General features: G+C 66.9%; 105 protein-coding genes and 1 tRNA gene. 64 read left to right on the top strand and 42 right to left on the bottom strand.

What is annotated here, in order from left to right:
- Nucleotides 1-94: 94 nt before the first annotated feature.
- The 4 genes from ACIQC0_RS03600 (at nt 95) to ACIQC0_RS03615 (ending at nt 3,593) form a co-directional block, all read left to right on the top strand.
- Nucleotides 95-1,609 carry a multicopper oxidase family protein gene (locus ACIQC0_RS03600; protein ID WP_400532679.1) on the top strand — a complete coding sequence of 505 codons (1,515 nt, stop codon included), beginning with the start codon at nt 95-97 and terminating at the stop codon, nt 1,607-1,609.
- A 19-nt stretch (nt 1,610-1,628) separates the two neighbouring features.
- On the top strand, nt 1,629-2,444 hold the full coding sequence (locus ACIQC0_RS03605; protein ID WP_377216452.1) for an HAD family hydrolase: 816 nt from the start codon (nt 1,629-1,631) through the stop codon (nt 2,442-2,444).
- Between the two features lie 79 nt (nt 2,445-2,523).
- Nucleotides 2,524-2,772 (top strand): hypothetical protein, encoded by a 249-nt coding sequence (locus ACIQC0_RS03610; RefSeq protein WP_400532681.1) that lies wholly within the window; start codon nt 2,524-2,526, stop codon nt 2,770-2,772.
- Between the two features lie 29 nt (nt 2,773-2,801).
- Nucleotides 2,802-3,593, top strand: coding sequence for a glycerophosphodiester phosphodiesterase family protein (locus tag ACIQC0_RS03615; RefSeq protein ID WP_377216454.1), 792 nt, complete (start codon nt 2,802-2,804; stop codon nt 3,591-3,593).
- On the opposite strand, the gene ACIQC0_RS03620 is transcribed toward ACIQC0_RS03615, so the two are convergent.
- The 4 genes from ACIQC0_RS03620 to ACIQC0_RS03635 all read right to left on the bottom strand — a co-directional run bounded on the left by ACIQC0_RS03620 (nt 3,566) and on the right by ACIQC0_RS03635 (nt 8,520).
- Nucleotides 3,566-4,009 carry a hypothetical protein gene (locus ACIQC0_RS03620; RefSeq protein ID WP_400532683.1) on the bottom strand — a complete coding sequence of 148 codons (444 nt, stop codon included), beginning with the start codon at nt 4,007-4,009 and terminating at the stop codon, nt 3,566-3,568. The two genes, ACIQC0_RS03615 and ACIQC0_RS03620, sit on opposite strands and share 28 nt — an antisense overlap.
- 131 nt (nt 4,010-4,140) lie before the next feature.
- Nucleotides 4,141-5,199 carry an EAL domain-containing protein gene (locus ACIQC0_RS03625; RefSeq protein ID WP_400532685.1) on the bottom strand — a complete coding sequence of 353 codons (1,059 nt, stop codon included), beginning with the start codon at nt 5,197-5,199 and terminating at the stop codon, nt 4,141-4,143.
- Nucleotides 5,200-5,292: 93 nt separating this feature from the next.
- Nucleotides 5,293-6,828, bottom strand: a complete 1,536-nt coding sequence (locus ACIQC0_RS03630; RefSeq protein WP_400532687.1) for a putative bifunctional diguanylate cyclase/phosphodiesterase — start codon at nt 6,826-6,828, stop codon at nt 5,293-5,295.
- Between the two features lie 21 nt (nt 6,829-6,849).
- Nucleotides 6,850-8,520, bottom strand: a complete 1,671-nt coding sequence (locus ACIQC0_RS03635; RefSeq protein WP_400532689.1) for an ATP-binding protein — start codon at nt 8,518-8,520, stop codon at nt 6,850-6,852.
- A gap of 80 nt (nt 8,521-8,600) precedes the next feature.
- Here ACIQC0_RS03635 and ACIQC0_RS03640 point away from each other — a divergent pair, with 80 nt between their 5' ends.
- The 5 genes from ACIQC0_RS03640 (at nt 8,601) to ACIQC0_RS03660 (ending at nt 12,343) form a co-directional block, all read left to right on the top strand.
- The gene (locus tag ACIQC0_RS03640; protein ID WP_377216606.1) at nt 8,601-8,981 is read left to right on the top strand and encodes an STAS/SEC14 domain-containing protein; all 381 of its coding nucleotides are present in this window, start codon (nt 8,601-8,603) and stop codon (nt 8,979-8,981) included.
- Complete coding sequence (locus tag ACIQC0_RS03645) at nt 8,978-9,784, top strand: class I SAM-dependent methyltransferase (protein ID WP_400532691.1); 807 nt, start codon at nt 8,978-8,980, stop codon at nt 9,782-9,784. The genes ACIQC0_RS03640 and ACIQC0_RS03645 overlap by 4 nt, the downstream gene beginning before the upstream one ends.
- Before the next feature lie 115 nt (nt 9,785-9,899).
- A complete protein-coding gene (locus ACIQC0_RS03650) occupies nt 9,900-10,328 on the top strand; it encodes a hypothetical protein (protein ID WP_400532693.1) in 429 nt (142 codons plus the stop codon).
- Nucleotides 10,329-10,381: 53 nt separating this feature from the next.
- Nucleotides 10,382-11,191, top strand: a complete 810-nt coding sequence (locus tag ACIQC0_RS03655; protein ID WP_400532695.1) for an SDR family oxidoreductase — start codon at nt 10,382-10,384, stop codon at nt 11,189-11,191.
- Nucleotides 11,192-11,218: 27 nt separating this feature from the next.
- Nucleotides 11,219-12,343, top strand: a complete 1,125-nt coding sequence (locus ACIQC0_RS03660) for a glycerate kinase (protein WP_400532697.1) — start codon at nt 11,219-11,221, stop codon at nt 12,341-12,343.
- 9 nt (nt 12,344-12,352) lie between these two features.
- Here ACIQC0_RS03660 and ACIQC0_RS03665 read toward each other — a convergent pair whose 3' ends face one another.
- The 3 genes from ACIQC0_RS03665 to ACIQC0_RS03675 are packed head-to-tail and all read right to left on the bottom strand — an operon-like array spanning nt 12,353 to nt 13,889.
- Complete coding sequence (locus tag ACIQC0_RS03665) at nt 12,353-12,703, bottom strand: LuxR family transcriptional regulator (protein WP_400532699.1); 351 nt, start codon at nt 12,701-12,703, stop codon at nt 12,353-12,355.
- Between the two features lie 2 nt (nt 12,704-12,705).
- Nucleotides 12,706-13,368 (bottom strand): DUF6766 family protein, encoded by a 663-nt coding sequence (locus ACIQC0_RS03670; RefSeq protein WP_400532701.1) that lies wholly within the window; start codon nt 13,366-13,368, stop codon nt 12,706-12,708.
- A 2-nt stretch (nt 13,369-13,370) separates the two neighbouring features.
- Complete coding sequence (locus tag ACIQC0_RS03675) at nt 13,371-13,889, bottom strand: DUF6328 family protein (protein ID WP_400532703.1); 519 nt, start codon at nt 13,887-13,889, stop codon at nt 13,371-13,373.
- A gap of 179 nt (nt 13,890-14,068) precedes the next feature.
- On the opposite strand from ACIQC0_RS03675, the gene ACIQC0_RS03680 reads away from it, so the two are divergent.
- Both ACIQC0_RS03680 and ACIQC0_RS03685 read left to right on the top strand, forming a co-directional pair.
- The gene (locus ACIQC0_RS03680) at nt 14,069-14,428 is read left to right on the top strand and encodes a hypothetical protein (RefSeq protein ID WP_377216466.1); all 360 of its coding nucleotides are present in this window, start codon (nt 14,069-14,071) and stop codon (nt 14,426-14,428) included.
- 159 nt (nt 14,429-14,587) lie between these two features.
- Complete coding sequence (locus ACIQC0_RS03685; RefSeq protein WP_400532705.1) at nt 14,588-15,226, top strand: GAF domain-containing protein; 639 nt, start codon at nt 14,588-14,590, stop codon at nt 15,224-15,226.
- Here ACIQC0_RS03685 and ACIQC0_RS03690 read toward each other — a convergent pair.
- On the bottom strand, nt 15,189-16,517 hold the full coding sequence (locus ACIQC0_RS03690; RefSeq protein WP_400532707.1) for a uracil-xanthine permease family protein: 1,329 nt from the start codon (nt 16,515-16,517) through the stop codon (nt 15,189-15,191). The two genes, ACIQC0_RS03685 and ACIQC0_RS03690, sit on opposite strands and share 38 nt — an antisense overlap.
- A gap of 197 nt (nt 16,518-16,714) precedes the next feature.
- Here ACIQC0_RS03690 and ACIQC0_RS03695 point away from each other — a divergent pair, with 197 nt between their 5' ends.
- On the top strand, nt 16,715-17,320 hold the full coding sequence (locus tag ACIQC0_RS03695; RefSeq protein WP_400532709.1) for a malonic semialdehyde reductase: 606 nt from the start codon (nt 16,715-16,717) through the stop codon (nt 17,318-17,320).
- Nucleotides 17,321-17,452: 132 nt separating this feature from the next.
- Nucleotides 17,453-17,962 (top strand): 2'-5' RNA ligase family protein, encoded by a 510-nt coding sequence (locus ACIQC0_RS03700; RefSeq protein WP_400533262.1) that lies wholly within the window; start codon nt 17,453-17,455, stop codon nt 17,960-17,962.
- Here ACIQC0_RS03700 and pgm read toward each other — a convergent pair.
- Nucleotides 17,959-19,629: a phosphoglucomutase (alpha-D-glucose-1,6-bisphosphate-dependent) gene (gene pgm / locus ACIQC0_RS03705; protein WP_400532711.1), complete on the bottom strand. Its 1,671-nt coding sequence runs from the start codon at nt 19,627-19,629 to the stop codon at nt 17,959-17,961. The genes ACIQC0_RS03700 and pgm overlap by 4 nt on opposite strands.
- A 234-nt stretch (nt 19,630-19,863) precedes the next feature.
- Here pgm and ACIQC0_RS03710 point away from each other — a divergent pair, with 234 nt between their 5' ends.
- Complete coding sequence (locus ACIQC0_RS03710) at nt 19,864-20,643, top strand: nuclease-related domain-containing protein (protein WP_400532713.1); 780 nt, start codon at nt 19,864-19,866, stop codon at nt 20,641-20,643.
- A gap of 47 nt (nt 20,644-20,690) precedes the next feature.
- A complete protein-coding gene (locus ACIQC0_RS03715; protein WP_400532715.1) occupies nt 20,691-21,059 on the top strand; it encodes a DUF4190 domain-containing protein in 369 nt (122 codons plus the stop codon).
- Here ACIQC0_RS03715 and ACIQC0_RS03720 read toward each other — a convergent pair.
- Nucleotides 21,056-22,459: an amidase gene (locus tag ACIQC0_RS03720; protein WP_400532717.1), complete on the bottom strand. Its 1,404-nt coding sequence runs from the start codon at nt 22,457-22,459 to the stop codon at nt 21,056-21,058. The two genes, ACIQC0_RS03715 and ACIQC0_RS03720, sit on opposite strands and share 4 nt — an antisense overlap.
- 113 nt (nt 22,460-22,572) lie before the next feature.
- Here ACIQC0_RS03720 and ACIQC0_RS03725 point away from each other — a divergent pair, with 113 nt between their 5' ends.
- From ACIQC0_RS03725 to ACIQC0_RS03735, 3 genes are all read left to right on the top strand, one after another.
- Nucleotides 22,573-22,899, top strand: a complete 327-nt coding sequence (locus tag ACIQC0_RS03725) for a rhodanese-like domain-containing protein (RefSeq protein WP_377216474.1) — start codon at nt 22,573-22,575, stop codon at nt 22,897-22,899.
- On the top strand, nt 22,899-23,876 hold the full coding sequence (pheA, locus tag ACIQC0_RS03730; protein ID WP_377216475.1) for a prephenate dehydratase: 978 nt from the start codon (nt 22,899-22,901) through the stop codon (nt 23,874-23,876). Before ACIQC0_RS03725 ends, pheA begins: the two co-directional genes overlap by 1 nt.
- A gap of 94 nt (nt 23,877-23,970) precedes the next feature.
- Complete coding sequence (locus ACIQC0_RS03735) at nt 23,971-24,174, top strand: hypothetical protein (protein WP_377216476.1); 204 nt, start codon at nt 23,971-23,973, stop codon at nt 24,172-24,174.
- A gap of 12 nt (nt 24,175-24,186) precedes the next feature.
- Here the strand turns inward: ACIQC0_RS03735 and ACIQC0_RS03740 are convergent, their stop codons facing one another.
- Nucleotides 24,187-25,242: a diacylglycerol/lipid kinase family protein gene (locus ACIQC0_RS03740; protein ID WP_400532720.1), complete on the bottom strand. Its 1,056-nt coding sequence runs from the start codon at nt 25,240-25,242 to the stop codon at nt 24,187-24,189.
- 90 nt (nt 25,243-25,332) lie between these two features.
- On the opposite strand from ACIQC0_RS03740, the gene serS reads away from it, so the two are divergent.
- From serS to ACIQC0_RS03760, 4 genes are all read left to right on the top strand, one after another.
- Entirely contained in the window at nt 25,333-26,613 is a 1,281-nt protein-coding gene (serS, locus tag ACIQC0_RS03745) for a serine--tRNA ligase (RefSeq protein WP_377216478.1), read from the top strand.
- 1,350 nt (nt 26,614-27,963) lie between these two features.
- Nucleotides 27,964-28,824, top strand: a complete 861-nt coding sequence (locus ACIQC0_RS03750; RefSeq protein WP_400532722.1) for an HAD family hydrolase — start codon at nt 27,964-27,966, stop codon at nt 28,822-28,824.
- A 209-nt stretch (nt 28,825-29,033) separates the two neighbouring features.
- A complete protein-coding gene (treS, locus tag ACIQC0_RS03755) occupies nt 29,034-31,280 on the top strand; it encodes a maltose alpha-D-glucosyltransferase (RefSeq protein ID WP_400533264.1) in 2,247 nt (748 codons plus the stop codon).
- A 31-nt stretch (nt 31,281-31,311) separates the two neighbouring features.
- Entirely contained in the window at nt 31,312-31,896 is a 585-nt protein-coding gene (locus ACIQC0_RS03760; protein ID WP_400532724.1) for a histidine phosphatase family protein, read from the top strand.
- Between the two features lie 7 nt (nt 31,897-31,903).
- Here the strand turns inward: ACIQC0_RS03760 and ACIQC0_RS03765 are convergent, their stop codons facing one another.
- Nucleotides 31,904-32,503 carry a hypothetical protein gene (locus ACIQC0_RS03765; protein WP_400532726.1) on the bottom strand — a complete coding sequence of 200 codons (600 nt, stop codon included), beginning with the start codon at nt 32,501-32,503 and terminating at the stop codon, nt 31,904-31,906.
- Between the two features lie 118 nt (nt 32,504-32,621).
- Here ACIQC0_RS03765 and ACIQC0_RS03770 point away from each other — a divergent pair, with 118 nt between their 5' ends.
- Nucleotides 32,622-35,006 (top strand): phosphoketolase, encoded by a 2,385-nt coding sequence (locus ACIQC0_RS03770; RefSeq protein ID WP_400532728.1) that lies wholly within the window; start codon nt 32,622-32,624, stop codon nt 35,004-35,006.
- A 12-nt stretch (nt 35,007-35,018) separates the two neighbouring features.
- Here the strand turns inward: ACIQC0_RS03770 and ACIQC0_RS03775 are convergent, their stop codons facing one another.
- Both ACIQC0_RS03775 and ACIQC0_RS03780 read right to left on the bottom strand, forming a co-directional pair.
- A complete protein-coding gene (locus ACIQC0_RS03775) occupies nt 35,019-36,329 on the bottom strand; it encodes a carboxylesterase family protein (RefSeq protein WP_400532730.1) in 1,311 nt (436 codons plus the stop codon).
- Nucleotides 36,330-36,451: 122 nt separating this feature from the next.
- Complete coding sequence (locus tag ACIQC0_RS03780; RefSeq protein WP_013599443.1) at nt 36,452-36,940, bottom strand: inorganic diphosphatase; 489 nt, start codon at nt 36,938-36,940, stop codon at nt 36,452-36,454.
- A gap of 151 nt (nt 36,941-37,091) precedes the next feature.
- Here ACIQC0_RS03780 and dacB point away from each other — a divergent pair, with 151 nt between their 5' ends.
- The 4 genes from dacB (at nt 37,092) to hpt (ending at nt 41,513) form a co-directional block, all read left to right on the top strand.
- Nucleotides 37,092-38,594 carry a D-alanyl-D-alanine carboxypeptidase/D-alanyl-D-alanine-endopeptidase gene (dacB, locus tag ACIQC0_RS03785; RefSeq protein WP_377216485.1) on the top strand — a complete coding sequence of 501 codons (1,503 nt, stop codon included), beginning with the start codon at nt 37,092-37,094 and terminating at the stop codon, nt 38,592-38,594.
- Nucleotides 38,595-38,643: 49 nt separating this feature from the next.
- Entirely contained in the window at nt 38,644-39,777 is a 1,134-nt protein-coding gene (locus ACIQC0_RS03790; RefSeq protein WP_400532733.1) for a zinc-dependent metalloprotease, read from the top strand.
- A 102-nt stretch (nt 39,778-39,879) separates the two neighbouring features.
- Entirely contained in the window at nt 39,880-40,929 is a 1,050-nt protein-coding gene (gene tilS, locus ACIQC0_RS03795; protein ID WP_377216609.1) for a tRNA lysidine(34) synthetase TilS, read from the top strand.
- 32 nt (nt 40,930-40,961) lie between these two features.
- Nucleotides 40,962-41,513, top strand: coding sequence for a hypoxanthine phosphoribosyltransferase (gene hpt, locus ACIQC0_RS03800; RefSeq protein ID WP_377216487.1), 552 nt, complete (start codon nt 40,962-40,964; stop codon nt 41,511-41,513).
- 56 nt (nt 41,514-41,569) lie between these two features.
- On the opposite strand, the gene ACIQC0_RS03805 is transcribed toward hpt, so the two are convergent.
- From ACIQC0_RS03805 to ACIQC0_RS03830, 6 genes are all read right to left on the bottom strand, one after another.
- Nucleotides 41,570-42,910: a NosD domain-containing protein gene (locus ACIQC0_RS03805; RefSeq protein ID WP_400532735.1), complete on the bottom strand. Its 1,341-nt coding sequence runs from the start codon at nt 42,908-42,910 to the stop codon at nt 41,570-41,572.
- A 22-nt stretch (nt 42,911-42,932) separates the two neighbouring features.
- A complete protein-coding gene (locus ACIQC0_RS03810) occupies nt 42,933-44,513 on the bottom strand; it encodes a glycoside hydrolase family 32 protein (RefSeq protein ID WP_400532737.1) in 1,581 nt (526 codons plus the stop codon).
- A 55-nt stretch (nt 44,514-44,568) separates the two neighbouring features.
- Nucleotides 44,569-45,621: a LacI family DNA-binding transcriptional regulator gene (locus ACIQC0_RS03815; protein ID WP_400532739.1), complete on the bottom strand. Its 1,053-nt coding sequence runs from the start codon at nt 45,619-45,621 to the stop codon at nt 44,569-44,571.
- Between the two features lie 71 nt (nt 45,622-45,692).
- Complete coding sequence (locus ACIQC0_RS03820; protein ID WP_377216491.1) at nt 45,693-46,643, bottom strand: carbohydrate ABC transporter permease; 951 nt, start codon at nt 46,641-46,643, stop codon at nt 45,693-45,695.
- The gene (locus ACIQC0_RS03825; RefSeq protein ID WP_377216492.1) at nt 46,643-47,530 is read right to left on the bottom strand and encodes a carbohydrate ABC transporter permease; all 888 of its coding nucleotides are present in this window, start codon (nt 47,528-47,530) and stop codon (nt 46,643-46,645) included. The genes ACIQC0_RS03820 and ACIQC0_RS03825 overlap by 1 nt, the downstream gene beginning before the upstream one ends.
- A 67-nt stretch (nt 47,531-47,597) precedes the next feature.
- Nucleotides 47,598-48,875: an ABC transporter substrate-binding protein gene (locus ACIQC0_RS03830; protein ID WP_400532742.1), complete on the bottom strand. Its 1,278-nt coding sequence runs from the start codon at nt 48,873-48,875 to the stop codon at nt 47,598-47,600.
- Nucleotides 48,876-49,223: 348 nt separating this feature from the next.
- Between ACIQC0_RS03830 and ftsH the strand changes: the two genes are divergently transcribed.
- From ftsH to panC, 10 genes are read left to right on the top strand one after another with little or no spacing between them, the layout of a single operon-like run.
- Nucleotides 49,224-51,287: an ATP-dependent zinc metalloprotease FtsH gene (gene ftsH / locus ACIQC0_RS03835; RefSeq protein WP_377216494.1), complete on the top strand. Its 2,064-nt coding sequence runs from the start codon at nt 49,224-49,226 to the stop codon at nt 51,285-51,287.
- 9 nt (nt 51,288-51,296) lie between these two features.
- The gene (folE, locus tag ACIQC0_RS03840) at nt 51,297-51,941 is read left to right on the top strand and encodes a GTP cyclohydrolase I FolE (protein WP_400532745.1); all 645 of its coding nucleotides are present in this window, start codon (nt 51,297-51,299) and stop codon (nt 51,939-51,941) included.
- Between the two features lie 10 nt (nt 51,942-51,951).
- Complete coding sequence (folP, locus tag ACIQC0_RS03845) at nt 51,952-52,872, top strand: dihydropteroate synthase (protein WP_400532747.1); 921 nt, start codon at nt 51,952-51,954, stop codon at nt 52,870-52,872.
- Nucleotides 52,873-52,882: 10 nt separating this feature from the next.
- Nucleotides 52,883-53,260 carry a dihydroneopterin aldolase gene (gene folB / locus ACIQC0_RS03850; RefSeq protein WP_400532749.1) on the top strand — a complete coding sequence of 126 codons (378 nt, stop codon included), beginning with the start codon at nt 52,883-52,885 and terminating at the stop codon, nt 53,258-53,260.
- Nucleotides 53,257-53,802 carry a 2-amino-4-hydroxy-6-hydroxymethyldihydropteridine diphosphokinase gene (gene folK, locus ACIQC0_RS03855; protein ID WP_400532751.1) on the top strand — a complete coding sequence of 182 codons (546 nt, stop codon included), beginning with the start codon at nt 53,257-53,259 and terminating at the stop codon, nt 53,800-53,802. Before folB ends, folK begins: the two co-directional genes overlap by 4 nt.
- Entirely contained in the window at nt 53,799-54,347 is a 549-nt protein-coding gene (locus tag ACIQC0_RS03860; protein ID WP_377216499.1) for a DUF3180 domain-containing protein, read from the top strand. Before folK ends, ACIQC0_RS03860 begins: the two co-directional genes overlap by 4 nt.
- Nucleotides 54,328-54,840: a PH domain-containing protein gene (locus ACIQC0_RS03865; protein WP_377216500.1), complete on the top strand. Its 513-nt coding sequence runs from the start codon at nt 54,328-54,330 to the stop codon at nt 54,838-54,840. Before ACIQC0_RS03860 ends, ACIQC0_RS03865 begins: the two co-directional genes overlap by 20 nt.
- On the top strand, nt 54,837-56,339 hold the full coding sequence (locus tag ACIQC0_RS03870; protein WP_400532753.1) for a PH domain-containing protein: 1,503 nt from the start codon (nt 54,837-54,839) through the stop codon (nt 56,337-56,339). The genes ACIQC0_RS03865 and ACIQC0_RS03870 overlap by 4 nt, the downstream gene beginning before the upstream one ends.
- A complete protein-coding gene (locus tag ACIQC0_RS03875; RefSeq protein WP_377216502.1) occupies nt 56,332-57,225 on the top strand; it encodes a Rossmann-like and DUF2520 domain-containing protein in 894 nt (297 codons plus the stop codon). Before ACIQC0_RS03870 ends, ACIQC0_RS03875 begins: the two co-directional genes overlap by 8 nt.
- Nucleotides 57,225-58,130: a pantoate--beta-alanine ligase gene (panC, locus tag ACIQC0_RS03880; protein ID WP_400532755.1), complete on the top strand. Its 906-nt coding sequence runs from the start codon at nt 57,225-57,227 to the stop codon at nt 58,128-58,130. Before ACIQC0_RS03875 ends, panC begins: the two co-directional genes overlap by 1 nt.
- A 69-nt stretch (nt 58,131-58,199) precedes the next feature.
- Here the strand turns inward: panC and ACIQC0_RS03885 are convergent, their stop codons facing one another.
- The 5 genes from ACIQC0_RS03885 to ACIQC0_RS03905 form a co-directional block, all read right to left on the bottom strand.
- A complete protein-coding gene (locus ACIQC0_RS03885; RefSeq protein ID WP_377216504.1) occupies nt 58,200-59,009 on the bottom strand; it encodes a carbon-nitrogen hydrolase family protein in 810 nt (269 codons plus the stop codon).
- Nucleotides 59,010-59,013: 4 nt separating this feature from the next.
- Nucleotides 59,014-59,847: a carbohydrate ABC transporter permease gene (locus tag ACIQC0_RS03890; protein ID WP_377216505.1), complete on the bottom strand. Its 834-nt coding sequence runs from the start codon at nt 59,845-59,847 to the stop codon at nt 59,014-59,016.
- Nucleotides 59,844-60,902 carry a carbohydrate ABC transporter permease gene (locus tag ACIQC0_RS03895; RefSeq protein ID WP_377216506.1) on the bottom strand — a complete coding sequence of 353 codons (1,059 nt, stop codon included), beginning with the start codon at nt 60,900-60,902 and terminating at the stop codon, nt 59,844-59,846. The genes ACIQC0_RS03890 and ACIQC0_RS03895 overlap by 4 nt, the downstream gene beginning before the upstream one ends.
- Before the next feature lie 2 nt (nt 60,903-60,904).
- Nucleotides 60,905-62,212, bottom strand: coding sequence for an extracellular solute-binding protein (locus ACIQC0_RS03900; protein WP_400532758.1), 1,308 nt, complete (start codon nt 62,210-62,212; stop codon nt 60,905-60,907).
- Between the two features lie 140 nt (nt 62,213-62,352).
- Nucleotides 62,353-63,801, bottom strand: a complete 1,449-nt coding sequence (locus ACIQC0_RS03905) for an extracellular solute-binding protein (protein ID WP_400532760.1) — start codon at nt 63,799-63,801, stop codon at nt 62,353-62,355.
- A 236-nt stretch (nt 63,802-64,037) separates the two neighbouring features.
- Between ACIQC0_RS03905 and ACIQC0_RS03910 the strand changes: the two genes are divergently transcribed.
- From ACIQC0_RS03910 to ACIQC0_RS03925, 4 genes are read left to right on the top strand one after another with little or no spacing between them, the layout of a single operon-like run.
- Nucleotides 64,038-65,393: an MGH1-like glycoside hydrolase domain-containing protein gene (locus ACIQC0_RS03910; RefSeq protein ID WP_400532762.1), complete on the top strand. Its 1,356-nt coding sequence runs from the start codon at nt 64,038-64,040 to the stop codon at nt 65,391-65,393.
- A complete protein-coding gene (locus ACIQC0_RS03915) occupies nt 65,390-66,544 on the top strand; it encodes a glycerate kinase (RefSeq protein WP_400532764.1) in 1,155 nt (384 codons plus the stop codon). The genes ACIQC0_RS03910 and ACIQC0_RS03915 overlap by 4 nt, the downstream gene beginning before the upstream one ends.
- Complete coding sequence (locus ACIQC0_RS03920) at nt 66,541-67,476, top strand: N-acetylglucosamine kinase (RefSeq protein WP_400532766.1); 936 nt, start codon at nt 66,541-66,543, stop codon at nt 67,474-67,476. The genes ACIQC0_RS03915 and ACIQC0_RS03920 overlap by 4 nt, the downstream gene beginning before the upstream one ends.
- Nucleotides 67,473-68,645: an ROK family transcriptional regulator gene (locus tag ACIQC0_RS03925; protein ID WP_400532768.1), complete on the top strand. Its 1,173-nt coding sequence runs from the start codon at nt 67,473-67,475 to the stop codon at nt 68,643-68,645. Before ACIQC0_RS03920 ends, ACIQC0_RS03925 begins: the two co-directional genes overlap by 4 nt.
- On the opposite strand, the gene ACIQC0_RS03930 is transcribed toward ACIQC0_RS03925, so the two are convergent.
- Nucleotides 68,639-69,661: a LacI family DNA-binding transcriptional regulator gene (locus ACIQC0_RS03930; RefSeq protein WP_377216513.1), complete on the bottom strand. Its 1,023-nt coding sequence runs from the start codon at nt 69,659-69,661 to the stop codon at nt 68,639-68,641. The two genes, ACIQC0_RS03925 and ACIQC0_RS03930, sit on opposite strands and share 7 nt — an antisense overlap.
- A gap of 22 nt (nt 69,662-69,683) precedes the next feature.
- Nucleotides 69,684-71,399 carry an alpha-amylase family glycosyl hydrolase gene (locus ACIQC0_RS03935; RefSeq protein WP_400532770.1) on the bottom strand — a complete coding sequence of 572 codons (1,716 nt, stop codon included), beginning with the start codon at nt 71,397-71,399 and terminating at the stop codon, nt 69,684-69,686.
- Between the two features lie 215 nt (nt 71,400-71,614).
- Between ACIQC0_RS03935 and ACIQC0_RS03940 the strand changes: the two genes are divergently transcribed.
- The 5 genes from ACIQC0_RS03940 to ACIQC0_RS03960 all read left to right on the top strand — a co-directional run bounded on the left by ACIQC0_RS03940 (nt 71,615) and on the right by ACIQC0_RS03960 (nt 77,753).
- Complete coding sequence (locus ACIQC0_RS03940; protein ID WP_400532772.1) at nt 71,615-72,937, top strand: extracellular solute-binding protein; 1,323 nt, start codon at nt 71,615-71,617, stop codon at nt 72,935-72,937.
- Between the two features lie 6 nt (nt 72,938-72,943).
- Nucleotides 72,944-74,548 (top strand): ABC transporter permease subunit, encoded by a 1,605-nt coding sequence (locus ACIQC0_RS03945; protein ID WP_400532774.1) that lies wholly within the window; start codon nt 72,944-72,946, stop codon nt 74,546-74,548.
- The gene (locus ACIQC0_RS03950) at nt 74,545-75,486 is read left to right on the top strand and encodes a sugar ABC transporter permease (protein WP_400532776.1); all 942 of its coding nucleotides are present in this window, start codon (nt 74,545-74,547) and stop codon (nt 75,484-75,486) included. Before ACIQC0_RS03945 ends, ACIQC0_RS03950 begins: the two co-directional genes overlap by 4 nt.
- Before the next feature lie 76 nt (nt 75,487-75,562).
- Nucleotides 75,563-76,129: a type 1 glutamine amidotransferase domain-containing protein gene (locus ACIQC0_RS03955; protein WP_377216518.1), complete on the top strand. Its 567-nt coding sequence runs from the start codon at nt 75,563-75,565 to the stop codon at nt 76,127-76,129.
- A 148-nt stretch (nt 76,130-76,277) separates the two neighbouring features.
- A complete protein-coding gene (locus ACIQC0_RS03960; RefSeq protein WP_400532778.1) occupies nt 76,278-77,753 on the top strand; it encodes a DHA2 family efflux MFS transporter permease subunit in 1,476 nt (491 codons plus the stop codon).
- Nucleotides 77,754-77,819: 66 nt separating this feature from the next.
- Here the strand turns inward: ACIQC0_RS03960 and ACIQC0_RS03965 are convergent, their stop codons facing one another.
- Nucleotides 77,820-78,656: an alpha/beta fold hydrolase gene (locus ACIQC0_RS03965; RefSeq protein WP_377216520.1), complete on the bottom strand. Its 837-nt coding sequence runs from the start codon at nt 78,654-78,656 to the stop codon at nt 77,820-77,822.
- A 61-nt stretch (nt 78,657-78,717) separates the two neighbouring features.
- Nucleotides 78,718-79,581 (bottom strand): alpha/beta fold hydrolase, encoded by an 864-nt coding sequence (locus ACIQC0_RS03970; RefSeq protein ID WP_400532780.1) that lies wholly within the window; start codon nt 79,579-79,581, stop codon nt 78,718-78,720.
- 45 nt (nt 79,582-79,626) lie between these two features.
- Here ACIQC0_RS03970 and lysS point away from each other — a divergent pair, with 45 nt between their 5' ends.
- From lysS to ACIQC0_RS04000, 6 genes are all read left to right on the top strand, one after another.
- The gene (lysS, locus tag ACIQC0_RS03975; RefSeq protein ID WP_400532782.1) at nt 79,627-81,159 is read left to right on the top strand and encodes a lysine--tRNA ligase; all 1,533 of its coding nucleotides are present in this window, start codon (nt 79,627-79,629) and stop codon (nt 81,157-81,159) included.
- 2 nt (nt 81,160-81,161) lie between these two features.
- Nucleotides 81,162-81,338, top strand: a complete 177-nt coding sequence (locus tag ACIQC0_RS03980; protein ID WP_377216523.1) for a hypothetical protein — start codon at nt 81,162-81,164, stop codon at nt 81,336-81,338.
- A 136-nt stretch (nt 81,339-81,474) separates the two neighbouring features.
- Nucleotides 81,475-81,804 carry an Lsr2 family protein gene (locus tag ACIQC0_RS03985; protein WP_377216524.1) on the top strand — a complete coding sequence of 110 codons (330 nt, stop codon included), beginning with the start codon at nt 81,475-81,477 and terminating at the stop codon, nt 81,802-81,804.
- Between the two features lie 289 nt (nt 81,805-82,093).
- A complete protein-coding gene (locus ACIQC0_RS03990) occupies nt 82,094-84,586 on the top strand; it encodes an ATP-dependent Clp protease ATP-binding subunit (RefSeq protein ID WP_377216525.1) in 2,493 nt (830 codons plus the stop codon).
- Between the two features lie 93 nt (nt 84,587-84,679).
- The gene (locus ACIQC0_RS03995; RefSeq protein ID WP_377216526.1) at nt 84,680-85,189 is read left to right on the top strand and encodes an amino-acid N-acetyltransferase; all 510 of its coding nucleotides are present in this window, start codon (nt 84,680-84,682) and stop codon (nt 85,187-85,189) included.
- Between the two features lie 191 nt (nt 85,190-85,380).
- Complete coding sequence (locus tag ACIQC0_RS04000; protein ID WP_377216527.1) at nt 85,381-85,536, top strand: hypothetical protein; 156 nt, start codon at nt 85,381-85,383, stop codon at nt 85,534-85,536.
- A 17-nt stretch (nt 85,537-85,553) separates the two neighbouring features.
- Here the strand turns inward: ACIQC0_RS04000 and ACIQC0_RS04005 are convergent, their stop codons facing one another.
- Nucleotides 85,554-86,042 carry a hypothetical protein gene (locus ACIQC0_RS04005; RefSeq protein ID WP_400532785.1) on the bottom strand — a complete coding sequence of 163 codons (489 nt, stop codon included), beginning with the start codon at nt 86,040-86,042 and terminating at the stop codon, nt 85,554-85,556.
- Between the two features lie 41 nt (nt 86,043-86,083).
- The gene (locus ACIQC0_RS04010; protein WP_400533266.1) at nt 86,084-87,010 is read right to left on the bottom strand and encodes an A/G-specific adenine glycosylase; all 927 of its coding nucleotides are present in this window, start codon (nt 87,008-87,010) and stop codon (nt 86,084-86,086) included.
- Nucleotides 87,011-87,254: 244 nt separating this feature from the next.
- Between ACIQC0_RS04010 and ACIQC0_RS04015 the strand changes: the two genes are divergently transcribed.
- Entirely contained in the window at nt 87,255-87,908 is a 654-nt protein-coding gene (locus ACIQC0_RS04015) for a hypothetical protein (RefSeq protein WP_377216530.1), read from the top strand.
- A 19-nt stretch (nt 87,909-87,927) separates the two neighbouring features.
- Here ACIQC0_RS04015 and disA read toward each other — a convergent pair whose 3' ends face one another.
- Nucleotides 87,928-89,004, bottom strand: coding sequence for a DNA integrity scanning diadenylate cyclase DisA (disA, locus tag ACIQC0_RS04020; protein ID WP_377216531.1), 1,077 nt, complete (start codon nt 89,002-89,004; stop codon nt 87,928-87,930).
- A 174-nt stretch (nt 89,005-89,178) separates the two neighbouring features.
- Nucleotides 89,179-90,363 (bottom strand): acyltransferase family protein, encoded by a 1,185-nt coding sequence (locus ACIQC0_RS04025; RefSeq protein WP_400532788.1) that lies wholly within the window; start codon nt 90,361-90,363, stop codon nt 89,179-89,181.
- A 360-nt stretch (nt 90,364-90,723) separates the two neighbouring features.
- Here ACIQC0_RS04025 and ACIQC0_RS04030 point away from each other — a divergent pair, with 360 nt between their 5' ends.
- A complete protein-coding gene (locus ACIQC0_RS04030) occupies nt 90,724-92,337 on the top strand; it encodes a peptide chain release factor 3 (RefSeq protein ID WP_400532790.1) in 1,614 nt (537 codons plus the stop codon).
- A gap of 6 nt (nt 92,338-92,343) precedes the next feature.
- Nucleotides 92,344-93,573 carry a beta-ketoacyl-[acyl-carrier-protein] synthase family protein gene (locus tag ACIQC0_RS04035; protein WP_400532792.1) on the top strand — a complete coding sequence of 410 codons (1,230 nt, stop codon included), beginning with the start codon at nt 92,344-92,346 and terminating at the stop codon, nt 93,571-93,573.
- A gap of 14 nt (nt 93,574-93,587) precedes the next feature.
- On the opposite strand, the gene ACIQC0_RS04040 is transcribed toward ACIQC0_RS04035, so the two are convergent.
- From ACIQC0_RS04040 to ACIQC0_RS04050, 3 genes are all read right to left on the bottom strand, one after another.
- A complete protein-coding gene (locus ACIQC0_RS04040) occupies nt 93,588-95,210 on the bottom strand; it encodes an ABC transporter permease (RefSeq protein WP_400532794.1) in 1,623 nt (540 codons plus the stop codon).
- On the bottom strand, nt 95,210-96,133 hold the full coding sequence (locus ACIQC0_RS04045) for an ATP-binding cassette domain-containing protein (RefSeq protein WP_400532796.1): 924 nt from the start codon (nt 96,131-96,133) through the stop codon (nt 95,210-95,212). The genes ACIQC0_RS04040 and ACIQC0_RS04045 overlap by 1 nt, the downstream gene beginning before the upstream one ends.
- A gap of 166 nt (nt 96,134-96,299) precedes the next feature.
- Entirely contained in the window at nt 96,300-96,767 is a 468-nt protein-coding gene (locus ACIQC0_RS04050) for an NUDIX domain-containing protein (RefSeq protein ID WP_400532798.1), read from the bottom strand.
- 131 nt (nt 96,768-96,898) lie between these two features.
- Here ACIQC0_RS04050 and ACIQC0_RS04055 point away from each other — a divergent pair, with 131 nt between their 5' ends.
- Entirely contained in the window at nt 96,899-97,165 is a 267-nt protein-coding gene (locus tag ACIQC0_RS04055) for a hypothetical protein (protein WP_377216538.1), read from the top strand.
- Here ACIQC0_RS04055 and radA read toward each other — a convergent pair.
- The gene (gene radA, locus ACIQC0_RS04060) at nt 97,162-98,535 is read right to left on the bottom strand and encodes a DNA repair protein RadA (RefSeq protein ID WP_400532800.1); all 1,374 of its coding nucleotides are present in this window, start codon (nt 98,533-98,535) and stop codon (nt 97,162-97,164) included. The two genes, ACIQC0_RS04055 and radA, sit on opposite strands and share 4 nt — an antisense overlap.
- A gap of 218 nt (nt 98,536-98,753) precedes the next feature.
- Between radA and ACIQC0_RS04065 the strand changes: the two genes are divergently transcribed.
- The 3 genes from ACIQC0_RS04065 to ACIQC0_RS04075 are packed head-to-tail and all read left to right on the top strand — an operon-like array spanning nt 98,754 to nt 103,078.
- On the top strand, nt 98,754-100,700 hold the full coding sequence (locus ACIQC0_RS04065) for a beta-glucoside-specific PTS transporter subunit IIABC (RefSeq protein ID WP_400532802.1): 1,947 nt from the start codon (nt 98,754-98,756) through the stop codon (nt 100,698-100,700).
- 42 nt (nt 100,701-100,742) lie between these two features.
- A complete protein-coding gene (locus tag ACIQC0_RS04070) occupies nt 100,743-102,152 on the top strand; it encodes a glycoside hydrolase family 1 protein (RefSeq protein WP_400532804.1) in 1,410 nt (469 codons plus the stop codon).
- 56 nt (nt 102,153-102,208) lie between these two features.
- A complete protein-coding gene (locus ACIQC0_RS04075; protein WP_377216542.1) occupies nt 102,209-103,078 on the top strand; it encodes a PRD domain-containing protein in 870 nt (289 codons plus the stop codon).
- A gap of 6 nt (nt 103,079-103,084) precedes the next feature.
- On the opposite strand, the gene ACIQC0_RS04080 is transcribed toward ACIQC0_RS04075, so the two are convergent.
- Nucleotides 103,085-104,212, bottom strand: a complete 1,128-nt coding sequence (locus tag ACIQC0_RS04080) for an aromatic acid exporter family protein (RefSeq protein WP_377216543.1) — start codon at nt 104,210-104,212, stop codon at nt 103,085-103,087.
- A 232-nt stretch (nt 104,213-104,444) separates the two neighbouring features.
- Between ACIQC0_RS04080 and pstS the strand changes: the two genes are divergently transcribed.
- The 4 genes from pstS to pstB all read left to right on the top strand — a co-directional run bounded on the left by pstS (nt 104,445) and on the right by pstB (nt 108,592).
- Complete coding sequence (gene pstS / locus ACIQC0_RS04085; protein WP_377216544.1) at nt 104,445-105,563, top strand: phosphate ABC transporter substrate-binding protein PstS; 1,119 nt, start codon at nt 104,445-104,447, stop codon at nt 105,561-105,563.
- 108 nt (nt 105,564-105,671) lie between these two features.
- The gene (gene pstC, locus ACIQC0_RS04090) at nt 105,672-106,604 is read left to right on the top strand and encodes a phosphate ABC transporter permease subunit PstC (protein WP_400532807.1); all 933 of its coding nucleotides are present in this window, start codon (nt 105,672-105,674) and stop codon (nt 106,602-106,604) included.
- On the top strand, nt 106,605-107,717 hold the full coding sequence (gene pstA, locus ACIQC0_RS04095) for a phosphate ABC transporter permease PstA (protein WP_377216546.1): 1,113 nt from the start codon (nt 106,605-106,607) through the stop codon (nt 107,715-107,717).
- A gap of 95 nt (nt 107,718-107,812) precedes the next feature.
- The gene (pstB, locus tag ACIQC0_RS04100) at nt 107,813-108,592 is read left to right on the top strand and encodes a phosphate ABC transporter ATP-binding protein PstB (RefSeq protein WP_377216547.1); all 780 of its coding nucleotides are present in this window, start codon (nt 107,813-107,815) and stop codon (nt 108,590-108,592) included.
- A 21-nt stretch (nt 108,593-108,613) separates the two neighbouring features.
- Here the strand turns inward: pstB and ACIQC0_RS04105 are convergent, their stop codons facing one another.
- From ACIQC0_RS04105 to ACIQC0_RS04120, 4 genes are all read right to left on the bottom strand, one after another.
- Nucleotides 108,614-109,021, bottom strand: a complete 408-nt coding sequence (locus tag ACIQC0_RS04105; protein ID WP_377216548.1) for a hypothetical protein — start codon at nt 109,019-109,021, stop codon at nt 108,614-108,616.
- Between the two features lie 156 nt (nt 109,022-109,177).
- A complete protein-coding gene (locus ACIQC0_RS04110) occupies nt 109,178-110,188 on the bottom strand; it encodes an anion permease (protein WP_400532810.1) in 1,011 nt (336 codons plus the stop codon).
- 1 nt (nt 110,189) lies between these two features.
- On the bottom strand, nt 110,190-110,807 hold the full coding sequence (locus ACIQC0_RS04115) for a DUF47 domain-containing protein (RefSeq protein WP_377216550.1): 618 nt from the start codon (nt 110,805-110,807) through the stop codon (nt 110,190-110,192).
- Between the two features lie 198 nt (nt 110,808-111,005).
- Nucleotides 111,006-111,665, bottom strand: a complete 660-nt coding sequence (locus ACIQC0_RS04120) for a hypothetical protein (protein ID WP_377216551.1) — start codon at nt 111,663-111,665, stop codon at nt 111,006-111,008.
- A gap of 184 nt (nt 111,666-111,849) precedes the next feature.
- Between ACIQC0_RS04120 and ACIQC0_RS04125 the strand changes: the two genes are divergently transcribed.
- A tRNA-Lys gene (locus ACIQC0_RS04125) sits at nt 111,850-111,922 on the top strand.
- The last annotated feature ends 690 nt before the right edge of the window (nt 111,923-112,612 follow it).

Here is a 112,612-nt window from a genome sequence, read left to right on the forward strand (position 1 = left end):
ATCGGGGCCCGGTGCGGCCCTTGCGGCGGGGGCGGTGCGTTCAGGACCTATGGCACTGCCCGCGGAACCGTAAACCACGGACGATGAAAGTGCCATGAACTCCTCCACACCGCACACCATCCTGCAGCGGCGCGACTTCCTGGGACTCTCCGTTGCCGCCGCCTCCGCCGCCCTCCTCACCGCCTGCACGCCTTCCGGCCGGTCCGGGGGCCAGCGCATCTACGCCGGTGATGCGGCCGTCCGCGCGGCCGAGGACGCGCGCCCATCCAGCGGCAAGACGGTTACGGCGGCACTGACCGCCGCTCCCTTCGCCGCGGACCTCGGCGCCGCCGCAGCGGGCGGGACGCTGTCCACCTGGGGATACGACGGGGCCATGAACGGCCCCCTGCTGCGCGGCTCCGTGGGCGATCGGCTGGAGGTGGCCCTCGCCAACCGTCTGCCGGAACCCACCAGCATCCACTGGCACGGTCTGGCCCTGGCCAACAGCCAGGACGGCGTGGAGAAGCTCACCCAGGAGGCCACCGCCGCGGGCGCCGGCTTCAACTACGGTTTCAAGCTCTCCCACCCGGGAACCTACTGGTACCACTCGCACATGGAGCTCCAGCGTGAACGCGCACTCTACGGTGCCCTGATCGTTGACGACCCGGACGAGCGCAAGGACTACGACCACGAGTGGGTCATTCTCCTGGACGACTGGCTGGACGGCGTCACCGGCAGCCCGGAGGAGGTCCTGGCCGAGTTGAACCAGGGCATGGGCTCCATGATGCGCGGCGGACACATGGCCATGGGTTCGGTAAGCCCGTTCCTTGGCGGGGACGCGGGGGACGTCCGTTACCCGCTGCACCTGTTCAACGGCCGGGTCCCGGCGGACCCGGACACCCTCGCCGCAAGGCCAGGGGACCGGGTCCGGCTGCGGATCATCAACGCCGCCGGGGACACCGCCTACCGGGTGGGCGCCCCGGGTGCCCGGCTGACGGTGACCCACACCGATGGGTTCCCCGTGGAGCCCAAGGATGTGGACGCCGTCGTGCTTGGCATGGGCGAGCGGATCGACGCGCTCCTCACCGTGCCTGCCGGCTGGACCCCGCTGATGGCCCTCCCCGAGGGCAAGGCCGGCCTGGCGCTGGGGCGCATCCGCGCCGGCAGCGGCAGGGAGCCAGTACCCGCCGCCCTGCCCTCCCGCATCAACGGCGAAGTGTTCGACGGCGGCCGCCTCACCTCCGCGGCGTCCGTCCGCCTTCCGCGCAAACCCGTGACCGTCCGCCATGCCGTGCGCCTGACAGGTTCGATGATGGGCTACAACTGGGGGATCAACGGCCGCCGCTTCGCCATGGATTCACCGTATGACGGTGCGCTCGCGGTCCGGCAAGGGGACCGCGTACAGCTGGACTTCATTAACCCGAGCGTGATGTGGCACCCCATGCATCTGCACGGGCACACGTTCCAGATCGGCGAGTCCGGCGCCCGGAAGGACACCGTGATTGTGCGGCCCGGAGCCACGGTGTCCGTGCTGTTCGACGCCGACAACCCTGGCCAGTGGCTGTACCACTGCCACAACGCCTACCACGCCGCCAGCGGGATGATGGGTGTCCTCAGCTACGTCCGCTGATGCCCCGTAGACTGGCAGGATGCGGCTGGTAGCAAGCGATATCGACGGAACAATCCTGGGTCACGACGGGAAGATCAGCGCCCGCACCGTCCGCGCGTTCCACGCCTGCCGGGATGCGGGCATCGAGCTTGTCTTCGTCACAGGCCGGCCGCCGCGCTGGCTGCACCCGCTGGAAGAGCAGCTCGGGCACACGGGCCGGGTGATCTGCTCCAACGGCGCCGTCGTGTGGGACCTGGAAGCGGACAAGCTCGTGTCCGCCCGCACCCTGACCACCGACGCCGTGCTGGAACTGCGCCGGATCATCAAGCAGCTTCGGCCCGCGGCTCTCTTCGCCGTGGAAACCCTGGACGGCTTCCACCTGGAGCCCGGCTTCATCGAGAACGGCTCCAGCGAACTGCTGGGCGAATTCACGCCCGCCCCGCTGGCCGCGACGCTCGCCGCCGGCGAAGCCGTGGCCAAGTTCCTGGCGATTGTCCGGGAGGGCACCGCAGATGACTTCCTGGCGCAGGTGCGCCCCGCCGTCGCGCATTTGGCGTCCGCCACCCACTCCGCGCCCAACGTGGCGATGCTGGAGCTGGCCGTACCCGGCGTCAACAAAGCGGTCACCCTCGCCGGGTACGCAGCGACCCTGGGGATCGACGCCGCCGACGTGGTGGCCTTCGGCGACATGCCCAACGACATCGAGATGCTCCGCTGGGCAGGGCACGGGTACGCGATGGCCAGTGGCCACCCGGAGGCGATCCGCGCCGCCGGCCGGCAGGCGCCGCATTTTGATGACGACGGCGTTGCCCAGGTCCTCGAGGAACGGCTGGCAGCCTTGGGCGTCAGACTATAAGCCTGCTGTCAGCTGGCGCTCACCCCGCGTTCATCTTGGCTTCCTACCTTGGAGTAGGGAAATCGATGAGGGGGTAACGATGGGCAGAAGCGTCAAACGCCATACGCTGGACGGACCGGTGCGCAAGGTCTCGCCGGCGCCGCACTGGAAGAAGCTCCGGCAGGGCGACCGGGTCCGCGTAAAGCTGGCTCCCGGCTTCGAAACCGGCGGGATCGTAGATGCCGTAACGGCCGACCACGAGGCCGTGTGGGTCCACCTGGACGACGGAGCCGGCCGCACGCTCCTGCACTGCAGCGACAGCGTGGACATCCGGCGCGGGGACGCCTGACCGGCGCCTGAAACCGGTACGCTCACGGAGTGAGCCTGCCATTTTTCGAGGACCGCCCGGCCGCCTTGGCGCACCGCGGGTTTTCCCGCGAAGGGCTGGAAAACTCCATGGCCGCGTTCCGCGCCGCCGTCGACCTCGGCTTCCGGTACCTGGAAACGGACGTTCACACCACGTCCGACGGCGTTCCGCACCTTTTCCACGACAGCACCCTGAAGCGCGTGACCGGCAACCCCGGCAGGATCTCCGGCCTGGCCGCGGACCAGGTGGCGCAGGCCAGAATCGGGGGCACGGAGCAGGTTCCCCGGCTGGATGCCCTGCTTCTGGAGCTGCCGGAGGCGCTGCTGAACCTGGACATCAAGGATTGGAACTCCGTGGAGTCGGTGGCGGCTGTGATTGAACGCCACCAGGCCCACCACCGGGTCCTAATTACCAGCTTTTCGGACCGGCGGCGCCGGGCGGTCCTGAAACGCCTGTCCCGCCCCGTGGCTTCCTCCGCCGGACTCACCCTCAGCGCCGTCTTCACGCTGTTGGGCCCCGCCCTTCCCACGCGGCTCTTCCGGCGCGTGATGCCGCGGATCCTGCACGACGTCCACGCGCTCCAGGTTCCCGTCCGCTACGGACCGGTCCGGGTGGCCACATCCGGCTTCGTCCGGAGGGCGCACTCCCTCGGTCTCGTGGTTCACTGCTGGACCATCAACGACCCGGGCGAGATGCGGCGGCTGCTGGACCTCGGCGTGGACGGGATCGTCACGGACCGGGCGGACCTGCTGCGGGACCTGCTGCTGGAACGGGGTCAGTGGCCTGAAGGGCCGGTCCGGTAGTCGGTTGCCGTGGTGGCCGGGTCCTGGCCGCCCTCGGAAGGATCCGCGCGCAACTCTTCGGGGTCGCCTTCGGGCAGTCCGCCGGGGCCGGCAACATGCTCCGGGGCCGGCGCAGCCGCGTCGGTACCGCCGGCACCGCCCCGCTGCGGACCTCGTTCCGCGTCGCCGCCCAGCGGGCTGTCCGAAACCGGACCTTCCGAGACCGGGCCGGGGGCTGCTCCTGTCTTCAGCCCCGGCGCCTTCTGCTCCTCGGCCTCCATGGCGTTGGAGCCTTCGCTGATGGAGGAGTGGACTTCTACGTCGTCGTTGGGATTCGTAGGGTCTGGAACGTTGGACTTCTCTGCCGGATCCGATGTGCCCGCGAGGTCCTCCATCGCGTTTTCCGCTGCCTTTCCGATGCTGTCGCCGATTCCCATGACTGTTCCTCCTGACATCGTGTGCGGGGCCACTGCGGGTGGCGCTGCCTGACAATTCCAGAATTATCAGCATGCTTACATTTAGTCCAGTGCGAGGCTGGCTTGCGGTGCGGACGACGACTGCACAGCCTTTAGGAGGCGCCGCCTCTTGGGTGCGCCCCGGCTCCGTCTGCGTCCGCGAGCTGCCGCTTCAGACCGTCCGGATCCAGCGGGGTGTTCCAGCCGGCCCAGTCCTGGGGCCGCACGGAGGGCCGGCCCAGGAGGTAGCCCTGTCCGGCGTGGATGCCCAGCTCGGTCAGGGCTTTGAGCTCGCCCGGTGTTTCGATGCCTTCAGCCACCAGCGAAGTGCCGATCTGCGCCGAGAAGTCCACCAGGCAGGCTGCGAGGGCGCGCTGGATCTCGTCCGTATCCACGCCGCTGATGATGTTGCGCCCCACTTTCAGGAAGTCCGGCTGCAGGTGGAGCATGCGGCTCAGGGCGCCGGCGGTGGGCTGGGTGTCATCCAGTGCGAGCCGCAGGCCCTGCTCGCGGAAGGGGTTGACCGCCGCCATGAACTGAAGATATTCCGCATCGGGAATGTCTTCGGTCAGTTCGAGTACCACCCGGTTAACGGGGAGGTCGATGTGGTCGAACAATTCGGGAAGCCGCGGGTCTATGCACGACGTCGGGGAAATGTTCAGCGAAACGTACAGGTGCCCAGGCAGGTCCCGCGCCGCAGCAGCGGCCGAACCCAGCGCGGCGAATTCAAGGTTGGCACCCAGCCCAACGGAGGCGGCCTCGGCAAACCACAATTCCGCGGCTGCACCGTCGTCGCTGACGAACCGGGACAGGGCCTCGGCGCCCACCACGGTCTTATCGCTGAGTCCGTAGATCGGCTGAAACGCCGTCATCAGCATCCTGCTCTCCAGCAGTGCGCTGATCCGGGACATGCTCCGGATGGCATCCATCTGCTCGGCCAGCTTGGGCGGAATGACGGGGAGGGCAGGATGCACCGGCCCGGCACCCGGCGCAGGGTGGGAGCGCGATTCGCTGCGGCGTGACTCCATCAGGTATTCCAGGAGCGCCCGCTCTGGAACTCCAGGGTTCTCCTCGAGGCTTCTGCTGAGGCGCTGGCGCACACCGGCGCCGGACGGATCAGTATCTGACAGGACTCCGGCAATGATTCCCCATGCCTGTACCCGAACCGACATTAGCTACGCCCCCAGTTGACGAAGTAATGACCCAGTGGCCGCTTGACCACTTGATCGTATATCGGCGCGCGTCAAAGCGCAGTAACTTCCGCTTTATTGGCTGGCGCGTTCTGCCAGGCTGGCCAGGACTTCCGGAACCTGCTCCGGCGGCACGGGCCGGCTGAAGTAATACCCCTGGGCGCTGAGGCACCCCAGCTCCCGCAGCATGCCGGCCTGTTCGGCCGTCTCCACCCCTTCCCAGACCGCCTCCAGCCCGCAGGCCCGGACGAGCTGCAGGACGGCCGCCACCAGCGCAGGCTGGGTGGGGTCGTCACCGAGCCCGACGAGGAGTGACCGGTCCACCTTGACCCGGTCCACGGGGAGCCGTCGGAGGTAGCTGATGGATGAATAGCCTGTGCCGAAGTCGTCGATTTCCAGGCCGACGCCAAGTCCCCGGAGTCCGCCGAGGGAGTAGCGGTCCAGCTCGTTGCCGCGGACAATGGCGGCCTCGGTGAGCTCCAGGACCACCTGGGAGGGCAAGACGCCGGTCTCCTTGAGGACCTCCCGTACGTCCTCGATAAACTGCAGGCTTTGCAGATCAGTTGCGGAGATGTTGATCCGCACCGAGAAGCGGCTGTCCACCACGGATTCCGCCTGCCAGTCCCGCAACTGGTGCACGGCGGCATGGAGCACCCAGAGGCCGAGTTCGGAAATCAGCCCCGCCTCTTCAGCGACGGGGATGAACTCGTCCGGCATGATTATTCCCCGCTCGGGGTGGTGCCAGCGGACCAGGGCCTCCACGCCCTCGATCCGTCCGGTGGCGAGCTCCACCACCGGCTGGTAGGCCAGCTCCAGGCCGCTGTTCCGGATGGCGCCCCGCAAATCCTCGACCAGCTGGCTGCGGAGCCGCCGGACCAGCAGCAACCCGGGTTCGAAGCGGTGGAGCCGGTTCTGGCCCTCAGCCTTGGAGGCGTACATGGCGACGTCCGCCTCCATGAGCATGTCCTCGGGACTTTGCCCGGAACCCCCGATGCTGAGGCCGATGCTCGCACCGCACCTGATGCTGCGCCCCGGGACCTCGATGGGTTCGCCCACCTCCGCAAGGATGCGGTGCGCCACAATATCCGCCTGGTCCGGGGATGCCGCAGGCATGACGATCGCGAACTCGTCTCCGCCCAGCCGTGCCACCACGTCCGAGGTGCGTACGGCGCGGCGGATCCGTTCTCCCACGGTGACCAGGACCTGGTCGCCAGCGCTGTGTCCCAGGCTGTCGTTGATGGTCTTGAACCCGTCAAGATCCATCAGGAGCAGCACCGGCGCTTCGTCGTCGGGCGCTTCCGCGTCAATGGCGGACCGCAGCGCCTCGAGGAGGGCGGACCGGTTGGCCAGGCGCGTGAGCGGATCCTGCATGGCCATCGCCTGCATCTTCAGGTGCGCCTCGTGGAGCATCTGGGTGCGGACCTGGACACGCTGTTCCAGCTCTTCGTAGATGATCTGGAGGTCCTCGGCCAGGAGGTTCGTGCCCATGATGATGGCATCGAGGTCGTCGCGGGCAGGTGACACCTCGATGCGTGAGCTGAGGTCCCCGGAGGCCAGCCTGACGATGCCTTCCAGGAGGCGGGAGAGCCGCGGGTCGTCGTCGGAAAACATCTGGTTCCTCCTCCCGTCCTCTCAGTTGGCCTGGCTGCGGGCAGCGTCCAGCGGCAGGCTCACCGTCACGGTGGTTCCCGCGCCGAGCGTGGAGGCCACATCGATCCGGCCGCCGTGCCGGGCCACGATGTCCTTGGTGATGGCGAGCCCCAGCCCAGTGCCCGGAATGGCGCCGGCCATCGCGTTGGACGCCCGGTAGAAGCGGGTGAACACGTGGTCGATCTCTTCGCTGGAAATCCCGATCCCCGTGTCCGCAACGCTGACAGTGGCCCAGCGGGTGCCGTCCGGCGCGGCATGTGACTCGCTGCCCACCTCTATCCGGCCGCCGCTCGGGGTGAACTTGATGGCGTTGGAGACCAGGTTGGTGAACACCTGCTGGAGCTGGACCTCATCCGCCAGGATTTCCGGGTCCTCGGGGACCGGTTCGAGGGCGATGGTGACGTTCTGCTGTCTGGCCAGCGGCCGCAGAGCTGCGGCCACAAGGTCCAGCGTCCGCCCCAGGCGCACGGGGGTCAGGTGCATCAGGGAATCGTCCAGGCCGTTGCGCGAGACGCTCAGCATGTCCTCCATCAGGGCCCGCAGTCGTTCGGTGTTCCGCACCACGATGTCCAGCATCTGGTGCACCTCGGCGGAAACCGGCTCCTCGGCGGAAACCGGCTCCTCGGCGCTCTCCTGGATCATGTCGAGGTAAGCCATGATGGACGTCAAAGGCGTCCGCAGCTCATGATTGACGGTTGCGAGGAAATCGGTTTTGGCCTTGTCCAGCTCGCGCAGCTGCCGGACTACCTGCTGCTGGCTGTTGATCAGGTGGCTCTGGATGAGGCCGTGGGCCGCGTTCCCGGCCACGTGCTGGATCAGTCCGAGTTCGGTGTTGGACCAGGAGCGGGGGCATCCGAGCACCGTTATCCAGACGATGCCCAGGGATGATTCGCCTTCGCCCAGCGGAACGGCCAACGTTGAGAGTGCTCCGGGCGCCAGCCTTCCGGCGTCGTCCTCCCCGCCCTCCGCCGCCCCGGGGGAGAGGCCCGGTGCCGGCAGCGATTCCGCTCCGGCCCATAGCCGGTCAGCAAGCTGTCGTGCCTCCCTTTCCTCTGGAAACATGTTGTCCGGAACAAGTTCCAGCCCCGGCCGGGTCCAGTCTGCAGTGAGCTGCGGGATCCTGGGGTCGTCGAAGGTGGCGAGCCGAACGTGGTCGGCGTGGAAGGTGCTGCCGAAACCGGCGGCTACGTAGTCGGCGATCTCCTGCGGATCATTGGTGCTCCGGACGGCTGCGGATACCTCCCGAAGCCGTTCCCGCAACGCTTCAGTTTCCTGACGGGCTGCCCGACGTCGGGCCACCATCCCCACAAGTGCGTTGGCGCGGTGCACCAGCTCCCTGGGGGCCGGTGGCTTGATGATGCTATCCCGGATGCCTGTACGCTCAAGCGCGGCTGTCTCTTCGGGGCTGTCCAGATTGACCAGGACCAGAACCGGGACGTCGGCGTCGAAGGCGGACAGGGGCGCATCCACCACAACGACGTCGGGGACGCCGGCGGCGAGCAGCGCTGCCAGGGATCCTGCGTCCCCGGCGGTCCGGACGCTGTAACCTGCGCGGCGGAGTGCATCGGCGAGCAGGGCAACCCGGGCGGCGTCAAGGTCTGCCACCACAGCGGCGCGGGATGTCCGTGCATACGAAGGCGTGTCAGGCCCCACGGTCCCCCTTCCCTCCCAGTTGAGTACATTGTAGGGGGACGCCGGGTGGAGGCTCCATGGAAAAGAGCGGGGGAGCAGCGATGCAGCCAGGGACAGCTTCCGGGAAACCGGATCTCTTCTTCGACGACGGCGGTGTCCTTCAGTTGCGGTGGCCCCGGAACGCGTCCATTACCGAAGACGACGCCGAGGCGGCCATGGAGGGCGTCAACCGGCTTTGCGGCCAGGACCGCCACCCCATGCTCGTGGATATGGCCACGACTGAAAAGGTGAGCAGGGGTGCCCGCGCGGTCTTCGGCCGCCCCTGCCAGGCGTCCCGGATCGCGCTTTTGGGCTCGTCGCCTGTGGACAAGGTCATGGCGAATTTTGCCCTCGGCCTGGGAACCCGGCCCTGCCCCACACGCTTCTTCACGTCCCGGGACGAGGCCATGGCGTGGCTGCAGGCCGGCAGCGAACCCGCATGAAAGCGTTCACGTCCGCTCTGCGCAAGTACCTGATGACCCCCAGGCTGATCCGGCTGGCGCGCTCCGCCCCGAAAGACCGGCCGCTGGCGTGGGAGCGGTACTGGGCCGGGATCAGCGCGACCGGAAGCGCCGGTGAGGTGCTGTGGGACTCCGGCTCGGACCGGGAATTCCAGGGCTACAGGGACGTGCTGCTCCGGCACTTCGATCCGGAACTTCCTGTGCTGGATGTCGGGTGCGGTGATGGCAGTTTCACCCGGGCGCTGGCGGGCGTTTTTCCCCAGGTTGTGGGAGTGGATATCTCCCGCCACGCGGTGGAGCGGGCCCGGACGGAACCGGCTTTGCAGGATGCAAGCGGCAGCGTGACCTACGAGGTCTGCGACATGACAGAGCCGGGTGCCGGAACCGGTCTTGCGAGAGCACCCGGCGCCAACGTCTTCATCCGGGGCGTCCTCCATGTGCTTCGCCGTGACGACCAGGCGGCACTGGCCGAAAACCTGCGCATCCTTGCTGGGGCCCGGGGTGCCGTCTTCTTGGTGGAGACGAACTTCCGGGGAAGCCCTGTCTCCTATGCCTCCCATTTGGGCGCCACGTTCCGCAGCATTCCTGCTCCCCTGGAAAGGGCCATCCGGGGACTCCCGATGCCGGGCCATTTTGGTCCGGAAGAGCGCTCGCGGATCCTTTCGCCGGCGGTCTGGCACTTGCTCGAGGACGGTCCGGCGGTCATCGAGACGCACCCCCTCACGGGACTGGCGGGCCGCAACCAGGTGCCGGGCTACTACGCGGTGCTGCGGCAGCATAGATAGCGATCTGCGGGCTTTCCGGCAGCCCGCAGTTTTTCCGCAATTTACCATCAAGGCAGGCGCCGAAGCCCTATGGCAAGTAAACTTATTACCCAGCCTCTGGGGAAGGGAAGCAGCTATGGTGCAGGACAGAACACGAGCCGCCCGGGCGGCAGCGCGCGACTTCGTTCCCTCGGGTGCCCTCCTCTCGATACTTCTCCCGCCCACCTACGGCAGCCACGTCACGGAGACCACCGCGTTCACGGTCCTCTCGGTAGAGGTGTGGTCCTCCGGGCTGGTGGTCAACATACAGCTGGCCTCCGACATGGCGCCGGAGGCCAAAATCGTCCTGCAGGACCACTTTGGAACGGAGTACACCCTGCGGAAGTCCGTCACGCTGGGTTCCCGGAATCTGCAGGTGTTCAGCCCCTCCCTGCCGGCCGGTGTCAGAAGCCTGACGGTCAAGGCGGCAGATGACGTCACGGGCCGGCCCGCCGTCACATTTGCTGTTCCGCTGATGCCCGCGCCGGCGGAAGAATCCGGCCCGCAACTGCGCCGCCCAGCCTGAACAAGACCCGACGAATCGCAAGGATCCCTGCACGCCCCCAAGGAAAGGCACCCATGCAGCCAACCACGGAATTTTCCCCTGCTACCGCCATCGTCACCGGGTCCGACTCGGGCATCGGTAAGGCTACCGCCGTGGCCCTCGCCGCCGCCGGCCTGGACGTCGGGGTGACCTGGCACTCAGACCAGGCCGGCGCTGAGGATACTGCCGCAGAGGTCCGTGCCCTCGGCCGGAAGGCGGTGGTGCGGCAGCTGGACACAACCGACCTCCAGGCGGCGGCCGGCGTCATCGACGCGCTCGCGGACGAACTCGGCGGGGTGGACGTCTTCGTCAACAATGCCGGGACCGGAGACGGAACGCAGTTCCTGGATCTGGATGTGGAAACCTGGCAGCAGACCGTGGACACCAACCTGGGCGGCGCCTTTGTCTGTCTGCAGGCCGCAGCGCGCCGGATGGTAAGAGCTGGCCGGGGTGGCAGGCTGATCGCGGTCACGAGTGTCCACGAGTTTCAGCCGCGCGTCGGGGCCGCCGCGTACGACGCCTCAAAGCATGGTCTGGCCGGGCTCATGAAAACCATCGCCCTCGAATTGGCCCGCCACGGCATCACCGCCAACAATGTGGCGCCCGGTGAAATCGCGACCCCTATGACGGGGCAGGAGAATGAGGACCCGACGGCGAAGGACCGGCCCGGAGTGCCGCTCGGCAGGCCGGGGGACGCCCGGGAGGTGGCTGCGGTCATCGCCTTCCTTGCCTCGCCCGCCGCCAGTTATGTCACGGGGGCGTCCTGGCCCGTGGATGGCGGCATGCTGCAGATGGGGCCGCAGGCCGGATCGCACATCACCAGCCACGAGTGGCGCGACACCTAAACCCGCCGGGCTGGCATGATGGAGCGCATGCGCATCTTGATCGCCCCGGATAAATTCAAGGGTTCCCTCACTGCGGCTGAAGCTGCCGCGGCCATCGCCGAAGGCGCCCTCCGCGTCTACCCGGACGCTGTAGCAACCCAGTTCCCCATCGCGGACGGCGGGGAAGGAACCCTGGAGGCCGCCGTGGCCGCAGGATACGAGGAGCGGCTGCACGCCGTCGTCGGCCCCATCCTGGCGCCGACCGGTGCGGCGTGGGCGCTCCATCGGGATCCGGGCGGCCACATCACGGCGGTCATCGAGACCGCGCAGGCCTCGGGACTGGCCGACATGGAACCGACTCCCGAGAATGCGCTGCGCGCCCACAGTTATGGGTGCGGTCAGCTCATTGCCGCCGCGCTGGAGGCCGGCGCTACCGAGATCGTCCTGGGCCTGGGCGGGTCCGCCATGACCGACGGCGGCAGCGGCGCACTCCGCGCCCTTGGCCTGAAGCCCCTCGACGCCGCCGGCAACGTCGTGCCGCTGGGCGGGGCGTCCCTGGCGGACGTGTCCGCCCTCGATGTCTCCGAACTGGATCCCCGGCTGGCCGGTACCCGGTTCCGCATCGCGGTGGATGTGCGGAACCCGCTCTACGGTACCTCCGGAGCCGCCCACGTTTTTGGGCCCCAGAAGGGCGCGGACCAGGACGCGGTGGAAATGCTCGACGCCGGGCTCCGCAACTGGGCGTCCGTCCTCCGCGAAGCAACGGGCCGGGACGTCAACGTCCCGGGGGCGGGCGCCGCCGGTGGCTTCCCGGCGTCGTTCCTTGCCTTCACCGACGCCGTGCTGGAAGGCGGCTTCGCGCTGGTGGCGGGGCTGACGGGGCTGGCCGAACAGCTCGCGGAGGCTGACCTGGTGATCACAGGTGAGGGGTCCATGGATTCGCAGTCGCTGACCGGAAAGGCCCCGATTGCGTTGGCACATGCAGCCCGGGAACGGGGGATTCCCGCGGTGGTCGTGGCCGGGCGCATCCTCGTCACTGCAGAAGACCTCGCCCAGCACGGCGTGGTGGCTGCCGCCCAGCTGCTCGATGTTGCCGAAGGTCCGGAAGACGCCGTCGCGAACGCCGCCCGGCACTTGGTGCGCGCCACGGCCCAGGTGCTCGAGGGTGCTTAGCCGCCGGTTTTATACGATGGTGGTCCTGCCTCGGCGGCGCCACCACACCAGCACCACGATCAGGGTGGCCAGGGCGATCCCTCCGATGACCCAGGGGGCGAAGTCGAGCCGGCTGGCCTCCTTCTGCGCCGATTCGCCTGTCCCTGGGTTGGCCGGGCCGGTGGAAGCGGTGTCGCCGGGGGACGGTGTGGGAGTGTAACCGGCCAAGGGGACCAGCGTTTCGGCAGTATTGGCCTGGCTGGCGCTGGCCGCGGCGGAAAGGTGGGCTGTCTGCGGGGCTGCGTGCGCCGCTCCTGCCGCCAGGGCGGGAGCGGCGGCGAAGGTCAAGGCCAGCAGGATGGTACGGACGATGGTGTGCATGACTAGGCTCCTGTTTCGTAGTGCGGTTCGGCCACCGGCTTGGACTCCGGTGACCCCCTTTCCCGCAGGTAGACGGAGGCGCCCACCAGGACAGCCACCGCAAGGAATTCGCTCTGCCAGTTCTGGAACGATTCGAACCAGAACCGGCTCGTGGCGATATACTGCAGGACGGTCACGGACGGTCCGTCGTGGCTTTGCTGGTCCTGGTTGTAGGCCTCCGCGCCGCCGACGGCATGCAGGCCAAAAGAGGCGAGGAACAGCACGAAGAGCAGGATGGACAGTGAGTGCTCGTAGAACTTCAGCACCACGCCTCCGCGCTTCACGGGCCAAGGCGTGGCCTTCCTGATCGCTGCCTGGCGCGGGTCCTCGTCCTGCGGAGCGTCCTTGCCCATCGGTTTGGACTCCGAGGAACCTTTCTGGAAGAGGAAGACTGTGAGCACTACGTACATGCCCATCTGCAGGAATTCCGATTCCCAGTTCTCGAAGGTGGCTTCCATAAATTCCCCGGTGCCCAGAAACTGGAGGACGGAAACGGCGGCTTCACCGTGCGCCTGCTGCTCCTCGCTGTATGCTGCCGCCCCGGAGAGGATCATCCCTCCGAAGAACACGAGGAACAGGGCCGTGTTGGCGATGAGCAGCCCGTGTTCCTTGGCCCATTTGCCCATAATCATTCCTCGTTTCTGGACGCCGACGGGTTGTCCTCGGCGGTCCGGTTCAGGTGCAACGGGACGTAAACGAGCAGTACCAGAAGCAGCGCCAGGAGCACACCGCCTGCGGTGAGTCCTGCCTCCCGGCCGGCGGTCACGTCGAAGACCAGGGACGCGGTCCCCACACTGAGCAGGCCGACACCGCCCAAGGCGATCTTGGTGATGGCGTCCGCGCTGTTCACCAGCGTTTCCTTGAGCCGCTTCCGGAACAGCCGCCGGTGGACGCTGACCGGCAGCAGGATGAAGGCGGTGGTTAGCGCGGCCACCACGACGTTAGCGAGGTAGAGCGTCACCTGATAGTCGTCCAAGGTCTTGAAGCGATCCTGGAAGGGCAGGGTCAGCAGGAAACCTGCGAGGATCTGGACGCCGGTCTGCAGCACGCGCAACTCCTGGAGGAGCTCACCCCAGTTGCGGTCCATCCGTTCTTCGCGGGTTTCGTTCCTCCCGGACGAGTCCCGATGATCTTCTAACTCTGGCATTGTTGTTTCCTTTCCGCGCCGCTCCGCTGGTTCAGTTCTACTCCCTGCCTGCCCGTTAGCAAGGTCAGCGTTGCGCCTGTGTCCATGTTTGGTAAGTTTACTGATTACTGCTGGCGGGGATGCGGACCTCCGCGAACCCGCCCAGGAACTCCATCCGCAAACGCACACCAGGAGGAACCATGGCGCAGGAAAACCAGCACGTTGACCCGGAGGCTGCCACCGGCGGTTACGGCACGCCCACGGCAGAGCAGGAGCTGGGCGGCAGCCAGGGATCGCAGGCAGTGGACACCAACGCACCCCAGGCGGGGTCCGGCGGACAGCCAGTGCCGCGTGATCCTGCCGCACCGCAGGGCGGCGACGCTGACCTGCCCTCCAGTGCCGCGGAGATCGACGAATCCAACGACGACTCAAAGGGCTCCGCACCCGTCTCTTCGGAATCGGGCGAGGACGCGGCCGGGCTTCCGGACGGCAGCGGCAGCGACCTTCCGCAGGAGGAGGCGCCCAAGGACGACGACGGCGAGAGCTTCGACGCCGGATAGTCGCCGGAGCGGGCGCTAGTCTCCGCTGCCGGAGCCGACGGAGGCGGCTCCGGCGCCGATGAACAGCTCCCGGAAAGACCTCCCCGACAGGCATCCGGTGGACGTATTCTTAGTACAGGGTTTTGCAGTGGGCCTGGGCGCTACCACCAAGGCTGGAACATGGCCGCTGAACCTACGGGGCAGGTTGGCTGGGGACCGCTTCCAGTCCCCCCGGAGCCCGTCTTCGACAGCAAGGACGTCGAGGACTACCTCCAGGAGGAGACCCGCGACTTCATGCGGGACATCAACGGGGACCGCCGCGGCATCGGCTGGGCGGCCACCCTCTTCCGGCTGGGCGCTTCCCGCACCATCGCAGCCAGCACGGACCAGGCGCGCCAGGCGGACCGCGAGCAGTGCTCCTTCGCGGACGGGCCCGTCATGGAAGCGCTACGCAACAACGCGTTCGTTCTGGTCTCGGATCTGGCGCGGGACCGGCGTTGGCCGGGGTACGCCAGCGCTGCATCGGCCCACGGGGTGCAGTCACTGCTCGCGGTGCCTCTCGTGTCAGAGGAATCCGCCAGCGCCGCCATCAACCTTTACGCGCCGCTGCCGCACGCGTTTACCAGCGACGACCTGTTGAGCGCCGCGGCTTACGTCCGCCATGTGGCACGCGCCCTGCGGGTGGTGGTCCGCATCGCCGAGCGCGCCGAGGCGGCGGCGGGCGCCGCCGTCGTCCATGGCTCCCTGGTGCTGGTGGACCTGGGAGCGGGCCCCGCGCCGCTTAGCGCTTCTTCGGAGCGCGCTTCGGGCCGCCGCTGACCGGGACCGGGTCGGTTTCCGGTTCGGCGACCGTTCCGCGGGCCTTCGCGATGGCTTTCATGCCGTGGTAGATGACCAGCGCCGCGGCGGAACCCAGCGCGATGCCGGTGAAGGTCAGCTCGCCGATGGTCCAGGTGTAGTCCGCGATACCGATGATCAGGGCAACGGCAGCCGTGGTGAGGTTGACCGGGTTGGCGAAGTTCACCTTGTTCTGGACCCAGATTTTCACGCCCAGGATGCCGATCATGCCGTACAGCATGGTGGCTGCGCCGCCCAGGACACCGGCGGGAACTGTCGCAATGAGTTCGCCGAACTTTGGCGAGAAGCTCAGCAGAATGGCGAAGATCCCCGCAACCCAGTAGGCCGCGGTCGAATAGACCTTGGTGGCAGCCATGACGCCGATGTTTTCCGCGTATGTGGTGGTGCCGGAGCCGCCGCCGAAGCCGGCCAGGACGGTGGCGGCACCATCGGCCATCAGGGCGCGGCCGGACACGCCGTCCAGGTTCTGGCCGGTCATCGCGGCAACGGACTTCACGTGGCCGATATTCTCCGCCACCAGCACCAGGACGACGGGTACGAACAGGCCCAGGACGCCCAGGTGAAATTCGGGCGTCTGGAACTGCGGCAGGCCGACCCACGCGGCGGCGTCCATCTTGTCATAGCTGACCTCGCCGCGGATCATGGCCACGAGGTAGCCCACCACGACGCCCACCAGGATACTGAGCCGGCCCACGATGCCGCGGAAGAGGACGCTGACCAGGATGATGGTGGCCAGCGTGATGACGGCTGTGATGGGGGCGGCGTCGAAGTTCTGTTTGGCGGCCGGGGCAAGGTTCAGGCCGATGAGGGCCACAATGGCGCCGGTCACGATGGGCGGCATCAGGCGGTTGATCCATTCGGCGCCGAATTTTTGCACTATGGCACCCACGAGGGCCAGCGCGGCCCCGGCCATGACCACGCCGCCCAGCGCGCCCGCTACACCGAACTGCTGCTGCGAGGCCATGATGGGAGCGATGAACGCGAAGCTCGAGCCCAGGTAGCTGGGCACCCTGCCCTTGGTGATCACGAGGAACAGCAGGGTGCCGATGCCTGAGAAGAGCAGTGTGGTGGCCGGTGGCATGCCCGTGATGATCGGCACCAGGAAGGTGGCGCCAAACATGGCCACCACGTGCTGCATGCCAACGCCGATGGTCAGGGGCCAGGCCAGCCTCTCGTCCGGGGCCACCACGTGGCCGGGCTTAATGGACTTGCCGGTGCCGTGCAGCTTCCATGTGATTCCGAGCATGCTCATGCGAGGTGGCCTTTCAGGGGCGTTGAGGGGGTGCCGCGAAGGCAGAGGGGGATCCGCACCAGAATACCGCGAAGGCGGCACGTGGCGGAGGCCACGTGGCCGCCGGGAACAAATGGGCATTACTTGAAGTTGCAACAAATGAACAACGTATGGAAGCCTCCCCGGTCCGCGGGGCGGCGCACTGAAAGGCTAACCCCATGACCATTGCCCATGAAGAAGCGGTTATCGATTCGGCCGCAGTCGACGCTATTTTTGCCGAAGCCCGCACCGCTAACTCCTTCACCGGAGAGGTGACCGAGGACCAGGCCCGCGCCATCTACGAACTCACCAAGTTCGGACCCACCGCCTTCAACTCGCAGCCGCTGCGCGTCACGTACGTCCGCTCGGACGAGGCCCGCGCCACGCTGGTGGACGCCATGATGTCCGGCAACCGCGCCAAGACCGCTTCCGCTCCGCTGGTGGCCATCCTCAGCTACGACGCCGACTGGGCGGGCCAGTGGGACAAGTTCCTTCCGGAGTACAGCGCCCCGAAGGCCATGTATGACGCCGACCCCGAGCTCGCCGCCGCCACCGGCAACAACAACGCCCACCTGCAGGCCGGCTACTTCATTCTGGCCGTCCGCTCGCTCGGCCTTTCCGCCGGACCGATGACCGGTGCCGACTTCAACGCCATCGACACCGCGTTCTTCCCGGCCGGCGGCCAGAAGAGCTTCCTGGTAGTCAACATCGGCCAGCCCGGCGAGGGCGCCTGGGGCGCCGCGAAGCCGAAGTTCGCCTACGAGGACGTCGTCCGCACCGTCTAACCCCCGCGACCCTCTCTCAGTTTCTGCAGCTTTTCGGCCGTCGCTCTCTCACCGTGTGAGAGAGCGACGGCGTTTAAGGCGCAGGGAGTGAGAGAGCGTCGGGTGGGGGGATGGGAGACTGGGGCTATGCCAATGCGGAACCTGATCCTGGTGGCCTTCGTCGAGCCGGTGGCCGACGGGCTGGTTTTCCCCCGCAGCGAATGGCCGCTGCACATCACGCTGGTGAGGTTCGACGCCGATGCCTCCGCGGGCGCCGACCCCGCCGCAGCGCTGGCGGCGGCGGCCGACGCGACTGCCCGCGCAGCCCTGGGCGCCACGCTGCTGATAGGGGAAGACGCAGGTTTCGGCCGTGGCGGCTCGGTCCCCGTCAGCCTCGTGGAACCAGACCCCGCGCTCCAGGCCCTGCACGAGGATCTCGTGCGGGCCGTCGAAGATCTGGACGGCCGCATCCTCACGCCGCACCACACCCTGTCCGGTTACCGGCCGCATGTCTCCCACCGCGGCGCGGGGCCGGAGGTGAAGCGCCTGCATCCGGGAGACGCCGTCGTACTTGACCGGATTGCCCTGGTGGACATGGCGCCCGACGGCGACCGCACCATCCGGCGCATCCTGCGCCTGTGGAGCCTACCGGACAGCAGCTAGGCGATAACGCTGTCCACCAGGGCCTTGGCCTCGGCCTGCACCTGCTTCAGGTGTTCCTCGCCCTTGAAGGACTCGGCGTAGATCTTGTAGACGTCCTCGGTGCCGGACGGGCGCGCCGCGAACCACGCGTTCTCCGTGACAACCTTCAGCCCGCCGATCGGCGCGCCGTTGCCGGGGGCTTCGGTGAGCTTCGCGGTGATCGCCTCGCCGGCCAGTTCGGTCGCGGTGACGTCCGACGGCGAGAGCTTGCCGAGTGCCGACTTCTGCTCCCGCGTGGCAGCGGCGTCGATCCGGGCATAGACAGGGGCGCCGAACTGGTCCGTCAGCCCCTTGTACAGCTGCGATGGCGACTTGCCGGTGACGGCGGTAATCTCGGAGGCCAGCAGCGCCAGCAGGATGCCGTCCTTGTCCGTGGTCCACACGCTGCCGTCCTTCTTGTTGAAGGAGGCGCCGGCCGATTCCTCGCCGCCGAACGCGCCTTCGCCGGACAGCAGCCCGGGCACGAACCACTTGAAGCCCACCGGCACCTCCACCAGCTTCCGGCCCAGGCTTTCCGCCACGCGGTCGATGATCGAGGAGGAGACCAGGGTCTTGCCCACCACGGAGTTCGGGTTCCAGCCGCTGCGGTTGCGGTAGAGGTAGTCGATCGCGACGGCGAGGTAGTGGTTCGGGTTCATCAGCCCGCCGTCGGGCGTGACAATGCCGTGCCGGTCGGCGTCGGCGTCGTTTCCGGTGGCGATGTCGAAGGCGGAGCCGCCCCCGGTGGCCGTGCCGCCGTCGGACATCCGCTGGATCAACGACGCCATGGCGGAGGGCGAGGAGCAGTCCATGCGGATCTTCTCGTCCCAGTCCAGCGTCATGAACGCCCACTGCGGATCAACCGTGGGGTTCACCACGGTGAGATTCAGGTGGTGGCGCTCGGCGATTTCGCCCCAATAGTCCACGGATGCCCCGCCCATGGGATCCGCGCCGATCCGGACTCCGGCGTCCCGGATGGCGTCCAGGTTCAGCACGGACGGCAGGTCGTCCACATAGCTGCTGAGGAAGTCGAACTTACGGGTGCTGTCCGCAGCCAGGGCGTCCGCTACGGGAATGCGCTTGACGCCTCGGAGGTCGTTCTCCAGGAGTTCGTTGGCGCGATTGGCGATCCAGCCGGTGGCATCCGAGTCCGCGGGGCCGCCGTGCGGAGGGTTGTACTTGAATCCGCCATCCGCGGGCGGGTTGTGGCTGGGGGTGACCACGATCCCGTCGGCCTGCGGGGCACCTGCCCCGGCCTTCCGGTTGTAGGTGAGGATCGCGTGGCTGAGCGCCGGGGTGGGGGTATAGCCGTGCCGCGCGTCGACGAGGACCTGGACGCCGTTGGCGGCGAGGACCTCCAGCGCCGAGTTCTGCGCAGGTTCGCTTAGCGCGTGGGTGTCCTTGGCCAGGAACAGGGGGCCGGTGATGCCCTGGCCGGCGCGGTATTCCACGATCGCCTGGGTGATGGCGACGATGTGCCGCTCGTTGAATGACGCCTTCAGGCTGGAACCGCGGTGCCCGGATGTTCCGAACGCCACCCGCTGGCCCGGGTCCGAAAGGTCCGGCGTGATGTCGTAGTACGCGTCAAGGAGCGCAGTGATGTCAACAAGGTCCTGGGGGAGGGCAACTGTACCCGCGCGGCTAGCCATGGCACCAGCATGCCAGAGACGCGCCCGCGCCCAAACGGACAGTCCAGCATCCGGCCCCTGTGACGGCGGAATGTCATGCAAGTAGTGCGCCTGAGTACCGGGGCCGAAAAGTACCTATGTTCCACCGGTTGCGGGCCCTGTTACGTTCGAAGAAATCCAGGGAAAGACCCGGAGAACAACGGACGACGGCGTCCTGCCGCCAACGGTGTTTCCGGCAGTGGGCAGGGGGCGGCCATGGGGACGGCAGGCGGGAGAGCAGGCAGCGGCGGCGCAGATGATGGCCGCCACGCTGCGGGAACCCTCGACGAGGCATTGGCAGCGCTTGTGCACAGCGGCTGGCATCAGTTCCACGAGGTCAACTGGCCAGGACGGCCGCAGGCGCGCCTGGACCACGTCCTGGTGGGGCCGGGCGGGATCGTGGTGGTGGATGCCAAAGACTGGACCGGCGACGTGCGTGTAGTGTCCGGCGGGCTCTGGCAGGACCGTTACGCGCGGCCGCAGGCGGTTGAGGGCGCCCTCGCCCAGTGCGCGGCCGTCACCTCCGTAGTGGAACCCCGGTACCGCAGGCTGGTGCGGCCGCTGATCTGCATGACGGCCCAAACCAACCTCTTCGGGATCACAAGGGCGGACGTGCCCGTGGTGGGACCGGGCCAGGTAGTGCGTGCTATCGGCCTGCTGCCAGAGGTCCTGGACCGCGAGGACGTTGCGGGCCTGCACAAATCACTTGGCCGTACACTGACCGGCGATCAGCAGGCGGGACTCGCAGGCTTTCCCCGGCGGGTGCCCGCCCGCGGGGGACGCCCCGCGCGGCGGAAGGAACGGCACGGGCGGGCATCAGGCGCTGGATATATGCCGCCAAAGGAATGGGATCCTTCGCAGTACGGGCGGCCCGCCATGGCGCACCCCGGCCGCACCGCCGGGCCCCACTTCGGTGCGATCACTGCCGGCAGGCTGGCGCTGCTGGCAGCCTTCGTTGTTTTCGCGGTGTTTTTCCTGCCGCCGGGGGGCCCGTAGCCAGCCACCGCGCCGGTAGGCTGTAGCCATCACTTAAGGGGGAAACCGTGTCCAACCAGCCGCCGCCGTGGCCAGGCCCGCAGCGGCCGACGTATTACCAGCCGTCCGCATATCAGCCTTACCCGGGACCCGGTGCCCAGCAGTATTACTACGGCGTGGCCGACCAGCCGAAGCCGTTGAGCATCGCCAGCCTGGTTTGCGGCCTTGCCTCGGTCATCATGGGCTGGCTCCTGGTTCCCCAGGTGGCTGCCATTATTACCGGCCACCTTGGCCTGAAGCGGGAGCCTGCCGGACGGGGACTCTCCATCGCCGGCCTGGTCATGGGCTATCTCTTTCTGCTCGGATACGGCGCCCTGTGGGTGCTGATCCTCATCGGTCTGGCCATCTTCCGGGCGGAAACCTACTACTCGGCCTAGAAGCCCAACTGGTGCGCTACCTGGAGCAGGAGCGCCTCGGACCCCATCGGGCCGACCAACTGGATGCCCATGGGCAGCCCCTGACCCGCGGCGCCACCCGTCCAGTAGACAGGAATGGTGATGGCCGGCAGGCCCGCAGCGTTCACCATCGAGGACCAGGGCGCGTATTCACACTGCTTCCGGTAGTCCTCGTCGGCGTCTCCCGGCCACTGGGCTGCAGGCCAGCGTTCCCCGCCGTGGGCCGTGCCGGTAAACCAGCCCACCGGCCGCGGCGTCTGGGCCAACGCGGGGGTGAGCATCAGGTCCCACTGCGCGTATTGGGCGATGGTGTCGTGCTGGAACTGCCGCAGCAGCGCCAGGGACTCCTGCAGCTTGGCCGGGCTGCGCTGCTGTGCCCGGCGCCGGAACGTACGGGTCAGGGGCGCCAGCAGCGGTTCTCTGTGAGGGCTGATCCGCGCGCTGGCCACCCCGGCCGTCCAGGCGTTCGTGAAGGCGTCCGGGTAACGGTTGTCATAGCGGACCAGTGCCTCATCGACGACGTGCCCGGCATGTTCCAGCAGCTTCCGGCCCGCCTCGAGCGCGTCCAGGGCTTCCTGGTCCGGCGCGAACGGAAACGAACTTGCCCACGGGCTGTCCAAGGTGGCGCCGATCCGCAGCTGCCCGGAGATGCGGTCCAGGCTGCCAAGGTATGTCGCCTCCGGGACAAGGGCATCCATCATGAGGGCAGCGTCGGCGGCGGTGCGGGCCAGCGGCCCGGACACCACCAGCCGGGCCGGGTCGCCCTGGTTTTCGCCCGCCGGAACCAAGCCCCGTCCGGGCTTTAACCCGATCAGGCCGCATGCCGCCGCAGGAATGCGGACCGACCCGCCGCCGTCGGACCCTGGCGCAAAGGGCACCAGGCCCGCGGCCACCGCGGCAGCGCTTCCTCCCGAGGACCCGCCGGAACTCCGGCTGGGGGCATGGGGATTGCGCGACGGCGGCACGATGCGGTTTTCGCTGTAGGCCGTCAGCCCGAATTCGGGCACCTGGGTCTTGCCCAGCGAGATGGCTCCGGCGCCCCTAAGGACCGCGACAAGGGGTCCGTCGGCAGGCGCCGGCCTGTGGTCCAGGGCCGCACTGCCGTGGGTGGTGACCACACCGGCCACATCCGTCAGGTCCTTGAATGCCAAGGGCATGCCGTGCAGAGGGGGCAGGCTGTCGGGTGCGGTGCTGAACAAGGCATCGGCCGCTCGAGCGTCCCTTTCTGCCTGCTCTGCTGTCAGGGTAATGAAGGCTCCCAGCAGGGGGTTGCGCTGCTCGGCCCGGGCCAGGAAATGACCCACGGCCTCCACCGCCGAAACCTCGCCGTGCCGCAATGCGTCCCGAAGGCGCACCGCGGAAAGGTCGTGGAGTTCGGCCAAGGGGGTCCTCCTTCGGGTCTCCCGAAAGCCTAGCCCTATCGCCGCCCGGCGCCCGGCGACCCGGGTGGGACTAGGCTTAATGCAGCTTCTACCGGCTGCGAGACAGGATTCCCATGAGCGACTTTGATACCGTCCCCGTCAATGACCTCCCTGATGACGCCGTCCTCCTGGACGTGCGCGAGGACTACGAATGGGTGGCAGGCCATGCCGAGGGCGCGCTGCACATTCCCATGGACCAGCTTCCCGCTCGGCTCGAAGAGCTCGATCCGGACCAGGACCTCTATGTGATCTGCCGCACGGGCGGCCGCTCCTTCCGCGCAACGCAGTGGCTCACCGGCCAGGGTTACACCGCGATAAATGTCGCCGGCGGCATGGACCAGTGGCTCGAAGCGGGCCGCCCGCTGGTCTCGGACAACGGCCTGAAGCCGATCATCCTCTGATGCCAGGCCCAGCCACCTACGCGTTCCTGGGACCGGAAGGCACGTTTACCGAGGCAGCCCTCCTGCAGGTTCCCGGGGCGCTGCAGGCTGCCCGGGTGCCGGCGTCGAACGTCAATGCCGCCCTCGACCTGGTCCGCGAGGGCCGCGCGGACGCTGCCATGGTGCCCATCGAAAACTCTGTGGAGGGCGGCGTCACCGCCACGCTGGATGCCATCGCCAGCGGCGCGGAACTGCGCATCATCCGCGAAGTGCTGGTGCCCATCAGCTTCGTGCTCGTGGCGAAGGCCGGCGTCCGCCTGGAGAACGTGCGGCGGGTGTCAACGCACGGACATGCGTGGGCGCAGTGCCGGTTGTGGGTGGAGGCAAATATTCCTGCAGCCGAATACGTTCCAGGCTCCTCCACGGCAGCCGCGGCGATGGGCCTCCTCGACGACGACTGCCATTACGACGCCGCCATCTGCTCCCCGCTGATGGCTCAGGACCAGCCCGGACTTTCAGTCCTGGCCGAAAATATCGGCGACAACCCCGGAGCCGTCACCCGGTTTATCCTGGTGAGCCGACCGGGCGCGCTTCCGGAGCGGACGGGCGCGGACAAGACCACCGTCGTGGTCCCCCTCCCCGAGGACCGGCCGGGCGCCCTCATGGAAATCCTGGACCAGTTCGCGAGCCGGGGCGTCAACCTGAGCCGGATCGAATCCCGGCCCACGGGGCAGTACCTGGGGCACTACTTTTTCAGCATCGACGCCGACGGCCACGCCCGGGACGCCCGGGTGGCGGACGCCTTGGCCGGACTGCACCGGATCAGCCCGGCCACACGCTTCCTCGGTTCATATGCCCGGGCGGACATGCAGGAAACGGCCATCGAGCCGCATATGTCGGACCAGTCTTTTACCGCCGCCCGGTCCTGGGTGGCGGCCATCGTTGATACGGACAACGCCGCAGGTGGGAGCGCTGCGGGCACTTCGCCGACAGCGTAGGTAAATGCCCTTCGAAGTACTTCCCCGGGCTGTGGACAATGCGTATGCTTACTTGATCCATACGGGGGATGGCCCCTAACGAAGGGAGCGGGTCATGACAACCAGCAACACAAATGATGGCCAGGGAATGATCGTCAACCCCAAGCCCGCCGGCGACAACCAGGACTGGGACGGCGACGAAGCGGACCGGGCCGACCGCCTGCGCTTCGAGGAGGAGCAGGCCATGATCCGCGAGCAGTCCGAAGCCCGCGCCGCGGCCAAGGCTGCCGGACATGACCATAAGGCACCCAGCGCCTGACCGGGATCCGGCCTAATCCCGTCCTTTGACCCTGACCAGCAGTGACTGTGGCTTCACCTGGACAGTGACACGGGTTGCCTCTCCGGCAGTGTCCCCGTCGAGTTGGGTGGGCATCGGCTCCGGGCACTCGATAATGATCTTCCGTGACCGGTAAACGGTCATGATCGGCAGCTTTCCGCTGTGCTTGGACATGACCTTGACGTACATCAGCAGCCAGCCAAAGGCGCTTCGCGGGCTCATGACCACCACGTCCAGCATGCCGTCGTCGATCATCGCCTGGGGGATGAAATCGATGCCGCCCGGTACAAGGCCGCAGTTGGCAAACAGGACGCTGCGGATATTCCTCACCTGGGCGGGCCCTTCGTCCAGGGAAATGCTGACCTTCTTCCGGCGGCCAGGCAGATGTCGGACTCCCGCCTCCGTGTAGGCCAGCCACCCCACAGCCCTTTTCAGGCCGTCGCTTGTATCCGCCAGGACCTCGGCGTCCATGCCGATGCCGGCAATGACCAGGAACACGTGCTCCGATTGATGGCCGGTCCGGGCATTCTCGATCCCCATGCGGGCGGTGTCGATGTAGCGCTGCCGCCCGAACAGCGCCGTGTTCACACTGGAGTGCAAGTCGCCCACGTCCAGCTCCAGATTCCTTGCCAGCAGGTTGCCTGTGCCCAGCGGCACCAGTCCCATCGCCACCCCGGTGCCGGCCAGCGACTCAGCCACTACGCGCACTGTGCCGTCGCCACCGCCCACCAGGACGACGTCGGGCTTTCCTGCCAGTGCATTCCGCACCTGGCTGAAGCCCGGATCCCGCGCGGTCGTTTCGAAAAACTGGGGGTCCTCCCAGCCGGCGGCGAGGCAGGCGCGCTGGATGGTTGCCCGGGCCTCGGCGGCGCGGGCCTTGACGGGGTTCAGGACCACGGCCACCCGCTGCTTCTTCAGCTCCGGCTCGATGGCTTCCCCGCCCACCGTGCTTCGGATATGCAGGGCCCGGAGCCGCCGCACGCCCCACCAGCTCGAAATGGCGAAGGCAAGCGCCACCCCGATCAGCAGGTACAGGATCCAGTCACTCATGGTGCTTCAACAGTAGCCCGGCGGAAGGCACATCGTTCGGGGACAAACGCCCCTCCCGCCGTCGTGCGTTCGATTGGATACCCTTAGGGGGTGATCGACGTAAAAGACCTCAGCGAAAACCCGGACAAATTCCGTGCCAGCCAGCGTGCCCGCGGCGCCGACGAATCAGTGGTGGACGCGATCATCGCCGCCGATTCCGCCCGCCGGGCAGCGCTGATCCGGTTCGAAAACCTGCGTGCCGAGCAGAACGCGTTTGGCAAGAAGGTGGCCCAGGCCAAGGGCGAAGAAAAGCAGGCACTCCTGGCTGAAGTCAAGGAACTGGCCAACTCTGTCAAGGCCGCCTCTGCCGAGGCCGACGCAGCTCAGGCCAAGCAGGAGGAACTCCTGCGCACCGTCCCCAACCTGGTGGAAGACGGCGTCCCGGCCGGCGGTGAGGACGACTACGTTGTCATCAAGACCGTCGGCAAGCCGCGTGAATTCCCTGACTTTGAGCCGAAGGACCACCTGGAAATCGGTGAGCTCATCGGTGCGATCGATATGGAACGCGGCGCCAAGGTCTCCGGTGCGCGCTTCTACTTCCTCCGCGGCGTGGGCGCGCGCCTGGAGATGGCGCTGCTGCAGATGGCCATGGACCAGGCCATCGAAAATGGCTTCGTCCCCATGATCACTCCCACCCTGGTGCGCCCGGAGACCATGCAGGGCACGGGCTTCGACGTCAAGCACGACGCCGAGATCTACCGTCTCGCCGAGGACGACCTTTACTTGGTGGGCACCTCCGAAGTTGCGCTTGCCGGCTACCACGCAGACGAGATCCTTGACCTTTCCGCCGGTTCCATCCGCTACGCAGGGCAGAGCTCCTGCTACCGCCGCGAAGCCGGTTCGCACGGCAAGGACACCCGCGGCATCATCCGCGTGCACCAGTTCAACAAGGTGGAGATGTTCATCTACACCACCGTTGAGGAAGCCGCCACCGAACATCAGCGGATGCTGGCCTGGGAAGAAGAGATGCTGGCCAAGTGCGAGCTGCCCTACCGGGTGATCGACACCGCTGCCGGGGACCTCGGTATGTCCGCGGCGCGCAAGTACGACTGTGAGGCCTGGGTTCCCACCCAGAACGCGTACCGTGAGCTGACCTCCACCTCGAACTGCACCACATTCCAGGCCCGACGCCTGAACATCCGTGAGCGCGCCGTGAATTCCGAGGGCGTGGCCAAGGGCACCCGGGCCGTGGCTACGCTGAACGGCACCCTGGCCACCACGCGCTGGATCGTGGCGCTGCTGGAGCACCACCAGAACGCGGACGGCTCCGTCAACGTGCCGAAGGCCCTCCAGAAGTACCTGGGCGGCCTCGAGGTCCTCCCGGTCCTCTAGGTCCTGTCTGCCTCAGAAGTCCCCGCTCCGTGGACCAATCCCCCCGTCATGCGCGGGGGAATTGTCCTTGCCGCGGGGACTTTTCGGCCTTGACGCCTGCGGCCCGCAGCTTCCTGTCCAGCAGGTCGGGCTCTGACAGGGTCTTCCAGTCCCAACGGACCACCTTGTAGCCGAGGGCACGCAGCCGGTCTTCACGCTTCTTCTCGGCCAGAATTGCTTCGCGGGTACTGAGGTCTCCCAGGAAGCCGTCCTCAAGGTATTTGGCGTCGCCGTCGAATTCGCCAATGACGCCGAACTCTGGCCAGAAGAAGTCGGTACGCGCAATAAACCCCGCGCTGTCATGGAACGATTGCTGGAGTACGGGAGCGGGAAGACCAAGACCCGGAACAGCGCCCGGCTGCGCGATTCGCCCACGGACTCGCAGGCCTCGTCTGCCATGGCCAGGACCTCCTCCACCCGTCTGCGTTTGGCGGCGGACATGCGGGAAGCACCTTGGTGCAGTTCCTGTCGGGTCAGCCGTTTCTCCTGCCCGTGGTGCGCCCCCAATACAGCGTCGGCAACGGCCAAGGCCTCCGGTAGATCCAGCCGCGCCACGCAGTCCAGGACGGTCTGGACGAGTGAGGTGACCCGATATCCGCGGTGCTGGACGGTCTCGGCTGGCCAGTGGTGCCGGCGGATGCCGTAAGCGCGCACGCGCTCCAGCCCGGTCAGCCCGGTCTTGGCATCCCGGGCTGCCTTGGTGGTAGGTGCCAGCGTGCCCGCCTTGTGCGGCGAATCAGTAATGGCGTGAATATGGCCGGGAACGCCTGGCCCAGGGAGGCCCCAGATGCGGAGGCCGGTAAGGTAGCAAAACTTCGTCGAGGGATCGAGGGCCGCCACAGCGGTCAGCGTCATCGCGTAGCGTTCCCAAGGCTTCAGTGAGAGCCATGCCTCTTTCGGATAGTAGGCTCCGGTCCTAACCCTGACCAGTGTGCCGGCACGGTACCTGCGGCTCAGGTCGCGGCTGTTCCCCGTGAGGGCGCGGTGTCGACTGGCCAGGATCAGTGTTGGCGGGACGGTGTCGGGCAGCTGGTTGGATGGCATGGTCCCATGCTGGGCACGAGGGACGGCCCGGCCAAGACCGGATCCTGCGGATGTGGACAAATGGTGACAAATCCCCGCGGGACGGTCTTTTCCCCTGGTAACGCGGCGGGGATTTGTCCACGCCGGGGGGGAACTCCCAGTTTCGCGAACGGGAACCCCGGAGGTTAACACTCACACCGGGGATAACCTGTGGGTATTAACCAGCTGTTCAACCCGGGTGTGGCCCGCGTCCTAGCGGCTGTGTGGGGTGTCTGCTCTACTGGATGAATGACAACAGTGACTGAAACTTCAGTCGCCGGCAACGATGACCGGCGAGACACCACAAACAACCTCAACGGCCGCAAGCTCATGGTCGCCCTCGACGTGGACGGCACCCTGGTGGACCATGACGGCCACATGTCCCCGGGCGTCCGGCAGGCAGCGCAGGCCGTAGTCGCGGCCGGACATGACGTGCTGGTGGCCACCGGCCGGTCCCTGAACGCCACCCTGCCCATCATCGAAAAAATCGGCATAGACCGCGGCTATGCCGTCTGCTGCAACGGCGGTGTGACCCTCCGGCTGCACCCCGAACTGGACGGCGGCTACGAGGTTATCCACAAGGCCACATTCGATCCCGCCCCCGCCCTGCGCGCCCTCCGTGAGCGGCTCCCTTCGGCCAAATACGCGCTGGAGGATGAAGACGGCAACTTCCTCTCCACGGAGCGGTTCCAGGACGCGAGCTTCGGCGTGGAGGCCGTGGGCGTGGACTTCCACACCATGCTCGAGGCCACTGCCGTGCGCGTGGTGGTCTTCAGCACCGAGAACACGCCGGAGGAGTTCAACGAGGCCATCCGGCAGATCGGCCTGGCCGGCGTCACGTACTCCGTGGGCTGGACCGCCTGGCTGGACATCGCCGCCGCCGGGGTTACCAAGGCCAGCGCCCTCGAGGAGCTCCGGGTGCGCCTCGGCGTCGAACAGCACCTGACGGTGGCTATCGGCGACGGACGGAACGACATCGAGATGCTTACCTGGGCAGGACGCGGCGTGGCCATGGGCCAGGCGCCGGAGGAAGTGCTCGCCGCCGCGGACGAGGTCACCCACTCCGTGTACGACGACGGCGCCGCCCACGTGCTGCGCAGCCTCGTCTAGCGTCGGGGTACAGGCAGTCCACACACCGGGCGCGGTCGCTTGATAGATGCAGGCAATCCCCATACGTTGGGAAAGATCGGTGCGAGTAGTTCGGCAACGCCGGGGTACGGGACCACTTGAACAACACACCCGGGAGGTTCTGCCGGAAGGCGGAACACCCTGCGAAGGAGACGTCTGTGCGGCAATCAAGTTCCGAAGAAGACCTTTCGATCGACAGCATTGCCGTTGAGCCCGGCGAGCTCGAACCGGGAGCGACCGAGGCCGGGGACATTACGTACGACGAGCAGTTCTACCCGGCCCGTCCCAAGGCGCTGAGGCCGGTGGCACGCCGTCGCCAATTCTTTGCCGACCGGCCTTCCCTGGAATTCGATGGCCGCAACGCCGCGTACGTGGAGTGGCTGCGAAACCAGGCGATGCTCGGCGACGCGAACGTGATGGCCCGCCAGCTTTCCGGCCAGGCGAGCATGTGGCAAAACTCCTACGCGCACCCCAACCCGCGGGCCGCCGTCGAACGCGCCCCCGTCTGGTTCACCGCCTACCCGCTGTCCTTCATCACCCGGCCGGGGCAGTCCTTCCTGGCGGCGCTGGGCGACCCGGAGCTGTGGGAGGCGTTCCGCGAGATCGGCATCCGCGGCCTGCACACCGGCCCGGTCAAGCTGGCCGGCGGCATCCAGGGCTGGGCGCAGACCCCCAGCGTGGACGGTCACTTCGACCGCATCAGCATGGCGATCGATCCTGTGTTTGGCACCGAGGACGAGTTCCGGCGCATGTGCGAAGTCGCGGCGGACCACGAGGGCACGGTGATTGATGACATTGTCCCAGGCCACACGGGCAAGGGTGCGGATTTCAGGCTTGCCGAGATGAACTTCCGGGATTACCCGGGCATCTACCACATGATCGACATCCCGCAGGAGGACTGGAACCTGCTGCCGGACGTCCCCGAGGGCCAGGATTCGGTGAATATCAGTCCCGACGCGGAGAAGGCCCTGCAGAAGGCCGGTTACATCATCGGCCGGCTGCAGCGCGTGATCTTCTACGAGCCCGGCGTCAAGGAAACCAACTGGAGCGCCACGCGGCCCATCGTGGGCACGGACGGCAAGACCCGGCGCTGGGTCTACCTGCACTACTTCAAGGCCGGCCAGCCCTCCATCAACTGGCTGGACCCCACGTTCGCCGGCATGCGCCTGGTGGTGGGCGACGCCCTGCACTCCCTGTTGGACCTGGGAACCGGGGCGCTGCGCCTGGACGCCAACGGCTTCCTGGGCGTGGAAAAGAGCGCCGAGGAGGAGCCAGGCTGGTCCGAGGGCCACCCCCTGTCCGAGGCCGCCAACCAGCTGATCGGGTCCATGATCCGCAAGGTGGGCGGGTTCTCGTTCCAGGAACTGAACCTGACCATTGACGACATCAAAGCCACCTCCGAGAGCGGGCCGGACCTGTCCTACGACTTCATCACCCGGCCCGCGTACCACTACGCACTGGTCACCGCGGATACCGAATTCCTCCGCCTCACCCTCAAGCTCTCCATGGACATCGGTGTGGACCAGGCGTCCCTGGTGCATGCCCTGCAGAACCACGACGAGCTCACCTACGAGCTGGTGCACTTCGCCGCCGGGCATAAGGATGACGTCTTCGAACTCCACGGCGAGGAACTCACCGGAGCCGAGGTGGCCGAGCACGTCCAGCAGACCCTGCGCGAGCGCCTCACCGGGGAAGCCACCCCGTACAACGCGCTGTTCACCACCAACGGGATCGCCTGCACCACGGTCAGCTTCATCATGGCTTCCCTGGGCATCCAGGATCCGGACAACCTGACCCCGGAGCAGGAAACCCAGGTCATGGACATCCACATCCTGCTGTCCATGTACAACGCGCTCCAGCCCGGCGTATTCGCCCTCTCCGGCTGGGACCTCACCGGCATCACGGCCCTGGACCGGGAAAAGGTCCGCGAGCTTACCGTCCAGGGCGATACCCGCTGGATCAACCGCGGCGCCCACGACCTCATGGGCACCAGCCCCGAGGCGGAGGCGTCCTCCGCCGGCATGCCCCGCGCCCGCAGCCTTTACGGTCCGGTGCCCGAACAGCTCGGCAACCCGGACTCGTTTGCCCGGCGCCTGCAAAAGATCCTGACGGTGCGGGAACAGTCCGGGGTGGCTACCAGCACGCTGCTGGACGTGCCGGACGTGTCCAACCGGGCTCTCCTGGTCCTGGTCAACCAGCTCCAGGACGGCATGCTCCAGGCCACGGTGCTGAACTTTTCCGGACAGGACATCGCCGGCAGCATCCAGTCGTCGCACCTGGTGCCGGGCTCCACGGTCCACGACCTCTTCACCGGAGAACAGGTGGGCCAGGTGGACGACCTGCACAGCTTCTTCCTGGAACTTCCGGCCTACGGTGGCACGGCCCTGGTGCTCAAAGACGCGCCCGAAGAGGAACCGGAGACGGATTCCGCTTCGTAATCCACGGCCTGCACAGGGCAGAATGTTTGCCATGACCCTGACTACGTTCGCCCTCATCCGCCACGGCCAGACCGACTGGAACGCCGAACGGCGGCTGCAGGGGGCAACGGACATCCCGCTGAACGACGTCGGCCGCGGGCAGGCGCGCGACGCCGTCGCTGCCCTTGCGCCTTACCAATGGGACGCCGTCGTCTCCTCCCCGCTGAGCCGCGCGGCGGAGACGGCGGACCTGATCGCCGAAGGTCTGGGCCTCACCGTGGCGCGGCGCGTCCCGGAACTGACGGAGCGCAGCTTCGGCCCGGCGGAGGGCATGCAGGCCGGTCCCGAGCTGGAGGCGCTGCGCGTGCCTGGCGGGTTCCGCGGCGCCGAAAGCGAGGACGACGCCGCGGCGCGCGGCCTGGGTGCGCTGGAGGAGCTGGCCGAGGAGTTCCGCGGCAGGCGCCTCCTGGTGGTCACGCACGGGACGCTGCTCCGGGTGAGCCTCAGCCGTGCCACCGGCCGCACGCTGGCCAGCGTGGACAACGCCGTGCTCAACCTGGCACACCACCACGCCATCCAGGGCTGGCATTTGGAATACTTCAACGGCGAACCGGTGATGGCGGCCACCGGAAGCTAGCAGGACCTTAGCGGACTTCGAGGATCAGCCCGAAGAGCCGTGCGGCGGCGGGCCGGGCTGCGTGTTCCTCGTGCCACTGCGCCCGGGCCAGGGCCTTGCTGACGGCCTGCGTGGTGATGCCCAGTTCCTGTGCGACGGCCTTTTGCTGCCCCCGGACGCCGGGCGTCAGCAGGTCCAGAACCCGCCATTCAGCCGTAGACCGGTCATGCACAATGTGGCCCAGGAGCCGGAGCACTGCCTCGGCCTCGTGGGATATGTCCGCGAGGGGTCCCTCCACGGCCACCGGAACCCGTTCCCTGGTGCTGCGCAGCCGGTCCACGGCCCGGCGGGCATACACCAGCCCGTGTCCGGTGGCGTCCCGGATCAGGTTGGGCAGCGGCTCGTTCACCGGGCCGACGCCGATCCCCACGTACCAGGACCCGCAGCGCAGGGCGATCAGCGCCGCTTCCACTGCCTGGTGCGGGCAGTCCACGATGCCCTGGACCTCATCCTCGACGGAGCGGTCGAAATCCAGTCGCGCAGGAATGTGCCGCAGGTCCCTCAACAGCTGGGGGACCAGGTCGCCGTCGCGCCTGCTGTCCGTCTGGTTGATGGTCAAGGTGAACATTGCACCAAAGACTACCCGCAGGTAGGTAAAGGAAGGCAAGCAGGGTTGCCCCTGACCTTGGCATCTGGTGCGATGGGGGAGTGCCGCCGACAGCGGCGGACGCAATGTGAGGATGGTTATGGCCGGCAGCATGGGGCAGGACGAACTGGAGCTCGTGGACCGCTGGTGGCGCGCGGCCAACTACCTGTCGGTGGGGCAGATCTACCTCCGGACAAACGCCCTGCTGCGCGAACCGCTCAAGCCGGAACACACCAAGTCCCGCCTGCTGGGCCACTGGGGTACCACCCCCGGCCTGAACTTCGTCTACGCGCACCTCAACCGCGTAATTCGCCGCGACTCAGCCGGGATGCTCTTCGTGGCAGGTCCCGGCCACGGGGGTCCCGCCGTCGTGGCGAATGCCTGGCTGGAGGGCACCTACTCGGAGGTCTACGGCCACGTGGGCCGGGACGAGGACGGCCTCGCGGAACTGTTCCGCCAGTTCTCCTACCCGGGCGGAATCCCCAGCCACGCCGCCCCGGAAACCCCGGGCTCCATCAGCGAGGGCGGCGAACTGGGATATTCGCTCGCTCATGCGTACGGGGCGGTGCTGGACAACCCTGAGCTGGTGGCCGCCGTCGTGATCGGTGACGGCGAGGCGGAAACCGGGCCACTGGCGGCCAGCTGGCACTCGCACACCTTCCTGGATCCCGTGGCGGACGGCGCCGTGCTGCCCATCCTGCACCTGAACGGCTACAAAATCGCCAACCCCACCGTCTTGGCGCGCATGCCCCGTACCCAGCTGGAGCAGCTGATGCGCGGCTACGGGCACGAACCGTACTTCGTGGAGGTGGAAGACCCTGACGCCACGGAGCAGGCGCACCGCGACTTCGCGGCAGCTCTGGAGCACTGTTTGGCGGACATCCGGGCCATCCAGGACGCCCACCGGAAGGGTTCCGCCGACGGGGAGGGCGCGCGGCGCTGGCCGATGATCGTGCTGCGCTCGCCTAAGGGCTGGACCGGCCCGCGCATGGTGGACGGCCTGCAGGTGGAGGGCACCTGGCGCAGCCACCAGGTCCCGTTGTCGGAGGTGCGGACCGACGAGGAGCACCTGCGGCAGCTGGAGGAATGGCTGCGCTCCTACCGTCCCGAGGAATTGTTCGACGGCGGCGGCCGGCTTCGCTCCGACGTCGCCCGCGCTGCTCCGCAGGGTGACCTGCGGATGAGCGCTACCCCGCACGCGAACGGCGGCCTGCTGCGGCGGGCGCTGAAGCTGCCCGCGTACCGGGACCACGCCGTCGAGGTTTCCCGCCCGGGGACCGAGCGCGTCAGCCCCATGATCACGCTCGGCGGGTGGATGCGGGACGTCATTGCGCAGAACATGGCGAATTTCCGGCTGTTCGGGCCGGATGAGACCGCGTCGAACCGGCTTCAGGACGTTTACGAGGCGACCGACAAGGTGTGGCAGTACAGGATTGACGACGGCGACGAGCACCTTGCACGGTCCGGCCGGGTCATGGAGGTGCTCAGCGAGCACCTGTGCCAGGGCTGGCTGGAGGGGTACCTGCTGACCGGGCGGCACGGCGTCTTCAACTGCTACGAGGCGTTCATCCACATTGTCGATTCGATGTTCAACCAGCACGCCAAGTGGCTGAAGGTGCACCGGCAGCTGCCATGGCGGATGCCGGTGCCGTCGCTGAACTACCTGCTGTCCTCGCACGTCTGGCAGCAGGACCACAACGGGTTCTCGCACCAGGACCCCGGGTTCATCGACCACGCCGTGAACAAGAAGGCCGAGGTCATCCGGGTGTACCTGCCGCCGGACGCGAACACGCTGTTGTGCGTGATGGAGCACTGCCTGGCGTCCACGGATTACGTGAACATCGTGGTCAGCGGCAAGCAGCCCTCGCCCACCTGGCTGGGGCCCGTTGAAGCAGCGCAGCACTGCCGCCGCGGGCTGGGGATCTGGACGTTTGCAGGTTCCGAAATCGCGGGGGAGGAGCCCGACGTCGTCCTCGCCTGCGCAGGCGACGTGCCCACGGTGGAGACCGTCGCCGCGGCTGCACTGCTGCGGGAAGGTGCGCCCGAGCTGAAGGTTCGCGTGGTCAACGTCGTGGACCTGATGCGGCTCCAGGACTCCAGCGAGCACCCGCACGGACTGACCGCCCGCGATTTCGACGGGATTTTCACCGCGGACAAGCCGATCATCTTCGCCTATCACGGCTATCCGGCGCTCATCCACCGGCTGGCCTACCGCCGCACCAACCAGGACGGGCTCCACGTGCGCGGGTACAAGGAAGAGGGGACCACCACCACGCCGTTCGACATGGCTATGCTCAACGGGATCGACCGGTTCCAGCTCGCCATCGACGCCATCGACCGGGTGCCGGGCCTCGCTGCCCGGCGCGCCCTCCTGCGGCAGGAGCTCCAGGACCGGCGTAACCGGGCACGCCAGCACACCCGCACCCACGGCGAGGACCCGGAGGAGATCCGCGACTGGACCCTTGCCGCGAAAATCGAGGGCTGAGGCGGCCCAGGGTCAGGCGGCTTTGAACCCAAGCGCACCGGCGATGCCGCCGGACCCGGGAAGCTCGGCCCCGGCTGCGAACCCGGCCCACAACGCACGCAGCTCCCGGCCGACGCGGTCCACTTCTTCCCACTCTGCGCCGGCAATCAGCCCCACGCCCTCCCACGTCTTCCGGGTGCCCAGGAGCAGCGGCAGGTCGATGGTGTGGGCCGCCCCGAAAATGTTCCCCGGGGCGTGCCAGTGCAGGATGTAGCGGTGTGCGTGCCCGCCGGCCCGCACGTGCCGCCGGGCGAACCTGCGCGTAGCGCGGCCGTATACGGTTTCCGTGACCAGCCAGTTGACGGCGCGCAGCAGTGGAAGCCCTGCCAGCGGCACCCGGGCAAGCCTGCTCAGGTACGGGCTGCGCGGCAGGAACAGCCTGGCTTCACCTGTGGTGTGTCCGATCAGCACGTCGATGTCCGGCGCGGAGCGGTCCCAGGCGGCCTCGATGCCGCTTTCTTCCGGCAGCGGCGCATGTCCGTACTGCGTGCCGAAGGGCATTGCCGCCAGCATGCCGAACTTCCGCGCCACCTGGGCAACCTCGGCTTCGCGGGCCACCACGTCCATGGCCGGTGTGTCGTCCGTGACGGAGTCCGCGGCGATGCCCATGGCGTGGTTCATCTTGGCCCGGCCCCGGGCAATCCCCAGCGGAGCGCTTTGGATGATGGCCCGCTGGAACAGCGACGGCGCCTCGGGCATGGCCATCAGGTGCGCGATCGCGTCACCGCCGGCGGACTGGCCGAAGGCGGTGACCCGGTCGGGGTCGCCGCCAAAGGCCGCAATGTTCCGCCGGACCCAGCGGAATGCCTCGAGCTGGTCTAACAGACCCAGGTTTCCGGGGCGCCCGTTATGTGTGCCCAGGAAGCCGAATAGCCCCAGCCGGTAGGTCACCGACACCACGATGACCCGGTTCTCGGCCACCAGCCGGGCGGGGTCAAAGATGGCCAGGTCCCCGGATCCGGTGGTGTAGGAACCGCCGTGGATCCACACCATGACCGGGAGCCGTTCCCCGGCAGCAAGGTCGCCGGGCATGGTGATGGAAAGGTTCTGGCAGTCCTCGCTGCCCGGAAGCTCGCCGTACCTGGTGCCAAGGACGTCGTCGAGGAAGGGAACCGGGCCCTGCGGGCAGGCCGGCGCAGGAGAGGTCGCGGGGTAAACGGCAGTCCAGTCAGCCGCGGGCGACGGCGGCTGGAAACGGGCCGCCGTGGCGTACGGGATCCCGCTTGCGCGGATGACGTCCCCGTCGCGCCAGCCCTCAACGGGGCCGCACGGCGGGTGGAACAACAGCTGGGAGGTCAGGACTGGCTCGTTTCATTGGAGCGGACAACAGAAATCCCCGTCTCCCGGACAATTCCCCCACGCGTTAGGCGGGGATTTGTCCGGGAGGCGGGGATTTAGTGGCGAAGTCAGTGGCCGGTCGGCACGTAACGCTTGATGGAGGCCTCCAGCTCCGCCTCGGCGGCGGCACGGTCGCCCCAGCCCTCGGCCTTGACCCACTTGCCTGGCTCCAGGTCCTTGTAGCGGGTGAAGAAGTGCTCGATTTCCTTGATCAGGAATTCGTTGACGTCGCTGACTTCCTGGATGTGGTCAAAGCGGGCATCCACGGGGACGCAGAGGATCTTGGCATCTCCGCCGCCGTCGTCGGTCATGTTGAAGACGCCGATGGGGCGGGACTCGACGATGACGCCCGGGTGCAGGTCGAAGTCCTGCAGGAGCACCAGCGCGTCCAAGGGGTCGCCGTCCTCGCCGAGGGTGTTTTCGAAGTACCCGTAGTGGGTGGGGTACTGCATGGCAGTGAACAGGACGCGGTCCAGGCGGACGCGGCCGGTCTCGTGGTCGACTTCGTACTTGACGCGGGACCCCTTGGGGATCTCGATGGTCACGTCGTGCTTCATGGAATGCTCCTCGGCAGTTGCGGGGGTTCGCGGCATCCTGACGCCTGCCAGAAGGGAGTGTCCGTGCCGCCGACTATTATTGAGGATATAGCGAGAGGCCCTGGAATCAGGAACTTGTGGGGATATTTCAGGACTGAGGACCAGCACCAGCATGACCAAAACAACCGGCCGGGAACTGCGGCGTGACCGCGGCCGCCGGACCCTCAGTGGCCTCCCCGCCGTTCTTCGCCGCGCCTGGCCGCCCGCCGTGCTGCTGGTGCTCCTGACCGCCCTCCTCGCACCCGCGGCCATCGAACTGGCGCCCGGTTTCACGGGGCCTGCGCCGCAGACCGCTCCGTCGGTCCCGGCCTGGCACCAGGCCCCCGCCTCGCTCACCGCCCGCACCGGCCTTTCGGCCCTCGAAGCCGGTGCTCCGCTTCCGGCCGCCGCGGCCGTGCGCACGCAGGTTGATCCTTTGTTAAAGCCCGACGGCGGCGGCACCTTCACAGGGTTCGTCCAGGATGCGCTCACGGGCCAGGTCCTGTTTGACCGGGGCGGTTCAGCCGGCAGGGTGCCGGCCTCCAACATGAAGCTCCTCACCGCTGTTGCGGCGCTGCGGTCGCTCGGCCCGGAGCGCCGGTTCTCCACCAGCGTGGTGGCCGGGTCCCGGCCGGGCCAGGTGGTTCTGATGGGCGGCGGCGATGTCCTGCTGGGGGCGGGGAACTCCACGCCGAACGCCGTCATGGGCCGGGCCGGCCTCGCCACCCTGGCGGAACAGACCGTCGAATCGCTGCGGACCTCGGGCGCCGCCGGGAAGATTGCGGTACTGCTTGATGATTCGCTGTTCACCGGCCCTGCCCTGAACCCCGCCTGGGACGCCGGCGATGTCGAGGCCGGGGAAGTGGCGCCGCTGTACCCGCTGGCGCTGAACTCGGCCCGGTACGACCCCCAAGTCGTCACCGGCCCCCGGCCGCAGGACGCCGCGTTGACCGCCGCCGGTGTGTTCGCTGACCTGGTGCGCACGAAAGGCAAGGCCGCGGGACTGGCTGTGGCAGCCGGCGTCGTGCGCGTTCCTGCCATGGCGGCCGGCGCACCGGAAACGCGGGAAACCCTGGCGGAGGTGGAATCTGCCACCGTTGCCGAGCAGGTGGGCTGGATGCTGCAGACGTCCGACAACTACCTGGCGGAGACGTTGGGCAGGATGGCTGCCGTGGCGGACGGACTGGCCGGAAGCTATGACGCGGCCACGGCCGTGGTCCGCACGCAGGTGGGGGAAGCCGGCATCCCGACCGGCGCCATGAACCTGGCGGACGTGTCCGGATTGGCCATGGAAAACCAGGTCTCGGCACGGCAGGTTGCGGAGGTGGTCCGCGCCATCACGTCCGGCACGGACCCGAGGCTCCGCGCCGCACTGGGCGGTTTTCCCGTCGCTGGCCTCACCGGGACGCTGGACACCCGGTACGGCGACGATGCCACCGGGTATGGAGCCGGCCTGGTCCGCGCCAAGACCGGAACGCTGAACACCGTGCTGGCCCTCAGCGGCTACGTGGTGGACGCGGACGGTCGGCTGCTGGTGTTTTCATTCATCGGGAACGGGCTGACGCCCGGCGCCGCCGGAAATAAGGCAGCGATGGACCAGGCTGCCACGGCGCTCGCGGCCTGCGGTTGCCGGTAGCTCCACGTTGCCGTGCGGGAACGGCCGGTGCTGTGTTCTGATGGGAGGCATGGAGTCCACTGAGCGTGAGTCGTCAGCCCAGGCCTTGTCCAACCCGGCCCAGGCGTTGATCAACTGGGACCTCGCGGCCTCGGCTGCCGCGCGGCTTGCCCCCGCCGGCCCCGTGCTGAACCAGGCGGAAATCGGCGAGGCGGTAGAGAGCCTGCGCCGGGCCGCCGATGAATCCGTGGGCCACGTCCACCAGATCACCGGACTGGAAGCGGCGCGGGACCTGCGGGATTCGTCCGTGCTGATTGTGGACCGCGCCTCCTGGTCCAAGGCCAATACCCAGAGCTTCGCCGTGATGCTCAAACCGGCCATGGAGAAGATGCTGGCGAACCGCCGCGGCACCGTGAGCCCGTCGGCGGCGAGCGTGAGCGGTGCCATCACCGGCAGCCAGCTCGGTGCCATCCTCGCGTTCCTGTCCAGCAAGGTCCTGGGCCAGTACGATCCGTTCTCTGCGCTCGCCGAAAACTCCCACGGCCCCGCGGGCGGCCGGCTGCTGCTCGTGGCACCGAACATCGTTGCGGTGGAACGCGAGCTCAACGTCACCCCGGAGGATTTCCGGCTGTGGGTGTGCCTGCACGAACAGACCCACCGGGTGCAGTTCGCCGCCGCGCCGTGGCTCCGGGACCACATGCTGGACCAGATCGAGGAGCTCAGCGAACACCTCCTGGGCAACGTCGATTCCCTGATGGAACGCGCCACCGCAGCCGCCCGCTCGCTGAAAGACCGGTCCGCGTCCGGCGACACCCCCGGCCGCGGCGCCATCCTGGACCTGTTGCAGGACCCGGAGGAGAAGGCCGCGATTTCGCACCTGACTGCTGTGATGAGCCTGCTGGAGGGCCACGCCAATGTGGTGATGGATGCCGTGGACGCCAGCATCGTGCCGTCCGTGAAGACCATCCGACAGCGCTTCAACGCCCGCGGCAAGGACCGGGGCATCATCGAAAAGTTCATCCGCAGCCTGCTGGGTCTTGACGCGAAGATGCGGCAGTACTCGGATGGTGCCCGGTTTGTGCGCGCTGTGGTGGACGTTGCCGGGATGGAGGGTTTCAACAAGGTCTGGGAGTCTGCGGACCACTTGCCCACCGAACCGGAAATCCACGATGCCAAGCTCTGGCTCGAGCGGATGGGCCTCTAATTGCCCGAGCTTCCTCCATACGTTCAAAAAGCTGGACAAGCCAAACAAAGTGGACGACGGCGGCCCGGCCGGTTGGCGCCGGTCGTCGGCACCGCGCGCAAAATGGTCCAGGACGCCTTGGCGCAGGCGGGCTATCCGGCGCACGTAGTAGTTGCCTGCAGCGGCGGGCCGGACTCGCTGGCGCTCGCCGCCGTCGCAGGCTACTTCGCCCGCCGTGGGCACGTTGACGGGCACCCCGTCACCGTGGGTGCCGTCGTGGTGGACCACCAGCTGCAGGAGGGTTCGGCGCGGGTTGCCGCCCGGACCGCGCAGGTGCTCACAGAGCTGGGACTGGCCCCCGTGGAGGTGCGGACCGTGACCGTTGCGGCCACGGGGATTGGCCCCGAAGCGGCGGCGCGGGACGCCCGCCACGCTGCCCTCAAGGCGGCGGCGGAGGAGCAGGGCGCGTCCGCCATTCTTCTCGGCCACACCCTGGATGACCAGGCCGAGCAGGTCCTCCTGGGCCTCGCGCGCGGCTCGGGCACCCGTTCGCTGGCCGGGATGAGGCCGGCGCGCGGCAGCCTGCTGCGCCCGTTCCTGGGCTTGCGCCGGGCGGACACCGAGGACATCTGCGCGGTGGAAGAGCTCGAACCCTGGCACGATCCCACCAACCGTGACCCCGCCTTCGCCCGGTCCCGGACCCGCGTGGAGGTCCTCCCGCACCTGGAGGAGAAGCTGGGTCCCGGCGTGGCCGAATCGCTGGCCAGGACCGCGTCCATCCTCCAGCTCGACGCCGACTACCTGGATGATGTGGCCGAAACCACCTTCGCGTCGCTGGCGGCGCGGAACGGCCGGGAATTGAGCCTCCCGGAGGATGAACTGCGGGCTCTGGCGCCGGCCATCAGGTTCCGGGTCATCGCCAAGGCAGCGGCCGACGTCGGCGGGCAGCAGCCGGGCTACCAGCGCCTTTTGGCGGCGGAGGCGCTGCTGCGGCGGCAGGGTTCGGCAGGTCCGGTGGAGCTTCCGGGCGGGGTCAGCGTGTACCGGTTGTCGCTCGCCGAGCTGGAGGCCGCGCCGGCACCGGACGGGTCGGCTGGGGCTGGCGCTGTTCCCCGCGGGGGCGCACGCTGTGGGAAGCTAGTATTCCGGCCTCAAAAACCGCCCCGAAAATAGTCGCACACCCCGCATCTACACAGGAGCCATTGGTGGATTCTAACGACGTCCAGGCAGACCTCAAGCACGTTCTCTACACCAAGGAACAGATCCAGCAGCGGATTGGAGAACTCGCTGCCCAGATCGACAAGGACTACGAAGGCCGCGAACTGCTCATCGTGGGCGTGCTCAAGGGTGCGGTGATGGTCATGGCCGACCTGGCGCGTGCCCTGCACAGCCACGTATCGATGGACTGGATGGCGGTGTCCTCCTACGGTTCGGGCACCCAGTCCTCGGGCGTGGTCCGCATCCTCAAGGACCTGGACACGGACCTGATGGGCAAGGACGTGCTGATCGTCGAGGACATCATCGACTCCGGCCTCACGCTCTCCTGGCTCAAGACCAACCTGGAATCCCGCGGCACCGCATCCGTGGAAATCTGCACCGCCTTCCGCAAGCCCACGGCCGCCAAGGTGGAAATCGACGTCAAGTACGTGGGCTACGACATCCCCAACGAGTTTGTGGTGGGCTACGGCCTGGACTACGCCGAGAAGTACCGCAACCTGGACTTCGTGGGCACCCTGGCTCCGCACGTCTACGAGTAAACCTCCCCCGGGTGCCGGGTGCCGGGTGCCGGGTGCCGGCATACCGGCCCCGGTCCCTAGGCTCCGGGCACGGGTGTGCCCCGTACGGCGTTGGCAGCCCTGTCTGCGGCGACCTGCCCCTCGGTTCCGGAATCAAGGATTGTATTTTGGGCTGAGCCGGAATCGACCATGACCGCGGTGACGGCCAGGCTGTTCGAGGCCTCGGTCGCCAGCAGGGCATCCACCTGGGCCGAGTAGCACGAGTCGCTGGGCTTGGCGCGGACGTCCACCGCCACCACGTGGTTGCTGGAGACGAAGTTGCCGGTTCCAGCCGCCAGCCGGACGATGACCGGCGTGGTTCCTGCCGGACGGATGCTTTGGGAGTCGATGACCTCGGAGAAGTGGTTCCCGATTACCGAGTTGTGGCTCCCGCTGACACGGAGCAGGCCGAAGAGGTCGTCCAAGCCGTTATCCACCCCCAGGAAGGGTGTCCACGGCTCCTGGTCGCGCAGGAAATGGTTGGTGGCCACGAGGTTTTCCGAGCTGTCCGCGGCGAGGACCACCATCCCGGGGTAGAACGAATGCAGGCGGTTGTTGGTGACGCTGGAACGCCGTACACCGGACAGATGAACGCTGCTCGCGCCGCGGGGGAAAACGTTGTTCGCGGTGACCAGGAGCCCGCCGTGGTTCTCGGCGTAGATCGAGTGTCCTTTGAAGCCGGCTCCCACCAGGTTGTCGCTGATCTTGGATGCCTGCCCCCAGCCGCGCAGTTCGATGCAGCTGCCGCATTCGGCGATGAAGTTGCCATGGATGGACAGTGCGTCCGCGTGGTAGATGGTGAGGGCGTTCTCCAGGTAGACGAACCCCATGCCGGTAATGCGGAATGAATCGTTCGCGCTGGCCACATAGATGCCGGTCTTGCCGTTGACGTAGGTGTTTTCCGGGTGCATATCCGAACCGTCCGGGGCGAAGTGCAGTCCGTCGATGCAGAAGTTGGAGAACTCCACCGAGCTGATCCGCGGGCTACCGCTCCGTTCGATGTAGAAGGCGGCGCCCGGGGCCTCCGTGCCGTCCCCCGCGGACGGGATATCAACGATGATCCGGCTCCCGCCCGGCCACAGCTCATGGAGGTCAGGCCATTCTTCTTCCGGAACGTTGAACCGGATGCTCGATGACGTAAAGCCGTGTCCCGAACCCTCGATGCGCAGGAAGCTGATGTCGATGAGGACCTGCGTGCGGAGGTGGTAGTCCCCGGGCGGAATGTAGATCACCGCGCCCGGTTTGCCGCCGTTGTCCGGATCGCTGGCCGTCTGCCGTTCCTTGATGTCGGCGATGATGCTGTTGATGACTTCACCGACGTCCTTGGCCGGGTTTCCCACGGGCCATGTTGTGACGTCGTAGCAGTTGCTGTTCTGCATGGCTTTCCTTGCTTAGTGGTTTTCAGGACAGTGCTGAGACGGTGAGCTTCAGTATCGTCGCAGGGCCTCCCGCGGCGGACAGCCAGTTCTCCCGTGCTTGCGCGCCGGGGAAGACGAGGTCGGTCAGTACCACCGAGCCGCCCTGGGCGAAGACCTCGACCGAGCAATGATCGACGACGATCTGCAGCTTGAGCACGCCGTCCTTGAGTACCAGCGGGGCTGACTCTGCCGACGCGAACTTCCCATGGAAGCGGGTGTCTCCCGAGCGCCTGCGGTCAAGGACGAGCCGGGAGCTGTCCGGGTCGAAGCGGAGGACGGTGCCCTCGCTCCCGCCCGTGTCTGCGAAGAGCCGGAACTCGATACGCCTGGCATTTCCGGGAAGGATCTCCGCCTCGATGACCTGGGCGTTGCGGGGTTCCGCATCCGGCAGCTGGAAGGAGGAGTCCTGCAGGTCAAAGCTGTCCGCATGCATCAGCGCTTTGAAAGCGGGCTGTTCTTCGTTTGCAGAATGCCCGGCCAGAACCGGCTGCTGGACCAGGCGGGCCGGGCCGTGGGCTGCGGTGAGGCGAACTTCGCGGGCGAGGGTCATTGAGGACCGCCAAGGGGAGGTGGGCAGCTGGTTGGCGTAGTCCCAGTTGTTCATCCAGCCGATGATGATGCGTCGGCCGTCCGGGAGGTTGCTGAAGGATACCGAGGCGTAGCAGTCGCGTCCCCAGTCCAGCCACAGGCATTGCTGCAGGGCTGCGGCGGCCTTGATGGAATCCAGGGCGCTGACTCCATCCGGCGCAGCCAGTGAACCGGGGTCCGGAATGAACCGCACGCCGTCGAACTGCCCCACGAAGTACTGGCCGCCGGAACCTCCCGCCACCGCGCCCGGGTTGACGTTGACGATCAGCACCCACTTGAGGTTGTCCGGGTCACCGTCCACTGCCAGGGGAAAGAGGTCAGGGCACTCCCATTCACCCTGGTCTGCATTGGCCGGGCCGAAGCCGCTGAGAAACTCCCAGGATTTCAGGTCCCTGGAACGGTAGAAAACCACTCTTTGGTGCTGGGCCTCGACGGCGGCCATGATCCACCAGGCGCCGTCCTCTCCCTGATAGCGGAACACCTTGGGATCCCGGAAATGCGGAGAGTTTCGGCTGAGGACAGGGTTCCCGCCGTACTTGTGCCACGTCATCCCTCCATCGATGCTGTAGGCCAGGGACTGGGCCTGGGTGCCGCTGTATTCGGCTGTGGCTTTGTAGGCGCTGGTGTAGATGGCCACGAGGGGCGGGGCGTCCGCGGTGCCGAATCCTGAGGTGTTGCCGTGGTCCACCACGACGCTTCCGGAGAAGATGTCCTCCGTTTCGTCGCAGGCGATGGCAACGGGATGTTCCGTCCAGTGCAGCAGGTCCCGGGAGGTGGCGTGGCCCCAGGACATATTGCCCCACACGTTGCCGTACGGGTTGGTCTGGAAGAAAAGGTGGTACAGCCCGTCATGAAAAACCAGTCCATTGGGGTCGTTCAACCAGGTGTCCCTTGCCGTGAAGTGAACGGCCGGCCGGAACCTGGCCGTTTCTGCCGGGCCTGGTTCGAGGCATGCAGCATCAAGGAAGGTGGTCATCGTTGCGGTCCTCTTGGAAGTGGAAGTGGGAGGGGTGGGTGGAAGGGGGTTGCTCTTAGCGCCGGGGAGCCGCAACGGAATCGCGGCTAACCAGGGGACAGCCCAGGATGGTCGGGTGAACGGCCATCAGGGAAAGGTCGGTTTTCCCCTCCACGGCGTCTATCAGGTGCTCGGTGGCCCATGCACCCATTTCGTAGTGGGGCAGGGCCACGGTGGTGAGCCCCGGGTGGAGATTGGCCGCGATCAGCTCCTGGTCATCAAAGCCGACGACGGAAAGATCGTCAGGGATGGCTAGGCCGAGCTCGGCGGCGGCGCGGTAGGCTCCCATGGCCATGCGATCGTTATAGCAGAACAGTGCCGTCGGCACGTCGGCACGGTCGTCCCTGGTCAACATCCGCTTGGCCGCCTCGTAGCCACCGTGCACTTCCGAGACATCGGACTCCACCGGCGCCCCATCGCCGTCGAGCCCTGCCTGATCCAACGTGGCCCGGAAGGCCCGGAGACGCTGGCGCGTGGCGGGGACGTCGTCGGTGTTGTTCAGGAAACCGATCCGCTCGTGCCCCGCCGCCAGGAGGGCCTGCACTGCTGTCCGCGCACCGCCTTCCTCGTCCGGAATCACCGCAGTGATGTCTCCGCCGGTGGCCACCGAGTCCACCAGCACGGAGGGCACGCTGCCCAGGTTGGCCGGTAGCTCCACGTTGCGGTGGTACATGGTGGCGTAGAGGATGCCGTCCACGCGGCGCTCCAGGAGGGCTTCGACGTCGGCCTGCCTTGATTCGAGGCTGGCCGAGCCGGAGGTGTTGATGATCATGAGGCCGTACCCGCGGGCTTTGGCGGCCTCGTCGGCACCCAGGATAATGCGGCCAGCGTGGGGCGTCGTGGCGATGTCTTCGCTCACCAGGCCCAGCATGCCGGTCCGCTGTGTCCGCAGGGCCTGGGCAAGGCGGTTCGGGCCGTAGCCCAATTCCTCCGCTGCGGATCTCACCTTGTCCCTGGTTTCGGGGCTGATCCGGGCGTAGGAAACCTCGTTGAGGACGTGGGAGACAGTTGTCACCGAGACCCCCGCGGCGATGGCCACGTCCTTGATGCCGATGTTCCTGTTGCTCATCTGTGTCCCACGTCCTTATGGTTTGTGATGCCCACTGGGGGTTACCAGTAGGCTACTCGTTTGCTGCCGGCCTAACCTTTGACGGCGCCGAGCGTCATTCCTGCCACGATCCTGCGCTGCAGGAGCAGCGTCAGCACAATTACCGGGATGGAGTACACGGCGGCCAGCGCCGTCATGGATCCCCAGTCCAGGCCGAACTGGGTCTGGAAGTTTGCGATCACCACGGGCGTTGTCTGGGAGCGGATGGCGGTCATCAGGAGGGCGAAGAGGAACTCGTTCCAGGAGGCCAGGAAGGCGAAGATCGCCGTGACCGCGATGCCGCCGGAGACCACCGGGATGACCACCCGCCACAGCGCTCCGAGCCTGCTGCACCCGTCCACGGTCGCCGCCTCCTCCAGGTCCTGCGGAACGGCTTCGAAGAAGCTGGACATCAGCCAGATGGAGAGCGGCAGGGAAATGGTGGTGTGGGCGATGGACAGCGCGATGGGGGTATCGGCCAAGCCCACGGACCCCATCATGGAGGCCAGCGGAATACCGATTGCCACCGGTGGGACCATGCGCGTCACCAGGGCAGCCATGATGAAGATCCGGCCGCTCAGCGTCTTGTACCGGGTGATGCCGTAGGCGGCGGGAACCGCCAGGACCAGGGAGAGCACGGTGCTGATGATTGCCGTCTGGATGCTGTTGATGAACGACGCCGGCACGCCGCTGCGGCCCAGGGCGTTGGCGTAGTTCTCCAGCGTCCATTCCCTTGGAAGGATGGTGGGCGGCACGGCGATGGTGTCGATCGGGGTCTTGAAGGACGTGAACAGCAGGTACAGGAACGGGAATCCGTAGAGAACCATGGCTGCCGCGAGGAGGATCCACAGCAGGGTCCTGGTGCTGCGCCGGCCCGCTTCCAGGCCTTCCCGGTTGGTGCTGCGGCGCTTGCGGGGCGGGACGACGACGGGACGTGCGGAAGGTGCCGCGGCCGCCCCGGCCGGGGTCCCGGCGTCGTGCTTGGCTCGTTCAGCGAGGCGCATCAGGTGTCCTTTCCTGGCCGCCAGATGGTGGCCACCGCGAAGAATGCGACGGCGAGCATCGCCAGCAGGTAGATGGTGCCCATGGCGCTGGCCAGGCCCGGATCGCCGAAGCGGATCATGGTGCGGTAGATCAGCAGGCTCATGGTTTCCGACGCCGATTGCGGGCCGCCGTTGGTCTGGATGAGGATGGTGTCGAAGGCCCTGGCCGCGTCGATGCCGCGGACCACCAGCGCGACGGCGATCACCGGCCGCAGCAGGGGCAGGATGATGCGGAACAGCAGGGCCGGCGCGCGGGCGCCGTCCAGCCGCGCCGCCTCGATGAGGTCGCCAGGGATGTTCTGCAGTCCGGCGAAGAGCACCAGGCACATGAACGAGGTGGTCAGCCAGATGTCCGGAATGGCCACTGAGTAGAGCACGATGCCGGGGTCGGACAGCCAGCCGATCTGGTTGGGGTTGTCCAGGATGCCCGCCTGGTGCAGGAGGGTTCCGATGAGGCCGAAGTTGTCGATCATCAGGAACTTCCACAGCAGCCCTGCCACGATCGGGGCGATCATGAGCGGGTACATGAACACCGTCCGCCAGATCTGGGAGCTGCGGCCCAGCATGGTGAACAGCAGGGCCATGCCCAGGCCAAGGGCGAACTCGAGGGTGACCACCACCAGGGTGTAGGCCAGGGTCCGCCAGCCCGCTCCCGTGAAGGCCTCGGATGCGAAGGCGCGGAAGTAGTTGTCCAGGCCCACGAAGTCGCGGGGGCCGCCGGCGATCGGGGAGATCTTGTAGAAGCTGTCCGCCACCAGGCGGAACAGTGGGAAGGCCACGAATATTGCCAGGAACAGCGCCGCTGGTGTCATCAGGAACAATGCGAAGCGGCGGTCGGAGATGCGCACGGTTTTCTCTTCCGCTGGTTGGGGCCGCGGCCGGCACCGGTGTGTGCAAGTGCCGGCCGCGGGGGTCTTACTTGAGGAGGTCCTCGATCTGCTTCTTGGCGTCGGCGAGGAGGGCGGCGGAGTCACCGCCGGCAACGGCTTTCTGCAGCATGGGCACCAGGACGGTGTCCACGATCTGCTGCCACTTCTCGGTGGCCGGACGGGTGGCCGTGGCTTCACCGTTCAGGGTGTCGATCAGCGGCTTGAAGCTCTCGTACCCTTCCTTGTCCTGGTACTTCTCGAAGGCGGAGATGCGGGAGGCCAGGCCCAGGCTGGACTCGACGCCCAGGCTGTTGTGGTCGTAGGCACACTGCACGAACTTCTTGGCCGCGTCCGTGTTCTTGGTGGCCTTGGGGACGGTGAGGTACCAGGGGCCCGGGACGCCTCCGATGCCGGCGGATCCGGCGATCATGGGGGCTGCACCCACCTTGCCCGCCACCGGGGAGTCCTTGGGGATCTGCCGGTAGGCGTGGGCCCAGAAGCGTGTCATGGCCGTCTGGCCCTGGTTGAACAGGTTCTGTGCCGCGGCCCAGTCCACCTGCGCTGCGCCGGCGGGTGCGTACTTGGCCAGTCCAACGTAGAAGTCCAGGGCTTCCTTGTGGGCGGCGTTGTCGATCACCACCTTGTCGCCGTCAAGGACCATGGGCGAACCGGCCTGCAGGACGTGGGCCAGCCATTCGGTTTCCACGCCGCCCTTGACGTCCGTGCCGTACATGCCGTCTTTGGTGAAGAACTCTGAGATGTCCTGGTACTGCTTCCACGTGGTGGGGGCAGCCAGTTCGTAGCCGTACTTGGCCTGGAAGCCGGCCTTGTTCTTTTCGTCCTCGAACAGGTCCTTGCGGTACAGGATGATTTCAGCGTTGGTCCAGGCGGGCAGGCCCACGAAGTGCCCGTCCACGTTGGCTTCCTTGACCAGGGCCGGGAAGATGTCCTTCTTCGCCTCGTCGGTGAAGATCTCGTCGATGGGCTGGAGGGCGTCCTTGAAGCTCGGCAGCCACACGGAGTCCAAGGCGGCGACGTCGAAGGAGACGTTGCCGGAGGAGAATTCGCTGGAGAGCCGGTTGAACATGCCGTCGTAGGGAAGTTCGACGAAGTTGACGTCTACGCCGGCGTCTTTCTTGCACTGCTCGGCTACGCCGGTCAGTTCGGCGTGGCCGCCAGCCTCGACGAGGACGTTGACGGTGCTGGTTCCGGAGCTTTGGGACGATGCGGCGGGGCCTCCTGCGCCGCATGCCGAAGCCGTCAGTGCGACGGCGGTGCAGATGCCGCCGACGGCGAGCCTGCTGATGTATTTACGAGTGGACATCGCTGTCGACTCACTTTCTCTTGAACGGAAATGGTGAGAATGCTTCAGCTGCTGACAAATCGTTTTGCCAAAACGACTTGGCATAAACTTAGAACCGCTTTGAAAGGGTGTCAAGGGATGCCTCCCAAGATTCACGCCGTGACTGTGGGGATGACGGTGACCCGCCTCCCACCTGCGGCGGAGGGCGGACACCTCTGCCCGCCGCTACGCCGACAGGGAACTTTTGCCCGGAACCATGCGTGATCTACTGCGGACGGTGTATAGCTAGAAGCTGACGCAGCACCATCACGCGCGCAGAGTACTCGCCGTGCAGCACTACCGGAAGGGACGGGGCCAGCCCCCGAACAGATGAAAGCTAAGAACTTCTTCAAGGGCCCGGGCATCTGGATCGTCGTTGTGGTCGGCCTGCTCCTGGTGGCTTTTGCAACGCTGGCTCCCGGCGGCGCCGCACGGATCGATACGGACAAGGGCCTGGAGCTGCTTGCCGGCAACGATGTCGAGCAGGCAAAGATCTTCGACGGTGAAAACCGCGTCGACCTGGTCCTGAAGGAGAACCTGGAGGTAGACGGCCAGGACAAAGGCAAGAACGTTCAGTTCTTCTTTGTGGATGCCCGCGCCGAAGCCGTGGTGGATGCCGTCAGCGACGCCAAGCCTGAACAGGGCTTCACCGACCAGCCCATCGAGAACAACTGGTTCTCCGGACTGCTTTCGCTCCTGATCCCGGTACTCCTGCTCGGCGCCCTCTTCTGGTTCCTGATGACCCGCATGCAGGGCGGCGGCTCCAAGATCATGCAGTTCGGCAAGTCCAAGGCCAAGATGGTCAGCAAGGACATGCCGCAGGTGACGTTCGCGGACGTGGCGGGTTCGGACGAGGCCGTGGAGGAACTCCAGGAGATCAAGGAGTTCCTCCAGGAACCGGCCAAGTTCCAGGCTCTCGGTGCCAAAATCCCCAAGGGCGTGCTGCTCTACGGCCCTCCGGGCACCGGCAAGACCCTGCTGGCCCGGGCTGTGGCCGGTGAAGCGGGCGTTCCGTTCTTCTCCATTTCCGGTTCGGACTTCGTGGAGATGTTCGTCGGTGTGGGTGCCTCCCGCGTCCGAGACCTGTTTGAGCAGGCCAAGGCCAACTCGCCGGCCATCATCTTCGTGGACGAAATCGACGCCGTCGGCCGGCACCGCGGCGCCGGCATCGGCGGCGGCAACGACGAACGCGAACAGACCCTGAACCAGCTCCTGGTGGAGATGGACGGCTTCGACGTCAAAACCAACGTCATCCTCATCGCCGCCACCAACCGCCCCGACGTGCTGGACCCCGCGCTGCTGCGTCCCGGCCGCTTCGACCGGCAGATCGGCGTGGAAGCCCCGGACCTGATTGGCCGCAACCAGATCCTGCAGGTGCACGCCAAGGGCAAGCCGATGGCGCCCGGAGTGGACCTCAAGGCCGTGGCCAAGAAGACCCCCGGCTACACCGGTGCCGACTTGGCAAACGTCCTGAACGAGGCCGCGCTGCTGACCGCCCGCTCCAACGCCAACCTGATCGACGACCGCGCGCTGGATGAAGCCATTGACCGCGTCATGGCCGGCCCGCAGAAACGCAGCCGCGTCATGAAGGAGCACGAACGCAAGATCACCGCGTACCACGAAGGCGGGCACGCCCTCGTCGCAGCCGCACTGCGGAACTCCGCCCCGGTCACCAAGATCACCATCCTTCCCCGTGGCCGCGCCCTGGGCTACACCATGGTGGTCCCGGACAACGACAAGTACTCCGTGACCCGCAACGAACTGCTTGACCAGATGGCCTACGCCATGGGGGGCCGAGTGGCCGAGGAGATCGTGTTCCACGACCCCTCCACCGGCGCGTCCAATGACATCGAAAAGGCCACCGGCACCGCGCGGAAGATGGTCACCGAATACGGCATGAGCGAACGCGTGGGCGCTGTCCGGCTGGGCCAGGGCGGCGGCGAACCGTTCCTGGGCCGCGACGCCGGCCACGAGCGCAACTACTCGGACCAGATCGCCTACGTAGTGGATGAGGAAGTCCGCCGCCTCATCGACCAGGCCCATGACGAGGCCTATGCCATTCTCACCGAGAACCGGGACGTCCTGGACCGGCTGGCCCTGGAACTGCTGGAACGCGAAACGCTGAACCAGGCCGAGATCGCCGACATCTTCAGGGACATCCGAAAGCGCGACTTCCGCGAGGTGTGGCTGTCCAAGGAGAGCCGCCCGGTCCAGATGGCGGGCCCCGTGGAGTCCCGCCAGGAAAGGGCGGAGCGGGAGGCCCAGGAGGAGGCAAAGAAGGCCCGCCTGGACGAGCCGCTGGACGCCCAGCCGCCGCACGCGCAGGGTGTTCCGGAGGACGCGCCATTCGATGGCGGCATCCCCGACTCGGGGCCCGACACCCATCACGGCTAAGCTTTTCCTGTGACCCACTTCGACGACGACGACGTTCCCTCCTCCGCCGGCTACCCGGCGCCGGGCGAATCCCACCCCGCAAAGCACCACAAAGTGGACCGCCCCCGAATTGAGGCCGCCGTCCGCGAGATCCTCCTGGCCATTGGCGAGGACCCTGACCGCGGCGGCCTGGTTGACACCCCGAAACGGGTGGCCAAGGCGTATGCAGAGGTCTTCGCCGGCCTGCACCTGGATCCGGCAGATGTCCTGGGAACCACGTTCGACCTGGACCACGAGGAACTGGTCCTGGTCAAGGACATCCCGTTCTATTCCACCTGTGAGCACCACTTGGTGCCGTTCCACGGGGTGGCGCACGTGGGCTACATTCCCTCGCATGACGGCAGGGTCACCGGGCTGAGCAAGCTGGCCCGGCTGGTGGACATCTATGCGCGCCGTCCGCAGGTGCAGGAGCGCCTCACCACTGAAATCGTCGAGGCGATGGTCCGCCACCTGCAGCCGCGGGGCGCCATTGTCGTTGTTGAATGCGAGCACATGTGCATGTCAATGCGCGGTATCCGCAAGCCCGGAGCCAAGACCGTCACCAGTGCGGTCCGCGGGCAGCTTCATGACCCGGCGACCCGCGCCGAAGCCATGAGCCTCATTCTCGGAAGGTAACCATCTGACCATGGATTCACTCGCTGCAGCCCCCGGCACGGGGCCCGCAACCTCGCCGCTGCCCATCCTGCGCAAACCGCGCCCGGCAGCGCGCTTCGAAGACCTGCCCATGGACCGCACCCTGGTCATGGGGATCCTGAACGTCACCCCTGACTCCTTCAGCGACGGCGGCAAGCACGCCACCGCGGACACCGCCATAGCGGCGGGGCTGCGGATGTTCTACGCCGGCGCGGACATCATCGACGTCGGCGGAGAGTCCACCCGGCCCGGCGCCGAGGACGTCAGCCCGGAAGAGGAGCAGCGCCGCGTCGTCCCGGTTATCGAAGCCCTGGTCAAGGCTGGCGCCCTGGTCAGCATCGACACTACGCACGCCTCCACCGCGGCCGCCGCCCTCGAAGCCGGCGCGGCCATCGTCAACGATGTTTCCGGCCTGACCATCGAACCGGAAATGGTTGAGCTCGTGGCCGCGAAGAAGGTCCCGTACATTCTCACCCACCGGCGCGGCGACGCCCGCACCATGAACTCGCTGGCCGAGTACACCGATGTTGCCGGCGAGGTAGTCGCCGAACTCTCCGGCGTCCGCGACAAGCTGTACGCGGCAGGCGTCACCCCCGATCAGCTCATCGTTGACCCCGGCCTGGGTTTCGCGAAGAACGACGACCAGAACTGGGAACTCCTGCAGAACCTGGACCAGCTGGCCGCCATGGGCCATCGGGTCCTGGTGGCAGCCTCCCGGAAGCGCTTCCTCGGCACCCTCCTGACCGTTTCGGGCAAGGCCGCTGCTCCGGAGGAACGCGATGGCGCCACGGCAGCCATCACCGCCATTTCCGCCGCGCGCGGCGCCTGGGCCGTGCGGGTGCACGACGTCGGGCCCAGCCTTGACGCTGTCAAGGTCGCCGGCCGCATGTCCCCGCCGCGCGCCGCCGTCTAAGCACGCGCCCATGGACAGGATTACGCTGACCGGTGTGACCGCCGTCGGGCATCACGGGGTGTTTGATTTTGAACGCCGCGAGGGCCAGCCTTTTGTTGTGGACGCAGTGCTGTACCTGGACTTCGCGAAGGCTGCGGAGTCCGACGATGTCCGCGACACCGCGCATTACGGCGAGGTGGCGCAGCGTATTACTGACTGGATCACGGGCGAGCCGCTGAACCTGATCGAAGGCCTGGCCGCGAAGATCGCCGAAAGTCTGCTGGCGGAATTCCGGCTGCGGGCGGTGGACGTCACCGTGCACAAGCCGCAGGCGCCCATCGAGGTTCCGTTCGGCGACGTCTCCGTGTCCGTGCACCGGGAACAGCGTGCCCAGGGGGAAGCGCCATGACCGCGGGGTACGTGAAGGCGGTCCTGGCCCTGGGCAGCAATCTTGGTGAGCGCAACGACACCCTCACCGGGGCTGTCGCGGACCTCGTGGACCCGCCGGAAGTTCGCCTGCTCGCGGTGTCCCCCGTGGTACAGACCAAAGCGGTGGGCGGCCCTCCCGGCCAGCCCGACTTCCTGAACATGGTGGTCACGGTGGAGACCAGCCTGACCCCCCTCGAGCTGCTGGCCCACTGTCAGGCAGTGGAGAACAAACATCACCGCGTGCGGGAGGTGCACTGGGGTCCGCGGACGCTGGATGTGGACATCGTCACCTACGGCGACATCACCAGCGACGATCCCGTCCTGACCCTGCCCCATCCGCGGGCAGCCGGGCGGGCGTTCGTGCTGTATCCCTGGTCGCTGATCGAGCCGGCAGCCACCCTGAATGGGGAACGCATCAGCGTCCTTGCCGCACAGGCCCCGGACTTCGGCGACCTGGCGCCCTTTGACGGGTTTGGCGACTTCGACGGCGTCCCCACGGCGGGAGCGGTGGAGGAACTATGAAACCGATCAACCCGCTGCGCCTCATCCTGATCGGGATCATCGTCGCCGTGGCCGGGTGGTCCGCCACGGTTCTGACCAGCCGCTACGGACTCGCCACGCCTGTCCTGCCAGCCACCGCGCTGGCCACCATGGCCGTGATCGTGGTGATCACCCTGGTCCTCGGGCTGAAAATCCTGCGGTGGCGCAACGCCAACAAGCCGGAGAGCAAGACCAAAAAAACGGTGCTGGACCCGCTCCTGGCGGCCCGCACCCTGGTCCTGGCACAGGCCTGCGCCTACGCGGGCGCTGTGCTCCTGGGCTGGCACGTGGGAATCTTCCTGGACCAGGTGCGGATCTGGAGCCTGAACACCAACCAGGGCATCATGTGGCTGGCGCTTGCCATGGCTGCCGGCGGCCTGGTGATGATCGGCGTCGGCCTGGTGGTGGAGCGGATCTGCAGGATTCCTCCCGAGGACGGCGACGCCACCGGGCTCGAGGGCAAGCCGAAACGGCATGTGCGGGGCGAGACCACCGGGGAGGGCGGCTATGCCTACGGAGGCGATTGATCCGCCGGGCATCACCTGGCAGCGGGTCTCGCCGAAGTACGTCACGGTCCGCGTCCTGCAGTGGGCGTTAGGCAACCTCGCCCTGGTGCTGCTGCTGTCCCTGCCACTGCTGTTCGTGCTGCTGGGCTGGTGGGACTGGCCGCCGCTGTGGCTCGTGGCCGCGGTGCCGGCTGTGTTTCTCGCGACAGCGGTCTGGAAGCTGCTGCTGATCCCGCGCCAGGTCCGGGCCATCGGCTACGCGGAACGCGACGACGACCTGCTGGTCCGTTCCGGCATCTTCTTCCAGCGCACCCTGGCCGTGCCATACGGCCGGATGCAGTACGTGGACATCGCGGTAGGTCCCGTGGAAAGCGGGCTCGGCCTGTGCACGCTGAAGCTCCACACGGCCGCGCCCGGCACCAACGCGCAGATTCCTGGCCTTCCTGCCGCGGAAGGAGCACGCCTGCGGGAGCAGCTCGCCGCCCGCGGCGAGGCCAGGCTGGCAGGGCTGTGACCGCTGGCAGCGGTGCGGCCCACAGTGGAGCCACTACCAGTGCGTCCGACGGCGAGTGGCTGCGCGTCCATCCCGCGTCGCCTTTTATCCGGGGCTGGCTGGCGCTGGCCGCGATCGGTTTCTTCTTCGGACGGGACTTCGTGGAGCGCGCACTGCAGGGCGGCCCCGTGTTCGAGGATGGTTTCGAAGGCCGGGCGCCGTGGCTGCTGGCCGGCGGCGGTACGGTCCTGCTTCTCGCGGTGCTCGGCTTCATCCTCACCTGGTACTTCACCCGGTACCAGGTGTCCGGAGGCTTTGTCCGGGTGAACACCGGTTTCATTTTCCGGCAGCAGCGCCAGGCCAGGCTGGACCGGGTCCAGGCGATCGATATCGAACAGCCCCTGCTCGCCCGGATCTTCGGCCTGGCCGAACTCAAGTTCGAGGTGGCCGACGCCGGCGAATCAGCGGTGCGGCTGTCCTACCTGAAGATTGCCGAGGCCCGGCAGCTCCGGGCCACCATTCTGGCCCGCGCGTCCGGGGCGCATCCCAGCGGCCACAGCGAAGCCGGCCCCGCGCCCGAGGCGCCCGAGCACCCGGTGCTGGCCGTGCCGCCGTCGCGCCTTGCAGGTTCGCTGCTGCTAAGCGAGCAGAGCGCACTGGTGTTCCTGGGCGCCGTGGCGTCCATGATGCTGTCCGCGCTGACGGAAAACCAGGGTTTCTACCTCTACCTCATCCCCGCCGCACTCGGGCTGGGGGCCAGCTATTGGCGCTTGTTCAACAAGGGCTACAACTTCACGGCGGCAGTTTCGCCGGACGGGATCAGGCTGCGCTACGGACTGCTGGACACCCAGGCGCAGACGCTGCCGCCGGGACGGATCCAGGCACTGAGGATTGTGCAGTCGCCGCTGTGGCGGGCCCTGGGCTGGTATCGGATGCAGGTGAACGTGGCCGGCTATGGCGCGGCAGACAACGCCGGTGAGGGTTCCTCCCGGACCACGCTGCTGCCGGTCGGGCCGTTGGACCACGTCCTGGCCATGCTCGCCCTGGTGCTGCCGGATCCCGGAACGCCGCGGGCGGTGGAGGTTTTCGGGGCCGGACTGGCGGGGCTCGATTCCGACGGCGGTTTCGTCACCACGCCGCGGCGGGCCAGGTTCCTGGCGCCGTTCGGTTGGCGGCGGAACGGCTTCACGGCCACGGACACGGCGCTGCTGATCCGTTCGGGGCGCTGGTGGCGGGAGCTGGTGGTGGTCCCGCACCAGCGCACGCAGTCGATCGCGCTGCAGCAGGGCCCGCTTGCGCGCCGGTTCCGCGTGGCGGACCTGGTGCTGCACACCACCGCGGGGCCGGTTTCGCCCCGGCTGGTGCAGGCCGGCGTGGAGCAGGCGCGGGCCCTGTTTGACCAGCAGTCTGCCCGGGCCCGGCTGGCGCGGAAGCGCCAAACCACGGAGCAGTGGCTGGCGCAGGTGACACCGCCCGAATCCCCTTTGAACCCTTTGCAGGAAGGCCCGCAACATGGCTAAACCGGGACGCCTCGGCGTCGGAATCGTTGGTGCTGGGAAGGTGGGCGCCGTCCTCGGTGCCGCCCTGCGCGCGGCGGAACACGCCGTCGTCGGGGTTTCCGCAGTGTCCGAGGCGAGCCGCGAACGGGCGGAAGCGCTGCTCCCGGGAGTCCCCGTCCTGGACGTGCGGGACATCGTGGAACGCGCGGAGCTGGTGCTCCTGGCCGTCCCCGACGACGCCCTGCCCGAGCTGGTGGACGGGCTCGCCAAGCTCGGCGCCTGGCAGCCCGGCCAACTGGTTGCGCACACGTCAGGACGCTTCGGCGTGGGCGTGCTGCACCCGGTGCGGGCGGCCGGGGCGGTGCCGCTGGCCCTGCATCCCGCCATGACCTTTACGGGAATGAGCCTGGACCTGACGCGGCTGCTTGACTGCACCTTCGGTGTCACCGCGGACGCCGCCATGCTGCCCATCGCCCAGGCGCTGGTGGTGGAGATGGGCGCCGAACCCGTCGCCATCGCCGAAGCGGACCGCACCCTTTACCACGCAGCCCTGGCACATGGTTCGAACCACCTGGTCACCCTGGTGGCGCAGGCATCGCAGCTGCTGCGGGAGGTGGGCGTCGAGCAGCCCGAGCGGATGCTGGGGCCGCTGTTGCGGGCCACGCTGGAGAACGCGCTCGCCTCGGGGGAGTCCGCGCTGACCGGCCCGGTGGCGCGCGGAGACGTGGGAACCGTAGCCGCGCATGCGGCGGCTTTGCGGGAGTACGACGCCGGCGGGCAAGGTGACATCCTCGAGGCGTACCTTGCGATGGCGCGCGCCACGGCCCGCCGCGCCGAGGGGCGCGGCCTGCTGAAGAAGGACCAGATGAACGGCCTGAACGAGGCCCTTGACGGTAAGGACGATTGATGCCCATCCGCCTCGCCACCACCGTGGCTGACCTCCGCGCCCAGGGTACCGCGCTCCTGGGCTCCCGGCAGGGAACCTCCCAGGGGCTGGTGCCCACCATGGGCGCACTCCACGAGGGCCATGCCGCCCTGGCGCGCACCGCCGTCGAACAGAATGACGTGGTGGTGGCCACCATCTTCGTGAACCCGCTGCAGTTCGGCGACGCCGTGGACCTGGGCCGGTACCCGCGCACGCTCGAGGCGGACCTGGAACTGCTGGAGGCGCAGGGCGTGGACCTGGTGTTCGCGCCCGCGGTGGAGGAGGTGTACCCGGGCGGTGAACCCCTGGTCCGGGTCACCTCCGGCAGGCTGGGGGAAAAGTGGGAAGGCGCCTCCCGGCCCGGGCACTTCGACGGGGCGCTCACCGTGGTGGCCAAGCTGCTGCACTATGGGCTTCCCGCGGCCGGGCTGCCTGACGGATCCGGGCTGCCGGCCTACCGGGCGTACTTCGGGCAGAAGGACGCCCAGCAGCTGGCGCTGGTACGCCGGATGGCAGCCGACCTGAGCTTCCCGGTGGAGATCGTGGGTGTTCCCACGGTCCGGTCTTCCGAGGGATTGGCCCTGTCCAGCCGCAACCGCTTCCTGTCCGACGCCGAGCGCGACGCCGCGCTGGTCCTTTCCCGGGCGCTGCGGCTGCTTGAGTCACGCGCAGCAGCGCGGGAGCCGCTGGACCTGGATTCCGCCGTGGCCATGGTGGAGTCCCAGCCGCTGGTGGAGCTGGACTACTTCGACGTGGTGGATCCGGTGACGCTGGAGCCGCTGGCCGAAAACTGCCGGGACACCCCGTTCCGCGGCGAGGCGCTGGCGCTGATCGCGGCCAGGGTGGGCCCGGTGCGGCTGATCGACAACGTGCCGCTGAGTTCATAGCGGCTGAGCATGGAAGAGGGCGCCGTCCCAAGGGGAAGGCGCCCTGATCCGTGCTCCGGCTTCGCGTGCTTAGCGCCCGGTTTCCTGCTTCGACTTGTACAGCTCAGGCCGGGCAAGCGACAGCGAACGTTCCTGCTGGCGCTCCAACCCGGTGAGGCTCAAGTCCAGATCGGCACGAAGGATGGCGTCGCCGTGGCCCGCCGAAGCGAGGACATGGCCCCGCGGGTCGGTGATCAGGGAGTGGCCGCAGAAGCCGTTTCCGTTGAGGTTGGCAGCGACCACGAAGATCTGGTTGTCCTGCGCCCGCGCCCTGGAGCGGAGGGTCAGCAGGTGATCGTAACCGTCGCCCACCGCCGAAGGGATGACGATGATCTGGGCCCCCTCCATGGCGAGGGTGGTGGCGATTGCCGGGAAGGCATGCTCAAAGCAGATCTGCGGCCCGAGGAGGCCGGCCGGGGTGGGCACCACGAACAGTTCGTTGCCGGGCTTGAACCGGTCGAACTCCGTGGGGAACAGGTGGCTCTTGCGGTAGGGCACGGCGTCGCCCGCGGGCGTCACCGTCACAGCCGTGTCGTAGAGGTTGCCGTCCTCACCCCTCTCCAGCAGGCCGACGACGACGGTGAAGTCCTTCTCCGCCGCGATTTCCTTGGTCATCTCGACAGTGGGACCGTCAAGCGGCTCACTGAGCTGCGCACCAATCTCATCGATCATCTTGAGGTCGTAGCCGGAGATGAACAGTTCCGGGGTGACCACCAGGTCGGCGTCGCCCAGGCCAAGCAAGGCATCGCGGTATGCGGCGCGGTTGCCCTCCAGGTCGCCGTTGGGCAGTTCCAGCTGGATGACAGCCGCCCGGACGCTCTGGCCGGATGGTGGGTTCATGGGTCTAACCTTTCACTGCGCCGGCGTAGAGCCCGCGGACGTAATAGCGGTTGAGCAGTGCAAAAAGCAGCAGCGGGGGGATGATGGCGAGGATGGAGCCTGAGGAAATCAGGTCATCCTGGTTCAGCTGGGGCGCCTGGAGGTTTGCCAGGCCAACGGTCAGCGGCCGGTGGTCACTGTCAAGCAGCGTCAGGCCCATCAGGAGGTCGTTCCAGACAAACACGAAGTCGATGATGATGAATGACACGATGCCGGGGACCGCCAGGGGGAGGGCGATCCGCCTGAACGCGTCGAATTCGCTGGCGCCGTCGATCCGTGCCGATTCGAGCACCTCTTCGGGGATTTGGGAGAAGAACCCGATGAGCATGAACAGTGCCCAGCCGGCGCCGAAGGCGGTGTGCACCAGGGCGATGCCCAGGAACTGCGCCGGTCCCTCATTCAGGTTGAGGGTCCGGAACCACGGCACCAGCGGGATCAGGATGATCTGTACCGGAACGATCATGGTGGTGATCAGCAGGAAGTACAGGAGGCCCTTGAAGCGGAACTTCATCCGGGCGAAGGCGTAGGCCGCCGACGTTCCCAGAACTACCGTCAGGGCCACTGAACTGACCGAGATGATGAAGCTGTTGAAGGTGTAGGTCGACAGCCCTTCCCGCCAGGCCCGTCCGTAGTTCTCCAGCGTGGCCGTGGAGAAGTCGGCGCGCCACCAGCCGGCACCGCTCTGGTCGAGCGGAAGGATGGAAATCATGGCAGCGGTGGCCACGGGCACCAGCCACAGGATGCTGGCAACGGTCAGGATGCCGTAAAGGGCAAACACAGCCCATTTACTTTGCCTCATTGCTGTTCCTTCAGGGTTGCGCGGATGTAGGGGAGCGAGATGGCAATCATGAAGACCGACATGAGTACGGCAATGGCCGCAGCGAGCCCGCCCTGGGGGGTGTCCAGGTACTGGAACACCTGGCGCCACAGCAGCATGGCAAGCACTTCTGTGTCCTTTGCCGGACCGCCGGCGGTGGTGACCAGGACGATGTCGAATGTCCGCAGCGCGAAGATCACGCTGACCACTGCCACCACCACGATGGAAGGACGGAGGCTGGGGATCACCACGTGGCGGATCAGCTGGGACTGCTTGGCCCCGTCCACGCGGGCCGCGTCAAGCAGTTCACTCGGTACCGAGGTCAGGCCCGCCGTGAAGGTGATGACGCCGAAGCCTGCGAAAGCCCAGACGGCCGGAATGATCACAAACAGGTTGGCAAGGCGCAGGTCCATCGAGCCCAAGTGCAGGACGCCGGGGTTGGAAAGCCACTGGCCAGCGTGAAGTTCAAGCGGGCCCCATGTGAAGGAAGCGTCCTCAAGGCCGAAAAGGGCCAGGAAGGCGTTCAGTACTCCCTTGTTGGGATCGGGATTGTAAATGAAGGACCAGATGATGCCGGCGGCCGAAAGGGAGATGGTCATCGGCAGGATGAAGATGCTCCGGAATATTCCCGAACCCCGCCGGGCATTCCATACCAGGAGGGCGAGGGGAAATGACACCGCCAGGACGAGCGTAGGGAAAACGACCAGCCAGATGGCGCTGTTCAGGGCCGCATTCCAGAAATCAGCACTGGTGAGGGTCGAAGAGTAGTTTTCCAGGCCAACGTATTCCCAGTCTGCCGGGGCATTGATCTGCCAGGGGTTGAGCATGCCCCAGGTGAAAAGGCTGGAGGTCACTGTGCTGAACGCGGGCCACAGGTAGAAGCCAAGGAAAACGAGCAGGATGGGACCGATAAAGAGGTAAGGCGTGAGCGCGGAACGGCCCGGCTTTCCCGGTCGGCGGCCGGCCGGGGCCTTCTTGCGGAAGACCCCGGCCCCCTTTTGCACGCTCGTCGTGTCTTCTTTGGGGATGACAGTCACAATTATCCGTTCGAGCGGGTGTCGGCTGTCTTCATGGTTTCGATGAAGGCATCTGCGTCCTGGGAGCGCACCAGTTCAACAAGGGCGTTGCGGTACTTGCTCTGCAGCTCGCCGCCGATCCAGTCGTCCAGGTCGTAGCCGGCCCGACCGGCAGCATCCTTCGGCCAGAGCTCAGCCGCGGCCTTGTCGTTGGGCGTGGGGTAGACGCTGGCCGGAACCTTCATGTTGGGGGCGATGTAGCCGCCCTTCTTTGCCCAGATGGTCTGGGCGTCAACGGATCCCAGGTACTCCAGGAATGCCATGGTTGCCACGGGGTTCTTGGACTTCTTGGCTCCGACAAAGAGGTCGCCACTGACAGCCTGTGCCGGCTTTTCGGTTCCCTCGAAGGCGGGCAGGGTGAAGAAGCTGTAATCGGTACCCGGCTTGAGCTTGGAGTCGCAGGAGGGGACGATTCCGTTGACGAATGCGCCGTTATTGGCGAACGCGTTCTTTCCGGTCACCCAGCCGCAGGTCTCGTCGGAGAAGCCCGTATCCAGGGCGTTCTTGGGCCAGTAGTTGCGGATCATGTCCGCAAGCACCTTGACGCCCTTGGCGATGTCCGCGTCGTCCCAGCCGATTTCACCGCGTGCCAGCTGGTTGAACTTCTCCTCGCCCGCCACGTTCAGGAGGATGGGGTCCATCCACTGGGTGGGAACCCAGACATCCTTGGCGCCGACGCTGAAGGGAGCCTGCCCGGTGGCCTTGTACTTGTCCAGCGTGGCGGTCAGTTCCGACCAGGTTGCCGGCGGGGCGGTCAGACCCAGTGACTTCGCCTTCGCGGTGGTATGCCAGATCAGGCCGTTGACGTTGCCCTTGACGTAGACCGCCTCGGTCTTGTCCTCGGCTCCAGCCGCAATTGCGCGCAGGGAATCGTTGTATTCGCCGTTCTTGATCCATTCATCCCACAGGCTGTCCACCTCCATGAGGAGGCCCTGCTTGGAAAGCTGGCGCACCATGCCGGGCAGCGCCACGGCGGCATCCGGTGGGCTGCCTGCGGCGAACTGCTGGGTCAGGACCGACTGTGTCTGGTCGAACGGTACGCTGTCCACCTTCACGGAGACGTCGGGGTACTTTGCCTCGAAGCCCTCCACCATGGCTCCGAAGGCCTCCGCCTCGGGTCCGCTCCAGTTGGACAGGACGCGGATTTCGCCCGTGGGCGGGCCATCGGTCTTGGTGGACTCGGATCCCGTGCCGCACCCAGTGGCGCCAAAGCCAAGGGCGAGCGTTGCAAAGGCGGCAACAGCTGCGCGGCGCACTCGTAAGTTGATCATCTGTATCTCCGTTGAAGCAGTGGTATTTGTCATTCCGTAGTGACAAATATGAGGTCGCTCACGTGCTGATGTCAAGGCCCAACGGAAGATCGGATGAGGATGATGGAAATTTTGGGGGTTTCGCCGGGGTTGGGGGAGGGCTACTTAGCCGCTACGGGCAGGCCAGTGATCGCCGAGATCAGTTCGGCGGTGTACTCGCTCGCCGCTGCGGGGCTGATCCGGTCCAGGATGATGTCTGCCAGCAGCTTCTGCAGCTGCTGCGAAACGCGGTCGTAGGACGGCACGGCCGGGCGGACCACGGCTCCCTCAAGCATCGCTGCCGACTTTCCCAGCAGCGACTCGTCATCGGACACCAGCGGAACTACCGACGTCCGCGTGGGTATCTGTCCCGTAGAGCGCGCCATGCGGGCCTGCGCGTCCGCGGAAAGGAGAGCCCGGATCACGTGAAGGGCGAGGTCCGGCCGCTTGCCTTGCCGGAAGATCCCCAGGGCCATGCCGCCGGCCAGGTTGGCCCGGCTGTCCGAGGGGCCGGCGGGCATCGGGATGAACCCGAACCGGCGCCATGCGCTTTCCTGGTCCAGGCCAGCCGCTCCGGCAAGGGCCGGCAACTCGTAGCTGCCTGCCAGGGCAAAGGCGGCCTGGCCCCGGGCTAGGAGTTGGACGGGGCGCTCACGGGCAAAGTCGACGGACTCCTTCGCGATGGCGCCCTGGGCCACCAGTTCCTGGAGATACTCCAGTGTCTGCACCAGCCGGTCCCGGTCCGGAAGGACGCCGGCCGGCCCAATGATGCGCGCCCCATTAGACGCAAGGAGGGCCAGGAGGCAATACGTTGCGGCCTCGCCGGCCGCCGGTCCGCCAGGCAGGACCAGGGGCGGCGCGGCGTCCTTGCCGGCGAGCAGGTTGCACGCGGCTGCGAGTTCGGCCCAGGTGTCGGGCGGGGCGATTCCGGCAGCGGCCAGGGTTTCCCGGTCGAACCACAGGCCGGCCACGTCGGCTTCGAGCTGGACTGCCACGGAGGCGCCGTCCACAGCTTGGGAGGCGACGAACACCTGGGCAAAAAGCTTTCGGTACTGGTCCCGGGCCCAGCCGGAATCGATGTCATCGATCCTTCGGAAATAGCCGGCGGTAGCGAATTCGGGGACCCATACGGAGTCGACCAGGGCGATGTCCGGAGCCTCGCCGCTGGCCACGGCCTCGGTCAGGTGGTCGTGGAGGTCGCCCAGCGGCACCACGGTCAGCGAGAGTGCGACGTCGGTGGGGGTCTCGGCGCGGATCAGCTTGGCCCAGGGACCCTCAGGCACCACAGCAGTCAGTTCGCGGACGCCGGCATGCTTTTCGAGCCATTCGGGCGCCACGAATGTGCCCCGCCGTCGATGCCGGACCACCACTCCTTCCGCCGCGAGTGCGGCGAGGGCGCGATGCACCGGGGTCCGGCTCAGCCCATAGGTGGCGCACAACTCCGACTCGGTGGGCAGCTGCCCATCGGCTCCGTAGCGTCCGCTCAGGATCAGCTGAATCAGGTGGGCCTTCAACTGTTCGTAGACAGGAATGGGTCGACTCGGATCGACGGCAGGCCGTTCGGCGGCCATGTGGAACTTCCTTACTCGCAATGATTTCGACGGCGCCAGCAGGCACCCTCCGCCTAAACATCTTTACATCGACCTGGGCTGGTCGGGCGTCTATTGGCGCCAAAGGATTGACAGTGCCCAGCTTTTGTCTGATGCTTATACGAAAGTTTACGGCGGAGGCTTCGCTACGGCTTCGCCGCTCCTTTCCCCGAGGCTTACCGCGCCCGATACCCTTTCTCAGCCCTTTGGAGGCTCCCGTGTCCGAACTGAATGTGACCCCGCAAGAGATCCGTGGCGCCGCAATCGAAGTGCTCCGCGCCAACGACCTGGGCACCATGACCAGCGCAGCGCCCAACCTCTACCCGCACATGTGGAGCTGGGACGCGGCCTTCGTCGCCATCGGACTGGCACGGGTCAGCGTTCCCCGCGCCATTACCGAGATGCGGACCCTCCTCGGCGCCCAGTGGTCAACGGGCATGATCCCGCACATTGTGTTCAGCGCCAACGACACCGATTACTTTCCGGGCTTTGACCGGTGGGGAACGGAAAGTGCTGCTGCCCGCCCCGAAGGCGTCAAGACCAGCGGGATTTGCCAGCCGCCTGTCCACGTGATCGCGGTGCGGCATATCCTGGACCGCGGCCGCGAAAACGGCGGTACGGACCAGGTAGCGGCCGAGGCTTTTGTACGTGAGTCCTTTGACGGCTGGCTCGCCTGGCACCGCTGGCTCGCCGACGTCCGCGACCCGGACCGGGTGGGACTTATCGAAATCCACCATGGCTGGGAATCCGGTTTCGACAACTCGCCGCGCTGGGACGGGCCCTACGCAGCCATCCAGCCCGGCGCCGTCGAGCCGTTCGTCCGGCGGGACACCGCCCATGTTGCCGACGTCAGCGAACGCCCGGACGATTCCGAATACACCAAATATCTGTGGCTGGTCCAGCAGATGGCATCCGTCCGCTTCGATGACAGAGCTGTGCAGGAGATCGTTGACTTCCGCGTCCGCGACGTGTTCTTCTCGGCCATCATGGCAGCCTCCACCGAGGTCCTGGCCGGTCTTGCCCAGGAGCTGGGTCGCGAGGAAGCGCAGGAGCTGCGTGACCTTGCCGAGCGTTTCCGCGCCGGTGTGGCAGCGACGGTGGACCCGCATACAGGACTTGCCCGCGACTTCGACGTCCTGGCCGGACGCTGGATTGGCACCGAAACCGTTTCGGGCTTCGCCCCGCTGGTGGCCGGTGGGGACGAAGGCCTGCTGTCCCGGCAACGTGAGATGCTGCAGGGCCCTGACTGGATGGGCTTCCCGGGCCTTCGTTTCCCGCTGCCTCCCTCCACCTCGCCGGCCAGCGCCGCGTTCCGCCCCCGTACCTATTGGCGGGGACCGGTATGGCCCTTCCTGAACCTCCTGCTGGGCTGGGCCTGCGGCCGCGACGGCCAAGCAGAACTGGAGGAAAAGCTGCGTAGCACATCGCTTCGGCAGCTTTCGGACCTGCAGTTCGGCGAATACTATGAGCCGTTCACCGGCGAACCCCTTGGCAGCCTGGCCCAGGCGTGGACTGCCGCGGCGGCCCTCGAATGGCTGGCCGGATCCACCGACGGCCGGCCTGCCGCCTCATGAGCACGGTCCTGATTGCCTGCGACAAGTTCAAGGGAAGCCTGACCGCGCCCGAGGTATGTGACGCCGTGGCGGAGGGAATCCGGGCGGTCCGGCCGGGGGCCAACGTCATCCCGATGCCCATCGCTGACGGCGGTGACGGCACGGTGGCTGCCGCCGTCAGTGCCGGATACCGGCACATCACCGCGTCGGTCACCGGCCCGTCCGGCCAGCCTGTCTCCGCCGGCTTCGCGCTCCATCCGGACGGCGGGACCGCTGTCATCGAAATGGCCCAGGCATCCGGCCTGCTGCAGCTGGCGGGCGGCATTCCCGACCCGTTGGGTGCGACAAGTTATGGCACGGGCGAGCTGGTCGCAGCCGCGCTCGACGCCGGGGCCCGCCGGCTAGTCCTCGCGGTGGGCGGCAGTGCCTCCACCGACGGCGGCGCAGGCTTCCTCCAGGCCCTCGGCGCCCGCCTCACCGCTGGTGACGGGACCGCTGTTGCCCGCGGGGGAGGGGCGCTGGATACCCTCGCGTCCGTGGACTTCACCTCACTGGATCCCCGCCTTGCCGGCTGCGAAATCGTCCTGGCGTCCGACGTCGACAATCCCCTTCTGGGGCACGACGGCGCGGCTTCGGTTTACGGTCCCCAGAAGGGCGCAGGCGCCGAGGAGGTGGAGATCCTCGAAGAAGGCCTGGCACACCTGGTCAGGGTGATGGAAGCGCAGGGGGTGCTGGCCGGCATGGCCGCCTTCCCGGGTTCGGGTGCCGCCGGTGGCATCGGTTACGCCGCCCTGGCGGTGCTCGGAGCCACGAGGCAGCCCGGAATCGACGTAGTCATGGACATCACCGGCTACCGCGAAACCGTCGCTGCCCTGGGTGCCGGGGACCTCGTGGTGACGGGCGAAGGGTCGCTTGACCTGCAGACCCTGAGCGGCAAGGCCGTGGCCGGGCTCGCGGCTGTTGCCCGCGACGCCGGTGTTCCCGTGACGGCCGTCTGCGGCCAGGGATCGCTTACCACGGAGCAGTTGGACACACTGGGCATCCAGGGTTCGTTCCGCCTCACTGACCTTGAACCCGACACGGCACGCTGCATGTCCGAGGCAGCAGCATTGCTGACCGCGGTGGGCCACCACGTAGGCAATACCCTGGCGGCTGAACGGGTCATGACATGACCGTCGCCGGCCCGGCGATACTTCGGCCCGCTTCCGGTGCGGCTTCGGCCCGGACGGTCATCGGGCTGGACATCGGAGGCTCCAAAACCCATGGCATCCGCATCGTCGGCGACAGCATCATGGCTGACCGGCTAGCGGGCAGCGCCAATGTCCAGAATGTAAGCCGCGAAACCGCTTCCCGCCATTTGGGCGTCTTGCTTGGTTCGCTCGGCGCCGCTGATGCGGGCCGCGTCTACGTCGGGGCGGGCGGCGTGGACACCGAGGAAGACAAGGACGAGCTGCGCAGGCTTATCGCGCCGTACGCGCCTCACGCGGCGGTGACCATCGTTCATGACACCCGGCTGATCCTTGCGGCAGCACACGTGCGCACGGGCATCGCCGTCATTGCCGGAACGGGCTCTGCTGTCTGGGGAGTCGACGGGCAGGGCACTGAGGTGCGTGCCGGTGGCTGGGGCTACCTCCTGGGTGATGAGGGAAGCGGATACTGGCTCGGCCGGGAAGCCGTCCGGCACAGCCTCCGGCGCTACGACCTCGGGCTGCCGGTGGATGAACTGACCGGCGCCCTGCTTGCAGATTGCGGCCTTAGCTCGCCCGAAAGCCTGATCCGCCATTTCCATGGTGATACGGACAGGACCTACTGGGCCGCGAAGGCCCGGCTGGTCTTCGAGTCCGCGGACCGCGGCCACGCCGCCAGTGAGCGGATGGTTGCGCGGGCGGCGGAGAGCCTGGCCGAGCAGGTAGTGCAGGTCTCGCTTCGGCTCATGAACCCAGGACCGGTGGTGCTGGGAGGCGGTGTCGGCCTGAACCAGCCGGCGCTGGGCAGGGCGTTCACCGGCTATCTGGCCGCCCACGGGATCACTGACGTCAGGACCCTTGAGAACGATCCGGTATTCGGCGTCTCCTACCTTTCCCGGGAAGAATCGACGTTGTGACGGTCGAACGAACACCTGCCAGCCTGGGCGGCGCAACGTCCCATGGGCACCTGCTGAACCTGATCCGTTCGGCGGACGGACTTTCCCGCCAGCAACTCCTGGCTGAGACGGGCATGTCCCGAGCCACCCTTTACGAACGGCTGGAAGCCCTCCTCCGGCGCGGGTGGATCTACGAGGGCGAGGCGTTGGAGGCAACCGGCGGGCGCCGGTCCCGGAAGATCCGTTTCGATAGCCGCGGCAGGGTAGTCCTTGCCTTGGCGCTGGGCCAGACCCACGCAACAGTGGCGGTAGTGGACACGGACGGCTCGGAACTACGGTCCACCACCATCACCCATGACATCGGCGGGCCCGCCGGAGAGGTTCTGGGAAGGCTGACAGATGCAGGAGAGACGCTGCTCGCACAGGGCACCGGCGAAGTGCTGGTGGGCGTCGGCGTCAGCGTCCCCGCCCCCGTTGACGTGGCAAGCGGACACGTGGTGCATCCCACCACCCTTCCCGGCTGGCAGCCGGACGCCATAGTCGAGGCGGTCTCGCAGGCGTGGTCCGTGCCCCTGGTGGTGGAAAACGATGCCCGCGCGGCGGCGCTAGGCGAGTGGGAGGCGGGCCGGGGAACGCTGGTCTACGTCAAAGTGGGCACTGGCATCGGCTGTGGCATTGTGGTGGACGGCGAGATTCTCCGCGGAGCCCACGGCGCCGCCGGAGATATCGGCCACATCAGGATCACTGACGACGGTCCGCGCTGCCGGTGCGGTCGAAACGGCTGCCTGGCCGCCTACAGTTCAGGGCGTGCCATCGCCGACCGGCTCGCCGCGGAAGGCCTCTCCGATGTCGACGCCATCCGGCAGGCGGCCCTGGACGGGGGAAAGAGTTCGCTGGAGGCCCTCACACAGGCAGCGGAGGTGCTGGGCCGGGCGCTCGCCGCGACCATCACCACAATCAACCCTGACAGGCTCGTCCTGGGCGGCAGGATCGGCGCGCTTCCGGTCTTGGTGGACAACGTGCGCAGCCGTGTTTTCGCCGATGTGGTGGAGCGGATCGCAGACGGCCTCGTGGTGGAAGCCGGAGACCCCGACGACCGCACTGCCATCGCGGGGCTTGCAGCGCTTGTCATGCGGAAGGTCTACGACCCGGCGGCCATCGACCGCGCGCTGACCCCGTCCGCTCAATAGGCGGAAGTTCGAGGGGCGGTGGTTGAGGAGCGGACCACCAGCCGGGCTTCGATGATTTCATCCGCCGGGCCAGCCGCGCCCGTTCCGTCTTCCACGAGCGACAGCAGGCGTTCCACGGCCCGGGAGCCCTGGGCGTGGGCCTGCTGGTCGATGGTGGTCAGGCCCAGGATCTCACCCATCTCGTGGCCGTCAACGCCGATCACGGACAGATCGGCCGGGATCCGGAGCCCCAGGTCCCGCGCCGCGAGCATTGCGCCGGCGGCCATCTCGTCAGAAGCGCAGAAAATGGCGGTGGGCCGCTCGTCGGGATCGGCCAGCAGGTGCTTGGCCTGCCGGTATGCATCGTTCATGGAATAGTCCGCGGCCAGGTTCCACGCCGGGCGGACGGGCAGGCCGGCGTCGGCCATGGCAGCCTCGTACCCGGCGCGGCGGCCGCCGGAGATCTTGAAGTGCCCGCCAAATTCCTGCTCGCCGCCCAGATGCGCCACGCGGGTGTGGCCCAGCCCCAGCAGGTGCCCGGTGGCCCGCCGTCCTACCGCTTCGTCGTCGATCCTAATGGTGGGGATCCCGGGGAGGGGCCCGCCCACCCCCACCACCGGGATCCCGGCCGAGAGGATCTGCTGCGTCTCGTGATCGTTGAGCTGCAGGGACACGGCGATGACGCCGTCCAGCCGCTTGCGGAGCAGGAAGTCGCCCAGGACGGACTCGCGGTACCGGTCGCCCTGGAAGTCGTAAAGCGTCAGGTCATAGCCGGCATCCATGAGCGCGGAGTTGGTACCCTCCAGCAGCGTGGAGAAGTACCAGCGGTTCACGAACGGCAGGACCACCCCGACGTTGTGGCTCCGCCCGCTGGCAAGGCTCGAAGCGTGGTAGGACATGACGAAGTCCAGCTCACGGGCCGCGGCGGTCACGGCCAGCCTGGCCCGCTCGGAAACGCTGCCTTTGCCGCTCAGGGCGCGGGATGCCGTCGCCTGTGAAACCCCTGCCAGCCGGGCCACATCCTTTATTCCTGCCACTGACCCCTGCTGTTCCCCTTGGTTACATGCGCAGCCAGATGCACTGCGCAGGACCAAGCTTACGCTGGGCCGCTCCTTCGCTGTCGGTGGCCAGGAGGACCTCGAGGTCCGGCAGTTCAACCGCAGCGGCACCCATGTTCATCATCACCAGGATGCCGTTATTAACGAACGCGATGCACTCGGGACCAGCCGCGCCGTCCAGCCAGTCCAGGGAGCCTGCGCCCAGTCCTAATTCACGCCGCAGTCCCAGGGCGCGGCGGTACAGGGCAAGGACGGAGGACGGATCCGCCGCCTGCACGTCGCGGGCGAGGGAGCCCCAGCCGTCGGGTTGCGGGAGCCACGAGGAGCCCGTGAGGTTAAAGCCTGCGGCCGGGGCGGCCGCTTCCCAGGGGAGGGGCACGCGGCAGCCGTCCCGGCCAATCCGCTCACCCGCAGTCCGACGGTACGTGGGGTCCTGCCGGAAGGTGTGGTCCATCGTGGTGTGGTCCGGAAGCCCCAGCTCCTCACCCTGGTACAGGTACACGCCGCCGGGAAGCGCCAGCATCAGCATGGATGCAGCCGCCGCCCGGCGCAGCCCCAGCCCGGTATCCGGCTGGGGATCCTCCACGCCCAGGCCGTCACCCGGGCGGGCGGCCGGCTCCACGATGCCGAACCGCGTAGCGTGCCGGACCACGTCATGGTTGGACAGCACCCAGGTGGTGGGAGCGCCCACGGAATCGAACATCCGCAGCGAGCTTTCAATCACCGACCGCAGCCGCTCCGCGTCCCACGGCGTGCCGAGGTAGGCGAAGTTGAACGCCTGGTGCATCTGGTCCGGCAGCACCCAGTTGGTCAGCCGGGACAGCGGGTCGATGCTGGCTTCGGCGCAGAGGATGCGCTCGCCGTCGAACTCCGCCAGCACCTTGCGCCACTCCCGGTAGATGTCGTGGATCTCGGGCTGACCGAACATCGGCGCGAGGTGGCCGGGGTGCTCTTCGGTGCTGACGCCGTCGGGCCGCCCGTGCCAGTCCGGGAGCCCCTGCGCCTTGATCAGGGCGTGCGCCACGTCCACCCGGAAGCCCGCCACGCCGCGGCTGAGCCAGAACCGCAGGATCCGCTTGAACTCGTCATGCACGGCCGGGTTGTCCCAGTTGAAGTCCGGCTGGGAGGAGTCGAACAGGTGGACGTACCACTGGCCGGGTTCGCCGGTGGGTTCCTCGATGCGGGTCCAGGCCGGTCCGCCGAAATGCGACTGCCAGTTGTTCGGCGGCAGTTCACCGTGTTCCCCGCGTCCGTCGCGGAACACGAACATCTCCCGCTCGGGGCTGCCGGGGCCTGCGGCCAGGGCGGCTTGGAACAGTGCGTGATCGGACGAACAGTGGTTGGGGACCAGGTCGATGATGGCTTTGACGCCCAGCGAGTCCGCCCGCGCCACCAGCGCATCGAAGTCCGCGAGGGTGCCGAACATCGGGTCCACATCGCAGTAATCGGCCACATCGTAGCCGCCGTCACGCTGCGGCGAGACGTAGAACGGCGACAGCCACACAGCGTCCACTCCCAGATCCGCGAGGTGGTGCAGTTCGGCGGTGATACCAGGCAGGTCGCCCTCGCCGTCGCCGTTCAGGTCGCGGAACGAGCGCGGATAGACCTGGTAAATCACCGAGGAACGCCACCACTCGGAGCCTTCGTCGGCGGGGTGGACGGGGACCAGCTGCGCGGCGGAAAAGCCGGGCGCGGCGGGGGCGAGCGTGTTTGTCATCCGGTCATCCTAAGGGGTTAGACACATGAAATGGAACGGCTTCCAGTTAAGTATGACGCGGAAAACGCAAAGCTAAATCACGATGTAGACGCATAGTTTGGAATCGCTTACAGTTGTGACTTGTCTCACCCGTGCCGGACCGGCCTCGCCGCCGTCGTCCGTCAGCCGCGGTTACCACCAACGGGCAGATGCCCACGTACGAAGGAGGCGCGCCGGTGCGCACATCTATCAAGCCCTTGGCCCGCAAGGCCCGTCTAACGCTCACGACGGCGGCAGCCGTCTCCGTCATGCTCCTCGCCTCAGGGTGCTCCGGCAGCCAGGCCCCGGCCGGCAATGCCTCCGGCGCGCCGGCTGAAAGCGCTTCCGCCGCCCCCGCCGCAAGCGGCGCCCCGGAGCGCAGCGACGCCGACCTGGTCATCTGGGCCAACGGCCCGGTCGTCCAGGCGCTGCAGCCCATCGCGGACAAGTTCGGCGAGGAGAACGGCATCACGGTGGAGGTCCAGACGGTGGCCACCGAACTGCAGACCAACTTCGTCACGGCCAATGCCTCCGGCAATGGCCCGGACATCGTGATGGGCGCGCACGACTGGATCGGCAACCTGGTCCAGAACGGCGCCATCGATCCCGTCCAGATCACCGCGGAGCAGAAGAAGGAATTCCTCCCCGTGGCCACGGACGCCGTCACCTACAACGGCCAGACCTACGGCATGCCGGCCTCCGTCGAGTCCTTGGTCCTCATCCGGAACAAGGCGCTCGCTCCCAAGGAACCCGCCACGTTCGAGGAACTCCTGGCCGCCGGTGAAGCGGCAGTCACCGCCGGCAAGGCCGAACGGGCGCTGAACCTGCAGGTGGGCCCCAAGGGTGACGCCTACTTCATGCAGCCCCTCTACTCCTCCGCGGGTGGCTACCTGTTCGGCAAGAAGGCCGACGGCAGCTTCGACCCCTCGGACCTGGGCGTGGGCAAGGAAGGCTCCATCGCCGCGGCCAAGAAGATCGCGGCGCTCGGCGAAAAGGGCTCCCGGATCCTGAGCACGTCCGTCAGTTCGGACAACTCGATCGCCCTCTTCAACCAGGGCAAGACCGCCTTCATGGTCAACGGCCCCTGGGCCCTCGGCGACGTGAAGAAGGCCGGCATCGACTACGCCATCAGCCCCGTTCCCGGCTTCGCCGGCATGAAGCCCGCCCAGCCCTTCACCGGCGTGCAGTCCTTCTACGTCGCCTCCAAGGGCAAGAACAAGTCCTTCGCAGAAACCTTCGTCCAGGCCGTCGCCTCCCAGAAGGAAACCCAGCGCGCCCTCTACGAGGCCGTGTTCATTCCCCCGGCCAACGCATCCCTGATCGAGGAAGTAGCCAAGAACAGCCCGGAGACAAAGATCGCCGCTGATGCGGCCGCCGTCGGAATTCCCATGCCTGCCCTGCCGCAGATGGCTGCCGTGTGGGCGCCGCTGGGCCAGGCTGAGGCCGCCATCGCCGGCGGTGCGGACCCCACTGCGACCATGACGCAGGCCGGCAAGACCATCGCCGGTGCGCTGAAGTAACGCTCCATGACCACACGACTCAAGAACGCCCCGGGGAAGGCGGTGGGGCCCGGTCTGTCGCTGGGCTCCACCGCGTCGGTCCCGGCGCTGCTGGCCAAGATCCTGGGCCTGGGCGCCGTGCTCGGTGCGGCCGTCTCGCTGACCCCGCTGCTTTTGGCCGGCGGCGAGTGGGCCATGCTGGCAGGTCTATGGGCCGGTGCTGCCGGCCTCCTCGCCGTCTACTCCACCAAACGCATGGTGCCGCTGAAGTACCTGGTTCCCGGCACCCTGCTGCTTACCGTTTTCGTGCTCTTGCCGATTCTCTCCACGGTCCAGCTCTCCTTCACCAACTCCGGTGACGGGACGCGCGGGTCCAAGGAAGATGCGGTGTCCACCATTGTCCGGAACTCCGTGACGCAGTTGCCGGACTCGAGGACCTTCAACCTCACCGTGGGCACCAAGGGTTCCGCCACCGAGGGCCCGTTTACGTTCTTCCTGGTCGAGGCGCCGTCCAACGACGTTTTCGAAGGAGACGAAAAGGGCCTCCGCCCTGCAGCGGACGACGACGTCACGGTGGACGGCGGGTACGTCCGGGCCGCGGAGGGGTACACGATCCTCACTGGCAAGGAGGTCAACGCCGCAGGTCCAAACATCAGTGCGCTGACGGTCCCCACTGACAAGGGCGCCATCCGCGCCCAGGGCATTAACCGCGCCTTCGAGGGCATACAGACCCTGACGTACGACGCCGGCGCGGACACCATCACCGATTCGGTCACCGGAAAGGTGTATACGGTTCAGCAGTTTGGTGACCGCGAATACTTCGCAGATGCCACCGGCGCCAAGGGTTTCGACCAGAGCTGGGAACGCAACGTGGGCTTCGCCAACTACGTCCGGCTCTTCAGTGATCCCCAGATCCGCGACTCCCTGCTGGGCTCGTTCGTATGGACCCTGGCCTTCGCCGTGGGTTCCGTGGGCACCACCTTCGTGGTGGGGCTGCTGCTGGCGGCCGCGTTGAACGATCCGCGCGTCCGGGGACTGAAGCTTTACCGTGCGGTGATCATCGTGCCGTACGCCATCCCGGTGTTCATCTCGTTCATCGTGTGGCAGAGCTTCTACAACAAGGATTTCGGGCTCATCAACTCCATGCTGGGCGGGGCGAAGATCGACTGGCTGGGTGATCCGTTCCTGGCCAAGGTGGCCGTGCTGCTGACCAACCTTTGGGTGGGTTTCCCGTACATGTTCCTGATTGCCACGGGTGCGCTGCAGGCGCTGCCGCAGGACATCGCCGAGGCCGCCAAGATCGACGGCGCCAGCACCTGGACCACGTTCGCCAGGGTCCAGTTCCCGCTGCTGCTCGTGGCGGTGGCACCGCTCCTGGTGTCGTCCTTCGCGTTCAACTTCAACAACTTCAACGTGATCCAGCTGGTCACCGGCGGTGGACCCTTCCCGGCCAGCGGCGGGCAGATCGGCGCAACGGACATCCTGATCAGCGGCGCCTACCGCATCGCGTTCGGCGGTGCCGGAGCCGAGTTCGGTTTCGCGTCCGCCATTTCCGTCGTCCTGTTCATTGTCACGGCAGTGCTTGCAGGCATCCAGTTCCGCTACACCACGGCCTTGGAGGATGTGCGATGACCAATCTGCTGACTGAAGCGCCGGTTGAAACCGCCCGGCCGGCCCGGCGCGGACCGTCCCGGGTCCGCAAAAACGGGCTGGAAATGCCCCGCGGCGGGCGCTGGTGGCGCGAAGTGGGATGGCGCCACGCCGTGGGCCTGGCCGGCGTCGCGTTCGCAGGCTTTCCGGTGCTGTACATCATCTCCGCCGCGTTCAACCCGCTGGGCAGTGTGGCCACCACCGAGCTGATCCCCAGCAGTTTCAGCCTGGTGAATTTCGAGACGCTCCTGGGCGGATCCAAGGGACCGTTCGGCACCTGGTACCTGAACACGTTGATCCTGTGCGCTGCGGTCTCCGTTGCCCAGGTGTTCCTGAGCACCCTTGCCGCCTACGCGTTTTCCCGGTTCCGCTTCTACGGGCGGCGCGGCGGGCTGCTGGCCCTGTTGCTGGTCCAGATGTTCCCGCAGTTCCTGGCCGTGGTGGCCCTGTTCCTCATGATCGCCAAGTTCGGCGAGGTAGTGCCGGCCATCGGGCTGAACACCCTGGCCGGGTACGGGCTGGTGCTGATGGGCGGGGCGCTGGGACAGGTCTGGCTGATCAAGGGCTTCTTCGATTCCATCCCGCATGAGCTGGACGAGGCCGCGCGGATTGACGGTGCCGGCCACTTCCGCACGTTCACCAGCGTGATCCTCCCGCTGATCCGGCCGGTTCTGGCCGTCACGGGGCTCCTGGTGTTCGTCGCGGTGATTGGCGAGTACATCCTGGCCAGCATCTTCCTGACGGACAACAGCGTTAAGACCCTCGCCGTGGGTATGTTCGGCATCATCGCCGGTGACCGCAGCAACAACCTGGGCGTCTTCGCGGCGGGATCGGTACTCATCGCCCTGCCCGTGCTCCTGCTGTTCCTCTACCTGCAGAAGTTCATTGTGGGCGGGCTGACCGCGGGTTCCGTAAAGTAGTCAGCTTGCTTATCAGTTTGTGCTTTCCTAGGCTGGACCCTGTCAGGCAAGCGAATCTCCAAGCCAAGGAGGAACCATGTCAGAACACAGCATTGCAGGCAAGAAGGTCGCGTTCCTGCTGACCGACGGCGTGGAACAGGTTGAACTGACCAGCCCGTGGCAGGCCGTGAAAGAGGCCGGCGGCGAGCCCACGCTGGTGGCGCTGAAGGCCGGCCGGCTGCAGGGCTTCAACGGCACCGACAAGGGCGACACGTTCGACGTCGACATCACCGTTGGCGAGGCAAGCGCGGGCGACTTCGACGCACTCGTCCTCCCGGGCGGTGTCGTCAACGCGGACCACCTGCGGGTGGACGGGGACGCGCAGGCGTTCGCCCGGGCGTTCTTTGAGCAGCATAAGCCGGTGGCCTCCATCTGCCACGGCCCCTGGTTGCTGATCGATGCCGGCGTCATCCGCGGCCGCAACGTCACCTCTTACCACACGCTCCAGACGGACCTGAAGAACGCGGGAGCCAATTGGTCGGACCAGGAGGTGGTGGTTGACCAGGGCTTGGTCACCAGCCGCAAGCCGGACGACCTCCCGGCGTTCAACAGCAAGCTGGTGGAGGAAATCGCCGAAGGCACCCACGCGGGCCAGACCGCTTAAGGGCCGATCCGGCCCGGTTCTGCGGGGCCAAGTGTTCCCTCAGGGTTAAGAAAAGTCCGGATGGAGGAATGACTCCTGCCGGTAGAGTGTTGGAATCTGCAGCGACGCCGATCGCGTGCCCCACTCATTACTCCCTGAGGGAACACCCATGTCTACAGAAGTCTCTTCAAACGCCTCCGGCAAGCCCGTCCAGGCCGCTGAAGCGCAGCCGTCCGCACCGGCGAAAATGTCCCGTGAATCGGTGACGGTCATCGCCACGCTGCTGGTGGCCACATTCGTGGTGATCCTGAACGAAACCATCATGAACGTGGCCCTGCAGCGGCTCATGGTGGACCTGGGCGTGGACGCCCCCACCGTGCAGTGGCTGGCCACCGGGTTCATGCTCACCATGGCAGTGGTCATACCCACCACCGGTTTCATCCTGCAAAGCCTCACCACCCGTGCAGTCTTCATGCTGGCCATGGGCCTCTTCAGCATCGGCACTGCCCTGGCCGCGGCCGCGCCGGGCTTCGAGGTGCTGCTGCTGGCCCGTATCATCCAGGCCGGCGGCACGGCCATCATGCTGCCGCTGCTGATGACCACCATCCTCACGCTGGTTCCGGTGGCAAGGCGCGGCGCTGTCATGGGCAACGTCAGCATCGCCATCTCCGTGGCACCGGCAATGGGTCCTACCGTCTCCGGGCTCATCCTGGAGCACTTCACCTGGCGCTTCATGTTCGTTTTCGTCCTGCCGGTCGCCCTCGCCGCCCTGGCCATCGGCGCCAAGTACCTCACCAACGTGGGGGAAGCTGAAAAAGCCAGGCTGGACTTCCTCTCGGTGCTTCTCACCGTCCCGGCGTTCGGCGGCCTGGTCTACGGCCTGAGCCAGATCGGCGGCGGACACGGCGGGCAGGCCGGTCCGGGCGCTGTCCCCATCGCAGCCCTGGTCATCGGCGTGGCAAGCCTGGCTGTTTTCATCCTCCGCCAGGTCCGGCTGCAGAAGTCCCAGGCGCCGCTGCTGGACCTCCGGGCCTTCAAGTTCCGGATGTTCACAGTGTCCGTGCTGCTCATGGTGGTTGCCATGATGTCGCTGTTCGGGGGAGTGATCCTGCTGCCGCTCTACCTGCAGGAGATCCGCGGGCTGGGCTCCCTGGAGACCGGCCTGTCACTGCTCCCGGGCGGACTCGCCATGGGCCTGCTGGGCCCGGTCATCGGCCGTCTCTTTGACAAGGTGGGCCCGCTCCCTCTCACCGTCACCGGCTCGATCCTCCTGGTCCTGAGCCTCTTCCAGTTCTCCAGGCTCGACGCCGGCACACCGGTCTGGTGGATCATCGTGCTGCACGTAGGCCTGAGCTTCGGCCTGGCACTGCTTTTCACGCCGGCGTTCACCACCGGCCTGAACCCGCTGCCCCCGCACCTGTATTCGCACGGATCCGCCATCATGAGCACCACCCAGCAGGTGGCGGGCGCGGCAGGAACGGCCCTGCTCGTATCCATTTTCGCGGTGGTAAGTACGACGGCGGGCCTCGTCGCCGGGATGAGCGCCGCCTTCCTGGCGGCAACCGTCATAGCCGTTGCCGCCGTCGTACTCTCCGCGATGATGCGTAAGACGGATGGCGCGGCGGTCTCCACTGCCGCCCACTGACCCGACCAGGTAGCGCTAAGTGCCGTTTTGGGGGTCCAAAACGGCACTTGCTGCTACCTAGTTGGGTTATCCGGAGTAGAAGTCGCTCAGTTCCTTGATCAGGCGGTCCGGGGCCTTAAGGACGTCGTCGTGGCCCATGCCCGGCAGGATGGTGTAGCTGGAGCCGGACAGGACGTCGTGGATCTGGCCGCATGCCACGCCAAAGTAGGCCGGGCTCTTTTCGCCCACCACGATCAGCGTTTCCAGCGGCAGCTCCAGGAACGGTTCGGCGGGCATGTCCGCGGCGATGATGGCCTTGATTTCGCGTACGCAGGTGCGCATCAGCTCACGCTGCTGCTTGCCCATCGGTGTTGCCGCCGTGAGCTTATTGGCCAGGGTCAGCATGGACAGCGGCATCCGGGAGGAGAAGGATCCGCCGGCCTCCAGGCCGCGCTGCAGGACGGCCAGGGCGCGGTCGTCATCCCCCGCCGCCACAGCGCGCTCGTATTCGGCCGTCCAATCCGCCTTGACGCTGTGGTTGACGGAAACGGCGGGGTCGTAGACCGCGAGCCGCTCCACCGGCAGGGTCCGCGCCGCGTGCAGGGCAACGGCCCCGCCGAAGCTGTGGCCGAACACGTCCGTGCTCGAGGTGTGCTTCATCACCGTGTCCAGGTCGCGGATGTCCACGTCCAGCGTGTAGTCCTCGGGCTGGGGTGAGGACGTTCCGCGGCCCCTCCGGTTGAACGTGTGCACCGGACGGCCCAGCGCCGCGCTCAGTTTTTGGGCGAACTTCGTGTAATCGGCGGCCGTGACCATGGAGGGCGGGACGACAACCACGCCCGATCCGGCCGAGGCCAGGTCCAGTCCGGTGGAGAAGAGCTCCAGAGTGCCGCCGTCGGGGGTCCTGATGTTCTCGCGCGTCATTCCCCGAGCCTAGCGGAGCAAGCTGGGTGCAGGGAGTACCCGCACCGGCAGCCGCCCGGACTCAGCCCTTGAAATACGCGGAAATGTCGGTCACCAGTTCCCCCACAGCCGCGGGGATGGACCCGTGGAAACACTTTGGGGAGAGCTGGTACGTGCTGCCGGGCACGGCCGCATGCAGCCGCTCCGCAGTGGCCTTGTAATACGAAGGGCTCTTTCCGCCGGCCATGAAGTGGGTGTTGGCCGGAAGGACGCTGAAGTCCCGGGCGTGGTCCACCTCGTTGTACGCCGCCCGGAGCTCACCCACCGCGCTGGGCATCACTTCGCGGAGCAGCCGGTTGACCTTGGTCCGGGACAGCACCGCCATCAGGCCTGCCAGGACGGGTTCCGGGATCCGGGCAATGGCCGATCCCGGGCTGGTGGCCTTCTTCATGTGCGCCAGGGCGTGGCCTACCCGGCCACGGTTCACGGCGTCCTCAAACCCGTCCAGCCAGGCGGTGTCGATGCTGCCGTCGATATTCACTGCGGCGTCGTAGACAGCGAGCTTATCCGGAATGTAACGGGTGCCGGTGAATTCCTGGACCGCGTTCAGGGCCACGGAGCCGCCCAGGCTGTGGCCCAGGATGTTCCGGGCGCCGGTAGCATCCAGGATGGTCCGCACGTCCTCGATCTCGGTTGCCATGGAGTAGTCGGGCGGCTGCGGGGAGGAGCTGCCCCGGCCCCTGCGGTCGTAGACGTCAACGGCCCACCCGTCGCCGAGGCCTTTCGCCAGGGCCACGGAAAAGGGCCGATAGATCAGGGCGGTGAGGAAAGCCCCGCCGATCAGCAGCACCCGGCGGTCTCCCGGCGCATCTTCGGTGCCGTAGCTGTACAAAGCCAGCCGGCCGCCGTCGTACGTTGGAATTTCCTGTTCTTCCACCCGTCCCATCCTAGGCGGGAACGGGGGAGCGAAGTCCCGGTAAACTTGTCCATTGTGACTTCCCAAAACACCCCCGCGCCCAAGAACGCCCCGGAACCCCTCGACGCCAGCGAGCAAATGCGGATCCGCATGGAAAAGCGCGCCAAACTCATCGAGCGCGGCACCGAGGCCTACCCGGTGGGTGTGGAGCGGACGCATTCTCTCGCCGAGATCCGGGAGAAGTACGCCCACCTCGAGGCTGACGACACCACCGGAGATATTGTTGGCGTCACCGGCCGTGTGGTTTTTGTGCGCAACACCGGCAAGCTGTGCTTCGCCACCCTCCAGGAAGGCGGCACGGACGGCAAGGGCACCCGGCTCCAGGCGATGCTGAGCCTTGCCAACGTGGGCGAGGAAGCGCTCGCCGACTGGAAGGCCCTGGTTGACCTCGGCGACCACGTGTTCATCAAGGGCGAGGTGATTTCCTCCCGCCGCGGCGAGCTCTCCGTCATGGCCGAGTCCTGGTCCATGGCCTCCAAGGCGCTCCGCCCGCTGCCCGTGCTGCACGCTGACCTGAACGAGGAGACCCGGGTCCGGCAGCGCTACGTGGACCTGATGGTCCGCGACGAAGCGCGCGAAATGGTCTACACCCGCGCCGCCATCACCCGCTCCATCCGGGAGACGCTGTTCCGCCACCGCTACGTGGAGGTGGAAACGCCCATCCTGAACCTGGTCCACGGCGGTGCCCTTGCACGCCCCTTCGAGACCCACATGAACGCCTTCGACCAGAAGATGACCCTCCGCATCGCCACCGAGCTGTACCTGAAGCGGGCCGTGGTGGGCGGGATCGACCGCGTCTACGACATGGGCCGCGTCTTCCGCAACGAGGGCGTGGACTCCACCCATAGCCCCGAATTCACCACCCTTGAGTGCTACGAGGCTTGGGCGGACCAGTTCGTCATGGCGGAGCGCATCAAGGAGATCATCCTCGACGCCGCGGATGCCGTGGGTGCCGGCCGCACCATCCAGACGGAGGCGGGGGAGATCAACCTCGACGGCGAGTGGAAGTGGCTGGCCGTCTACCCCGGATTGTCCGACGCCGTTGGGCAGGAAATCACTCCGGACACTCCCCTTGAGGTGCTTCGCGAGGTTGCGGCAAAGCACGAAGTCAAGGTCGACCCCAAGTGGGACGCGGAGAAGCTCGCGGTGGAACTGTTCGGCGAAATTGTCGAACCCACGCTGCTGAACCCCACCTTCGTCTACGACTACCCGCCGTCCGCGCAGCCGCTGGCCCGTCCGCACCGCGAGGACGGCCGGCTAATCGAAGCCTGGGACCTGATTATCGGCGGCATGGAGCGCGGCACAGCCTTCTCCGAGCTGATCGACCCCGTGATCCAGCGCGAGCGGTTGACCGAGCAGTCACGCCATGCTGCCGCCGGCGACGACGAAGCCATGCAGCTGGACGAGGACTTCCTGCGTGCCCTGGAATACGGCGCGCCGCCCATGGGCGGGATCGGCCTCGGCATTGACCGCCTGGTGATGCTGTTCACCGGCGCCGGTATCCGCGAAACCATCCTGTTCCCCCTGCTGAAGCCTGAAGGGTACTGACCGTGGAATACGTAGCTGTCCTGCTTCCCTCGATCGTGGTGGGCCTGCTGTTCTGGTTCGCCATGAAGTCGATTTTCAACGCGGACAAGGCGGAACGGCAGGCAGAAGCCAAGGCCCAGGAAGAAGCGGAAGCCCGGGCTGCCTCGCCCGAGAACCGCCCTGACGCCGATTCCCAATAGATAAGTCCATTTGTTTGCGGCCTCCATTCCGGACGGGCCATTAGCCGCTTTGACGCGTTGCCATAAAAAGGGTCATACTTTTATCGGAAACATCCTGCTTTTCTGAAAAACCACCTTTCAAAGAGGAAGGCCTTTAATGGCACAGAAAGTAAACATCGTCCTTGTGGACGATCTGGATGGGGGACCCGCAGATGAGAATGTCCGGTTCGGCCTTGACGGGACGAACTACGACATTGACCTATCGGCTGCCAATGCTGCTGAACTCCGCTCTGCCCTGGAACGCTATGTAGCGGCCGGGCGGAAGAGCTCCAGCGGTCGGACTGCCCGGACCAAAGCGCCGTCGGGGGGACGCGGCAATGAGTCTGCGCAGATCCGGCAGTGGGCCCGGGATAACGGTTACACCGTTAACAGCCGGGGCCGAATTCAGGCCGAAATCCAGGAAGCCTATCAAAAGGCAAATTCCTAGGACTCATCTGCAGTTGCGGTAAAACGCTTCAAACGATAAGCCCCGCCTCCGCCGGTTTCGGCAGGGGCGGGGCTTTCGTTTTTAGCGAAATTGGACAGGCGCCTGAATTTTTTGGTTCTGACCGGCCGAAGGATTTTGTGATGGGCAACTGTGCCGGCCGGACGCCCGGCCCGGTCCAGCCCGCCCCCGGACCTCTCACTGGTCCGGGTTTCCCCTGTGGCGAACACGCTCCCCAACGCCGGGCCCGCCACGTAGCATCAAAGTACGTCGTAGCTAGGAGTGTGGCGAAATGTTTGAGCGATTTACGGACCGTGCCCGTCGCGTAGTTGTGCTTGCCCAAGAAGAGGCACGCATGCTGAACCACAATTACATCGGTACCGAACACATCCTCTTGGGTCTGATCCACGAGGGTGAAGGTGTTGCCGCCAAGGCTCTGGAGTCCTTGAGCATTTCGCTCGACGGCGTTCGCGAGCAGGTGCAGGAGATCATCGGGCAGGGCCAGCAGGCTCCGTCCGGTCACATCCCCTTCACCCCCCGCGCCAAGAAGGTGCTGGAGCTCTCGCTGCGCGAGGCGCTGCAGCTGGGGCACAACTACATCGGCACGGAGCACATCCTGCTGGGCCTCATCCGCGAGGGTGAAGGCGTTGCTGCGCAGGTGCTGGTCAAGCTTGGCGCAGACCTGAACCGGGTCCGCCAGCAGGTCATCCAGCTGCTCTCCGGCTACCAGGGCAAGGAGACCACGGGCGCAGGCGTCGGCCAGGGACAGGCCGAAGGCACTCCCGCCGGGTCCGTGGTCCTTGACCAGTTCGGCCGCAACCTGACGCAGGCGGCGCGCGAGAACAAGCTTGACCCCGTGATCGGGCGCGAGCACGAGATGGAACGCGTCATGCAGGTCCTCTCCCGCCGCACCAAGAACAACCCCGTCCTGATCGGTGAGCCGGGCGTCGGCAAGACCGCCGTCGTCGAGGGCCTGGCCCAGGCGATCGTCCGCGGCGACGTCCCCGAGACCATCAAGGACAAGCAGCTCTACACCCTGGACCTCGGATCCTTGGTGGCTGGTTCCCGCTACCGCGGTGACTTCGAGGAGCGCCTGAAGAAGGTCCTCAAGGAGATCCGCACCCGCGGCGACATCATCCTGTTCATCGATGAGATCCACACCCTCGTCGGCGCCGGTGCCGCGGAAGGCGCCATTGACGCAGCCTCCATCCTCAAGCCCATGCTGGCCCGGGGCGAGCTGCAGACCATCGGCGCCACCACGCTGGACGAATACCGCAAGCACATCGAGAAGGACGCTGCCCTGGAGCGCCGCTTCCAGCCGATCCAGGTCAAGGAACCCTCCGTGGCGCACGCCATCGAGATCCTCAAGGGCCTGCGCGACCGGTACGAGGCGCACCACCGCGTCACCATTACCGACGGCGCCCTGGCCTCCGCGGCCAGCCTCGCCGAGCGCTACATTTCGGACCGCTTCCTGCCGGACAAGGCGATCGACCTGATCGACGAAGCCGGCGCCCGCCTGCGCATCCGCCGCATGACCGCTCCGCCGGAGCTCAAGGCCATGGACGAGCGCATCGCCAAGCTGAAGATGGAGAAGGAATCCGCCATCGACGCGCAGGACTTCGAAGGCGCCGCATCGCTCCGCGACAAGGAGCAGAAGATGATTGCCGAGCGTTCCGAGAAGGAACGCCTCTGGAAGTCCGGCGGCATGGATGACATCTCCGAGGTGGATGAGGACCTCATCGCCGAGGTGCTGGCCAATTCCACCGGCATCCCCGTGTTCAAGCTGACGGAGGAAGAGTCCACCCGCCTGCTGAAGATGGAAGACGAACTGCACAAGCGTGTGGTGGGCCAGGACGAGGCCATCAAGGCACTGTCCCAGGCCATCCGCCGGACCCGTGCAGGGCTCAAGGACCCCAAGCGGCCCGGTGGCTCCTTCATCTTCGCCGGCCCCACCGGCGTCGGCAAGACCGAGCTGGCCAAGGCCCTTGCGGAGTTCCTGTTCGGCGAAGAGGATGCCCTCATCACGCTGGACATGTCCGAGTACTCCGAGAAGCACACCGTCTCGCGGCTCTTCGGTGCCCCTCCGGGCTACGTGGGCTACGAGGAAGGCGGCCAGCTGACCGAGAAGGTCCGGCGCCGTCCGTTCTCCGTCGTGCTTTTCGACGAAGTGGAGAAGGCCCATGCGGACCTCTTCAACTCGCTGCTGCAGATCCTGGAAGACGGGCGCCTGACCGACTCCCAGGGCCGCGTGGTGGACTTCAAGAACACCGTGATCATCATGACCACCAACCTGGGTACCCGGGACATCTCCAAGAGTGTCGCCACCGGCTTCCAGTCCGGCACCGACACCCAGACCGGCTACAACCGCATGCGGGCCCGCGTGACGGAGGAGCTCAAGCAGCACTTCCGCCCCGAGTTCCTGAACCGTGTGGATGACGTCGTGGTGTTCCCGCAGCTGACCCAGGACGAGATCATCGAGATCGTGGATCTGTTCGTCACCCGGCTGGAGAAGCGCCTCAAGGACAAGGACATGGGCATCGAGCTCACCAAGGAAGCCAAAGTGCTCCTGGCGACCCGTGGCTACGATCCCGCCATGGGTGCCCGGCCGCTGCGCCGCACCATCCAGCGCGAGATCGAGGACCAGCTCTCCGAGAAGATCCTGTTCGGCGAGCTGCACCCCGGCGACATCGTGGTGGTGGACGTCGAAGGCGAAGGCGACGACGCCAAGTTCACGTTCGCAGGCAACGCCAAGCCGCGCATCCCGGAGATCGCACCCAGCGTCTAACCAGCGCCTGCCAAAAGCCCCGCCACTCCGCAAGGAGCGGCGGGGCTTTTGGCTTGTGGGGCCGGCGGCCAGGCGGCGAACTAGGATGGGCCTGTGACTGACTCGTTCCGCATCCGGCCTGCCCGTACCAGCGATGTGTCCGCCATCAAGAAGCTGGTGGCGCCGCTGGCCGACCAGCGGATCCTCATGGCTAAGGAGACGGTGGCGTATTACGAGAGCCTCCAGGAGTTCCGGATCGCTGAGTCGGACGACGGCGACGTGATTGGCTGCGGGGCCCTGCACGTCATGTGGGAGGACCTGGCCGAGGTCCGCACTCTGGCAACCTCGCCGGACTGGCGCGGTAAGGGCGTCGGGCACGTCCTGGTGGAGAGCCTGCTGGAGGAGGCCCGGGCGTTAGGAGTTAAACGCGTCTTCTGCCTCACGTTCGAGGTGGGCTTCTTCACCCGGCACGGCTTCTCGGTGATGGCGGACCAATCGGCCGTGGACCCGGAGGTCTACTCGGAACTGCTCCGCTCACACGACGAAGGTGTGGCGGAATTCCTGGACCTCGCCCGCGTGAAGCCCAATACCTTGGGAAACACCCGCATGATCCGGATGCTGTGACGCTTGACTTGTGTTATTCGACTCGCTGGATAAACTGTGGGTGGCCGCGATGGGGGGCCCGCGAAAAGGGACAGTCATTGGGGGCTGTCCCTTTCGCGTAGCCGCGGGTGACCCCGGGATAAACGGACCGATCGGGCGTTCCCGGTGTGTTAGCGGCGGCCGCCGGGGGTCCGGCTAATAAACTCGGGGGCATGGAACGGCTGGAGCTCGAAAACGCCACGGAGATCGAAGTGCTTGACGGACAGATATCCGTCGAGGAGCTCCTGGCTGAGCTGGGCTTCGAATGGCGTGCCGGGACCACCCCTGGCGGAACCAACGCGCCGTTCAGCCAGCCGGCGCTCTTCTAACAGCGAGCCTTCGCCCGTCAGCCCTCCCGCGCGCGCAGGCCGTCCCGGTCCAGGATCACGGACGCGTCCAGGAACCGTCCGCACTGTTCCCCGAAGGGGTAATTCGCCCGGGGACGGAACGTCAGCGTGCGCACCGGCAGCGCCGAGCCGTCGGTGGCTGTGACCGTGGCCGTGACGTCGATGACCGACTCGGTCAGGACATCCATCATGAGCGAACCCACCTTGGTGCCGTCGGGGGAGGACGTCGCTGAGCATGCGCCGTAGGCATCGCAGCCCTGGTCGATGGACGCGCTGCCAGGGCCCAATTCGAGCTCCCCTTCCTTGCAGTTCCCGTCCTGGCACGCTTTCAGGTGCAGGGACCTGACCTCGGGGGCGTAGTCTGCCGCGACCGTCACCGCAACCACGGTCGCCTGGGCGATGGCCGGGCACGGCGGGGCGTAAGGCTCGCACGCGGTGGCGAGTCCCGCCGTCGTCATTAACGCGATCAGCAGCCTTGGCCTGCCCATACCTTCAGCGTAGGACTGCCGCGGACGCCCGTCGAGGGTTGTCAGGCAGGCAGCCGGTAGCCCCCGCCGTCGAGCTCGGCAAGTCCGTCCGCGACCAGCCCGGCCAGCGCACGGTCCAGCTGTTCCGGGGCCGTGTTGAGCCGGTGGAGAGCCACGAGCGGCACGCCGATTCCCTCGGGCGCAAAGCCCAGGTCCGCCGGTTCCTGCCGGAACATCTCCGCTGGAACCGGCGCCTCCGCCAACCGCAGGACCGCCATCACGGCGCCGCGGACCTGTCGGTCGGTGCCGTGCCACGCCTGGCCCTTGGGAACGTACGACGGCGGCGGCTCACCTGCAGCGAGCCACGCACAGGAGTGCCGCACCGGGCAGTCGCCGCACCTTGGCGCACGGGCGGTGCAGACCAAAGCGCCCAGCTCCATGACCGCAGCGTTCCAGCGCACGGAGGCGCCGTCGTCGTCCGGTAAAAGCGCGGTGGCCAGGCGCATCTCCGCGGCGGTGAGGGCAGGGGCGGGCAGCGCTGCTCCGGAAACCAGCCGGGCGTGGACGCGGCGGATGTTGGTGTCCACCACAGTCTCCCGGCGGCCAAAGGCGAACGCCGCCACGGCCGCCGCGGTATAGCTGCCAACACCCGGCAACGCGAGCAGTTCGGTGTAGTTTCCGGGCACCTCGCCGCCGTGGTCGTGCACGATGGCGGACGCCGCCGCGTGCAGCCGGAGCGCGCGGCGCGGATAGCCCAGCCGGCCCCAGTGCCGCACGGACTCCCCGGAAGGTTCGACGGCGAGGGCAGCCGGGGTGGGCCAGCGGCGGAGCCATTCCTCCCATACCGGGAGGACACGGACCACCGGTGTTTGCTGCAGCATGATTTCGCTGACCAGGACGCCCCAGGGAGAGCAGGAGGCATGCCGCCAGGGGAGGTTGCGCGCGGTCCTGGAGAACCAGGCGGTGATGTCCTCGTGCAGGCGGGCCAGGTGGTCAGGGTCAGGCTCAGAGCCAGGAGCCGCGGCGGCAGGCGTGGTGGAGGGCGTGCCGGCGGGCGCGGAGGTGTCCGCGGGAAGGGCGGTGTGAGTGTCGATTCCAACACTGTAATGGATCGCTCCCGGCCGCCCGAAAACCGGGTCTCCCGGGGGCGGAAGCAGCCGATGTGACCAGCGCAATGGTCCGCCCCGGCGTGGTCCCGGGGTTGAATGCGTGGTGACTCTTTAGCCTAGGAGGATGGGACGGGAAGGCACTTCACCAGCACGGGGCAAGGCGGGCTCTGGATCATCCGCGGTACGGAAGCCGAGCGCTGCCGTGTACCGCCGGCGTCGGCTGTTCCTCGGGGGTGTGCTGCTGGCGATCGTCGCAATGGTTGTTGGCGGCATGGCTGCCGGCGGAGCCTTCGACGGGCGTGAACAGGTGTCCTCAGCCGGCCAGGCATCGCCTTCGGCTGCTCCCTCGGCCTCATCGGCGGCAACCCCGACACCCACTCCCACGCCTTCCTGCGACCAGAAGCTGGTGACTGTCACGGCCGCCACGGACAAGCCTGCCTACGGTCCGGACGAAAAACCCTTGCTCACCCTCAAGGTCACCAATGGCGGAAAGATGCCGTGCAAGGTCAACATCGGCACGTCCCAGATGGAATTCCTGGTCACCAGCGGCGAGGACCGCATCTTCTCCTCGCGCGACTGCCAGGCCAGGAGCGAGGACCTGATCAAGGAGATCGCGCCGGGCGCCAGCGAAACTGCCAACTTCCCGTGGTCGCGGAACCGTACTGTCGAAGGGTGCCGGGCGATCGATGCGAAGCCGGGTGCCGGCGGCGCGTACTACGTGTTCACCGCGAAGCTCGGCGCCAAGACCAGCCCCAAAGCGGTCTTCCAGCTCAACTGATTCCCAGCAACCGATGGGGTTAGAGGAAGCGGTCCAGCAGGCTCGCTTCCGCCATGCGGCTCAGCCCTTCGCGGACTGTCCGGGCGCGCTGGTCGCCGATGCCGTCAACGGTCATGAGGTCGTCGATGGTGGCGGCCATGAGGAACTGGAGACCGCCGAAGTGGTCCACCAGCCGGTCTGCAACGGCCTTCGGCACGGCCTTGAGCCCGGACAGCAGCCGGTAGCCGCGCGGCTGGACCACGGCATCGAGTGTTTCCACCCCGCCGGCGAAGCCGATGATGCCCGAGATCTTGCCCAGGTCGATCAGCTCGGTGGGTCCCAGGTTCATCAGTGCATTGACGGCGCCCTCGATGTCCTCCGGAGTGGCATCCGGCCCGGCGTAGTCGCGGATCACGACGTCGCTGCCCGGGCCGCGCCCCGCCGTCAGTTCGTCCAGCTGGAGGGACAGCAGCCGTCCGTCCTCGCCGAGTTCCAGGACGTACTGGGAGATCTCTTCGGAGATCCGCCGCACCATTTCCTGCCGCTGCAGGGTCACGGCAACGTCCCGGACGGTGACCATTGCCTCGATTTCCAGGGCGGAGAGGGAGCTGGTCACCTGGTCCAGCCGCGACCGGTAGCGTTCCAGCGTGGCCAGGGCCTGGTTGGCGCGGGCAAGGACCTTCTCGGAGCCCTCCAGGACGTGCCGCAGCCCGTTCACGTAAAGGGCGATGATCTGCATGGACTGGCTGACGGAGATCACCGGAACCCCGGTCTGGATGGCGACGCGCTCGGCGGTCCGGTGGCGGGTGCCGGACTCGTGCGTCTCAATGCTTGAGTCCGGGACCAGCTGTACGGCGGCGCGCAGGATGTTCCCGGCATCCTTGTCACAGATGATGGCGCCGTCCATTTTGGCCAGTTCCCGCAGCCGCGTGGGGGAGAAGTCGATCCCGATGTCGAAACCGCCGGAGCAGATCGAATCGATGGTCCGGTCAGAGCCGAGCACGATCAGCGCGCCGGTGCGTCCCCGCAGGATCCGCTCCAGGCCGTCGCGCAAGGGGGTACCGGGTGCCACCCTGCCCAGAGTCGCCTTGAGCGATTCTTCGGGGCTCCGCGCCATAGGTGTTCCCTTCAAAGGTGCGGACCGCCGCCCGCAGGAATGCCGGCTTCGGTGCTCCGCCGGCAGGATTCAAAAGTGCTCTGATTCCCGCAAGCACCATGATAGAGGTAAGAGGGCCTGTTTTCCGCATGTTCATGCGCCAAAGTGCCCCATCAGGCGGTGCGGCAAACAGCTTCAGGAACGCGTCCGACGGCGGACGGCGGCACCCGCATTTCGCTGCGGTTCACCCTTTGGTAGAGCCAGCCGGGGCAGCTTGTCGCGCAGCGCACGCTCGCAGGGTTTTTCGATGTATGTGTGGGCAAGCCATGCGATGCCCGCCGCAGAGATCAACGCGGGCAACGCGAGCTGCCATGGGAGGCCCTGTGCCCACCGGTTGACCAGGACACCGACCGTACCCAGGACAAGGTAGTGGACCATATAGAACGCGAAGGAGAGCTCGCCGAGCCTGACCAGCCGTGGTGAGGTTAGCAGGCCGCTGGCGCCGGCGATTTCCCGCCGTGCAGCTGTCCAGATCAGGGCAACAATGGCTGGAAGCATGAGCGATTGGTAAACCCACCAGGGGCCCACGTGTGCGCTCGCTGCGAGGACGGTGAGCATGGTTCCTGCAGTGGCGAGGCCCGCTACCAGAAGTTGCGTCCGGTGGGCAGGGGCATAACCCGACTTGAGGAGCAACGCTAGAGCCACCCCGATGATGAACTCAAGAATCCGGTACGGCGGAAAGTTATAGGTGAAGAACTGCGCTGCCCACGTGTTGACCTGTGTTCCCAGAATGACCTGGAACGCAGTTCCCGCTGCAGGTTGCAGAACGCCCAGGAAGACGATGGCGCCCAACAGTTCGCGGGTGCTGAAGCGACGCATTCTCGCCACAAGTGGGGGCAGGAGGAGGTAGAAGAAAGCTTCCGCTGAGAGTGACCACGCGACGGGGTTGAACGATGGTGCTGACGAGGGCCACCAGGCCTGGAGTAGGAACAGGCTGTGAAGGAAGGACACCCCATTCGAATTCGGTGCCACTGGGATCAGTGCAGCGACGGCGAGCGTGGCTGCACTGAGGGGGAAAAGCTTGGCAATGCGGTTCCGGAAGAAGGTTCCAACGCCGTTGTCGGCCGCTCCTGCCCAGGTGAGGACGAAGCCGGACAGTACGAAGAAGAAGCTCACACCGACAAAGCCGACATTCAGGAGAGGGACCGCGTAAAGGCCGAATGCGTGCATGAGCGCCACGGCTGCCGCGGCAAAGAACCTCAGGCTCGTCAGGGAGTTCAGCCGCGCGCCCCTGCCTTCAACCCCTCCAACGGCGAATCCCGCTGCCGCGGTGGCAGTACGGGCTCCGCGCGGTACAGCCGTGTCGGCGGAAGGATTCATGAGGGGACTACTTTCGGGGATGCGTGACGGAGGGCGGGTCCCCGGTCGAGCTGACAACAGGGGGACGCTCGCTGTGCCCTTTAAGGCTAAGTGAAACGTCACGCCTCCAGTGGGCTAAGAGGGACAGGAATGCCAAAGGACTTAGCGAGGATTTCCGCAGGAAGTCGCCGCCGCCTGTGTGCCGGAACGTTAAGCCGCCCGGCCCGCCGTCGTGGTTTGTGCCCCTGCGATAAACTGGATGCTTGGCTGTTTGGCAGCCTGTATCCCCGGCCGCAGGTAAGAAACCCCGCGGCCGCAGTGCCCTGGGCGCGGCTCCATGAAGGCGCTCCGGGCAGCCCCAACCGCAGCGAAGGTAGCACCGTGTCCCAAGATGTCCTGACTCCCGCCCGGATCAATGCGATTCACAAAGAGGCCGGCCGCCGCAGGACCTTCGCTGTCATTTCGCACCCGGACGCCGGCAAGTCCACCCTGACGGAGGCGCTCGCCCTGCACGCGAAGGTGATCGGCACCGCCGGCGCCTCCAGCGGCAAGGCCAACCGCAAGGAAACCGTCTCGGACTGGATGCAGATGGAGAAGGACCGCGGCATCTCCATCAGCTCGGCGGCCCTGCAGTTTTCCTACCGGGACACCGTCATCAACCTGCTGGACACCCCCGGCCACGCCGACTTCTCCGAGGACACCTACCGTGTGCTGGCGGCCGTGGACTGCGCCGTAATGCTCGTGGACGCCGCCAAGGGCCTGGAGACGCAGACCATGAAGCTGTTCGAGGTCTGCAAACAGCGCAACCTGCCCATCATCACCGTCATCAACAAGTGGGACCGGCCCGGCCTGGACGCCTTGGCCCTGATGGATGAAATCACCGAGCGGACCGGCCTGCAGCCCATGCCGCTCACCTGGGCCGTAGGCATCTCCGGCGACTTCCGCGGCGTCTGGGACCTCCGCAACGACCGATTCGCCCGCTTCCAGCGCAACAACGCCGGCGCGCAGATCGCCATCACCGAGTACTTCAGCCCCGAGGAAGCCGCCGCGGACCAGGGCAGCAACTGGTCCGACGCGGTGGACGAGGCCGGGCTGGTCATCGAGTCCAACCTGGAGTTCGATACCGAGGCGTTCCACGCCGGCCAGGCCACCCCCATCCTGTTCAGCTCCGCCGCCCTGAACTTCGGTGTCAAGGAACTGCTGGACGCCCTGGTGGACTTCGCCCCGCCTGCAGCACCCCGCCCGGACGTGGACGGCACCCCGCGCCCGGTGGAGGCGCCCTTCTCCGGCTTTGTCTTCAAAGTCCAGGCCGGCATGAACAAGGCCCACCGCGACCACGTCGCCTTCATTCGCGTCTGCTCCGGAGTGTTCGAACGCGGCATGGTGGTCACCCAGACCCGCACCGGCAAATCCTTCGCCACCAAGTACGCCCAGCAGGTGTTTGGCCGCGAACGCGAAGTCATCGACGAGGCCTACCCCGGAGACGTCGTCGGGCTGGTCAACGCCTCCTCCCTGCGCGTGGGCGACAGCCTCTTCCTTGAAGAACCGGTCGAATTCCCGGCCATTCCGCTGTTCGCACCGGAGCATTTCCAGGTGGCCCGCTCCAAGGACCCGAGCAAGTTCAAGCAGTTCCGCCGCGGTATCGAGCAGCTCGAGCACGAGGGCGTCATCCAGCTGCTCCGCTCCGACCTCCGCGGTGACCAGGCGCCGGTGCTCGCCGCCGTCGGACCCATGCAGTTCGAGGTGGTGGAGGACCGCATGGCGCACGACTTCAGCGCCCCCATGCGCCTGGAGCGACTGTCCTACTCCCTCGCCAGGATTACGACGGCGGACGCGATGCCTGCGCTGGCGAACGTGCCGGGCGCTGAGGTTCTTTTGCGGTCAGACGGCGAATACCTCGCCCTCTTCACCGACGTATGGGCGCTGCGCCGGATCGAAAAGAACCACCCCGACCTCACCCTGGTGCCCATCGGCACCCACAACCCCGCGAAGTAGGGCATCTTGAACGCATCGCAGCCCCGTGCCGTGGTCACCGGCTCCGGCACCATCAACCCGGTGGGTTCCACCGTTCCCGAAACCTGGGCCGGACTCATCTCCGGCACCTCCGGGATCGCGGCGCTCGATGAGGACTGGGCGGAGCACCTTCCGGTCAGGATCGCCGGCCGGGTCACCGCGGACCTTTCGGAGCGGCTCAGCACGCGCGAGATGAAGCGGATGGACCGCTGCGGCCAGCTCGCGTTGATCGCCGCCCGCGAGGCGTGGGCGCAGGCCGGTGCGCCCGAGGTCGATCCGGAACGGTTCGCTGTGGTCATCGGTTCCGCGTACGGCGGCCTGGGTTCCACCATCGAGCAGGACCGCGTGCTTGCTGCCTCGGGCCCGCGCAAGGTCTCGCCGCACACACTGACCCGCCTGATGGTCAACGGCCCCGCCGCCTGGGTGTCCATCGACCTCGGCGCCAAGGGCGGCGCCCGAACCCCTGTCAGCGCCTGCGCCTCCGGGGCAGAGGCGATTGTCCAGGGAGCGGAGATGATCCGCTCGGGTGCGGCCGACGTCGTGATTGCCGGCGGCGTGGATGCGTCCGTGAACGACCTGGTGATCACCGGGTTTTCCCAGATCCGCGCGCTGTCGGGCCGCTCCGATGAGCCCGCGCGGGCGTCACGGCCGTTCGACGGCGACCGCGACGGTTTCGTGCTGGCAGAAGGGGCAGGGATCGTGGTGCTCGAGAGCGAGGCCCATGCACGCGCCCGGGGAGCCGCCGTCCTGGGTGCCGTGGCAGGAGGTGCGGTGACTTCCGACGCGAATGACATCGTCGCCGCCGACCCCGTGATGCAGCGCCGCGTCATGCAGAAGGCACTGGATTCTGCCGGCCTGCAACCGGCTGACATTGGCTTCATCCACGCCCATGCCACCTCCACGCCGGTGGGGGACCGGCTGGAGGGGCTGGCGATCAACGCCATCTTCGGGCCCGACGTGCCGGTCACCTCCACCAAGGGCCACACCGGCCACCTGCTGGGCGGCGCCGGGGCGCTGGCAGCAGTTGTGGTCCTCGAAGCGCTCCGCGAGGGCCGGCTGCCGGGCACGCTGAACCTGCAGGCGCAGGACACCGAAGTGGAACTCAACGTCGTGGCGGAACACGCCCGGGCCCTGCCTGCGGACAGCCCGCGCACCGGCCTGGTGAACGCGTTCGGCTTCGGCGGGCACAGCGTCGCCCTGGTGGTCACCGGCGGATAGCAGCCGGTTATCCGTTAGGCGCCCGCCAGGTCGCGGGTCCGGATAATGCGCAGGGCCACGGCCGCCGCGGCCACGGCAACTGCGCCCATGAGCAGGGCGCCTGCCGGGTCGAAGGCTTCGACGGGCATCGCTGAGGAGTGCCGGAACGGGCTGAGGTCCTGCAGCCAAACCGGCAGCCCGAGCAGTTCCCCGAACTGCCCCAGCACCAGCGCCGCCGCCAGCGCACTCCACCCGACGGGGCCAGCCCACCGGGAGGCGAACGCGAACACCAGGACCGTCACCGCGGGAAAAACCAGAGCCGCCGGTATGTGGGCCAGGGCAGCCGCGAAGACCTCGCCGGGGCCGCTGCCCCCGGCCTGGGTGATGGTGAGCACGATGGCCGCTGCGGCTCCCGCTGCGGCGGCGACCGCCGCCGTCGTCATTGCTGCGACGGCGAGCGTTCCCGCAAGCCAGCGCGCGCGTGACACCGGCACGGCAAGGAGCAGCTCGGCCCGGCCTTCCGCTTCTTCCGCCCGCAGCCGGAGCACAGCCTGGATCCCCGCGGCCCCGGCCAGGATGCCGGCGATGCCGAGCATGGCAGTGGTGAAGAGGTCCACCACTGCGGCATTGCCGGGAACCAGCCGGCTCATCACTTCCAGCAGGGTCGGATTTGCGGCCAGGGCGTCACGGACTACCGGTCCCAGGCCGCCCGCTATGGCGCCGAGCACCCCGGTGGTGAAGCACCAGCTTGCCAGGCTTCCGCGCTGCAGCCGCCAGGCAAGGCCGGGCATCGTCGCCAGCGTTGCACCGGCCCGGGCGGGGCCGGAATCGCTGGCCGGGATATAGCTCGCGCCCATATCCCGCCTGCTGCGGAGCGCCACCGCCGCCGCTGCCAGGACCGCCGCGATGCCGCCGAGCACCAGCAGCGGAAGCAGATCGGTGTCAGTGAAGGGCCGGACGCGCTGCCCCCAGCCGATGGGCGACAACAGCGAAGGCCAGGCCGGGGCTACGTGCACCAGGGAGGGTCCGACCGTTCCCAGCGCATCGCCTGCGCCACGGACCACGTAGGCTGCACCCACCAGGGCCGCCGCTGTGCCGTTGGCGGTGCGGGCGGACGGCATCACCTGTGCGACCAGCGCCGCGGCGGCCATAAAGAACAGACCCACTGCCGCTACCGCCAAACCGGCGAGGAACGAACCCGTAGCCGGAAGGCCGGCGGCTATGAATCCGCCGGCAACGGCCAGGACCAGGACAGCGTTGGCTCCGGTTCCCAGCAGGAGGGTGGCCTGCAGGGGCGCTGTGCGGGCCACGGCCGTTGAACCGAGAAGCTCCAGCCGGCCTTGGTCTTCGTCGGCCCGGCTGTGCCGGATCACTAGGAATGATCCCATCAGCCCGGCCAGGACGGCCGTGAAGGAGTAGCCCTGGAAGATTGTCACCGCCCCGGAACTGATTCCGTCCGGGAGCCCCCGCAGGAACAGGAACGCCGGGCTGGCTGCCGCGAGGGCCATCAGGGCCGTACGGTCACTGTCCTCCGCGAACTGTGTGGTGATGGCGACGGCGGCGGCATACCCCAGCCCCGCGATGCCCAGGATCCATGCAGTGAGGATTCCCCGGTCCCTGCGTGCCTGGAGCAGTACCAGGCGCAGCACCGGTGCCATCACCGCACCGTGCTTTGCTCTGCGGGGGGCTGTTGGCCGTAGTGGCGCAGGAACAACTCCTCCAGGGAAGGCGGGGCAGCGGTAATGCCGGTAATTCCTGCGGCGGCCAGCGATTCCATGACGTGCCCAAGGTGGGCCGGATCAGCGTCAAACTCGACGGCGTCCCCGTCCGTCCTGAGGTCGTAGACGCCCTGCCACGAGGAGATCGCTTCCGCAGGTGTGGAGGCGATGATCCGGAAGCGTGTCCGGGTGAGGTGGCGGAGCTCGGCGAGGGTCCCCGACTCAACGGCGGCTCCCGCACGGATGATGGTGACTCTGTCACAGAGCTGCTCCACTTCGGCCAGGATGTGGCTGGACAGCAGCACCGTGGCTCCCTCCGCGGTGACCCGCCGGACGTGCCGGCGGAACACGGCGTCCATCACAGGATCCAGTCCTGAGCTTGGCTCGTCCAGCAGGTAGAGCTTGGCCGGGCGGGAAAAGGCGGCGATCAGGGCGGTCTTCTGCCTGTTCCCCCGGGAGTAGGTCCTGGCCCTTTTGCGCGGATCGAAGTCGAACTCCTCGATGAGCTGCCGGCGCAGGGCCTGGTCTGCGCCGCCCCGGAGGCCGGTGAGCAGGTCGATGACCTCGCCGCCGGTCAGGTTGGGCCACAGGGTCACGTCGCCGGGGACGTACGCCACGTCACGGTGCGCCTTGACGGGCTCGGCCCAGGGATCGATGCCGAAAACCCGCACGGTTCCGGACGTGGGCCGGATCAGGCCCAGGAGGACCCTTAACGTGGTGGACTTTCCGGCGCCGTTGGGGCCGAGGAATCCGTGCACTTCGCCCTGCGTCACCGTCAGGTCGAGACCCGCCAGGGCAGTAGTCCGACCGAAGTCCTTCACAAGGCGGGAGGTATGCACGACGGGTGCTTGATCTGTACGCATGGCCGGGTCCGTTCAGGGTCGTCGCTCACGCATATGGCGGACGCAATCTGCGTGCCGCAGGCCTGCGTACCTGCGGGCCGACCAGGCTTCCCGGCTCTCCGTGTCCACATCATACAAGCGCCGTAATCCCCGTGGAAGAGGCTGCCGCCACCCCGGCTAAAGGTCGCTACGACCGGCCATCCGCCACCAGCGCGTCGAGGATCGGGACCTGGCCCTTGACCAGCTTGAGGCGGGCGTCCTGCTCTGGGAACCACCGGGCGTCGTCAATTTCCGGGAAGTCCTGGATCCGGCCGGAACCCTTGGGCCATTCGAGGGGGAACGTGTTGCTGCGGATCGCCTCCGGGTCAAACGCTGCCTCGGCGGCGAATACGGTAATCACTTTGCCCGACGGTTGGCGGAAGTCGCCGAGGTGGGTGTATTCGGCGGCGGGAGCGGGAGTTCCCATCTCCTCCTGGAACTCGCGCAGTGCGGCAGCGAGCGGATCTTCGCCTACCGCGTACTCGCCCTTGGGAAGCGACCATGCGCGCTCATCCTTGTGGGCCCAGAACGGCCCGCCCATGTGCGCGATCCACACTTCAAGCACGGCGTCGGTTCGACGCCGGTACAGCAGGATTCCGGCACTTCGGACAGGCATTCCGGCCCCTTCCTGGTTCCGGCGACGAATTCAGGCCGGACGACTTCAAAATGGGCGCAGAAGTTAACCTGCAGTTCACAGCCCTGCTCTAGGGTAATCCTTCAGGCACTTAGCTCGAAGGGACACCCGTCATGGCCAATATTGCTGAGGTTTTGGGACGGCTGACGCCGGAAGAACTGGATGAACTCCGGGGCCTGGGGCCGCAGGGCCACTTGCCCCGCCACCTGGTTGACGCGCTGGACCGGGCAGCCGGCGGACCGGGGTCGGGCCGCGGCTACTACGTGCCCACCGGAAACGTCACCAGCACCGGCGCCCCGCTGCTGGTCCTCCGCAGCGACGTGTCCGGGTGGCTGTTTACGTCCCACCTCGACGACCCGGATCCGCGTCCCATCGCCTAACCGATGAGCAAACTCAGCGCCTCCGTCAGGTGCTCCACTTCCCGGACGGAAAACCCTGCCGGGATCGGCCCGGGGCCGGCGTGGCTGGCCGGAACCACGGCGTGGGTGAAACCAAGCCGGTGCGCTTCCTGGATCCGCTGGTTGATGCCCGGCACGGGCCGCACCTCCCCGGCAAGCCCCACCTCGCCGAAAGCGATCAGGCGGACCGGCAGCGGTTTCCGGGCTTTCGCCGAGGCCACCGCCAGGGCAACGGCGAGGTCCGTCGCAGGCTCGCTGAGCTTCACTCCCCCCACGGTGGCCACGTAGGAATCGTCCTTGTGCAGCAGGGTCCCGGCCCGCTGCTGGAGCACGGCCAGCAGCATGGACACCCGCGAGCTGTCCAGGCCGCTGGTGGCACGGCGGGGCTGCGAGTTGGGGCTTTCGGCCAGGAGTGACTGCACCTCTGCCAGCAGGGGTCTCCGGCCTTCCATGGTCACCGTGATGCACGTGCCGGAAACCGGGTCCTTGGTGCGGCTGACAAACAGTCCGCTGGGGTCCGCCAGCCCTTCGATGCCGTTCTCGTTCAGGTCGAAGCAGCCCACGTCATCGGTTGGCCCGTAGCGGTTTTTCACGGCGCGCAGCAGCCGCAGCCGGGAGTGCCTTTCGCCCTCGAACTGGCACACCACGTCCACCAGGTGCTCCAGCAGGCGCGGGCCCGCGATGGAGCCGTCCTTGGTCACATGCCCCACCAGCAGCGTGGTCATGTTCCGGCGCTTGGCCGCGGCGATGATGGAGGCCGCCACTTCCCGGACCTGGGACACACCGCCGGCGCTGCCATCCACGTCCGCGCTGCTGAGGGTCTGGACGGAGTCGACGATGAGGAGCCGCGGCTCCACCTTCTCCACCTGTCCCAGCGCCTGGCCGAGGTCCGTTTCCGCGGAGAGGTAGAGGGATTCGGCGACGGCGTCGATCCGCTCGGCACGAAGCTTCACCTGCGCGGCGGATTCTTCGCCCGTGACGTAGAGAACGTCCTGCGCGGTGCGTGCGAACTTCGCGGCGACATCAAGCAGCAGCGTCGATTTTCCGACGCCGGGCTCGCCCGCCAGCAGGATTACGGCACCGGGCACCAGTCCGCCGCCGAGGACGCGGTCCAGTTCGTCCACGCCCGTGGGCAGGAAAGCCGCCGTAGTGGCGTCCACCTCGGCGATGCGGCGGGCCGGCTCCGCAACGGTGGCGGCCGCCGTCGTACGCGCTACGGCGATGCCTGTTTCCTCCACGGTGCCCCACGCCTGGCACTCGCCGCAGCGCCCCACCCACTTGACCGTGGTCCAGCCGCATTCAGCGCATTTGTAGGCGGGCGCTTTAGCGGCCCGGGAAGTCTTCGTTGCCATGCGTTCCACCCTAGCGGCGGCCAAGGACAACGAACTGCCTGGCTCCAAACGATCCAACCCAAGAGAGACGTTGCGCGTGACCTGAATCACCGCTATAGTTCAACGTCGAAGGCAATTTCGCCTACAGGATTGTTACTCGTAAGAGGCAAGACCTGAGAAGCACAGCACGTGCGTCTCGGGTCTTTTTTTGTGCCCAAAAATGGACAGAGAGGTCTGACATGGCAACTGTGGACTACCGGTCACTGGCCGGCGACATCGTGGCGGGGGTTGGCGGCGAAAGCAACATTGCCGGCGCCACCCACTGCGCCACCCGACTCCGGCTCAAGCTGCGCGACGAGGCAAAGGCAGACACCGCAGCCGTGGAAAAGCTGCCCGGAGTGATCACCGTGATGAAGGCCGGCGGCCAATATCAGGTCGTGATCGGAGATAACGTTCCTACGGTCTACGCTGAGCTTGGCAGGATCACCAAAGTCACGGACGGCACCCCCGCCGAAGCGGAGACGGCGCCGCAAGGCAACCTCTTCAACCGCTTCATCGACCTCATCTCGTCCATCTTCTCGCCAGTCATCTGGCCGCTGGCGGCGGCGGGCCTGCTCAAGGCGTTCCTCAGCCTGGCCACCCAGCTGGGCTGGCTGGCACCGGAATCCCAGACCAACGTGATCCTGGCAGCCACCGCTGACGCCCTCTTCTACTTCCTGCCGGTGTTCCTGGCTGTCACGGCTGCCAAACGGTTCAAGACCAACCAGTTCACGTCCATGGCCATCGCTGCAGCCCTGGTCTACCCAAGCATCGTGGCGTTGGCCGGCGCGGGCGCACCGGTCAGCTTCGCCGGCATTCCGGTGGTGATGATGAACTACACCAGTTCGGTGCTGCCTATCATCGTGGCCGTATGGCTGCAGGGTTACCTTGAGCGCTTCCTGACAGGTGTCCTTCCGTCAGCCATCCGGAACTTCACCACGCCGCTGCTCACGCTCCTGGTCATGGTTCCACTGGTCCTGATGACGGTGGGCCCAGTCACCACCTTTGCCGCACAGGGCCTTTCCGCCGGGATCAACGCCGCCTTCACCTACGTGCCCTGGCTCGCCGGCGCCATCATGGGCGGCTTCTGGCAGGTTTTCGTCCTCTTCGGACTGCACTGGGGTCTGGTCCCCGGCATGCTCAGTGAAATGTCCACGCAGGGCTACTCGCTCATGATGGGCCCGCTGCTAGCGGCAGTCCTCGGCCAGGCCGCGGCCACCCTTGCCGTCATGCTCCGCACCCGCAACAAGGCCCGCCGTACCGTGGCGGGACCTGCAGCACTCTCCGGCTTCCTCGCCGGCATCACCGAACCGGCCATCTACGGCGTCAACCTGCCGCTGAAGAAGCCGTTCTACTTCGGCATTGCGGGCGGCATCGTCGGTGGCGCGATCGCGGCGGTCGGCGGCAGCGGCGCCAGCTCCTTCGTATTCCCGTCACTCCTTGGCCTGCCGGCTTTCAGCACCGTGGGCAACTTCAGCCTCCAGCTGCTGGGCACCGGCCTCGCCGTCGCCATTGCCTTCACCCTCACCTTCTTCTTCGGCCCGCGTGAGCTGGAAGCCGCGGACGCCGGCGCGCCCCTTCCCGGGTCCGCCGCGGACCCGCTGGAGGCAGGTTCGCCCGTCCCGGTTCAGCCGGCCACCGGCGCGGCCGGACCCGCCGCGTCCGCCGGTACGGCCGGCACCGTGGAGCTCCTGGCTCCCGTGTCCGGTCAGGCTGTGGCACTGGCGGAGGTCCAGGACAAAGTGTTCTCCTCCGGCGCCATGGGCAGTGGCCTGGGCATCGTCCCTGCGGACGGCCGCATCTGTTCACCCATCACCGGAACCATCAAGGCCGCCATGAAGACCGGCCACGCCTTCGGCATCAAATCCGACGATGGCGTGGAAGTCCTGGTCCACATCGGAATCGATACCGTGCAGCTCCAGGGACGTGGCTTCGAAGCAGCCGTGGTCCGCGGCGACCAAGTCCGGGCCGGTGACCTTCTCGCCGTCGTGGACCTGGACCTGGTGGCCGAAGCCGGCTATGACACCACCACCCTGGTGATGGTCACCAACACCGCTCAACTTGCCAGCGTGACACCCGTGGATGGTTCGTCACTGCCCGGCGGCACCCTGGCGCAGGGCCAGGCCGCCATCAGCGTGCGGCCCTGATGCCGCCACATCCAGCCAATCCCGACTGACAAAGGAACAACTGTGACCACCACTTTCCCTGACGGATTCCTGTGGGGCGGCGCCACTGCCGCCAACCAGCTCGAAGGCGCCTACAACGAGGACGGCAAGGGCCTGTCGATCCAGGACGTCATGCCCAAGGGCATCACGGAAGCCCCCACCGAGGGGCCGACGCCGGACAACCTCAAGCAGGTGGCGATCGATTTTTACCACCGCTATGCGGAGGACATCGCACTCTTCGCCGAGATGGGGTTCAAAGTGTTCCGGTTCTCCATTGCCTGGAGCCGCATCTTCCCCCTGGGCGATGAGGAAACCCCCAACGCCGAAGGCCTGGCCTTCTACTCCCGTGTGCTGGACGAGCTGGAGAAGCACGGCATCGAACCGCTGGTGACCATCAGCCACTACGAGACCCCGCTGCACCTTGCCCGGAAGTACGACGGGTGGACCAACCGCGAACTGATCGGCTTCTACGAGCGCTACTGCCGCACCCTGTTTGAGCACTTCGGCGGCCGGGTGAAGTACTGGCTCACGTTCAACGAGATCAATTCGGTGATTCATGAACCGTTCCTCTCCGGCGGAATCCCCACGCCCAAGGAGCAGCTCACCAAGCAGGACCTCTACCAGGCGATCCACCACGAGCTGGTGGCGTCGGCCCGGGCGACCAGACTGGCCCACGAGCTCATGCCCGGCGCGCAGGTGGGCTGCATGATCATCGCCTTGCCGGTCTACCCGCTCACCCCGGATCCCGCCGACGTTGTGGCTGCCATGCACACAGCCCAGGACAGCTACGCGTTCGGCGACATCCACTGCCGCGGCGAGTACCCGGGCTACCTGCTGCGCTACTTCCGGGACAACGGCATCGAACTGAAGATCACCGCGCAGGACCGCGAAGACCTCAAAAACACCGTGGACTTCGTCTCCTTCAGTTACTACATGAGCATCTGCGAAACTGCTGACCCCGCCAGGAAGGGCAAGGGCCCCGGCAACATTATGGGCGGAGTGCCCAACCCCACGCTCAAGGCCTCCGAATGGGGCTGGCAGATCGATCCGCAGGGTCTGCGCGTGGCCCTGAACGACTACTGGGACCGCTGGCAGAAGCCGCTGTTCATCGTGGAGAACGGCATGGGCGCCAAAGACCAGCTTGTGGAGGTGGACGGGACGAAAACGGTGGTTGACGACTACCGGATCGCCTACCTCAACGACCATCTTGTGCAAGCGCGCGAGGCGGTGGCCGACGGCGTCCGGCTGATGGGCTACACCTCCTGGGGCTGCATCGATGTGGTGAGTGCTTCGACGGCCCAGATGAGCAAGCGCTACGGCTTCATCTACGTGGACCGCAACGATGACGGCACCGGCACCCTTGCCCGCTACCCCAAAAAGTCCTACGGATGGTACAAGGAAGTCATTGCCACCAATGGCGCCAGCCTGAACTAGCAGCACCCGGCAGCGCACGACGACGGCTGCCGGGTTACGAACGAAAGGAGGACGGCGTGGAGGTGCTTCGCGTCTTTAATAACAACGTCGTCCTCGCCCGGGACGCGGACGGCAGGGGAGAGGTCATCCTCACCGGCCGCGGCCTGGGTTTCCAGGCGAAGCCCGGTCAGCAGGTTGACCAGGCCAAGGTGGTTCGGGTCTTCGTCCCGGAAGACGGCCGCAACGCGGACAACTTCGGTGCGCTCGTGGCCGCCATCCCGCCGGAACACCTGATGCTCGCGGACCAGGCACTCGAGATTGCCCGCGGCGGCATGGCGGGGCCGTTGAACTCCACCACCGTCGTGGCGCTCGCGGACCACCTCAGCTTCGCCATCAAGCGGCTGCGCCAGGGCCTGGTGATCGAATACCCCCTCCGCGCCGAGGTGGCCCATCTCTATCCGGACGAGCTGCGGATGGCCCAGAAAATTGTGGATTTCGTCAACAGCAGGCTTGAGGAGCCGCTGCCCCGCGATGAGGCGGTGGCGGTTGCCCTGCACCTGGTCAATGCCGGTTTTGCCAGCGGAGACCTGTCCTACACGTACCAGATGACCGGGGTGTTCGCGCAGCTGTTCGAGGTCCTGGAACAGGCCTATGGGCGGGCGTTCGACCGGGAAACCGTGAATGCCGCCCGGTTCATCACCCACCTGAGGTACTTCTTCGTCCGTGCCCACACCGGCAGGCAGCTGGCCGAAGGTGCCACCGGCCTGGGATCCGCCATCCGTACCGCCTACCCCGACGCCTACGGAACGGCACTGAAGCTGCAGGCTGTGCTGGAGCTGCGGCTGGGCCAACCCCTCACCGAGGACGAAGTCACCTACCTGACCCTGCACGTGGCACGTATGGCCGATGACCTGAGGCTCCAGCAGGCAGCCGAAACCCAGGGCTGAGGCCGCTCACAGCGCCGGCAGCACGTCCCGCGCTTCCTGCGCGTCCATCCCCGTGGCCTCCAGGAGGTCCACCATCAACGGCCGGTACAGCATCACCACGGTCTCGCCCTCCAGCCGCTCCACCTCGAGCAGCTTGGGGTGCAGCCGCAGGGCGATTTCGCTGAGCTCCTGCCGGGCGGTGCGCAGGTGGGCGCGCCGGACGCCGTCGTGCGTTTCCGCAAGGCCCAGCGAGAGCTCGTCAATCGCGGCAGCGGTGTCCTGCAGCACCTCCGCGATGTTCTCCGTGGCCGCATCGGTGAGCGCGGCATGATTGATGGCGCTGGTGAGCCGGCGGGCAAAAACGCGGCTGTTGCGCAGTGCAAGGTCAATGAAATCGAGCGACCCGGCGAGCCGTTCCAGCTCGTCCCGGTGCCGCCGGTAGGCGGGCGCCAGGGTGGCCACCTCGCCGGAGGCCCGCAGCGACTGGCGCATCGCGTCTACCAAGGGCTGGCAGTTCCGGCCGCGGATCAGCGCGTGCCACGCCTGCGTGGAGTCGCTGTTGATCAGGGCCGTGCTGCATTCGCGCAGCACCTCTGCCAGCTCGTGGAGCAGCTTCCGGACATCCCTGCGGGGCTCGCGCCGCGGATCCTTCGGGATCAGGATGGTCACCAGCAGGGCGAACAGCCCGCCCACCACGGCGTCGAGACTGCGCGTGAAGGGGCCGCCGTCGGGTGCCGGCAGCAGCACCACCAGCAGGGACTGCAGCCCCAGCTGGGTGGTGAAGATCGTGCCGCTGTCCAGGAAACGGGCCAGCAGGATGGAGAAGAGAAGTACGACGGCGGCCTGCCAGATTCCGCTGCCCAGCCAGTGGAGCAGCAAGTCACCTACGGCGATGCCAATGGTGCAGCCCAGGCCCACCTCCACGACACGCCGAAGCCGCGGTTCGCGGGAGAATCCGAGGGCGATCAGCGAGGAAGTGGCGGCGAAGAGGGGTCCCGAGTGCCCGAGTACATACTCGGCAAAGGCATACGCTCCCACGGCGCAAACGGTCATCTGCACGGCAGGCACAAGGGAATTCCGGCTTCGGATCAGCCCAGTCTGGACACGGCCGCGCAGGAACCGCCTGCCTGCTGAGAGTCCTGCGGAGGGCGCCATGGGGCCCAGTCTATTTCGTGGCCGCCTTTAGGGCCTGAAATGTGATCTGCGCAACGGCGACCCGGTATTTGTAAACTAATGTGGTCTGCGCGTTCACCTTCCGTTCATCTTGGACGGCCAATCCCGTTACCTGGGGCCCATAAGTTTCTTCGAGGTACAAAACGTACGCATCGCGCAACAGGGCCCCTCCAGCCCTGTCCCGCACCTGAATAACCCTGGAAGGGGTACATCTGTGAAGGCACTCCGCTTCGGCCGCCACGCGGCTATCGCTGTTATCGCAGCCGGCGCACTCGCGCTTACGGCATGCGGTTCAGACAACGCTACGGGCACCGCTCCCGCAGACCAGGCGTCCGGCGGCGCTAAGGTCACCGGTACCCTCACCGGCATCGGTTCATCCGCCCAGGGCGCAGCCATGGACGCCTGGAAGACCGAGTTCGCGGCCGCCAACCCCGGCGCAACCGTACAGTACTCCCCGGACGGTTCCGGCGCCGGCCGCAAGGCCATCCTGGACGGCTCCGCCCAGTTCGCAGGCTCCGACGCCTACCTGAAGGACGAAGAGCTCGAGGACTCCAAGAAGGTCTGCGGTCCTGAAGGCGCGCTGAACATTCCGGTATACGTTTCCCCGATCGCCATCGCGTACAACCTGCCGGAGGTCAAGGAACTCAAGCTTGACGCCGCTACGGCTGCCAAGATCTTCCGCGGCGAAATCGCCAAGTGGAACGACCCCGCGATTGCAGCGCTGAACGAGGGCACCACCCTGCCCGACCTCAAGATCACCGCAGTGCACCGTTCCGACGATTCCGGAACCACCAAGAACTTCACCGAGTACCTGGCTGCCGCTGCCCCCGAGGCATGGACCGACAAGGCCGACGGCGAATGGCCGGCAAGCCTGAAGGGTGAGAACGCCAAGGGAACCTCCGGTGTGGTCAAGGCCGTCACCGACACCCCCGGCGCCGTAACTTATGCTGACGACTCCGCCGTGAGCGGCAAGCTCGGCGTGGCCCAGATCAAGGTGGGCGAGTCCTTCACCACCATCTCCGCCGAGGCCGCCGCCAAGGCCGTCGACGCCGGCAAGCCCGTGGAAGGCCGTTCCGAGAACGACATGTCCATCAAGCTGGACCGCAAGACCACCATCGAGGGTGCCTACCCGATCGTTCTGGTCTCCTTCCACGTGGTGTGCTCCACCTACGCAGACCAGGAAACCGTTGACCTCGTCAAGGCCTTCGAGAACTACGTAGTGTCCGAGGAAGGCCAGCAGGCCGCCGCGGATTCCGCGAAGTCGGCTCCGATTTCCGCCGAGCTGGCCGAGAAGGCTGTCAAGGCCATCGAGTCCATCAAGGTAAAGTCCTAATTACCGCACCAAAACCGGGTTCCCCGCACAGCCGTGAGGCAGTGCGGGGAACTTGGCATTGAAGCCGCACCCCCAGTTTCAGTACCTCCACGATCGAAGGGCCGTCGAATGACCGCCACAACCCTGACCAGCACCCAGGGCGCCGGCCGCGCCGGGGACAAAGTATTTTCGGGCGCCGCCCTGGCCGCGGGCTGCCTCATCCTCGCCGTCCTCTTCGGCGTCGCCCTGTTCCTGGTGGTCCAGGCCATCCCTGCCCTGACTGCCCCCGCCGAAGAGATCGGCGGCGGTGAAGGATTCTTCGCCTACATCTGGCCCATCGTCATCGGCACGCTGATCGCCGCGGTGATTGCCCTTGTCATCGCCACCCCGATCGCCATCGGTGTCGCCCTCTTCATCTCGCACTTTGCCCCCCGCGGCCTCGCCGCGGGCCTGGGCTACGTGATTGACCTGCTGGCCGCGATTCCCTCCGTGATCTACGGCGCGTGGGGCGCGGCATTCCTGGCCAAGGAAATTTCCCCCGCCTACAACTGGCTTGCCGCGAACTTGGGCTGGCTGCCTATCTTCCAGGGACCGGCATCCGCCACCGGCAAGACGATCCTCACCGCCGGCATCGTGCTGTCCGTCATGGTGCTCCCCATCATCACTTCCCTGTCCCGTGAAATCTTCCTGCAGACCCCCAAGCTGCACGAAGAGGCCGCCCTGGCGCTCGGCGCCACCCGCTGGGAAATGATCAAGATGTCTGTTCTTCCGTTCGCCCGTCCCGGCATCATCAGCGCCGTCATGCTCGGCCTGGGCCGCGCGCTGGGTGAAACGATGGCCGTGGCGCTGGTGCTCTCCTCGGGTGCCCTCACCGCCAGCCTCATCCAGTCCGGTAACCAGACCATTGCCGCGGAAATCGCACTGAACTTCCCGGAAGCGAGCGGACTGAAGGTCAGCACCCTCATCGCCGCCGGCCTGGTCCTGTTCATCATCACCCTGGCCGTGAACATGGTCGCCCGCTGGATCATCAGCAGGCACAAAGAATTCTCGGGAGCCAACTAAATGACCTCCACGCTTACCCCCCTGCGCAGCAAGCGCTCCGCCCTGACCAAGGGCCAACTGCCCAAGTATGCTCCCTACGCGGTGCTGGCCGGCGCGCTTATTGCCGGTGCAGCCATCATGGCCCTGATCGGGTTCAATGTCTTCGGTTGGGGCATCGTCTCGGCCATCCTGTTCGCCGTGGGGCTCGTGTCCTGGAGCGCAGCGGTGGAAGGACCCCGGAAGGCCAAGGACAAGCTGGCCACCTGCCTCGTGGTGGGCTCCTTCCTGGTTGCGCTGCTTCCGCTGGTCTCCGTGGTTTGGACGGTCCTGGTCAACGGCATCCCGGGCCTCGTGACCCCCGGCTTCCTGACCAACTCCATGAACGGCGTCACCGGCGTCTACGACAACAAGGCCGTGGAGAACGGGACCCCGGTTCTGGGGGGCATCTACCACGCGCTCCTGGGCACTGTGCAGATCACCCTCCTGGCCACCGTGATCTCCGTTCCGGTGGGCCTGCTGACCGCCATCTACCTGGTCGAATACGGCAACGAGGGCCGGTTGGCCCGGGCCATCACGTTCTTCGTGGACGTCATGACCGGCATCCCGTCCATCGTGGCCGGTCTCTTCGCCGCCGCCTTCTTCTTCGCGGTGGTGGGGCCGGGGACCAAGACCGGCGCGGTAGCCGCCGTTGCGCTTTCCGTCCTGATGATCCCCGTTGTGGTGCGTTCCAGCGAGGAAATGCTCAAGATCGTCCCGAACGAGCTGCGTGAGGCCGCCTACGCCCTGGGCGTGCGGAAGTGGCGGACCATCCTTAAGGTCGTTATTCCGACGGCGATCTCCGGTATCGCTTCCGGCGTCACCCTGGCCATCGCCCGCGTCATCGGCGAAACGGCGCCCATCCTGGTCACCGCCGGATTCGCCACCAGCATTAACAACAACGTGTTCGGCGGATGGATGGCTTCCCTGCCCACCTTTATCTACACCCAGATCCTCAATCCCACGTCACCGGCCAACCCGGACCCGTCCAACCAGCGTGCGTGGGGGGCGGCCCTGGTGCTGATCATCCTGGTGATGGTCCTGAACCTCGGCGCAAGGCTGATCGCCCGGGTGTTCGCGCCGAAGATCGGCCGCTGACCAGCCCTTCCGCTCCGTTCCCCGGACGCCGGCCCTTCCACTCTTCCGGGCCGGATCCTAGACTTCAATTCATACCCAGTTAGTGAAGGAACACCATGTCTAAGCGCATCGACGTCAAGGACCTGAACGTGTACTACGGCGACTTCCTTGCCGTGGAAGACGTGACCATCAACATCGAGGCCAAGTCGGTGACCGCCTTCATCGGCCCGTCCGGCTGCGGCAAGTCCACCTTCCTGCGGACCCTGAACCGCATGCACGAGGTCATCCCCGGCGCCCGCGTGGAAGGCGACGTCCTGCTGGACGGCGACAACCTCTATGGGCCCGGCGTTGACCCGGTGACGGTGCGTTCGCAGATCGGCATGGTGTTCCAGCGCCCCAACCCGTTCCCCACCATGTCCATCCGGGACAACGTCCTGGCCGGCGTGAAACTGAACAACAAGAAGATCTCCAAGGGCGAGGCCGACGTCCTGGTGGAGCGCTCACTCAAGGGTGCCAACCTGTGGAACGAGGTCAAGGACCGGCTGGAGAAGCCCGGCTCCGGCCTGTCCGGCGGCCAGCAGCAGCGCCTCTGCATCGCGCGGGCCATCGCCGTGGAGCCGCAGGTCATCCTGATGGACGAACCCTGCTCCGCGCTGGACCCCATCTCCACCCTTGCCATTGAGGACCTCATCAATGAGCTCAAGGACCAGTACACCGTTGTCATTGTGACGCACAACATGCAGCAGGCGGCGCGCGTTTCGGACCGCACCGCGTTCTTCAACATTGCCGGCACCGGCAAGCCCGGCAAGCTGATCGAGGTGGGGGACACGCACACCATCTTCAGCAACCCCACCCAGAAGGCCACCGAGGACTACGTCTCCGGCCGCTTCGGATAAAGCTCTTCTGTCCCGGGAACGCTATCCCGGGACTTCGAGCTGGAAGCCGCAGTGGCAGCGCAGCACGCGGACCGGCAGTGACAGCGTGTTGAGCCCGCCGCCGGTCGCACTGCTCCGGTAGCAGAGCCGCTCGACCTCCAGTTCGGCCTCCTCCATCGGGAAACCGCAGTGCACGTAGTCGTCGCCGAACAGGATGACCCGCGCCATCCAGCGGACCTGGTGCAGGACGGCCGTCACGTCCGCAGCGTACGCAGGATGCTCCTGGAACCGCTGGCAGTCGGCGCAGGTGTAGGACACGGTAACGAGTTCGCTGTTGCCTGTCTCCATCGCGGTGATCGCATGGATGGTGAGCCGGTGTTCGGTTCCGCAGGACTCGCACCGCAGAGCCCTGGGCAGTGGCAGGGGGTACCGGGGAACGGAGTGGGACAAAGCGCCGGCTCTTTTCCACGAAGTGCATGGGGGCCGCCGGTGGCTGCAGCGGCGCGGTTCCGGGCCCAGCACACGGCCCGGACGCACGTTCCAGGCGTCACCGCCGCCGGAACGTACTTTTGAATGTACGTCACCGCCGCCCGGGTGTATAGGGTCTTACGGCAGGGGCGAGAGCGCCAGCGCCAGGATGAACGCCAGCGTGGCAGCAGCCAGCGGCGTCAGCACCCAGAGCGCCACGATGCGGAACACGAGCTTCCGGTTGGTGACTGAAAAGTGCTGGTTTTCGCCCGCGCCGAGGGCCGCAGCGGTGACGGTATGGGTACTGGACAGTGGCCAGTGGAACACCACGGCCCCCAGAAGCAGCAGGAGCGCGCTGTGGATCTGCGCCACGGAGCCGCGCAGGGGGTCGATCCGGGTGATCTTGTAGCCCACCGTGTGGGAAATGCGCCAGCCGCCAAACAGTGTCCCCGCGCTGATGAGCACGGCGGTCAGGAGGGCCACCCAGGAGGGGATGCCGCCGCCGTCGTCATACCCCCCGGCGATCAGCGCCAGCAGCAGCACGGCGCTGATCCGCTGCCCGTCCTGCAGGCCGTGGCCGAAGGCCACCGCCCCCGCGGCAACCGCCTGGCTGCGGCGGAACCGCTGGTTGACCACGGACGGCTGCGTGTAGCGGGCGCTCCAGGTGGCGGGATAGACCAGCAGGAAGGCGCCGCTGTACGCAACCAGCGGTGACAGCAGCAGCGGCAGCACCACCTGCAGCAGCAGGGACTGGTCAACCCCGCGGACGCCTGGGCCGCCCACCATCAGGCTGGCCAGGGCTGCGCCGGCCAGCCCGCCTACCAATGCATGCGTGGAGGAGGTCGGGATGCCGCGCCACCACATCAGGATTCCCCACGCACAGGCGCTGGCCAGCCCCGCCGCGAGGATGGTAAGGCCGTCCGTTCCGCCGGGGAGGCTGATCCAGGTCCGGCTGATGGCCACGGCAAAGCCTGCACTCAGGAGGGCGCCGACGAAGTTGAAGAATCCCGCCAGCAGAACGGCCACGCTTGGGGTAAGGGCCCTGGTGCGGACGGCCAGTGCCACGGAAGTAGATGCGTCACGGAAGCCGTTCAAGAATGCGAATCCGGCAGCAAGCAGCACCACCGCGCCGAAGATGACCGGAGCCACCTCACGATTCCTTGACGATGATGCTGCCCACCTGGACGGCGACACGCCGCATGTCCTTGGTGACCTCCACCAGCTGGTTGGCGACGTCGCGGTTGCGGGAGTACTGCGCCCACTTCATGTCGTTGATCATGTCCGAGACCCACAGCCGGTGCGTCCGTTCGGCCCGTTTGGCGAGGCGGAGGATTTCGATCCAGTAGTCCTCGAGGTCGTCCAGGTTGTCCAGGCGGCGCATCGCGTCAACGGTGAGCTCGGCCTGCCGGCTGATGATCTCCAGCTGCTCGGCGGCGCGCTTGGGCAACCGGTCCAGCTTGTAGAGGCCCACCAGCTCTGCGGCGGCGTCCATCTTCTCCATGGCTTCGTTCAGGTAGCGGGACAGGGCGTACATATCCTCGCGGGGGAGCGGGTTCACGAAGCTGGTGCGCATGTGCGTTAGGAGGGCGAAGTTCAGTTCAGCCGACTTGGCCTCGTGGTTGTGCATGTCCTCCACGAGCCGGCCCTGCTCGGCTGCCGGTACGCCCAGGATCTCCGCGAGCGTGCCGGAGGCGAGCACAATCTGCTGTGCCATCTGGGAGAGAAGGTTCAGCCCGGCGGGCTCCTGGGGGAAAAGGCGCAGCTTCACGCGCTAACTCTACCGGCAGGGTATGAAAACGGAGGCAAAAATGGTGCCGAACCGGATACGCCTCTCGGCGGTAGGCCGCTCTAGGCGGCTAATTGTTGAAGCCCGGGGGTTTCGCGGTTCGGCACCAGTTTCAGTGTTCTACGATGCTTGGTCCAAGTCAATCTTGACAATCGGGGCATCCGGGGTGGCGCCAGGGTGCTAGTCCAGCTCGCCCAGGCGCCAGGCGTTGGCGGCGTGCTCCAGGTCCTCCGCGGTTTTCACCAGCTGGTGGGAGCTGCGGGTGAGCTTGCTGGCGTGGGCCTCATTGGCGTGCTCGGCACCGTCGGCGAGGGTCGCCTGGCCGAGCGCGACGACGCGGCAGAACGCGGCGGAACGTTCCAGCGCAACGTCGAATTCGCCGTCGAACGCGCCCGAAAGTATGGCGTCTGCCATGGCTGTCATCTCATCCGCCCCGGGCGGCTCCGCAGCACCGGCCACCACGTTGGAGACCTGCGCCGTGTCCTTGCCGGCGCGGAAGTACACCGAGATCCGCTCCGGGTCGCGGACGGTGGCGGCCCGCAGTGCGTACAGGCGCCACAGGGCTCCGGGCAGAGAGCGTGCGGGGCTCTCCGCCCACATCTCCGCGATCGCCTCCAGACCCTGTTCATCGGCGAGTTTCACCAGGCGCTCGGTGACCACCGGATCATCGCTGTCCCGGCCATGGCGGACCAGCGCCTGAGCGGCGAGGTGGGCGGCCTCGGAGATCCGTGCCGGATCCGCGCCGCCCGCGAAAGGCTCGAAATCAACCGGGGCAAAGGGCTTCGGCTTGTGGTGCCGGTTCGCGCCGCCATACGGACTGGATCCTGGTTCCTCGCTCATGCCCCCACGCTACTCCTGTGCCGCGGTGGAAATCGAGCATCCGGGGGCGCACCATGGAGGCGCTGCCGGGCGGGCGTCAGCGTACGACGGCGGCGCCCGGCCGGGTGCGAAGGCGGCGGGAGCATGCGTTAGAGTATTAAACGTCCAGAAATGGATTGGGCCGGGCGGCAGTGTTGCCCGGCAGGGGCCTTTAGCTCAGTTGGTAGAGCATCGGACTTTTAATCCGTGGGTCGTGGGTTCGAGCCCCACAGGGCCCACTCTTTCGGAGAGTGGACATGATCCCCGGTTTCCTGCTGCTGCAGGGAGCCGGGGATTGTGCGTTCCGGGGAGGGCGGTTCTGGTCCGCGCAACTCCCTCAAGCACGCGCTCCAGGCCGCGGGCCGCAGGTACGGCGAGGAAACGGGCGGCTGCGATCACGTCCATCGAAAGCCCGCCGGCGCTGCGGGAATGGAAGGTGAGGGCCGCCCGCGTCCCCTGCCACTCCCTGCAGCAGTCCAGCCGAAGCCGCACGGCCAGCGAACTGGCCAGTCCGGCGTCGTACATCTGTTCGGCGTACTGCGGCCAGCGCACGTCTCCGCTTCCTTGAAGCGCCCCCACGGGGTGGCCGCCCGCGAGCACCGCGCTCGCCGGCCCCTGATGCCTTGCGATTTCCCATTCCAGGAGGCGGGCCGCATCCGGGGAGGTACCGGACACCTGCGCCGGGCGGGTGGGCTGCAGGACTACGAGGCCGCAGTCCACGGGGATTCGGACGTTCGACGCCATCACCGCGGCGGCCGCGGCAGCCAGCCGCAGCAGCGATGCCGAGAGGCTTTCGACGCCGGTGATCGGTTCGAATTCGGCGACTGTGTCCAGGAGGAGGGGGCCGGCGACGGCTGGGGGAGAGGCCTCGGTCTCAAAGGCCTCCTCATCGCCGGCCCCGCTTAGTACCCGGGGCCGGTGCCCAGGGA

The organism is Pseudarthrobacter sp. NPDC092419 (assembly GCF_044755045.1).
Classification (GTDB): Bacteria; Actinomycetota; Actinomycetes; order Actinomycetales; family Micrococcaceae; genus Arthrobacter.

Excerpts from the sequence above, each read along its gene's own strand:
- folB (WP_400532749.1), top strand. The coding sequence starts at position 52,883 with ATGGACAGGATTACGCTGACCGGTGTGACCGCCGTCGGGCATCACGGG.
- panC (WP_400532755.1), top strand. The coding sequence starts at position 57,225 with ATGCCCATCCGCCTCGCCACCACCGTGGCTGACCTCCGCGCCCAGGGT.
- pheA (WP_377216475.1), top strand. The coding sequence starts at position 22,899 with ATGCCAGGCCCAGCCACCTACGCGTTCCTGGGACCGGAAGGCACGTTT.
- ACIQC0_RS03750 (WP_400532722.1), top strand. The coding sequence starts at position 27,964 with ATGACAACAGTGACTGAAACTTCAGTCGCCGGCAACGATGACCGGCGA.
- disA (WP_377216531.1), bottom strand. The coding sequence starts at position 89,004 with ATGGCGCGGAGCCCCGAAGAATCGCTCAAGGCGACTCTGGGCAGGGTG.
- ACIQC0_RS03990 (WP_377216525.1), top strand. The coding sequence starts at position 82,094 with ATGTTTGAGCGATTTACGGACCGTGCCCGTCGCGTAGTTGTGCTTGCC.
- ACIQC0_RS03820 (WP_377216491.1), bottom strand. The coding sequence starts at position 46,643 with ATGCGCCTCGCTGAACGAGCCAAGCACGACGCCGGGACCCCGGCCGGG.
- ftsH (WP_377216494.1), top strand. The coding sequence starts at position 49,224 with ATGAAAGCTAAGAACTTCTTCAAGGGCCCGGGCATCTGGATCGTCGTT.
- ACIQC0_RS03875 (WP_377216502.1), top strand. The coding sequence starts at position 56,332 with ATGGCTAAACCGGGACGCCTCGGCGTCGGAATCGTTGGTGCTGGGAAG.
- ACIQC0_RS03915 (WP_400532764.1), top strand. The coding sequence starts at position 65,390 with ATGAGCACGGTCCTGATTGCCTGCGACAAGTTCAAGGGAAGCCTGACC.
- ACIQC0_RS03780 (WP_013599443.1), bottom strand. The coding sequence starts at position 36,940 with ATGAAGCACGACGTGACCATCGAGATCCCCAAGGGGTCCCGCGTCAAG.
- ACIQC0_RS03965 (WP_377216520.1), bottom strand. The coding sequence starts at position 78,656 with ATGACGCGCGAGAACATCAGGACCCCCGACGGCGGCACTCTGGAGCTC.
- folK (WP_400532751.1), top strand. The coding sequence starts at position 53,257 with ATGACCGCGGGGTACGTGAAGGCGGTCCTGGCCCTGGGCAGCAATCTT.
- ACIQC0_RS03765 (WP_400532726.1), bottom strand. The coding sequence starts at position 32,503 with ATGTTCACCTTGACCATCAACCAGACGGACAGCAGGCGCGACGGCGAC.
- ACIQC0_RS04080 (WP_377216543.1), bottom strand. The coding sequence starts at position 104,212 with ATGGCGCCCTCCGCAGGACTCTCAGCAGGCAGGCGGTTCCTGCGCGGC.
- ACIQC0_RS04120 (WP_377216551.1), bottom strand. The coding sequence starts at position 111,665 with ATGAGCGAGGAACCAGGATCCAGTCCGTATGGCGGCGCGAACCGGCAC.
- dacB (WP_377216485.1), top strand. The coding sequence starts at position 37,092 with ATGACCAAAACAACCGGCCGGGAACTGCGGCGTGACCGCGGCCGCCGG.
- ACIQC0_RS03640 (WP_377216606.1), top strand. The coding sequence starts at position 8,601 with ATGCAGCCAGGGACAGCTTCCGGGAAACCGGATCTCTTCTTCGACGAC.
- ACIQC0_RS03665 (WP_400532699.1), bottom strand. The coding sequence starts at position 12,703 with ATGCACACCATCGTCCGTACCATCCTGCTGGCCTTGACCTTCGCCGCC.
- pgm (WP_400532711.1), bottom strand. The coding sequence starts at position 19,629 with ATGGCTAGCCGCGCGGGTACAGTTGCCCTCCCCCAGGACCTTGTTGAC.
- ACIQC0_RS03675 (WP_400532703.1), bottom strand. The coding sequence starts at position 13,889 with ATGCCAGAGTTAGAAGATCATCGGGACTCGTCCGGGAGGAACGAAACC.
- ACIQC0_RS03725 (WP_377216474.1), top strand. The coding sequence starts at position 22,573 with ATGAGCGACTTTGATACCGTCCCCGTCAATGACCTCCCTGATGACGCC.
- ACIQC0_RS03690 (WP_400532707.1), bottom strand. The coding sequence starts at position 16,517 with ATGAGCATGCTCGGAATCACATGGAAGCTGCACGGCACCGGCAAGTCC.
- ACIQC0_RS03625 (WP_400532685.1), bottom strand. The coding sequence starts at position 5,199 with ATGTCGGTTCGGGTACAGGCATGGGGAATCATTGCCGGAGTCCTGTCA.
- ACIQC0_RS04045 (WP_400532796.1), bottom strand. The coding sequence starts at position 96,133 with ATGCGTACAGATCAAGCACCCGTCGTGCATACCTCCCGCCTTGTGAAG.
- ACIQC0_RS03790 (WP_400532733.1), top strand. The coding sequence starts at position 38,644 with ATGGAGTCCACTGAGCGTGAGTCGTCAGCCCAGGCCTTGTCCAACCCG.
- tilS (WP_377216609.1), top strand. The coding sequence starts at position 39,880 with ATGGTCCAGGACGCCTTGGCGCAGGCGGGCTATCCGGCGCACGTAGTA.
- ACIQC0_RS03670 (WP_400532701.1), bottom strand. The coding sequence starts at position 13,368 with ATGGGCAAATGGGCCAAGGAACACGGGCTGCTCATCGCCAACACGGCC.
- ACIQC0_RS03885 (WP_377216504.1), bottom strand. The coding sequence starts at position 59,009 with ATGAACCCACCATCCGGCCAGAGCGTCCGGGCGGCTGTCATCCAGCTG.
- ACIQC0_RS03610 (WP_400532681.1), top strand. The coding sequence starts at position 2,524 with ATGGGCAGAAGCGTCAAACGCCATACGCTGGACGGACCGGTGCGCAAG.
- ACIQC0_RS03950 (WP_400532776.1), top strand. The coding sequence starts at position 74,545 with ATGACCAATCTGCTGACTGAAGCGCCGGTTGAAACCGCCCGGCCGGCC.
- radA (WP_400532800.1), bottom strand. The coding sequence starts at position 98,535 with ATGGCAACGAAGACTTCCCGGGCCGCTAAAGCGCCCGCCTACAAATGC.
- ACIQC0_RS03600 (WP_400532679.1), top strand. The coding sequence starts at position 95 with ATGAACTCCTCCACACCGCACACCATCCTGCAGCGGCGCGACTTCCTG.
- ACIQC0_RS03815 (WP_400532739.1), bottom strand. The coding sequence starts at position 45,621 with ATGAGCAACAGGAACATCGGCATCAAGGACGTGGCCATCGCCGCGGGG.
- ACIQC0_RS04015 (WP_377216530.1), top strand. The coding sequence starts at position 87,255 with ATGGGACGGGAAGGCACTTCACCAGCACGGGGCAAGGCGGGCTCTGGA.
- ACIQC0_RS03735 (WP_377216476.1), top strand. The coding sequence starts at position 23,971 with ATGACAACCAGCAACACAAATGATGGCCAGGGAATGATCGTCAACCCC.
- ACIQC0_RS03970 (WP_400532780.1), bottom strand. The coding sequence starts at position 79,581 with ATGGGACGGGTGGAAGAACAGGAAATTCCAACGTACGACGGCGGCCGG.
- folP (WP_400532747.1), top strand. The coding sequence starts at position 51,952 with ATGGATTCACTCGCTGCAGCCCCCGGCACGGGGCCCGCAACCTCGCCG.
- ACIQC0_RS03620 (WP_400532683.1), bottom strand. The coding sequence starts at position 4,009 with ATGGGAATCGGCGACAGCATCGGAAAGGCAGCGGAAAACGCGATGGAG.
- pstB (WP_377216547.1), top strand. The coding sequence starts at position 107,813 with ATGTCTAAGCGCATCGACGTCAAGGACCTGAACGTGTACTACGGCGAC.
- ACIQC0_RS03985 (WP_377216524.1), top strand. The coding sequence starts at position 81,475 with ATGGCACAGAAAGTAAACATCGTCCTTGTGGACGATCTGGATGGGGGA.
- ACIQC0_RS03935 (WP_400532770.1), bottom strand. The coding sequence starts at position 71,399 with ATGACAAACACGCTCGCCCCCGCCGCGCCCGGCTTTTCCGCCGCGCAG.
- ACIQC0_RS03770 (WP_400532728.1), top strand. The coding sequence starts at position 32,622 with ATGGCCGGCAGCATGGGGCAGGACGAACTGGAGCTCGTGGACCGCTGG.
- ACIQC0_RS03630 (WP_400532687.1), bottom strand. The coding sequence starts at position 6,828 with ATGTTTTCCGACGACGACCCGCGGCTCTCCCGCCTCCTGGAAGGCATC.
- ACIQC0_RS03760 (WP_400532724.1), top strand. The coding sequence starts at position 31,312 with ATGACCCTGACTACGTTCGCCCTCATCCGCCACGGCCAGACCGACTGG.
- ACIQC0_RS03650 (WP_400532693.1), top strand. The coding sequence starts at position 9,900 with ATGGTGCAGGACAGAACACGAGCCGCCCGGGCGGCAGCGCGCGACTTC.
- ACIQC0_RS04000 (WP_377216527.1), top strand. The coding sequence starts at position 85,381 with ATGGAACGGCTGGAGCTCGAAAACGCCACGGAGATCGAAGTGCTTGAC.
- ACIQC0_RS04065 (WP_400532802.1), top strand. The coding sequence starts at position 98,754 with ATGGCAACTGTGGACTACCGGTCACTGGCCGGCGACATCGTGGCGGGG.
- ACIQC0_RS03865 (WP_377216500.1), top strand. The coding sequence starts at position 54,328 with ATGCCTACGGAGGCGATTGATCCGCCGGGCATCACCTGGCAGCGGGTC.
- ACIQC0_RS03900 (WP_400532758.1), bottom strand. The coding sequence starts at position 62,212 with ATGATCAACTTACGAGTGCGCCGCGCAGCTGTTGCCGCCTTTGCAACG.
- ACIQC0_RS03685 (WP_400532705.1), top strand. The coding sequence starts at position 14,588 with ATGGCCGCTGAACCTACGGGGCAGGTTGGCTGGGGACCGCTTCCAGTC.
- ACIQC0_RS03740 (WP_400532720.1), bottom strand. The coding sequence starts at position 25,242 with ATGAGTGACTGGATCCTGTACCTGCTGATCGGGGTGGCGCTTGCCTTC.
- pstC (WP_400532807.1), top strand. The coding sequence starts at position 105,672 with ATGACCGCCACAACCCTGACCAGCACCCAGGGCGCCGGCCGCGCCGGG.
- ACIQC0_RS03700 (WP_400533262.1), top strand. The coding sequence starts at position 17,453 with ATGCGGAACCTGATCCTGGTGGCCTTCGTCGAGCCGGTGGCCGACGGG.
- ACIQC0_RS03860 (WP_377216499.1), top strand. The coding sequence starts at position 53,799 with ATGAAACCGATCAACCCGCTGCGCCTCATCCTGATCGGGATCATCGTC.
- ACIQC0_RS04040 (WP_400532794.1), bottom strand. The coding sequence starts at position 95,210 with ATGGCACCGGTGCTGCGCCTGGTACTGCTCCAGGCACGCAGGGACCGG.
- ACIQC0_RS03945 (WP_400532774.1), top strand. The coding sequence starts at position 72,944 with ATGACCACACGACTCAAGAACGCCCCGGGGAAGGCGGTGGGGCCCGGT.
- ACIQC0_RS03710 (WP_400532713.1), top strand. The coding sequence starts at position 19,864 with ATGGGGACGGCAGGCGGGAGAGCAGGCAGCGGCGGCGCAGATGATGGC.
- ACIQC0_RS03810 (WP_400532737.1), bottom strand. The coding sequence starts at position 44,513 with ATGACCACCTTCCTTGATGCTGCATGCCTCGAACCAGGCCCGGCAGAA.
- ACIQC0_RS03655 (WP_400532695.1), top strand. The coding sequence starts at position 10,382 with ATGCAGCCAACCACGGAATTTTCCCCTGCTACCGCCATCGTCACCGGG.
- ACIQC0_RS03890 (WP_377216505.1), bottom strand. The coding sequence starts at position 59,847 with ATGAGGCAAAGTAAATGGGCTGTGTTTGCCCTTTACGGCATCCTGACC.
- ACIQC0_RS03695 (WP_400532709.1), top strand. The coding sequence starts at position 16,715 with ATGACCATTGCCCATGAAGAAGCGGTTATCGATTCGGCCGCAGTCGAC.
- ACIQC0_RS03660 (WP_400532697.1), top strand. The coding sequence starts at position 11,219 with ATGCGCATCTTGATCGCCCCGGATAAATTCAAGGGTTCCCTCACTGCG.
- ACIQC0_RS03920 (WP_400532766.1), top strand. The coding sequence starts at position 66,541 with ATGACCGTCGCCGGCCCGGCGATACTTCGGCCCGCTTCCGGTGCGGCT.
- pstA (WP_377216546.1), top strand. The coding sequence starts at position 106,605 with ATGACCTCCACGCTTACCCCCCTGCGCAGCAAGCGCTCCGCCCTGACC.
- ACIQC0_RS03605 (WP_377216452.1), top strand. The coding sequence starts at position 1,629 with ATGCGGCTGGTAGCAAGCGATATCGACGGAACAATCCTGGGTCACGAC.
- ACIQC0_RS04005 (WP_400532785.1), bottom strand. The coding sequence starts at position 86,042 with ATGGGCAGGCCAAGGCTGCTGATCGCGTTAATGACGACGGCGGGACTC.
- ACIQC0_RS03955 (WP_377216518.1), top strand. The coding sequence starts at position 75,563 with ATGTCAGAACACAGCATTGCAGGCAAGAAGGTCGCGTTCCTGCTGACC.
- ACIQC0_RS04025 (WP_400532788.1), bottom strand. The coding sequence starts at position 90,363 with ATGAATCCTTCCGCCGACACGGCTGTACCGCGCGGAGCCCGTACTGCC.
- ACIQC0_RS03960 (WP_400532778.1), top strand. The coding sequence starts at position 76,278 with ATGTCTACAGAAGTCTCTTCAAACGCCTCCGGCAAGCCCGTCCAGGCC.
- ACIQC0_RS03830 (WP_400532742.1), bottom strand. The coding sequence starts at position 48,875 with ATGTCCACTCGTAAATACATCAGCAGGCTCGCCGTCGGCGGCATCTGC.
- ACIQC0_RS04055 (WP_377216538.1), top strand. The coding sequence starts at position 96,899 with ATGGCCAATATTGCTGAGGTTTTGGGACGGCTGACGCCGGAAGAACTG.
- ACIQC0_RS03905 (WP_400532760.1), bottom strand. The coding sequence starts at position 63,801 with ATGGCCGCCGAACGGCCTGCCGTCGATCCGAGTCGACCCATTCCTGTC.
- ACIQC0_RS03805 (WP_400532735.1), bottom strand. The coding sequence starts at position 42,910 with ATGCAGAACAGCAACTGCTACGACGTCACAACATGGCCCGTGGGAAAC.
- ACIQC0_RS03645 (WP_400532691.1), top strand. The coding sequence starts at position 8,978 with ATGAAAGCGTTCACGTCCGCTCTGCGCAAGTACCTGATGACCCCCAGG.
- ACIQC0_RS03680 (WP_377216466.1), top strand. The coding sequence starts at position 14,069 with ATGGCGCAGGAAAACCAGCACGTTGACCCGGAGGCTGCCACCGGCGGT.
- ACIQC0_RS04050 (WP_400532798.1), bottom strand. The coding sequence starts at position 96,767 with ATGCCTGTCCGAAGTGCCGGAATCCTGCTGTACCGGCGTCGAACCGAC.